Source organism: Ramlibacter cellulosilyticus (genome assembly GCF_014297465.1).
GTDB lineage: Bacteria > Pseudomonadota > Gammaproteobacteria > Burkholderiales > Burkholderiaceae_C > Ramlibacter > Ramlibacter cellulosilyticus.
The window spans coordinates 1-110480 of sequence record NZ_JACORT010000002.1 but is presented as its reverse complement, the minus strand read 5'-3'; the positions used below and the strand labels follow the sequence as shown (position 1 = coordinate 110480).

The 110480-nt window shown below is 69.7% G+C and carries 108 protein-coding genes and 1 riboswitch (1 of these 109 running past the window's edge); of the genes, 51 read left to right on the top strand and 57 right to left on the bottom strand.

Features of this window, described 5'->3' with window-relative positions:
• Together H8N03_RS06455 and gstA are read right to left on the bottom strand one after the other, a co-directional pair.
• On the bottom strand, window positions 1-231 hold the 5' end (the start) of the coding sequence (locus tag H8N03_RS06455) for an alkene reductase (protein ID WP_187075339.1). The gene continues 867 nt to the left of window position 1, outside the view; the window shows 231 of its 1098 coding nt (coding positions 1-231); its start codon is at window positions 229-231; the stop codon falls past the left edge of the window.
• Window positions 232-280: 49 nt separating this feature from the next.
• Window positions 281-886, bottom strand: a complete 606-nt coding sequence (gene gstA / locus H8N03_RS06450; protein ID WP_187075338.1) for a glutathione transferase GstA — start codon at window positions 884-886, stop codon at window positions 281-283.
• Between the two features lie 111 nt (window positions 887-997).
• Here gstA and H8N03_RS06445 point away from each other — a divergent pair, with 111 nt between their 5' ends.
• Window positions 998-2278 (top strand): AsmA family protein, encoded by a 1281-nt coding sequence (locus H8N03_RS06445; protein ID WP_187075337.1) that lies wholly within the window; start codon window positions 998-1000, stop codon window positions 2276-2278.
• A 99-nt stretch (window positions 2279-2377) separates the two neighbouring features.
• Window positions 2378-3235, top strand: coding sequence for a transglutaminase-like domain-containing protein (locus H8N03_RS06440; RefSeq protein ID WP_187075336.1), 858 nt, complete (start codon window positions 2378-2380; stop codon window positions 3233-3235).
• A 111-nt stretch (window positions 3236-3346) separates the two neighbouring features.
• On the opposite strand, the gene H8N03_RS06435 is transcribed toward H8N03_RS06440, so the two are convergent.
• Window positions 3347-4102, bottom strand: a complete 756-nt coding sequence (locus tag H8N03_RS06435; RefSeq protein ID WP_187075335.1) for a class II aldolase/adducin family protein — start codon at window positions 4100-4102, stop codon at window positions 3347-3349.
• Window positions 4103-4206: 104 nt separating this feature from the next.
• On the opposite strand from H8N03_RS06435, the gene H8N03_RS06430 reads away from it, so the two are divergent.
• Window positions 4207-4920 carry a Crp/Fnr family transcriptional regulator gene (locus tag H8N03_RS06430; protein ID WP_255428097.1) on the top strand — a complete coding sequence of 238 codons (714 nt, stop codon included), beginning with the start codon at window positions 4207-4209 and terminating at the stop codon, window positions 4918-4920.
• A 94-nt stretch (window positions 4921-5014) separates the two neighbouring features.
• On the opposite strand, the gene H8N03_RS06425 is transcribed toward H8N03_RS06430, so the two are convergent.
• Window positions 5015-5956 carry a helix-turn-helix domain-containing protein gene (locus H8N03_RS06425; RefSeq protein WP_187075333.1) on the bottom strand — a complete coding sequence of 314 codons (942 nt, stop codon included), beginning with the start codon at window positions 5954-5956 and terminating at the stop codon, window positions 5015-5017.
• A gap of 171 nt (window positions 5957-6127) precedes the next feature.
• Between H8N03_RS06425 and H8N03_RS06420 the strand changes: the two genes are divergently transcribed.
• From H8N03_RS06420 to H8N03_RS06395, 6 genes are all read left to right on the top strand, one after another.
• Entirely contained in the window at window positions 6128-7315 is a 1188-nt protein-coding gene (locus tag H8N03_RS06420) for an amino acid ABC transporter substrate-binding protein (protein ID WP_187075332.1), read from the top strand.
• A 159-nt stretch (window positions 7316-7474) separates the two neighbouring features.
• Window positions 7475-8365, top strand: coding sequence for a branched-chain amino acid ABC transporter permease (locus H8N03_RS06415; protein WP_187075331.1), 891 nt, complete (start codon window positions 7475-7477; stop codon window positions 8363-8365).
• The gene (locus tag H8N03_RS06410) at window positions 8362-9309 is read left to right on the top strand and encodes a branched-chain amino acid ABC transporter permease (protein WP_435531656.1); all 948 of its coding nucleotides are present in this window, start codon (window positions 8362-8364) and stop codon (window positions 9307-9309) included. Before H8N03_RS06415 ends, H8N03_RS06410 begins: the two co-directional genes overlap by 4 nt.
• Complete coding sequence (locus H8N03_RS06405; RefSeq protein ID WP_354005086.1) at window positions 9302-10093, top strand: ABC transporter ATP-binding protein; 792 nt, start codon at window positions 9302-9304, stop codon at window positions 10091-10093. Before H8N03_RS06410 ends, H8N03_RS06405 begins: the two co-directional genes overlap by 8 nt.
• Complete coding sequence (locus H8N03_RS06400) at window positions 10090-10866, top strand: ABC transporter ATP-binding protein (protein ID WP_187075330.1); 777 nt, start codon at window positions 10090-10092, stop codon at window positions 10864-10866. The genes H8N03_RS06405 and H8N03_RS06400 overlap by 4 nt, the downstream gene beginning before the upstream one ends.
• A 149-nt stretch (window positions 10867-11015) precedes the next feature.
• The gene (locus H8N03_RS06395; RefSeq protein WP_187075329.1) at window positions 11016-12470 is read left to right on the top strand and encodes an aldehyde dehydrogenase; all 1455 of its coding nucleotides are present in this window, start codon (window positions 11016-11018) and stop codon (window positions 12468-12470) included.
• A 163-nt stretch (window positions 12471-12633) separates the two neighbouring features.
• Here the strand turns inward: H8N03_RS06395 and H8N03_RS06390 are convergent, their stop codons facing one another.
• The 4 genes from H8N03_RS06390 to H8N03_RS06375 all read right to left on the bottom strand — a co-directional run bounded on the left by H8N03_RS06390 (window position 12634) and on the right by H8N03_RS06375 (window position 15951).
• Window positions 12634-12888, bottom strand: coding sequence for a YkgJ family cysteine cluster protein (locus tag H8N03_RS06390; RefSeq protein ID WP_187075328.1), 255 nt, complete (start codon window positions 12886-12888; stop codon window positions 12634-12636).
• A gap of 13 nt (window positions 12889-12901) precedes the next feature.
• Entirely contained in the window at window positions 12902-13525 is a 624-nt protein-coding gene (locus tag H8N03_RS06385) for a DedA family protein (protein WP_187075327.1), read from the bottom strand.
• 74 nt (window positions 13526-13599) lie between these two features.
• Window positions 13600-15201, bottom strand: coding sequence for a methyl-accepting chemotaxis protein (locus H8N03_RS06380; protein WP_187075326.1), 1602 nt, complete (start codon window positions 15199-15201; stop codon window positions 13600-13602).
• A gap of 168 nt (window positions 15202-15369) precedes the next feature.
• Window positions 15370-15951: an NADPH-dependent FMN reductase gene (locus tag H8N03_RS06375; RefSeq protein ID WP_187075325.1), complete on the bottom strand. Its 582-nt coding sequence runs from the start codon at window positions 15949-15951 to the stop codon at window positions 15370-15372.
• A gap of 110 nt (window positions 15952-16061) precedes the next feature.
• Here H8N03_RS06375 and mnmG point away from each other — a divergent pair, with 110 nt between their 5' ends.
• From mnmG to H8N03_RS06340, 7 genes are all read left to right on the top strand, one after another.
• A complete protein-coding gene (gene mnmG / locus H8N03_RS06370) occupies window positions 16062-18014 on the top strand; it encodes a tRNA uridine-5-carboxymethylaminomethyl(34) synthesis enzyme MnmG (RefSeq protein ID WP_187075324.1) in 1953 nt (650 codons plus the stop codon).
• Between the two features lie 136 nt (window positions 18015-18150).
• Window positions 18151-18810, top strand: coding sequence for a 16S rRNA (guanine(527)-N(7))-methyltransferase RsmG (gene rsmG, locus H8N03_RS06365; protein WP_187075323.1), 660 nt, complete (start codon window positions 18151-18153; stop codon window positions 18808-18810).
• 26 nt (window positions 18811-18836) lie between these two features.
• Window positions 18837-19451, top strand: a complete 615-nt coding sequence (locus tag H8N03_RS06360; RefSeq protein ID WP_187075322.1) for a LysE family transporter — start codon at window positions 18837-18839, stop codon at window positions 19449-19451.
• 79 nt (window positions 19452-19530) lie between these two features.
• Window positions 19531-20385, top strand: a complete 855-nt coding sequence (locus tag H8N03_RS06355; protein WP_187075321.1) for a ParA family protein — start codon at window positions 19531-19533, stop codon at window positions 20383-20385.
• Window positions 20382-20921 (top strand): RBBP9/YdeN family alpha/beta hydrolase, encoded by a 540-nt coding sequence (locus tag H8N03_RS06350; protein ID WP_187075320.1) that lies wholly within the window; start codon window positions 20382-20384, stop codon window positions 20919-20921. Before H8N03_RS06355 ends, H8N03_RS06350 begins: the two co-directional genes overlap by 4 nt.
• An 86-nt stretch (window positions 20922-21007) precedes the next feature.
• Entirely contained in the window at window positions 21008-21937 is a 930-nt protein-coding gene (locus H8N03_RS06345) for a ParB/RepB/Spo0J family partition protein (protein WP_187075319.1), read from the top strand.
• Between the two features lie 10 nt (window positions 21938-21947).
• Window positions 21948-24170 (top strand): tetratricopeptide repeat protein, encoded by a 2223-nt coding sequence (locus H8N03_RS06340; RefSeq protein WP_187075318.1) that lies wholly within the window; start codon window positions 21948-21950, stop codon window positions 24168-24170.
• A gap of 100 nt (window positions 24171-24270) precedes the next feature.
• Here the strand turns inward: H8N03_RS06340 and H8N03_RS06335 are convergent, their stop codons facing one another.
• A complete protein-coding gene (locus H8N03_RS06335; RefSeq protein WP_187075317.1) occupies window positions 24271-25641 on the bottom strand; it encodes an MmgE/PrpD family protein in 1371 nt (456 codons plus the stop codon).
• A gap of 2 nt (window positions 25642-25643) precedes the next feature.
• Window positions 25644-26354 (bottom strand): GntR family transcriptional regulator, encoded by a 711-nt coding sequence (locus H8N03_RS06330; RefSeq protein WP_187075316.1) that lies wholly within the window; start codon window positions 26352-26354, stop codon window positions 25644-25646.
• A 93-nt stretch (window positions 26355-26447) separates the two neighbouring features.
• On the opposite strand from H8N03_RS06330, the gene H8N03_RS06325 reads away from it, so the two are divergent.
• Window positions 26448-27452: a hypothetical protein gene (locus H8N03_RS06325; protein ID WP_187075315.1), complete on the top strand. Its 1005-nt coding sequence runs from the start codon at window positions 26448-26450 to the stop codon at window positions 27450-27452.
• A 24-nt stretch (window positions 27453-27476) separates the two neighbouring features.
• Here the strand turns inward: H8N03_RS06325 and H8N03_RS06320 are convergent, their stop codons facing one another.
• Together H8N03_RS06320 and H8N03_RS06315 are read right to left on the bottom strand one after the other, a co-directional pair.
• Window positions 27477-28904: an FAD-binding oxidoreductase gene (locus H8N03_RS06320; protein ID WP_187075314.1), complete on the bottom strand. Its 1428-nt coding sequence runs from the start codon at window positions 28902-28904 to the stop codon at window positions 27477-27479.
• A gap of 59 nt (window positions 28905-28963) precedes the next feature.
• Window positions 28964-29539 (bottom strand): EF-hand domain-containing protein, encoded by a 576-nt coding sequence (locus H8N03_RS06315; RefSeq protein WP_187075313.1) that lies wholly within the window; start codon window positions 29537-29539, stop codon window positions 28964-28966.
• A 152-nt stretch (window positions 29540-29691) separates the two neighbouring features.
• Between H8N03_RS06315 and H8N03_RS06310 the strand changes: the two genes are divergently transcribed.
• Window positions 29692-30258, top strand: a complete 567-nt coding sequence (locus H8N03_RS06310; RefSeq protein ID WP_187075312.1) for a cob(I)yrinic acid a,c-diamide adenosyltransferase — start codon at window positions 29692-29694, stop codon at window positions 30256-30258.
• A 115-nt stretch (window positions 30259-30373) separates the two neighbouring features.
• On the opposite strand, the gene H8N03_RS06305 is transcribed toward H8N03_RS06310, so the two are convergent.
• The 5 genes from H8N03_RS06305 to H8N03_RS06285 form a co-directional block, all read right to left on the bottom strand.
• Window positions 30374-30796, bottom strand: coding sequence for a hotdog fold thioesterase (locus tag H8N03_RS06305; protein ID WP_187075311.1), 423 nt, complete (start codon window positions 30794-30796; stop codon window positions 30374-30376).
• 10 nt (window positions 30797-30806) lie between these two features.
• Complete coding sequence (locus tag H8N03_RS06300) at window positions 30807-32144, bottom strand: solute carrier family 23 protein (protein ID WP_187075310.1); 1338 nt, start codon at window positions 32142-32144, stop codon at window positions 30807-30809.
• Between the two features lie 82 nt (window positions 32145-32226).
• Window positions 32227-33120: an alpha/beta fold hydrolase gene (locus H8N03_RS06295; protein WP_187075309.1), complete on the bottom strand. Its 894-nt coding sequence runs from the start codon at window positions 33118-33120 to the stop codon at window positions 32227-32229.
• A gap of 197 nt (window positions 33121-33317) precedes the next feature.
• Window positions 33318-33920, bottom strand: coding sequence for a TetR/AcrR family transcriptional regulator (locus tag H8N03_RS06290; protein ID WP_187075308.1), 603 nt, complete (start codon window positions 33918-33920; stop codon window positions 33318-33320).
• Between the two features lie 484 nt (window positions 33921-34404).
• Window positions 34405-35205: a cyclase family protein gene (locus H8N03_RS06285; RefSeq protein ID WP_187075307.1), complete on the bottom strand. Its 801-nt coding sequence runs from the start codon at window positions 35203-35205 to the stop codon at window positions 34405-34407.
• A 49-nt stretch (window positions 35206-35254) separates the two neighbouring features.
• Here H8N03_RS06285 and H8N03_RS06280 point away from each other — a divergent pair, with 49 nt between their 5' ends.
• Window positions 35255-37258 (top strand): acetoacetate--CoA ligase, encoded by a 2004-nt coding sequence (locus H8N03_RS06280; RefSeq protein ID WP_187075306.1) that lies wholly within the window; start codon window positions 35255-35257, stop codon window positions 37256-37258.
• 163 nt (window positions 37259-37421) lie between these two features.
• Here H8N03_RS06280 and H8N03_RS06275 read toward each other — a convergent pair whose 3' ends face one another.
• Window positions 37422-38309 (bottom strand): LysR family transcriptional regulator, encoded by an 888-nt coding sequence (locus H8N03_RS06275; RefSeq protein WP_187075305.1) that lies wholly within the window; start codon window positions 38307-38309, stop codon window positions 37422-37424.
• 108 nt (window positions 38310-38417) lie between these two features.
• Here H8N03_RS06275 and H8N03_RS06270 point away from each other — a divergent pair, with 108 nt between their 5' ends.
• On the top strand, window positions 38418-38597 hold the full coding sequence (locus H8N03_RS06270; RefSeq protein ID WP_187075304.1) for a Rieske (2Fe-2S) protein: 180 nt from the start codon (window positions 38418-38420) through the stop codon (window positions 38595-38597).
• The gene (locus H8N03_RS06265; RefSeq protein ID WP_187075303.1) at window positions 38594-39370 is read left to right on the top strand and encodes a class II aldolase/adducin family protein; all 777 of its coding nucleotides are present in this window, start codon (window positions 38594-38596) and stop codon (window positions 39368-39370) included. The genes H8N03_RS06270 and H8N03_RS06265 overlap by 4 nt, the downstream gene beginning before the upstream one ends.
• Window positions 39371-39374: 4 nt before the next feature.
• Here the strand turns inward: H8N03_RS06265 and H8N03_RS06260 are convergent, their stop codons facing one another.
• The 3 genes from H8N03_RS06260 to H8N03_RS06250 form a co-directional block, all read right to left on the bottom strand.
• On the bottom strand, window positions 39375-40283 hold the full coding sequence (locus tag H8N03_RS06260; RefSeq protein ID WP_187075302.1) for a DMT family transporter: 909 nt from the start codon (window positions 40281-40283) through the stop codon (window positions 39375-39377).
• Window positions 40284-40346: 63 nt separating this feature from the next.
• Complete coding sequence (locus tag H8N03_RS06255; protein ID WP_187075301.1) at window positions 40347-40778, bottom strand: MarR family winged helix-turn-helix transcriptional regulator; 432 nt, start codon at window positions 40776-40778, stop codon at window positions 40347-40349.
• Window positions 40775-41284, bottom strand: coding sequence for a flavin reductase family protein (locus H8N03_RS06250; RefSeq protein WP_187075300.1), 510 nt, complete (start codon window positions 41282-41284; stop codon window positions 40775-40777). The genes H8N03_RS06255 and H8N03_RS06250 overlap by 4 nt, the downstream gene beginning before the upstream one ends.
• 108 nt (window positions 41285-41392) lie before the next feature.
• Between H8N03_RS06250 and H8N03_RS06245 the strand changes: the two genes are divergently transcribed.
• From H8N03_RS06245 to H8N03_RS06235, 3 genes are read left to right on the top strand one after another with little or no spacing between them, the layout of a single operon-like run.
• Window positions 41393-42181: an alpha/beta fold hydrolase gene (locus tag H8N03_RS06245; protein ID WP_187075299.1), complete on the top strand. Its 789-nt coding sequence runs from the start codon at window positions 41393-41395 to the stop codon at window positions 42179-42181.
• Window positions 42182-42198: 17 nt separating this feature from the next.
• A complete protein-coding gene (locus H8N03_RS06240) occupies window positions 42199-43032 on the top strand; it encodes a M14 family zinc carboxypeptidase (RefSeq protein WP_354005085.1) in 834 nt (277 codons plus the stop codon).
• 54 nt (window positions 43033-43086) lie between these two features.
• Window positions 43087-45417: a xanthine dehydrogenase family protein molybdopterin-binding subunit gene (locus tag H8N03_RS06235; protein ID WP_187075298.1), complete on the top strand. Its 2331-nt coding sequence runs from the start codon at window positions 43087-43089 to the stop codon at window positions 45415-45417.
• A gap of 106 nt (window positions 45418-45523) precedes the next feature.
• Here H8N03_RS06235 and H8N03_RS06230 read toward each other — a convergent pair whose 3' ends face one another.
• Window positions 45524-46855, bottom strand: coding sequence for a D-amino acid dehydrogenase (locus tag H8N03_RS06230; RefSeq protein WP_187075297.1), 1332 nt, complete (start codon window positions 46853-46855; stop codon window positions 45524-45526).
• Between the two features lie 76 nt (window positions 46856-46931).
• On the opposite strand from H8N03_RS06230, the gene H8N03_RS06225 reads away from it, so the two are divergent.
• On the top strand, window positions 46932-47846 hold the full coding sequence (locus H8N03_RS06225; RefSeq protein ID WP_187075296.1) for a LysR family transcriptional regulator ArgP: 915 nt from the start codon (window positions 46932-46934) through the stop codon (window positions 47844-47846).
• A 3-nt stretch (window positions 47847-47849) separates the two neighbouring features.
• Here H8N03_RS06225 and H8N03_RS06220 read toward each other — a convergent pair whose 3' ends face one another.
• The 3 genes from H8N03_RS06220 to H8N03_RS06210 all read right to left on the bottom strand — a co-directional run bounded on the left by H8N03_RS06220 (window position 47850) and on the right by H8N03_RS06210 (window position 50038).
• Window positions 47850-47996, bottom strand: a complete 147-nt coding sequence (locus tag H8N03_RS06220; protein WP_187075295.1) for a hypothetical protein — start codon at window positions 47994-47996, stop codon at window positions 47850-47852.
• Window positions 47997-48137: 141 nt separating this feature from the next.
• Window positions 48138-48974 carry a metallophosphoesterase gene (locus H8N03_RS06215; RefSeq protein WP_187075294.1) on the bottom strand — a complete coding sequence of 279 codons (837 nt, stop codon included), beginning with the start codon at window positions 48972-48974 and terminating at the stop codon, window positions 48138-48140.
• 98 nt (window positions 48975-49072) lie between these two features.
• Window positions 49073-50038, bottom strand: coding sequence for a LysR family transcriptional regulator (locus H8N03_RS06210; RefSeq protein WP_187075293.1), 966 nt, complete (start codon window positions 50036-50038; stop codon window positions 49073-49075).
• A gap of 124 nt (window positions 50039-50162) precedes the next feature.
• Here H8N03_RS06210 and H8N03_RS06205 point away from each other — a divergent pair, with 124 nt between their 5' ends.
• Window positions 50163-50453, top strand: coding sequence for a hypothetical protein (locus H8N03_RS06205; RefSeq protein WP_187075292.1), 291 nt, complete (start codon window positions 50163-50165; stop codon window positions 50451-50453).
• A gap of 11 nt (window positions 50454-50464) precedes the next feature.
• A complete protein-coding gene (locus H8N03_RS06200; protein WP_187075291.1) occupies window positions 50465-50668 on the top strand; it encodes a hypothetical protein in 204 nt (67 codons plus the stop codon).
• A gap of 120 nt (window positions 50669-50788) precedes the next feature.
• On the opposite strand, the gene H8N03_RS06195 is transcribed toward H8N03_RS06200, so the two are convergent.
• From H8N03_RS06195 to H8N03_RS06180, 4 genes are all read right to left on the bottom strand, one after another.
• A complete protein-coding gene (locus H8N03_RS06195) occupies window positions 50789-52645 on the bottom strand; it encodes a phosphoenolpyruvate carboxykinase (GTP) (RefSeq protein WP_187075290.1) in 1857 nt (618 codons plus the stop codon).
• 323 nt (window positions 52646-52968) lie between these two features.
• Window positions 52969-53121, bottom strand: a complete 153-nt coding sequence (locus tag H8N03_RS06190) for a hypothetical protein (protein WP_187075289.1) — start codon at window positions 53119-53121, stop codon at window positions 52969-52971.
• Window positions 53122-53183: 62 nt separating this feature from the next.
• Window positions 53184-53588, bottom strand: a complete 405-nt coding sequence (locus H8N03_RS06185; RefSeq protein ID WP_187075288.1) for a PaaI family thioesterase — start codon at window positions 53586-53588, stop codon at window positions 53184-53186.
• On the bottom strand, window positions 53588-54808 hold the full coding sequence (locus H8N03_RS06180) for a threonine ammonia-lyase (RefSeq protein ID WP_354005084.1): 1221 nt from the start codon (window positions 54806-54808) through the stop codon (window positions 53588-53590). The genes H8N03_RS06185 and H8N03_RS06180 overlap by 1 nt, the downstream gene beginning before the upstream one ends.
• 70 nt (window positions 54809-54878) lie before the next feature.
• On the opposite strand from H8N03_RS06180, the gene H8N03_RS06175 reads away from it, so the two are divergent.
• Window positions 54879-57176: an ATP-binding protein gene (locus H8N03_RS06175; RefSeq protein WP_255428096.1), complete on the top strand. Its 2298-nt coding sequence runs from the start codon at window positions 54879-54881 to the stop codon at window positions 57174-57176.
• 136 nt (window positions 57177-57312) lie between these two features.
• Here the strand turns inward: H8N03_RS06175 and H8N03_RS06170 are convergent, their stop codons facing one another.
• The 4 genes from H8N03_RS06170 to recQ form a co-directional block, all read right to left on the bottom strand.
• Window positions 57313-57684, bottom strand: coding sequence for a response regulator (locus tag H8N03_RS06170; RefSeq protein WP_187075286.1), 372 nt, complete (start codon window positions 57682-57684; stop codon window positions 57313-57315).
• Window positions 57681-59189: a DUF7125 family protein gene (locus H8N03_RS26605; protein WP_187075285.1), complete on the bottom strand. Its 1509-nt coding sequence runs from the start codon at window positions 59187-59189 to the stop codon at window positions 57681-57683. The genes H8N03_RS06170 and H8N03_RS26605 overlap by 4 nt, the downstream gene beginning before the upstream one ends.
• A 21-nt stretch (window positions 59190-59210) precedes the next feature.
• A complete protein-coding gene (locus H8N03_RS06160; RefSeq protein WP_187075284.1) occupies window positions 59211-60272 on the bottom strand; it encodes a sensor histidine kinase in 1062 nt (353 codons plus the stop codon).
• 202 nt (window positions 60273-60474) lie between these two features.
• On the bottom strand, window positions 60475-62328 hold the full coding sequence (recQ, locus tag H8N03_RS06155; protein WP_187075283.1) for a DNA helicase RecQ: 1854 nt from the start codon (window positions 62326-62328) through the stop codon (window positions 60475-60477).
• Between the two features lie 58 nt (window positions 62329-62386).
• On the opposite strand from recQ, the gene H8N03_RS06150 reads away from it, so the two are divergent.
• Window positions 62387-63433: a homocysteine S-methyltransferase family protein gene (locus H8N03_RS06150; protein WP_187075282.1), complete on the top strand. Its 1047-nt coding sequence runs from the start codon at window positions 62387-62389 to the stop codon at window positions 63431-63433.
• 6 nt (window positions 63434-63439) lie between these two features.
• Here the strand turns inward: H8N03_RS06150 and H8N03_RS06145 are convergent, their stop codons facing one another.
• On the bottom strand, window positions 63440-64423 hold the full coding sequence (locus tag H8N03_RS06145; RefSeq protein ID WP_187075281.1) for a S1C family serine protease: 984 nt from the start codon (window positions 64421-64423) through the stop codon (window positions 63440-63442).
• A gap of 248 nt (window positions 64424-64671) precedes the next feature.
• Here H8N03_RS06145 and H8N03_RS06140 point away from each other — a divergent pair, with 248 nt between their 5' ends.
• The 4 genes from H8N03_RS06140 (at window position 64672) to H8N03_RS06125 (ending at window position 69613) form a co-directional block, all read left to right on the top strand.
• Window positions 64672-65121, top strand: a complete 450-nt coding sequence (locus H8N03_RS06140; RefSeq protein ID WP_187075280.1) for an Lrp/AsnC family transcriptional regulator — start codon at window positions 64672-64674, stop codon at window positions 65119-65121.
• A 97-nt stretch (window positions 65122-65218) separates the two neighbouring features.
• Window positions 65219-65292: riboswitch (S-adenosyl-L-homocysteine riboswitch) on the top strand.
• 19 nt (window positions 65293-65311) lie between these two features.
• A complete protein-coding gene (gene metH, locus H8N03_RS06135) occupies window positions 65312-68032 on the top strand; it encodes a methionine synthase (protein WP_187075279.1) in 2721 nt (906 codons plus the stop codon).
• Window positions 68033-68110: 78 nt separating this feature from the next.
• Window positions 68111-68548, top strand: coding sequence for a glycine zipper 2TM domain-containing protein (locus tag H8N03_RS06130; RefSeq protein WP_187075278.1), 438 nt, complete (start codon window positions 68111-68113; stop codon window positions 68546-68548).
• Window positions 68549-68659: 111 nt separating this feature from the next.
• Window positions 68660-69613 (top strand): YihY/virulence factor BrkB family protein, encoded by a 954-nt coding sequence (locus H8N03_RS06125; RefSeq protein ID WP_187075277.1) that lies wholly within the window; start codon window positions 68660-68662, stop codon window positions 69611-69613.
• Between the two features lie 144 nt (window positions 69614-69757).
• Here the strand turns inward: H8N03_RS06125 and H8N03_RS06120 are convergent, their stop codons facing one another.
• Window positions 69758-70948 carry an MFS transporter gene (locus tag H8N03_RS06120; protein WP_187075276.1) on the bottom strand — a complete coding sequence of 397 codons (1191 nt, stop codon included), beginning with the start codon at window positions 70946-70948 and terminating at the stop codon, window positions 69758-69760.
• A 280-nt stretch (window positions 70949-71228) separates the two neighbouring features.
• Between H8N03_RS06120 and H8N03_RS06115 the strand changes: the two genes are divergently transcribed.
• Window positions 71229-72815, top strand: a complete 1587-nt coding sequence (locus H8N03_RS06115; RefSeq protein WP_187075275.1) for a methyl-accepting chemotaxis protein — start codon at window positions 71229-71231, stop codon at window positions 72813-72815.
• Between the two features lie 7 nt (window positions 72816-72822).
• On the opposite strand, the gene H8N03_RS06110 is transcribed toward H8N03_RS06115, so the two are convergent.
• Entirely contained in the window at window positions 72823-73692 is an 870-nt protein-coding gene (locus H8N03_RS06110; protein ID WP_187075274.1) for a DUF2279 domain-containing protein, read from the bottom strand.
• Window positions 73693-73736: 44 nt separating this feature from the next.
• Window positions 73737-75275 (bottom strand): YifB family Mg chelatase-like AAA ATPase, encoded by a 1539-nt coding sequence (locus tag H8N03_RS06105; RefSeq protein ID WP_187075273.1) that lies wholly within the window; start codon window positions 75273-75275, stop codon window positions 73737-73739.
• A gap of 208 nt (window positions 75276-75483) precedes the next feature.
• Between H8N03_RS06105 and H8N03_RS06100 the strand changes: the two genes are divergently transcribed.
• From H8N03_RS06100 to H8N03_RS06090, 3 genes are read left to right on the top strand one after another with little or no spacing between them, the layout of a single operon-like run.
• Window positions 75484-76293, top strand: a complete 810-nt coding sequence (locus H8N03_RS06100) for a TorF family putative porin (RefSeq protein ID WP_187075272.1) — start codon at window positions 75484-75486, stop codon at window positions 76291-76293.
• Window positions 76294-76319: 26 nt separating this feature from the next.
• Window positions 76320-76658 carry a P-II family nitrogen regulator gene (gene glnK / locus H8N03_RS06095; RefSeq protein ID WP_187075271.1) on the top strand — a complete coding sequence of 113 codons (339 nt, stop codon included), beginning with the start codon at window positions 76320-76322 and terminating at the stop codon, window positions 76656-76658.
• A 29-nt stretch (window positions 76659-76687) separates the two neighbouring features.
• A complete protein-coding gene (locus H8N03_RS06090; RefSeq protein WP_187075270.1) occupies window positions 76688-78175 on the top strand; it encodes an ammonium transporter in 1488 nt (495 codons plus the stop codon).
• A gap of 120 nt (window positions 78176-78295) precedes the next feature.
• On the opposite strand, the gene H8N03_RS06085 is transcribed toward H8N03_RS06090, so the two are convergent.
• On the bottom strand, window positions 78296-79789 hold the full coding sequence (locus H8N03_RS06085; protein WP_187075269.1) for a TAXI family TRAP transporter solute-binding subunit: 1494 nt from the start codon (window positions 79787-79789) through the stop codon (window positions 78296-78298).
• Window position 79790: 1 nt separating this feature from the next.
• Complete coding sequence (gltS, locus tag H8N03_RS06080; protein WP_187075268.1) at window positions 79791-80981, bottom strand: sodium/glutamate symporter; 1191 nt, start codon at window positions 80979-80981, stop codon at window positions 79791-79793.
• Between the two features lie 126 nt (window positions 80982-81107).
• Between gltS and H8N03_RS06075 the strand changes: the two genes are divergently transcribed.
• From H8N03_RS06075 to creC, 6 genes are all read left to right on the top strand, one after another.
• Complete coding sequence (locus H8N03_RS06075; protein WP_187075267.1) at window positions 81108-81791, top strand: aldose epimerase family protein; 684 nt, start codon at window positions 81108-81110, stop codon at window positions 81789-81791.
• A complete protein-coding gene (locus H8N03_RS06070) occupies window positions 81788-82711 on the top strand; it encodes an SMP-30/gluconolactonase/LRE family protein (RefSeq protein ID WP_187075266.1) in 924 nt (307 codons plus the stop codon). Before H8N03_RS06075 ends, H8N03_RS06070 begins: the two co-directional genes overlap by 4 nt.
• A gap of 64 nt (window positions 82712-82775) precedes the next feature.
• On the top strand, window positions 82776-83855 hold the full coding sequence (gene glcE / locus H8N03_RS06065; protein WP_187075265.1) for a glycolate oxidase subunit GlcE: 1080 nt from the start codon (window positions 82776-82778) through the stop codon (window positions 83853-83855).
• Window positions 83855-85078, top strand: a complete 1224-nt coding sequence (gene glcF, locus H8N03_RS06060) for a glycolate oxidase subunit GlcF (RefSeq protein ID WP_187075264.1) — start codon at window positions 83855-83857, stop codon at window positions 85076-85078. Before glcE ends, glcF begins: the two co-directional genes overlap by 1 nt.
• A gap of 4 nt (window positions 85079-85082) precedes the next feature.
• Complete coding sequence (gene creB / locus H8N03_RS06055; protein ID WP_187075263.1) at window positions 85083-85793, top strand: two-component system response regulator CreB; 711 nt, start codon at window positions 85083-85085, stop codon at window positions 85791-85793.
• Window positions 85790-87229, top strand: a complete 1440-nt coding sequence (gene creC / locus H8N03_RS06050) for a two-component system sensor histidine kinase CreC (protein WP_187075262.1) — start codon at window positions 85790-85792, stop codon at window positions 87227-87229. The genes creB and creC overlap by 4 nt, the downstream gene beginning before the upstream one ends.
• Here the strand turns inward: creC and creD are convergent.
• From creD to lplT, 4 genes are all read right to left on the bottom strand, one after another.
• Window positions 87221-88621: a cell envelope integrity protein CreD gene (gene creD, locus H8N03_RS06045; RefSeq protein WP_187075261.1), complete on the bottom strand. Its 1401-nt coding sequence runs from the start codon at window positions 88619-88621 to the stop codon at window positions 87221-87223. The genes creC and creD overlap by 9 nt on opposite strands.
• Window positions 88622-88832: 211 nt before the next feature.
• Window positions 88833-89318 (bottom strand): glutathione peroxidase, encoded by a 486-nt coding sequence (locus H8N03_RS06040; RefSeq protein WP_187075260.1) that lies wholly within the window; start codon window positions 89316-89318, stop codon window positions 88833-88835.
• 5 nt (window positions 89319-89323) lie between these two features.
• Window positions 89324-90226, bottom strand: coding sequence for an EamA family transporter (locus H8N03_RS06035; RefSeq protein WP_187075259.1), 903 nt, complete (start codon window positions 90224-90226; stop codon window positions 89324-89326).
• The gene (gene lplT, locus H8N03_RS06030) at window positions 90219-91502 is read right to left on the bottom strand and encodes a lysophospholipid transporter LplT (protein ID WP_187075258.1); all 1284 of its coding nucleotides are present in this window, start codon (window positions 91500-91502) and stop codon (window positions 90219-90221) included. Before lplT ends, H8N03_RS06035 begins: the two co-directional genes overlap by 8 nt.
• Before the next feature lie 124 nt (window positions 91503-91626).
• Here lplT and alr point away from each other — a divergent pair, with 124 nt between their 5' ends.
• Both alr and H8N03_RS06020 read left to right on the top strand, forming a co-directional pair.
• Window positions 91627-92721: an alanine racemase gene (gene alr / locus H8N03_RS06025; protein WP_187075257.1), complete on the top strand. Its 1095-nt coding sequence runs from the start codon at window positions 91627-91629 to the stop codon at window positions 92719-92721.
• A complete protein-coding gene (locus H8N03_RS06020) occupies window positions 92718-93536 on the top strand; it encodes a hypothetical protein (RefSeq protein WP_187075256.1) in 819 nt (272 codons plus the stop codon). Before alr ends, H8N03_RS06020 begins: the two co-directional genes overlap by 4 nt.
• 299 nt (window positions 93537-93835) lie before the next feature.
• Here H8N03_RS06020 and H8N03_RS06015 read toward each other — a convergent pair whose 3' ends face one another.
• From H8N03_RS06015 to hpaR, 14 genes are all read right to left on the bottom strand, one after another.
• Window positions 93836-94105, bottom strand: coding sequence for a type II toxin-antitoxin system RelE family toxin (locus H8N03_RS06015; RefSeq protein WP_187075255.1), 270 nt, complete (start codon window positions 94103-94105; stop codon window positions 93836-93838).
• Window positions 94089-94301 (bottom strand): type II toxin-antitoxin system RelB family antitoxin, encoded by a 213-nt coding sequence (gene relB / locus H8N03_RS06010; protein ID WP_187075254.1) that lies wholly within the window; start codon window positions 94299-94301, stop codon window positions 94089-94091. Before relB ends, H8N03_RS06015 begins: the two co-directional genes overlap by 17 nt.
• A 73-nt stretch (window positions 94302-94374) precedes the next feature.
• Window positions 94375-95289: an EamA family transporter gene (locus tag H8N03_RS06005; protein ID WP_187075253.1), complete on the bottom strand. Its 915-nt coding sequence runs from the start codon at window positions 95287-95289 to the stop codon at window positions 94375-94377.
• A gap of 1 nt (window position 95290) precedes the next feature.
• Window positions 95291-96265 carry a 2-dehydropantoate 2-reductase gene (locus tag H8N03_RS06000; RefSeq protein ID WP_187075252.1) on the bottom strand — a complete coding sequence of 325 codons (975 nt, stop codon included), beginning with the start codon at window positions 96263-96265 and terminating at the stop codon, window positions 95291-95293.
• Window positions 96262-97044, bottom strand: a complete 783-nt coding sequence (locus H8N03_RS05995; RefSeq protein ID WP_187075251.1) for a class II aldolase/adducin family protein — start codon at window positions 97042-97044, stop codon at window positions 96262-96264. Before H8N03_RS05995 ends, H8N03_RS06000 begins: the two co-directional genes overlap by 4 nt.
• 19 nt (window positions 97045-97063) lie before the next feature.
• Window positions 97064-98053, bottom strand: a complete 990-nt coding sequence (locus H8N03_RS05990) for a Bug family tripartite tricarboxylate transporter substrate binding protein (RefSeq protein ID WP_187075250.1) — start codon at window positions 98051-98053, stop codon at window positions 97064-97066.
• A 43-nt stretch (window positions 98054-98096) separates the two neighbouring features.
• Entirely contained in the window at window positions 98097-98903 is an 807-nt protein-coding gene (locus H8N03_RS05985) for an HpcH/HpaI aldolase family protein (RefSeq protein WP_187075249.1), read from the bottom strand.
• 10 nt (window positions 98904-98913) lie between these two features.
• Window positions 98914-99717: a 2-oxo-hept-4-ene-1,7-dioate hydratase gene (hpaH, locus tag H8N03_RS05980; RefSeq protein WP_187075248.1), complete on the bottom strand. Its 804-nt coding sequence runs from the start codon at window positions 99715-99717 to the stop codon at window positions 98914-98916.
• The gene (locus H8N03_RS05975; protein WP_187075247.1) at window positions 99714-100118 is read right to left on the bottom strand and encodes a 5-carboxymethyl-2-hydroxymuconate Delta-isomerase; all 405 of its coding nucleotides are present in this window, start codon (window positions 100116-100118) and stop codon (window positions 99714-99716) included. Before H8N03_RS05975 ends, hpaH begins: the two co-directional genes overlap by 4 nt.
• 17 nt (window positions 100119-100135) lie before the next feature.
• Window positions 100136-101062: a 3,4-dihydroxyphenylacetate 2,3-dioxygenase gene (gene hpaD, locus H8N03_RS05970; protein ID WP_187075246.1), complete on the bottom strand. Its 927-nt coding sequence runs from the start codon at window positions 101060-101062 to the stop codon at window positions 100136-100138.
• Between the two features lie 84 nt (window positions 101063-101146).
• Window positions 101147-102607 carry a 5-carboxymethyl-2-hydroxymuconate semialdehyde dehydrogenase gene (gene hpaE / locus H8N03_RS05965; protein ID WP_187075245.1) on the bottom strand — a complete coding sequence of 487 codons (1461 nt, stop codon included), beginning with the start codon at window positions 102605-102607 and terminating at the stop codon, window positions 101147-101149.
• Window positions 102608-102611: 4 nt separating this feature from the next.
• Entirely contained in the window at window positions 102612-103367 is a 756-nt protein-coding gene (locus H8N03_RS05960; RefSeq protein WP_187075244.1) for a fumarylacetoacetate hydrolase family protein, read from the bottom strand.
• The gene (locus H8N03_RS05955) at window positions 103364-103987 is read right to left on the bottom strand and encodes a fumarylacetoacetate hydrolase family protein (RefSeq protein ID WP_187075243.1); all 624 of its coding nucleotides are present in this window, start codon (window positions 103985-103987) and stop codon (window positions 103364-103366) included. The genes H8N03_RS05960 and H8N03_RS05955 overlap by 4 nt, the downstream gene beginning before the upstream one ends.
• Entirely contained in the window at window positions 103984-104415 is a 432-nt protein-coding gene (hpaR, locus tag H8N03_RS05950) for a homoprotocatechuate degradation operon regulator HpaR (RefSeq protein WP_187075242.1), read from the bottom strand. Before hpaR ends, H8N03_RS05955 begins: the two co-directional genes overlap by 4 nt.
• A gap of 117 nt (window positions 104416-104532) precedes the next feature.
• Here hpaR and radA point away from each other — a divergent pair, with 117 nt between their 5' ends.
• The 6 genes from radA (at window position 104533) to waaF (ending at window position 110210) form a co-directional block, all read left to right on the top strand.
• Window positions 104533-105918 carry a DNA repair protein RadA gene (gene radA / locus H8N03_RS05945; protein WP_187075241.1) on the top strand — a complete coding sequence of 462 codons (1386 nt, stop codon included), beginning with the start codon at window positions 104533-104535 and terminating at the stop codon, window positions 105916-105918.
• Window positions 105919-105946: 28 nt separating this feature from the next.
• A complete protein-coding gene (locus H8N03_RS05940; RefSeq protein ID WP_187075240.1) occupies window positions 105947-107494 on the top strand; it encodes a BCCT family transporter in 1548 nt (515 codons plus the stop codon).
• Complete coding sequence (locus tag H8N03_RS05935; RefSeq protein ID WP_187075239.1) at window positions 107491-107913, top strand: glycerate kinase; 423 nt, start codon at window positions 107491-107493, stop codon at window positions 107911-107913. Before H8N03_RS05940 ends, H8N03_RS05935 begins: the two co-directional genes overlap by 4 nt.
• A 39-nt stretch (window positions 107914-107952) precedes the next feature.
• On the top strand, window positions 107953-108891 hold the full coding sequence (locus H8N03_RS05930) for a branched-chain amino acid transaminase (RefSeq protein WP_187075238.1): 939 nt from the start codon (window positions 107953-107955) through the stop codon (window positions 108889-108891).
• Window positions 108892-108895: 4 nt separating this feature from the next.
• A complete protein-coding gene (locus H8N03_RS05925) occupies window positions 108896-109120 on the top strand; it encodes a zinc-finger domain-containing protein (RefSeq protein WP_187075237.1) in 225 nt (74 codons plus the stop codon).
• Between the two features lie 100 nt (window positions 109121-109220).
• Entirely contained in the window at window positions 109221-110210 is a 990-nt protein-coding gene (gene waaF, locus H8N03_RS05920; RefSeq protein ID WP_187075236.1) for a lipopolysaccharide heptosyltransferase II, read from the top strand.
• The last annotated feature ends 270 nt before the right edge of the window (window positions 110211-110480 follow it).

The window sequence follows — 110480 nt, the reverse complement described above, 5'->3', positions numbered from 1 at the left end:
CTGCTCGGTGCCGTAGAGGCCCGGCACGTCGGCGTAGCCCTGGCCCTGGTGCGTGATGGCGGTGCCTTCGCTGATGATCAGGCCGGCGCTGGCGCGCTGGGCGTAGTACTCCGCCATGAGCGGCGTGGGGATGGCGTTCGGCGCGCGGTTGCGCGTGAGCGGCGCCATGACGATGCGATTGGGCAGCTGCAGCTGCCCCAGCTGCACGGGGTCGAACAGGGTCTTCTTCATGTGTGTTGGTCAGGGCGGGACCGCGAGGGTTCCCGCCCCGTACAGAGCCTTACGACAGCTTCTCGGCCTTCAGCGCTTCCTGCACCGCCGGCCGCGCGCCCACGCGCTCCTGGTACGCGACGAGGTTGGGGTACGCGGAGAGGTCGATGTTCATCGGCTTGGCCCAGCGCGAGACGGTGTAGAGATAGGCGTCCGCCACGGTGAAGTGGTCGCCCATGAGGTACTGCTTGCCCGCGAGCTCCTTGTCGACGAAGGCGAAGCGGTTGGCGATGCGGTCGCGGTAGATCTGCTTGCCTTCGTCCGGCATGTTCGGGTTGAACAGCGGCGAGAAGCTCTTGTGGATCTCGGTGCCGATGAAGGTGAGCCACTCCTGCAGGCGATACCGCGGCAGCGTGCCGTTGGCGGGTGCGAGGTTCTTGTTCGGCGCCTGGTCGGCGATGTACTGCACGATGGCCGGGCCTTCGCGCAGCCGCGTGCCGTCGTCGAGCTCCAGCATCGGCACGTAGCCCAGGGGGTTGATGGAGTAGTAGTCGGTGCCGTCCTGCAGCTTGTGCGTCTTGGTCGGGGCCATCACCGGCTCGAAGGCGAGGCCCGCCTCGCGCAGCACGATGTGGGGGGACAGGGAGCAGGCGCCGGGGGAGTAATACAGCTTCATCGTTGTTTCCTTGCTTTGGGCTGTGGCGAATGTGAAGAAATTCCATGCTAGCCCGGCTGCGGAAAACGTGCACGCCTTGGGGCTGCTGCCGAGCTTCGCCACAATCGGTGCATGGCCAAGGTCTTGAAGTGGGTGTTCTTTTTCGTCGCGGCGTTCGTGCTCCTCGTGGTGGGGTCGGCGATCGCATTGCAGTACTGGTTGCGGACCGACGATTTCCGCACGCGCGCGGAGCGCGAGGCGAGCGCGGCGCTGGGCGTGCCGCTGAAGCTGGGCAAGCTCTCCATCGACCTGTGGCCGCTGCCCGCGGTGGCCGCCGACGACGTGCAGATCCAGACGCGTCCGGCGCTGACCGTCGGCCGCATCGAGGCGCGGCCCGGTTATCCCGCGCTGATGGCGGGCAAGCTGGAGATCGCCACGCTGACGGTGCGCAAGGCGGTGCTGCCGCAGGCGGCGATCGCCGCGATCGGCAATGCGATGGCGAAGAAGGACAAGGGTGCCAAGCCGGCGGCGAAGCCCGCATCGGCGTCGCGCAGCACCATGGACATGCTGCCGCGCAAGGCGGTGTTCGACGACATCACCTGGATCGACGAGAAGGGCCAGCGCATCACGGTGGACGCGCAGGCGAACCTCGGCTTCGACGGGCTGCTGGACGAAGCCTCGTTCCGCATCGTGCAGGGCCGCCTGGCCGGCACGCGCGGCAACGTGGAGCGTGACGGCGATTTCTGGCCCGTGCGCATCGACATCGGCGGCGGGCACATCGCCGGCAAGCTGCAGCTGCAGCCGGGCAAGTCGGGCAGCCAGGTGCTGAGCGGCAACCTGAACACCGAGAACGTGGAAGTGTCCGCGCTCACCGCGCCGAGCAAGCCGCTCACCGGCAAGCTGCAGGCGCAGACGACGCTGCGCTCCGAGTTCCGCGACGTCGGCCAGGTGGCGGACGTGCTCACGACGCAGACGCGCTTCACCGTGCGCGATGCGCTGATCCAGGGCATCGACCTGCAGAAGGCCGTGAACACCGTGGGCCTGAGCCGCGGCGGGATCACGCGCCTGGACACGCTGGCCGGCCAGGTGAACACGCAGGGCAAGGCGGTGCACCTGACCAACCTGGTGGCGACCTCGGGCGCGATGTCGGCGACCGGCAACGTGTCGATCTCGCCGGCCAAGGCGCTCAACGGCATGGTGAACGTGGACTTGGCGAGCAGCAAGGGTTCGCTCGGCGTGCCGCTGGCGGTCGGCGGGACCGTCGACGACCCGAGCGTCACGCTGACCCGCAGCGCCATGGTGGGTGCGGCGATCGGCACGCTGGTGATGCCCGGCGCGGGCACGGCGGCCGGCGCCGGGACCGGCCAGAAGATCGGCGACAGCCTGCGGGGCCTGTTCGGCGGCGGCAAGTAAGCCTCGGGCTGTCCTACAGGCGGGTAGGCAGCCGGACGATGGAAGGCCGGCGGTGCAGTCCTTAGCATCAAGGACCAGCTACCGATCCGCAGGCTTTCCATGCACCTGTCCACGGTGGAGACGGTCCTGGAGTACCAGGTCCTGTCGCCCACGCATTTCTGCTTCAACATCGAGGCGGCCCACTGGCCGACCCAGAAGATCCTGAGCGAGCGCCTGTCGATCTCGTCGGGCGTCTCGCCGCACAGCTACGTCGACCCGCGCAGCGGCAACCGCTTCATCCGCTTCGATGCCGGTCCCGGCCCGCTGCGGGTGAACTACAAGGCGGAGGTGGAAGTGCACACGCCGCCGCACCAGGAAGACCTGAAGGAGACGCCGGTCAGCCAGGTGCCGGACGAGATCTTCCCTTACCTGCTCGCGACGCGGTACTGCGAGTCCGATGTCCTGTGCAACGAGGTGGTGAAGCTGTTCGGCAACATCCCTCCCGGCTATGCGCGCGTGCGTGCGATCGAGGAGTGGATCCGCGCGCACATCACCTACAAGTCGGGCAGCACGGACGCGAACACGACGGCGCAACAGGTCTTCGGCCAGCGCATGGGCGTGTGCCGCGACTTCGCGCACCTGGGCATCACCTTCTGCCGCGCGCTGAACATCCCGGCGCGCATGGTGGTGGGCTACGTGTGGTTCGACGAGCCGCCGCAGGACTTCCACGCGCTGTTCGAGGCCTGGCTCGATGGCCACTGGGTGCTGTTCGACCCGACCGGCATGGCGCCGGTGGACCGGGTGGTGCGCATCGGCACGGGACGCGACGCGAAGGACGTGGCGTTCGCCACCATGTTCGGCGCGCTGCAGATGACGCGCAAGGAAGTGATGGTGCTGGAACACGACCCGCGCCCGCGGCACGCGCCGGCGCCGACGTCGGCTCCGGCCTTGGCGGCGGCGCGGCAGGCCATCGCGTAGGCTGGGTTTCGCGCCAGCGAACCCCAGCGCTTTCGCGCCAGCGAACCCCAGCGCTTTCGCGCATCGCTGGGGTGCGCATGCGCGCAACCCAGCCTACGGGCTGCGGGGCTTTCAGGTCTTGTACGACGGATCCAGCTTGTCCAGTTTCCGCAGCAGCGCGGGCCAGGCGATGCCTGCGCCTTGGCCTGCGGTGACCGTCTTCATCACCTTCTCCATCCCCACCATGATCCGCGGGTCGACGTGGTGCAGTTCGCCGCCGGCCTGCGCATCGATCTGGATGCGGCAGGTGTTCTCGAAGGTGTACATGGAGAGCCAGGCTTCCTGCACGCTGCGGCCGACCGTCAGCAGGCCGTGGTTGCGCAGCATGAGGAAGTTCCTGTCGCCCAGGTCCTGCTGCAGCCGCGGCTTCTCCTCGTCGCGCAGCGCCACGCCTTCGTAGTCGTGGTACGCGAGCGAGGCCAGCACGAAGGTGCTCTGCTGCGAGATGGGCAGCACGCCGCACTTCTGCGCGCTGACCGCCACGCCCGCGCGGCTGTGCGTGTGCAGCACGCAGCCGGCGTCCTCGCGCACCTGGTGGATGCAGCTGTGGATCACGAAGCCCGCGGGATTCACCGGGAAGGGGGAGTCGATCAGCTTGTTGCACTGCTGGTCCACCTTCACCAGCGAGGACGCGGTGATCTCGTCGAACAGCAGGCCGTAGGGGTTGATCAGGAACGCGTGCTCCGGGCCGGGGACGCGCGCGCTGATGTGCGTGAAGACCAGGTCGCTCCAGCCGTACAGCGCCACGAGCCGGTAGGCGGCGGCGAGGTCCACGCGCAGCTGCCATTCCTCGGCGCTGACCACTTCGCGCAGCGATGCGATGTTCATGGGGTCTCCTTCTTTCGGTGTCGCGGGCCATTCTTCGTCGCGGCTTGACCCCTCACTGTCACCATTTGGACAATCGCGGGAAGTCCCCGCCCGTCGACGCCCTCTTGCCCGCCTCCTTCGCCACCGCCGAGTTGCTGCTGCGCCTGGAAGCGAACCCCTGGTTCGCCGGCTTGCCCGCGGCCGATCGCAAAGCCGTCCTCGCTGCCAGCGAGCGCCAGCACCTCGCCGCGGGCGAGATGCTGTTCCGCCAGGGCGATGCGGTGCCGCCGGGGCAGGGCGCGTTCTATGGCGTCGTGAAAGGCGGCATCAAGGCGTCCAGCCTGCGCGAAGACGGCAAGGAAGCGATCCTCGTCGTGCTGGAGGCCGGCAACTGGTTCGGCGAGATCTCGCTGATCGACCGCCTGCCGCGCACGCACGACGCGACGGCGGTGGGGGAGACGGAGGTGCTGGCGCTGCCCCGTCCCGCCTTCGACCGCATGATGAAGCGGCCGGCCTTCGCGCTCGCGGTGTGCCGCTTGCTCGCGGGACGCGTGCGTTCGCTGTACGGCATGGTGGAGGACGCGACGCTGCGCTCCACGCGCGCCCGCGTCGCCCGCCGCCTGCTGCTGCTCGCGCGCGGCGATGCCACGCAGGCCCGCGATCCGCGTCCGGTGGTGCCGGTGTCGCAGGAAGCGCTGGCGATGATGCTGGGCGTGTCGCGGCAGACCTTGAGCAAGGAGCTGCAGGGGCTGGCGAGGGAAGGGGCGATCGAGCTGGGGTATGGGAGGATCGCGATCGCGTCGGCGTCCCGGCTCGAGCAGTTCGGAGTGGATTCGTAGGCTGGGTTTCGCGCGAGCGAACCCCAGCGTTGCGGCGGATCGCTGGGGTGCGCATCGCGCAACCCAGCGTACGGACGCCGCGCCACCCAGCGGTTCAAGCCCCTCGGAACTCGCTCGGACTCTTCCCCGTATGGTCCCGGAACACCCGGCTGAAATGCGAGGGATTCCCGAAGCCCCAGGACATCGCGATGTCCGTGATCGGCCTGGCGTGCGGGCCCTGCTGCTGCAGGTCGCGGATGCAGGCCTGCAGGCGCAGGCGCTGGATGAAGGCGGCGATGGTCTCGCCTTCGCCGGCGAACGCGTTGTACAGGTGGCGGCGGCTGCAGTTCAGCGCCTTCGCGATCGAGTCGGCCGAGAGCTGCGGGTCGCGCAGGTTCTGCTGCACGTGCGCGCGGATGCGGTCGCGCAAGGCCTCGCGCTGCGTGAGCGAGGTCTCCTGCCCCGTGAGCTCCATCAGCGACAGCCGCACCAGTTGCTTGATCAACTCGCCCGCACCCACCGCCGCGGCTTCACTCATGTTCGGCAGCTCGAGGTAGGTGTTGCGCATGGTCTCCAGCGCCACCCGCGAGATGCCGCTCGCGCCGAGCCGCCGCGCCATGACGCCGTCGAAGCGCTGGCCGCGTTCGGCGACGTCGTCCTTGGGCACCATCACGATCAGGTGGTCGACGCGTTCCGGGTTGCCGATCTCGTAAGTGCCCGTCGTGTCGTAGATGACCCAGGCGCCGTCGCGCGCGCAGGCTTCGCGCCCCGCCTGGTGCACCACCGCGCTGCCTTGCCAGGGCGCGACGATCTTCAGGTACGGCCCGTCGCTCGTGCGCACCATGGACGCCGTGCGCACCACGCGGTGCCGGTTCGCCTCCAGCCGCGTCAGGATCACGTCGCCGGCCTGCGAGGAGGCGAGGTGGCCGTCGAAGTGCGTATCCCCGTACAGGTCCGACTGCAGTCCGCAGAAGTGCCGCGAGATCCACTCGCACCACTGCGGCGCCCGGTCGCGCGGTGCGACGACGTCGGTGCTGAGCAGCTTGCTGGCGGTCATTGGCGCGGATGATACGGCGGGGCTGCGCCTCGCGCCCCCTGGCCAGACCCCCACGGGTAAACCCTAGGCAGGCGTGCACGGCGCGACAACAGTTCCTGCGCGCACAGCAAAGCGGCGGCCCCTTGCGCTTCCTACGATGCGCGGGTTCACATCCCCCCAGAGGAGACAAGCATGGCCAACCGCCGCCACTTCCTGCAGGGCGCCGCCGCCGTCGGCGCCGCGTCCATCGCTCCCGCCCTGATGGCGCAGAACGCTCCCGTGCGCGTGGGCTACGCGATGTCGCGCACCGGCCCGTGGACGGGCGGCGCGCAGGTGAGCCAGGAGCCGAACTACATCCTCTGGGCCGAGCAGCAGAACGCGGCCGGCGGCCTGGACGTGAAGGGCGTGAAGCGCAGGATCGAACTGGTCTCCTCCGACGACCGCAGCGAAGTCGAGACCGTGATCCGCACCTACGAGAAGCTGATGGGCAGCGACAAGGTCGACCTGATCCTGCCGCCCTGGGGCAGCAACGCCAACTTCGCGCTCGCCCCGCTGGCGAACCGCTTCGGCTACCCGATGCTGGCGCCCACCGCGCTGTCGCGCAAGCTGATCGACATGAACCTGCCGTACTTCTTCTCGCTGCTGCAGCAGCCGGACCGGATGATGGGCGCGCTCGTCGACATGCTGGCGGCCAACAACGTGAAGACCATCGGCATCCTCTACATGGACGACCTGTTCGGGCTGGAGAACTTCGCGGCGCTGAACAACGCGCTGAAGAAGACCAGCATCCAGGTGGTGGAGCGCAAGAGCTATCCGCTGGGCGTGAAGGACCTGTCGCCCGTGCTGCGCGAGCTGAAGGGCCTGAACCCCGACGCCTTCATCGGCATCACCTACCCGCCGGACACCATCCTCGCGTCCAAGCAGGCGAAGGAAGTGGGCTTCAACCCGAAGATGTTCTACGCCTCGGTGGGCACGGCCTTCCAGTTGTACAGGAACGTGATGACGCCCGCCGGTGCCGAAGGCGTGCTGGGTATGGGCTCGTGGAACGCGAAGACCAGCCCGGGCGCGAAAGCCTACTTCGACGCGCACACCGCCAAGTTCCAGAAGGAGCCGGACCGCTGGGCGAGCGGCCACTGCTGGGCGGGGCTCGAGATCCTGACCGCGGCTTGCAAGAACGTGGGCCTGGACCGCAAGGCGATCCGCGAGTACGTGGCGAAGAACACGCACAAGACGATCGTCGGCGACGTGAAGTTCACCGGCAGCGAGAACACGGCGACCCCCGGCAGCGTGGGGCAGTGGCAGAACGGCGAATTCGAGGTGGTGTGGCCGCAGAGCATGGCCACGGCGAAGCTGAATCCGGCCAAGGCGGCGTGGAAATAAGGGACGGCAAGGCAATCAGAGGAGGAGTAGACCCCGTCACTCCCGCGGAGGCGGGAGCCCAGGGCTTTCAAGAGGCGCGCATGCGCGCCCGTCCCGCAAGCCCTGGGTCCCCGCCTTCGCGTGGATGACGGTGGCCTTTTTTTCGCGCCTGAACACACCATGACCCTCGGCGCCTGGACCGAACTCATCGCCTCCGGACTCATCACCGGCGGCATCTATGCCCTCGTGGCGCTCGGCCTGAACCTGCAGTACGGCCTGATGCGCATCCTGAACATCGCCCACGGCGAGTTCCTCATGCTGGGCGCCTACCTCACCTGGATGATGCAGGCGAGCTTCGGCGTGTCGCCGCTGCTGATGATCCCGCTCTCCTTCCTCGCGCTGATGGCGCTCGGCCTGGTGATCCACCGCCTCTGCTTCCGCCGGCTCACCGAGACGTCGCCCAATCTCGACATCTTCGAGGCACGCGGCCTGATGGTCGCCTTCGGCCTCATGTTCCTCGTGCAGAACCTCGTGTCCTGGGCCTGGGGCGGCGAGCTGCGCGGCTACGACTACATGACTTCTCCCGTTGCCTTCGGCGACGCGCAGTTCGCGGCCAACAAGCTGCTGGTGTTCGTGCTCGCCCTCGTGTTCAGCGGCGGCCTCATCGTGCTGCTGCGCCAGACGCTCCTGGGCAAGGGCGTGCGCGCGCTGATGCAGTCGCCCACGGGCGCGCAGCTGGTGGGCATCAACACGCGCGTGCTGCATCCGCTGATGTTCGGCATCGGGCTGGGCCTCTCGGGCGTGGCGGGCGCGCTGCTGTCGATGGCGTACACGATCTCGCCGTCCATGGGCGAGCCCTACACGGTGACGGCGCTGATCGTGATCACGCTGGGCGGCTTCGGCAGCATGGGCGGCGCGCTCGCGGGCGGCCTGCTGCTGGGCGTGGTGGAGGCGATCGGCATGCACTTCACCAATCCCTCGCTCAAGGCGCTGCTCTCGTACGGCGTGTTCATCGGTGTCCTGCTGCTGCGGCCCGAAGGGCTGTTCGCGCGGAAGGGGCGCAAGGCATGACCGCCAGCCGTCACCTCCTCATGCGCGACGTGCTCGTGCTGCTGGTGTTCGCGGGCTGGGCCCTCGCGCTGCCTTACTGGGGCAGCGAGTTCCTGGTCTCGCTGGCGCTGACCTGCCTGATGTATGTGGCGCTGTCCACGAGCTGGGCGCTGTTCTGCGGGACCACGCGCTATCTCTCGCTCGCGACCTCGGCTTTCTTCGGGCTCGGCGCGTATACGTCGGCCATCGGCCTCGCGCAGTTCGGCTGGGTCCCGACCATCCTGCTCGGCGCGGGCATCGCGGCGCTCGTGGCCTTGGTGATGGGCGCGGCGGTGCTGCACCTGCGCGGCACTTACTTCGCGGTGCTCACCTTCGGCATGACGGAGCTGATCCGCCACGCCGTCACCTACTTCGAGAAGAGCGTGACCGGCACGGTCGGCCGCGTGCTGGCCACGGTGCCCGAGCGCGACACGGTGTACCTGACCATGCTGGCGCTCGCGGTGCTCGCCGTCGCCGTGTCGGTGTGGGTGCGGCGCACGCGCTTCGGCCTCGCGCTGGCCGGCATCGGCGGCGACGAGCAGCGGGCGCAGACCCTGGGCGTGAACACGCGCTGGGTGAAGCTCGCGGGCTTCGCGCTGACCGCCGCCTTCGCCGGCGCGGTGGGCGCGGCGATGTCGGTGCGCTGGACCTACATCGACCCGCACACCGTGTTCAACCCCTTCATCGGCTTCCAGACCGTCCTGATCGCGCTGATCGGCGGCGCGCTCACGTTGTGGGGTCCGCTGATCGCCGCGATCGTGTTCAGCGTGCTCGCGGAGACCCTGCGCCTGCAGGCGCCGCAGGTGTACATGATGACGCTGGGGCTGCTGCTGATCCTGTCGGTGCTGTACCTGCCGGGCGGGCTCGCCTCGCTGCGCTGGGAGATCTTCCGCGGCTGGCGGTTCGGGAGGGCGGGCCGTGGCTGAGATCCGCAAGGAACCGCTGCTGGCCGCGCGCGAGGTGACGGTGCGCTTCGGCGGCCTCACCGCCGTCGACCAGGTGAGCGCCACGCTGCAGTCCGGCGAGCTGGTGGGCATCATCGGACCCAACGGCGCGGGCAAGACGACCTTCTTCAACGCGATTTCGGGCGTGCTGGCGCCGACGTCGGGACGGCTCATCGTCGCCGGCGACGACCTCACCGGCAAGGGGCCGCACCGCTTCGCGAAGCACGGCCTCGCGCGCACCTTCCAGACGCCGCGCGTGTTCGCGGACATGAGCGTCGCGCAGAACATCGAGTTCGGCCTGAAGTTCGCGGGACGGCGGCATCGCAAGTACTGGCTGTGGGGCGAGGAAGCCTCGGTGCCCTGGGCCTTGCGGGACGCGGGGAACATCCTGCAGCTGATCGGGCTGTCGGCGCAGGCGGAGTTGCCGGCCGGGTCCATCACGCCGTCGCAGCAGCGGCTGCTGGAGATCGGCATGGCGCTGGCCACGCGGCCGCGCCTGCTGCTGCTGGACGAAGTGGCGGCCGGCCTGACGGAGAACGAGATCGAGAACATGGCGGCGCTGGTGCGCAGGCTGCGCGACGAACTGGGCCTCACGGTGGTGTGGATCGAGCACGCCGTGCGCACGCTGCTGCGCCACGTGGAGCGCGTGATCGTGCTGCACCAGGGGCGCAAGATCGCGGACGGCCCGCCCGCGGAGGTGGTGCGGAACGCCGAAGTGATCGAGGCCTATCTCGGCGACGAGATGGTGGAGGAGGGCGCCGCATGATGCACTGGAGCGAACGCCCCTTCGTGCATGGCAGCCAGGCGCGGCATGCGCACCTGCGCGTGCGCGGGCTGGGCGCTGGCTATGGCGCCTTCCTCGTGCTGCGCGGTCTCGAGTTCGAAGTGCGCCCCGGGCTCACGGTGATCCTGGGGCCCAACGGCGCCGGCAAGACAACCTTGCTGCGCGCGCTCAACGGCCTGGTGCAACGCACCGGCGAAGTGCTGCTGGACGACGCGCCGCTGCCCACGCGCACGGATGCGATCGTGCGCAGCGGCGTGGCCCTGGTCGCGGAAGGGCGCCAGCTCTTTCCGCAGATGACGGTGCTGGAGAACCTGGAACTCGGAGGCTGGCTCGTGCCCAAGGCGGAACGGGCCACGCGCCTCGAGCAGGTGATGAACGACTTCCCCAAGCTGCGCGAACGCGCGCGGCAGCTGGCCGGCACCATGAGCGGCGGCGAGCAGCAGATGGTGGCGGTGGCCCGCGCGATGATGAGCGCGCCGCGCCTGCTGATGCTGGACGAGCCTTCGCTGGGCCTCGCACCGCGCATGGTCGACGAACTGCTCGCGATCGCGCGGCGCATCGCCGACGCGGGCACCACCGTGCTGATGGTGGAACAGAACGTGAAGAAGGCACTGGCCGTGGCCGACCGCGGCTACGTGCTGGAACGCGGCGCGCTCGTCGCGAGCGGGCACGCGAAGCTGCTGGCGCGGTCGAGCGTGATCCGGGAGGCGTATCTCGGGGCGCAGGCTGGCAAGAACGAGAGTGTGCGGGCGTGAGCAGATGGAACGCAGAGGTCGCAGAGGTGACGCAGAGGTCGCAGAGGAAGACCTTGAAGGATGTTCTCTGCGACCTCTGCGAATCTTCTGCGACCTCTGCGTTCGGCTGTCCGCCTTCTGCCTTTCCCAAACACACAAGGAGTAGTTGAATGTCCGATCTCTCGATGCTGATCAACGGCCTGAAGGTCACGGCCGAAAAGGGCGCCATGTTCGAGCGCCGCAATCCCCTCGACGGCTCCGTCGCCACGCGCGCGCCCGCGGCTTCGGCCGCGGATGCGGTGATGGCGGTGGAAGCGGCCGCGGAAGCCTTCCGCACCTGGAGCGAGACCGGCCCCAGCGAGCGGCGCATGCTGCTGCTGAAGGCCGCCGACAAGCTGGAAGCCAAGCTGCCGCAGTTCGTGGAAGCGATGGCCGCGGAGACCGGTGCCGCCGGCATGTGGGCCGGCTTCAACGTGATGCTCGCCGCGGGCATGATCCGCGAGGCGGCTTCGCTCACGACCCAGGTGGCCGGCGAGGTGATCCCCTCCGACGTGCCGGGTTCGCTCTCGATGGGCGTGCGCCAGCCCGCGGGCGTGGTGCTGGGCATCGCGCCGTGGAACGCACCCGTGATCCTCGGGGTGCGCGCCGTCGCCACGCCGCTCGCTTGCGGCAACACGGTGATCCTCAAGGGCAGCGAGAACTGCCCGCGCACCCACCAGCTGATCGCCGAGTCGTTCGTGGAAGCGGGGCTGCCCGCGGGCGTCATCAACTACATCACCAATGCGCCGCACGATGCGGGCACGGTGGTGGAAGCCATCGTCGCGCATCCCGCCGTGCGCCGCGTGAACTTCACCGGCTCCACGCGCGTCGGCAAGCTGATCGCGCAGACCTGCGCCAAGTACCTCAAGCCCGCGGTGCTGGAGCTCGGTGGCAAGGCACCCCTGGTGGTCCTGGACGACGCGGACATCGACGACGCGGTGAACGCGGCCGCCTTCGGCTGCTTCGCCAACAGCGGCCAGATCTGCATGAGCACCGAGCGCATCATCGTCGACGAGAAGATCGCCGACGAGTTCGTGCGCAAGTTCGCGGCCAAGGCGAAGTCGCTGCCGGTCGGCGATCCGCGCAAGCCGGACCCGGTGGTGCTGGGCAGCGTGGTGGGCACGCCCACGGTGGAACACTGCAACGCGCTGCTGGAGGACGCGGTGTCCAAGGGCGCGAAGCTGGTCGCCGGCGGCAAGGCCGAGACCACGCTGATGCCCGCGACGCTGCTGGACCACGTCACGCCCGCCATGCGCATCTACCACGAGGAAAGCTTCGGGCCGGTGAAAGGCATCGTGCGCGTGAAGGGCGTGGAAGAAGCCATCGCCTGCGCCAACGACAACGAGTACGGCCTGTCGGCGGCGGTGTTCGGCAAGGACATCGCGCGTGCCTTCAACGTCGCGCGCCGCATCGATTCGGGAATCTGCCACGTGAACGCGCCGACGGTGCACGACGAAGCGCAGATGCCTTTCGGCGGCGTGAAGGGCAGCGGCATGGGCCGCTTCGGCGGGCGGGCCGGCATCGCGGAGTTCACCGAGCTGCGCTGGATCACGGTGCAGACGACGCCGCGGCACTATCCGTTCTGAGGGCCCGTGCAGATCGCTGGGGTTCGCTTTCGCGAAACCCAGCCTACGGTCCGGCGCGTCGGGGTGATGCGACGTGGCATCTTGGCGCGTAGGCTGGGTTGCGCCGCAGGCGCACCCCAGCGATGCAGCGTGGCGATGAGCGCCAGCGATCCCCACCGGGGATTCACGGCGCCGTCGCCCGCTCCAGTTCCGCGATCCACACCATCGCCAGCTCCTTCGTCGCGCCGCACATCTCCCGCGAAGGCTGCAACCCCCCGCAGAACGCCGGCCGCTCCGGCTTGCCGAAGATCCTGCAGCGGTTCCCTTCATCCAGCTGCACGCATCGCACCCCCGCGGGCTTGCCTTGCGGCATCCCGGGAATCGGCGAGGTGATCGAGGGCGCGATGCAGCAGGCACCGCAGGAAGGACGGCATTCCATCAGCGCGCCTCCCTCACTCGCCACCGGCGGCGGACTCGCGCCGCTCGGGACGGAAGCGGACCACCCGCGCGACGTACCAGGCGACGATGACGACCAGGATGCCGGTGCTCACCGGCTGCAGCACGCCGGAGATCCGCTCGTATTGCGCCTCCAGCAGGTAGCCCGCTGCCGTGAGCACCGAGCACCAGAGCGCCGACCCCGCGAAAGTCCAGGCGCAGAAGCGGCCCAGGGGCATGCCGCACACGCCGGCGGGCAGCGAGATCACCGTGCGGACCGCCGGCACCAGCCGCCCGATCACCAAGGCCAGCGCGCCATGCCGCGCGAACCAGCCTTCCGCACGTTCGAGGTCTCGCCGCGAGAGCGTGAGCCAGCGGCCGTGCCGGTCGGCGAAACGGCTCACGCGCTGCATTCCGAGGAAGCGGCCGGCGAAGTACCAGGGCAGGGCGCCGACCAGCGCACCGACGGCTCCCGCCAGGATGACGAGGGGCCACTGCAGCGAGCCACGCGCCGCCTGGAATCCCGCGAAGGGCATGATCAGTTCGGACGGGAAGGGAGGAAAGAGGTTTTCGAGCAGCATCAGGGCGGCGATGCCCACATACCCATGTGCTTCGATGAATCGGATTACCCATTCGGCCATGCGCGCATTCTCGGCGCACGGCTCGCCTGCGGGGCGCGCAGGCGGGGCCCCGGGCCGGCAAAGGCTGAGGCTGCTCAGCCCCGCGCGGCCAGCAGCGGTTGCTTCACCTGCGGCAGCGGCCGTGCAGAGGGCTTTGCGGCCGGGGCGGCGGCCTTCGCCGGCTGCAGGTAGATCCCGCAGCCGAGGATCAGTTCGCCGGCGCGCTCGATGTAGACCGATTTCGGCTCGATCTGTCCCGAGGCCGGGTTGAGGTACTTGAAGTCGCACCAGCCCGCGCCCGCCTGGCGCGCGACCTGGATCAGTTCCTGGCAGAAGAAGCGGCCGTCGGCGTCGCGGTCCTGGATGCCGTTGATCCCGACTTTCGACGGGTCGGGCGGGTAGGCGCGCCGGTTGCCCTGCATGTCGATCGCAAAGACGTAGTACTCGCCTTGTTCGAAGCGCGGGTCGCGCCGGTTCAGGTCTTCGCAGGCCTCCTGCGCTCCGGCGCGACGCACGTGGTCGGCGACCTTCTTCACCATCTGGATGGCACGCGCGCGGTGATCGGAGCGATCCAGCTTGAAGCGGCTCACGGCTTCGAGCATGGCCGTCGACTCGCGCTGGAAGGAGACGGCCGCGGTGGCGGCCTCTTCGACGAGCGCGGCGTTCTGCTGCGTGGTGGCGTCGATCTGCGCGATGGCGCGGTTGATCTCCGCGACGCTGGCGCTCTGGTCGCGCGACGCTTCCGCGATTTCGGCGATGACTTCGCGCACCTGCTGCACGCTGCCGACGACTTCCTGCATCGTGCGCGCCGCCACGTCCACGATCTGCCTGCCTTCGCCCACGCTCGCCAGCGATCCGGCGATCAGCGACTTGATCTCCTGCGCCGCAGCGGCGCTGCGTTGCGCCAGGCTGCGGACTTCCGACGCGACGACCGCGAAGCCACGCCCCTGGTCGCCGGCGCGCGCAGCTTCCACGGCGGCGTTGAGCGCCAGGATGTTGGTCTGGAAGGCGATGCCCTCCACCGTCGACAGGATCTCACTGACCTGCTGCGCGCTGCCGTCGATGCGCTGCATCGTGCGCGTCATGACCGCCATCTCGTCCGCGGCCTTGAGTGCCACCTCCGAGGCGGTGCCGGACAGCGCCTCGGCACGCTTGCAGTGCTCGCTGTTGCGGTGGAAGGTGTCGGCGAGGTGCTGGATGCCGGCGGCGGTCTCCTCGACGGAGGCGGCCTGTTCCTCGGTGCGTTGCGAGAGCTGCTCGTGGCCTTCCGTGATGGTGCCCGACGCGGAGACGATGGCTTCGGCACTGACGCGCACCTGCCGCACGATCTGCGCCAGGCTGCCATTCATCTTCATGATGGCGTTCCAGAGGCGGTCGGCGTCGTTGTTGCTCGAATCGTCCGTCGTGGCCTGCCGCGTCTCCAGGAGCTCGCCCGACGCGACGCGGTCGGCGACGCGGATGATCCGCGAGATGCCGAAGATCATGTACGCATGGAGTGCGGCGAGGCCGTACAGCGCGAAGGCGGTGAGCGCCCCGATGGCAGCCAGCGGTCCGGCGGGAAGGCTCCGCAGTTCCGGCAGCAACAGGAAGGCCACCACGGCCGGAACGAGGAAGAGCAAACCCGCGAGGGCGAACCCGACGCGGAAACTCACGCGCTTCAATACGAAGAAGGCGGGCGTCAGCAGAAGCCGGAACATCGTCGAGTACTCCTGTCTCCGGCGGTGCTGCACCGGCGCCGCCATCGTGTTCCTGCATGGTAGGCCCGCCGCGCGCTGCTCGACCGTTCGCCGGGGGCGGAATGTCCCCGGGCGTTGCGTTCCCGTTACATTTCCGAACAGTCCGTGGTGCGAGAGAGTACTTTCAGTCTAGCTCGTGTGCAGGCGGCTGGCCGCCCAGAGAACCTGCTCGACGACGGCCCCCGCCCGCCTGCGCGACGCTTCGTCCGTGAGGTGTCCTTCCGCGTCGAAGGCGCTTCCCGCGCGGCTTACGGCGAACGTCGTCGGCGCGACCCAGCAGTGCAGGTTCAGCAGCAGCGGAACCAGGTGGCTCTGCGACCGGATGCCACCCAGCGCGCCCGGCGAGGCGCTGAGCACGCCCACCACCTTGCCGCGCGAGAAGCGGAAGTCGTCGTTCCAGACCGGGTCGCCCTTCACCGGGCTGGAGAGCCAGTCCAGCGTGTTCTTCACCAGCGCGGGGTAGCTGGCGTTGTACTCGGGGGTGCAGACGATCCAGGCCGGGTGCTCGTGGAACAGCTGCTTGAGCTTCATCACGTCCGCCGGCGTGCCCTGCGCTTCGAGGTCGGCGTTGTACATCGGGATGTCGTAGTCGCCCAGCTCCAGGTGCGTCACGTCGGCGCCGCGCTCGCGCGCCATCGCCGCGACCTCGCGCGCGAGCTTGCGGTTGTACGAGCCCTGGCGGGTGCTGCCGGCGAAGACAAGGATTTTCATGGGGCGCATTGAAGCATGGCCGGCAGCCTTTGCTTCCACCTCGTAAAATCTCCCCCTCCCAGCCACCGGCCAATGCTTGGCCCCCCGCGCCCGGATCGGCGCCCACCCCGATGCTTTACCCCGAAGAATTCGACGTCATCGTCGTTGGCGGCGGCCACGCCGGCACCGAAGCAGCCCTCGCCTCCGCGCGCATGGGCTGCAAGACCCTGCTCCTCACCCACAACATCGAGACGCTGGGGCAGATGTCCTGCAACCCGTCCATTGGCGGAATCGGCAAGGGCCACCTGGTGAAGGAGGTGGACGCGCTCGGCGGTGCGATGGCCATCGCCACCGACGAAGCGGGGATCCAGTTCCGCATCCTCAATTCCAGCAAGGGCCCGGCCGTGCGCGCCACGCGGGCGCAGGCGGACCGCATCCTCTACAAGGCGGCGATCCGCCGGCGGCTGGAGAACCAGGCCAACCTCACGCTGTTCCAGCAGGCGGTGGATGACCTGATGGTCGAGGGCGACCGGGTGGTCGGCGCCGTGACGCAGATCGGGATCCGCTTTCGGTCGCGTGCCGTCGTGCTGACGGCCGGCACCTTCCTGGACGGGAAGATCCACGTCGGCCTGCAGAACTATGCCGCTGGACGCGCGGGCGATCCGCCGGCGCAGTCGCTGTCCGCCCGCCTCAAGGAGCTGAAGCTGCCGCAGGGCCGGCTGAAGACGGGAACGCCGCCCCGCATCGACGGCCGCACCATCGACTTCAGCAAGACGGAGGAGCAGCCGGGCGACCTGGACCCGGTGCCGGTGTTCAGCTTCATGGGCCATGCGTCCATGCACCCGCGGCAGGTGCCTTGCTGGATCACGCACACCAACGAGCGGACGCACGAGATCATCCGCTCCGGCTTCGACCGCAGCCCCATGTTCACGGGTCGGATCGAGGGCGTGGGCCCGCGCTACTGCCCGAGCGTGGAAGACAAGATCAACCGGTTCAAGGACAAGGACAGCCACCAGGTCTTCCTGGAGCCGGAAGGGCTGACCACCAACGAGTTCTATCCGAACGGGATCTCCACCAGCCTGCCGTTCGACGTGCAGCTGGGGCTGGTCCGCACGCTGCCCGGCCTGGAGAACGCGCACATCCTGCGGCCGGGCTACGCGATCGAGTACGACTATTTCGATCCCCGCGGGCTGAAGTCCTCGTTCGAGACCCGTGCGATCGCCGGGCTGTTCTTCGCCGGGCAGATCAATGGGACGACGGGCTACGAGGAGGCGGCGGCCCAGGGCCTGTTCGCCGGCGTCAATGCCGCGCTGCAGGTGAAGGGCGAGGACGCCTGGCTGCCCAGCCGTGACCAGGCCTACCTCGGCGTTCTGGTGGATGACCTGATCACCAAGGGCGTGACCGAGCCGTACCGGATGTTCACCAGCCGTGCCGAGTTCCGGCTCCAGCTGCGGGAGGACAACGCCGACCTGCGCCTGACCGAAGAAGGCCGGCGCATGGGGCTGGTCGGGGATGCGCAGTGGGACGCGTTCTGCCGCAAGCGCGATGCTGTTTCACGTGAAACAGAGCGGCTGAAGGCGACGTGGGTGAATCCGCGGATCGTCTCGGCGGCCGAAACCCAGCGGGTGTTGGGGACGACCATCGAGCGTGAGTACAACCTCGGAGACCTGCTCCGTCGGCCGGACGTCGCGTATGAATCCCTGATGTCGCTGGAAGGCGGCAAGTGGCGCGGCACCTCTGTTTCACGTGAAACGCTCGGCGATCTGTACGCGCCGGTGGTGGAGCAGATCGAGATCGGCGCCAAGTACGCCGGCTACATCGAGCGCCAGAAGGACGAGGTCGAGCGCGCGGCGTACTACGAGAACCTGAAGCTCCCGGCCGAGCTGGACTACATGCAGGTCGCGGCGCTGAGCATCGAAGTCCGGCAGAAGCTGAGCAAGCACCGCCCGGAAACGCTGGGCCTGGCGTCCCGCATTTCGGGCGTGACCCCGGCGGCCATCTCCCTGCTGCTGGTGCACCTCAAGAAGAACAAGTTCAAGGGCTTCACGGAAGCGGCGAACCAGCAGGGGCAGGCGGCGGCATGACGGCTTGTCTTTCTCCCTCCCCCTCCGGGGGAGGGCAGGGGTGGGGGCGTTCGGGCGCTCGATGGGGCAAGCTGGAGATGGGGGCGGCGGAGCGCCCCCACCCCAACCCTCCCCCAGAGGGAGAGGGGGAAAAGCCATGAGCATGGAGCGACTGAACGGGGCGGCGGAACAGCTCGGGCTGGCTCTGTCCGACAAGCAGCGCGAGCAACTCCTCGCCTACCTGGCCCTGATCGCCAAGTGGAACAAGGTCTACAACCTGACCGCCGTGCGCGACCAGGAGATGCTGGTGCAGCACCTTTTCGACAGCCTGGCCGCAGTCGGTCCCCTGCGCCGGCACACCTGCGGCCATGCCGTCCGGCTGCTGGACGTCGGTTCGGGTGCCGGCCTGCCGGGCGTGGTGTTCGCAATCTGCTGCCCCGAGATCCAGGTCGACTGCGTGGACGCCGTCGGCAAGAAGGCCGCCTTCGTCCAGCAGGCCGCCGCCCAGCTCCAGCTCTCCAACCTGCGCGGCGTCCATGACCGCGTCGAGAACCTCCAGGGGCCGTACGACGTGATCAGCTCCCGGGCGTTCGCGTCCTTGCCGGACTTCGTCAGCTGGTCCGGCGGTGCGCTCGCGGAGCAGGGCGCCTGGCTCGCCATGAAAGGCAAGCACCCGGAACAGGAGATCGCCGAGCTGCCGCCGGCAGCTGAAGTGTTCCACGTGGAACAGCTGAGCGTCCCGGAACTGTCGGCGGAACGCTGCATCGTCTGGCTGCGCCGGAAGACGAACGGCGGCGGCGCCGCACCCCGCAGTTAAACTCAGCCTTCACCTGGAGGGGCCCGATGCTTGGCGTTGCTGATTACGGGGCGTTCGTCGCCGCGATCCTGATCTTTCTGGCGATCCCCGGCCCCGGCAACCTGGCGCTGATCACCTCCACCAGCAAGGGTGGCATCCGCGGCGGACTGGCCGCCACCTTCGGCGTGATCGCCGGCGACCAGGTCCTGATGTGGGCCGCGGTGGCCGGCGTCGCCACCCTGCTGGTCGCCTACCCCGCCGCCTTCCACGCCGTGCAGTGGCTGGGCGCCGCCTACCTTGCCTGGCTCGGCATCAAGATGCTGCTGGCCAAGCCGGGCGCGCAGCCCATCCTGAACATCCAGCCGCGCCACTACTTCAAGCAGGCGGCGGTCATCACGCTCCTGAATCCCAAGGCCATCGTGTTCTACATGGCCTTCTTCCCGCTCTTCGTCGACCCCGCCCGCCACCAGGGCCTGCTCACCTTCGGCGTGATGGCCGCGACCGTCGCCGTCCTCACTTTCCTCTACGGCCTGGGCGCCACCCTCCTCACTCACTTCCTGGCGGAGCGCATGCGCGCGAACCCGGTGATCGGGCGCGTGCTGGAGAAGGCAGCGGGCGTGTGTCTCATCGGCTTCGGCGTCAAGCTCGCGGTCTCCAAATAAATATGAACCCCCACGTTCGCTTCGCGCTCTGCCCCCCGAAGGGGCGATCAGTGTCCTTCGGGCGGCCGGGCGGACACTGATGGCAAAGATCTTTTGCGTCGCCAACCAGAAGGGCGGGGTTGGCAAGACGACGACGACGGTGAACCTCGCCGCCGGCCTGGCCAAGGTGGGGCAGCGCGTGCTGATGGTCGACCTCGATCCGCAGGGCAATGCGACCATGGGCTCTGGCGTCGACAAGCGCCAGCTCGCGCACACGGTCTACGACGTGCTGCTCGAATCGGCGACGGTGGCCGAAGCGCGCACGAAGAGCGAGCGCCTGGCCGAAGCCGGATGCAGCTACGACATCCTCGGCGCGAACCGCGACCTCGCGGGCGCGGAAGTCGAACTGGTGGAAGTGGAGCGGCGCGAGACGCGCCTGAAGGACGCGCTCGCCGCGGTGCGCGACGAGTACGACTTCATCCTGATCGACTGCCCGCCCGCGCTGTCGCTGCTCACGCTCAACGGCCTGTGCGCGGCGCACGGCGTGATCGTGCCGATGCAGTGCGAGTACTTCGCGCTGGAAGGCCTGTCGGACCTGGTGAACACCATCAAGCAGGTGCACGCCAACCTGAACAAGGACCTCGAGATCATCGGCCTGCTGCGCGTCATGTTCGACCCGCGCATCACGCTGCAGCAGCAGGTGAGCGACCAGCTCAAGGCGCACTTCGGCGACAAGGTGTTCAACACGGTGATCCCGCGCAACGTGCGCCTTGCGGAGGCGCCCAGCTACGGCTTGCCCGGCGTGGCCTTCGATCCGTCGGCGCGCGGCAGCCAGTCCTTCGTGGAATTCGCCAACGAGATGGTCGAGCGGCTCGGCACCATGCGCCATCCGGCCGCCGCCGCTGCGCAGCAGCCCGTCAGCCTGTCCGGCTTGCTACACAAAAGAGAGCAGTGAAACCAGGCAACGTGCTCGTCCTCCCGGGGTGGGAGGGCAGCGGAACTAGACACTGGCAGTCCCTCTGGGAGCAGCGCCACGGCTACCGGCGCGTGGAACAGCACGACTGGATGAAGCCGCTGCGCGGCGACTGGGTCGCGCGGCTCGAGGACGTCGTGCTCTCCTGCGACGAGCCTGCGGTCCTGGTCGCGCACAGCCTGGGCTGCATCCTCGTTGCCGCGTGGGCGTCGCATTCGCAGAACACGCACCGCGTGAAGGCGGCGCTGCTCGTGGCGCCCGGCGACGTGGAGCGGCCCGAGATCCGCGAACAGATTCCCTCGTGGACGCCGATCGCGCTGCAGGCCTTGCCTTTCCCGTCCGTGCTGCTCGCGAGCCGCAACGATCCCTACTGCGCCTTCGAGCGCGCGCGTCTCTTCGCGCACGCCTGGAACGCGCAGTTCATGGACTACGGCGACTGCGGCCACATCAACGCCGATTCCGGCCTGGCCAGCTGGCCCGAAGGCCACGTCCTGCTGCAGGACCTGATGAAAGACTGAAGAGAACATGTGCCCCCACGCTCACTTACGTTCGCTGCCCCCCGAGGGGGCTTCAGCCTCCTCGAGGCGGCTCGGCGGAGGCTGACATGGCAAAGATGAAACCCAAGGGCCTCGGCCGCGGCCTCGAAGCGCTTCTGGGTCCGAAGGTCGCGGACCCCGCCCCCGGCGGCAGCGTCGACACGACGGGCGCGAACGCGGGCCAGCCGGCGTCGCTGATGCTCGGCGACATGGTGCCCGGCATGTACCAGCCGCGCACGCGCATGGACGAAGGCGCGCTCTACGAGCTGGCCGAGTCGATCAAGGCGCAGGGCATCATGCAGCCCATCCTCGTGCGCAAGCTGCACGACGGCGAGAACGCGGGCAAGTACGAGATCATCGCCGGCGAACGCCGCTTCCGCGCCGCGAAGCTCGCCGGCCTGGACAGCGTGCCGGTGCTGGTGCGCGACGTGCCCAACGAAGCCGCCGCGGCGATGGCGCTGATCGAGAACATCCAGCGCGAAGACCTCAACCCGCTGGAAGAGGCGCAAGGCCTGCAGCGCCTGATCAAGGACTTCGGTCTCACGCACGAACAGGCGGCGCAGGCCGTCGGCCGCTCGCGCAGTGCCGCGTCGAACCTGCTGCGGCTGCTGAACCTGGCCGACCCGGTGCAGACCATGCTCATGGCCGGCGATATCGACATGGGCCATGCCCGCGCGCTGCTCTCGCTGGAGCGCGCCGCGCAGATCACGGCCGCGAACCAGATCGCGCAGAAGAAGCTCTCGGTGCGCGAGGCCGAAAGCCTGGTGAAGAAGATCGGCGCGGAGTTCTCGCTGGTCTCGCCCAAGCCGAAGAAGGAGAAGTCGCGCGACCTGCGCCGCATCGAGGAGGAACTCTCGGACCTGCTCACCGCGGAAGTGGAAGTGCGCGTGAAGAAGCGCGTGAAGCGGCACGGGCGCGTCGAGGACCTGGGCGAGGTCTCCATCCAGTTCGGCTCCCTCGACGAATTGAACGGTCTCATCGACCGCCTGCGCGGCTGACGAAGCGGCGATGCTCGCGAAGCTGTTCTCGTTCTGGCGCGGCGAGGATGCCGCGGGCCCGCTCGCGCTGTACCACGCCGGCGACACGGAGCAGGCGGAGCGCGCCGCGAACGAGCGGCTCGCGTCCGCGGCGAACGATCGCGATGCGCTGCTGACGCAGGCCTTCCTGCTCGCCGACCGCGGCCGCGGCAAGGACGCCGCGGCGATCGCCGAACGCGTGCTCGCCACCAATCCGCGCGATGCGCAGGCCTGGCTCGCGATCGCGCGCGCCCACAGCATGGCCGGCCGGCGCAAGCCCGCGAGCGAAGCCTTGCAGGCGGCGCTGCTGCGCGACGGCAACGACGCGACGATCCTCGCCGACGTCGCCTTGCTCGCATTGGCGGAAGGGCAGGTCGAGACGGCGGCGCACCATCTCTCGCGCGCACGCGGCAACGGGCGCCGGCTCGGTGTCGCGCACCGCGAACTCGCCGCGATCCTGCTGCAGCGCGGCCAGTTGCAGGCCGGCGAGCGCGAGCTGGAACACGCGATCGCCGCGGACCCGCGCGATGCGCTCGCGCACGCCAACCTCGGCGCGTTGCGCAAGGACCTCGGCCGGCGCGACGAGGCCGCGCGCAGCTTCGAGCGGGCGCTCGAACTGATGCCGCAGCTCTCGGAAGCCGCCTACAACCTCGCGATGCTGCGCATCGACGCGAAGGACTGGCCCGCGGCCGCCACGCTGCTGCGCACCTACCTCGCGCAGCAGCCGCGCGACGCCGAGGCGCAGTACTGGCTGGGCAACGCGCTCATGGGGCAGGGCGATGCGCAGGCTGCGCGTGCGGCGTACGAAGCAGCGGTGCGCATCGACAGCCACCACGAGCGTGCGCGCTGGGGCCTGGCCATGGCGCAATTGCCGGCGATCCCCATGACCGTGGAGGAGCAGCAGCAAGGCGTGCTCGCTTTCGGCGAACAGGTGCGCAAGCTGCGCGCGTGGTGCCGCACGCACGCCAAGGGCGACGCCTGGCAGGCCGTCGGCGCGCAGCAGCCTTTCTTCCTCGCCTACGTGGAGGAGAACCACGCCGAGGCGTTGCATGAATACGGCAGCCTGTGCGTGGAGCTGATGGAAGGCTGGGCCCGCAAGGTGAAGGTGCCGAAGCCGGCCGTGCGCCGTGCGGGCGCGAAGCTGCGCGTGGGCATCGTCTCCGGGCACATCCAGCGCCACTCCGTGTGGGACGCGGTGCTGCGCGGCTGGGTCGCGCACCTGGACCCCGCGCGCTTCGAGCTGCACCTGTTCCACACCGGTGGGGTGCAGGATGCGGAGACGCGCTGGGCCGCGGGCCACGTCGAACGCGTCGTGCAAGGCCTGGGCGACTGGACGGCCTGGGCGAAGGCCGTGAGCGACACGCAGTGCGACGTCGTGATCTATCCGGAGATCGGCATGGACGCGACCACGGTGCGGCTCGCGTCACTGCGCCTGGCGCGCGTGCAGCTCGCGGGCTGGGGGCATCCGCTCACGACGGGCCTGCCCACGATCGATGGCTACCTCAGTGCCGAAGCGTTCGAGCCCGAAGGCGCGCAGCAGCATTACACCGAGCGCTTGCATGCGCTGCCGCGGCTCGGCTGCGCGTACCGGCCTTACGGGACCAAGCCGCAGGCGCCCGACCTCTCGGCGTGGAACATCGCGCCTTCGGACCGGCTCCTGGTCGCGCCTGGCGTCGCCTTCAAGTACGGACCGCGCGACGACGCCTTGTGGGTCGACATCGCGCGCCGCTGCGCGCCTTGCAAGCTGGTCTTCTTCAGCGGCAACGACGCGCATGCGCGGCGGCTGCAGCAACGCTTGCGCGATGCCTTCGCATCGGCCGGCGTGGACTACGACGCCAGCGTGCGCTTCCTGCCCTGGCAGCCGCAGCCCGCCTTCTTCGCGCTGCTGCAGCGCGCGGAGGTGTTTCTCGATACGGTGGGCTTCTCGGGCTTCAACACCGCGATGCAGGCGGTGGAGTGCGGCACGCCCATCGTGGCGTGGGAAGGGCGCTTCATGCGCGGGCGCTTCGCGAGCGCCATCCTGCGCAGCCTGGGGCTGCAGGCGTGGGTCGCGAACTCGCATGAAGCGTATGCGGAGAAGGTCCAGCAGCTCTGCGAAGACGCGGAACTGCGCGCGAAGGTGAAGGCGAAGATCGCGGCCGGGAGGGATGCGTTGTACGAGGACAAGGGATCGGTGGATGCCTTGGCCACGTTGTTGGAGAAGCTCGCCGGCTGACGCCGGCGCGGTGGGGGTCGCTGGCGCTCACCGTCCGCGCCTCTCGGCGCGCCACCCTACAAGGCTCCGGCGCTAGCTGGCACCGGGGCCGCCGTGCAACTCACGGTCTGGCCAGTGCCACCAGCTCCCGCACATCCGCGGCATTTCCCAACCCCCAGCACGCCGCGATCAGCTGCCGCGTCTTCCCTGCCCCCAACACCGGCTCCGCCAGCTGCGCGAACTTCGCTTCCAGCATGGCGTCCGTCATCGGCTTCTGCAGCGAACCGATCGCGTGTTCCACGAACACGTGCACCTTGCGTCCGTCCTTCAGGCAGGCGGTGACATCGGCGCTGGCCTCGTCGATCCCGTTGTCCACCGTGGCCACCACCTTGCGGCGCAGTTCCACCATGTCGGGCCGGTTCACGATGTCGTCGTGGTACTCGTCCTCGCCCGCGCGACCGAACACCAGTCCCGCGGCGCAGCCGTGGTACACGCTGAACTTGCCTTGCAGGCCATCGGCCGGCTCCTTCTTGCCCGTGAGCTCCAGCACCAGCGAGTGCACGCGCAGCTCGATGCGTTCCACTTCTTCCGCCCGCACGCCCTGTTCGCGCAGCTGCACGCAGGCGTCGATGCTGGGATGGATCACGATGCCGCACGCGAACGGTTTGTAGCTGTTGAAGGAGATCTCGAAGCGCTGCCCCAGTTCGTCGGTCGCCTCGTTCCATGCCGCCTTCGTCGACACCACCTGCGCCCAGCCGCGCGGCGCTTCCAGCGCACGCGGGCTGGAGGTGAAGCCTTTCGCCGCGAGCAGCGCGGACATCAACCCCGCGCGCGCCGCCGCGCCCGGATGGAACGGCTTGGTCATCGTGCCGAACTGCTCGCGCAGGCCGACCGGCTGCGACGCCGCGATGCCCAGCGCCATCTGCGTCTGCTGCGCATCCAGCTTCAGCAGGCGCGCGCAGCCGGCGGCGGCACCCAGCATGCCCGTGGTGCCGGTGATGTGCCAGCCCCGGTCGTAGTGCTCGGGGTACACGAGGTTGCCGAGGCGGCAGGCGACGTCGATGCCGAGCACCAGCGCGTCGACCACCTCGCGCCCGCTCATGCCCTTGTGCTCCGCCAGCGCGAGCAGGGCGGACGCCACCGGTCCCGCGGGATGGATGATCGTCTTCAGGTGCGTGTCGTCGAAATCGAAGGTGTGCGAGGTGATGCCGTTGACGAGCGCGGCGCTCGCCATGTCCACCTTCCCGCTGCGGCCGGCGACCGTCGCCTGCGGCGCGGGCTGCAGTTCGGCGACGGCGGCCAGTGCCGCGTCCGCCGCTTCGTGCCGCGACGCGCCGACGGCGCAGCCCAGCCAGTTGAGGAAGGTGCGATGCGCTTCGTGGTCCACCGCGTCGTTCCAGCCGCGCGAGGCGAAGCCGGAAACGTACTCGGCCAGGATCTTCGTGATGGGCGGGGCGTCGTGGTCGGCGGGAACCTGGGTGTTGCGGGCCATGGCTATCCTTGCTGGGAATCTTCGTGGGCGGCCAGGCGCTCGTGCGCGCGCTGGACGTGGTCGGCCACCAGTTGCTCGCAGCGACGGGCGTCGCCGGCGCGCAGGGCGGCCGCGATGGCGCGGTGGTCGGCGACGGAAGCCTGCATGCCGAGACCGCGCGAAAGGTTGGTCAGGCGCGACAGATGCAGCTTCTGCGTGAGGTGGCGGTAGCTCTCGGCGAGGGCGGCGTTGCCCGCCGCTTCGACCATCAGCCAATGGAATCGCAGGTTCTCGCTGTAGTAGGCGCTCACGTTGTCGGAACGGGCGGCGTCCTGCATCCGACCGACGGAGGCGTCGAGGGCGTCCGCCAGGGGCTCCCGCGCCGGCCCCGGGAGCTCCGCCGCGCGGCGCCCGGCGAAGCCGTCGAGCAGGGCGCGCAGCTCGTACAGGTCGCGCACTTCCGCGGCGCCGAGCTTGCGCACGAACACGCCGGAATGCTTGCGCGCTTCCACCAGGCCGGAGCTCTCCAGCTCGCGCAGCGCCTCGCGCACGGGGACGCGGGAGACGCCGAGGCGGGACGCGACGTCGGGCTCGTTGATGCGCTCGCCCGCCCGGATCTCGCCGCGCAGGATCATGCCCAGCACGTCATCGCGCACGAGTTTTCCGAGCGAGGTGGAGCGGACCGCGGCGGCCAGGGCCGGGTCGGGCTCGGTGGAGGGCTCCCAAGGCAGCATATGCCGCATATCGTATACGATTACCTTTGGTGGGAGACAGGCCGCGGCCCCCGCCGCTAGGATGAGCTTCATGTTCGTGGACGGAGTGATCCGATGAGAAGCCGCGACAGGGCACTGCTGTTCGCCCTGATCACCTTGGGAGGCCTGGGAACGACCCAGGCGGAGACTTTCCGCTGCGCGCAGCCGGACGGCAGCATCACGTTCCAGCCTTCGCCTTGCCCGCTCGCCGAGCTGGCGACGCCGGACCCCGCGCCCCAGCGCACCGCTGCGCCGGTGAAAGCGCCGGCTGCGGACGCCGCACCGCCCGCCACCGCCACCGCGCCCGCCGCGCCCCCCGCCAGGCCGCCGGTGCGCGAGCGGCTCGTCACGGTTCCCGCGGCCGCGGCCGTGGTGCCCAGCAACACGCCTTCCGACGAGCCCTTCGTCAAGCCCAGCAAGCGCAAGCGCGACATCCTGGAGCTCTCCGCCCAGTTCAACCGCTGCCGCTACGACGCGCCCGGCTTCGCCCAGAAGAGCGACGCCGTCTACGCTGCGTGGATCCGCCGGCACGGCCCGGTCCTCGCCGAATACGAGCGCCTGCTGGCCGCCAAGGTGCGCGCGAGCCGCCGCGGCGAAGCGAGCCTGCCCCTGCATCTCTGCACCGACGCCTTCCTGCGCGACACGCTGGAGCCGCTCAGCCGCACGCCCGACCCGCGCCTGCAGACGGTGGAGAAGACCTGGCAGTCCTTCCTCGGCGCCCTCATGACCGGCGACCGCACCGCGGCACTCCAGTGCCTGGGCGGCGAGGCCGAGTCGCGCTGGAAGGCGAAGGTCGACCAGATGACGGACGAAGACCTGCGCCGCGTCGCGGCCTCGGTGCGTTCGCTCAAGGTGCAGTGGGGCGACGACTACGAGAAGGAAGGCCTGGTCGCCGACGTCGACAACCGCGTCGTGGCGATCGGCTTCCGCAACGTCAACGAGGAATGGAAGATCACCGCGCTCGGTGGCGCACCGGCGGTCGCATTGCCGGCCGAGCCGCAGCAAGCCGCGGTGCCACCGCAGGCAGCGGTGCAGCCCCAGGCCGCCGTGCAGCCCGAAGTCACGCCCAAGCCGCAGTGAGCCCGCGGCCGGACGCGGGCCCGATCAGCCCAGGCTGAAGATCTTGCCGGGGTTCATGATGTTCTTCGGATCGAGCGCGCGCTTGATCGTCCGCATCATGTCCACCGCGCCGGCGCCGGCTTCGTCGACGAGGAAGCCCATCTTGTGCAGGCCCACGCCGTGCTCGCCGGTGCAGGTGCCGCCCAGCGACAGCGCGCGGTGCACGAGCTTGTCGTTCAGTTCTTCCGCCACCTGGCGTTCCTTCGGATCGTCCGGATCCAGCAGGTAGCCGAAGTGGAAGTTGCCGTCGCCGACGTGGCCGACGAGGAAATAGGGGATGCCGCTCGCATCGGCTTCCGCCACCGAGTCCAGCAGGCAGTCGGCCAGGCGCGAGATCGGCACGCAGGTGTCGGTGGAGATGGCGCGGCAACCGGGGCGCGACTGCACCGCGGCGAAGTAGGCGTTGTGCCGCGCCGTCCACAGGCGCGTGCGCTCCTCGGGCGTCGCCGCCCATTCGAAGGCCTTGCCGCCGTGCTCGGACGCGATCTCCTGCACCACCTCGGCCTGCTCCTTCACGCCGGCGGGCGAGCCGTGGAACTCCATCAGCAGCATCGGCTCCTCGCGCAGCCCCAGCTTGCTGTGCGCGTTGACCATGCGCACGGAGTTCACGTCGATCAGTTCCACGCGCGCGATCGGCACCCCGAGCTGGATCATCTGGATGGTGGTGCGCACCGCCGCCTCGATGCTCGGGAAGGAGCAGATCGCCGCGGAGATGGCTTCGGGAATGGGGTACAGGCGCAGCGTGACTTCGGTGATCACGCCCAGCGTGCCTTCGCTGCCCACGAACAGGCGGGTGAGGTCGTAGCCCGCCGACGACTTCTTCGCGCGGGTGCCGGTGCGGATCACTTCGCCGCTCGCGGTCACCACTTCCAGGGCCAGCACGTTCTCGCGCATCGTGCCGTAGCGCACGGCGTTCGTGCCCGAGGCGCGCGTGGCGCTCATGCCGCCCAGGGACGCGTCGGCACCGGGATCGATCGGGAAGAACAGGCCCGTGCTCTTGATCTCGTCGTTCAGCTGCTTGCGCGTCACGCCGGGCTGCACGGTGACGGTGAGATCTTCGGGGTTGACCGCCAGCACCTTGTTCATGCGCTGCACGTCGATACTGATGCCGCCCTGCACGGCGAGCAGGTGGCCTTCGAGCGAGGAGCCCACGCCGAAGGGGATCACCGGCGTGTCGTGCTCGCTCGCGAGCCGCACGGCGTCCGCCACGTCCTGCGTGCTTTCGGCGAACACCACCGCGGCGGGCGGCGGCACCTGGAAGGAAGACTCGTCGCGGCCATGCTGCTCTCGCACCGCGAGCGCCGTGGAACAGCGCTCGCCGAAGCGCGCCTTGAGCGCCGCGATCAGGGCAGCGGGAACTTCGCGCTGCTGGACTTCGGGGACGAGGTGGGCGAGGGCGGCGGGTGCGTTCATGCGGGGGACTCCGAGGAGGCCCCAGTGTAGTCGCGCGGCCGCCGCGCCGCTGCGCGGGCTTACCGCAGCGAGTCGTCGTACTCGAAGCGGGAGATCACGCCGTCGAAGTTGCGGTCCATCTCCTCGAAGCTCATGGTCGCGATGCTCAGCCGGCGGGCTTCACCGCGGGACAACTCGCCGTCGTGGTTCGCATCGGCGAAGTAGAAGGACCGCGCGGTGTCGACGGCGGAAAAGCTGGTGCCGGCGCCGGCCGCGCCACCGTACTGGCTCGGCCCGGCCACGGGGCCTGCACCCAGGACGGCGGTGGAGGGAACGGTGCCGGACGGGAACAGCTCCGTCGGCACGCCGCCGCCGCCGCCAACGACCGTGCCGGGGGTCATCGTGCCCGGGGCCCCGGCGGGCACCGGCGAGTTGTTCGCCGCGATCGGGTCGGCCGCCACGGCGGCGCCGCTGCCGGAGCTGACGCCGGCGGGGAACACCGGGCGCAGGCCTGCGGGATTGGGCGTGGCCGGCGCCGGGCGCGCGACGGCGCCCGAAGTGCTGGGGCTGGGGCTCACCCGCTGCTGTGCATGGACGGCGGACGTGGCCGCTGCCAGGCACAGGGCGGTGGCGAGGAGGCGTGCGAGAGGTGACATGGCGAATCTCCGGTGCGGATGCCACCGCAAGGCTGGTGGCCTGCCCGCACTGTGACCCGGCAGCGCGAAACGGCCGAGCCTCCCCTGGCGTGACTTGCTGTAGGACCGGTCAGGCGCATGGCGGAGAATGGCTGCGACGAAGGAGAAACCGAATGGGCAAGCGGCTGACCCAGATCGCCACGCGCACCGGCGACGACGGCACCACGGGGCTGGGCGACAACACGCGGGTGTCCAAGGACCACCTGCGGGTGCACGCCATGGGCGACGTCGACGAACTGAACTCGCACATCGGCGTGCTGCTGTGCGAGGAGATGGCCGACGACGTGCGCGAGCTGCTGGTGGAGATCCAGCACCAGCTGTTCAACCTGGGCGGCGAGCTGTCGATCCCGGGGTTCGAGCTGCTGAAGCCGGAGGCCGTGCTCGCACTGGACGAGGCGCTGGCGCGCTACAACGCGCAGCTGCCGAAGCTGCAGGAGTTCATCCTGCCGGCGGGCAGCCGTGCCGCGGCCCAGGCCCACGTGTGCCGCACGGTGGCGCGTCGCGCGGAACGGGCGGTGGTGGCGCTGGGGGCGGTGGAGACGCTGCGCGAAGTGCCCCGGCAGTACTTGAATCGCTTGTCGGACCTGATGTTCGTGCTGGCCCGCGTGCTGAATCGCATGAACGGCGGGGACGACGTGTACTGGAAGAGCGAGCGGCTGGCGCGGAACGGCGACGGCTGACCTTGTCGTGCGCCGGCTGACCTTGTCGTGCGGCGGCGTCGTAGGCTGGGTTTCGCGCAAGCGAACCCCAGCGCTCCCCCGCGCATCGCTGGGGTGCGCGTCCGCGCAACCCAGCCTACGACGCGAGAACCGCCATCGTGAGCCGCGACACGCACGTCAACCGCCCCTGGTCGTCGTGCATCTCGATCGCCCACACCTGCGTGCTGCGCCCCACGTGCACCGGCGTCGTCTTGCCGGTGACCCAGCCCGAGGTCGCGCCGCGAATGTGGTTCGCGTTGATGTCGAGTCCCACCACGCGGTGGCCCGGCGGCGCGGTGAAGATCGCGCCGCAGGAGCCGAGGGTCTCCGCCAGCACCACGCTCACGCCGCCGTGCAGCAGGCCGAACGGCTGCTTCGTGCGCCTGTCCACCGGGATCCGCGCCCGGATGAAGTCGTCGCCGACTTCCAGGAACTCCAGGCCGAGATGCTCGGGCGCGGTGTCCTTGTGCGAAGTGGTGAGCGCTTCGACGGAAATGGGGCGGGTCCAGATGGCAGGCATGGTGGCGATCTTAGCGGCTGGGCGTTTCCACGTTCGGCGCGTCGGCCACGGACACGCCCGGCGAGCTGCTGCGGTTCAACAGTGCCCACAGCAGGATCGCGCCGAAGGTGGCGGTACCGATGCCGCCCAGCGCGAAACCGCCGAACTTGAGCGTGAAGTCGCCCGTGCCCAGCACCAGCGTGATCGCCGCGACGATCAGGTTCTTGTTCTGCGAGAAGTCGACGCGGTTGTCCACCCAGATCTTGGCGCCGGCCACGGCGATCAGGCCGAACACCACGATGCTCACGCCGCCCATCACCGGCAGGGGAATCGCCTGGATCACGGCGCCGAATTTCGGCGAGAAGCCCAGGAGCACGGCGATCAGCGCCGCGAACAGGAACACGGCCGTCGAATAGATCTTGGTCGCGGCCATCACGCCGATGTTCTCGGCATAGGTGGTGACGCCCGTGCCGCCGGCCATGCCGCTCACCACGGTGGCCACGCCGTCGCCCAGGAACGCACGGCCCATGTACTGGTCGAGGTTGCGGCCCGTCATGGCGGTGACCGCCTTGATGTGGCCCAGGTTCTCGGCCACCAGGATGATCGCCACCGGCGCGATCAGCAGCATGGCGGGGCCGGAGAACACCGGTGCCGCGAAGCCCGGTGCGCCGAACCACGCGGCGTTGGCGATGCCACTGAAGTCGACCGGCTTGCCCAGGCCCATCCCGTTGGTGAGGATGCCGTAGATGATGCTGGCGAGGATGAGGCCGACCAGGATCAGCAGCCGCTGCACCATGCCGCGCGTGAGCACCGCGACCAGGCCCACGCACACGAAGGTGACGGCCTGCATCCAGCTCTCGAAGTTGTTGGCCGCCATGTTCTTGATCGGGATGCCGGCCAGGTTGAGGCCGATCACCGCGACGACGGCGCCGGTGACCACCGGCGGCATGAAGCGCTCGATCCAGCCGGTGCCCACCGCGTGCACGATCGCGCCGATGATCGCGTAGACGATGCCGCAGGCGATGATGCCGCCCAGCGCCACGCCGATGTTCCCGTTGGGACCCTTGCCCGCGTATGCGGTCGCCGCGATCACGACGCCGATGAAGGCGAAGCTCGAGCCGAGGTAGCTGGGCACCTTGCCGCCGGTGATCACGAAGAAGATCAGCGTGCCGATGCCGCTCATCAGGATCGCGATGTTGGGATCGAAGCCCATGAGGATGGGCGCCAGCACCGTGGCGCCGAACATCGCGATCACGTGCTGCACGCCCATGGCCGCGGTCTGCGGCCAGGGCAGGCGCTCGTCGGGGGCGATCACGCCGCCTTGCTGCAGGACTTTCGCGTCCCTCTCCGTCCAGTCGAACATGCCCATTGCTCTCTCCTTCTCCTCTTGAATGGGGAGCGATGCTAGGAGCAATGGCCATGCCGCGCAAGGCGGCCGTCAGCGTGCGTCTTCAGCGCGCGAAGAGCACCACCTTCGCGACGACGGCGGGGTCCTTCAGCAGCTTGCGGTGGCCCAGGCCTTCGGTGGGCAGCAGCTGCGCGCCCTGGATCGCCTGCGCGAACGCCTGGCCGTCGGTGAAGGCATTGATGGCGTCGCCGCGGTCGTGCACCACGAGCGTGGGCACGCGGATGCGGGGCGCCACGGCACGCGGCTCGAAGTGCTGCATCAGCACGCCTTCGCGCGCCTCGATGTGCTTCTGCATCGCCGCGCGCGTCGTCTCGCTGAGGCCGAAGACCTGCGCGAAATAGCGCGTGTAGTTGCGCGGGGACGCGGGCGGCGCCAGCAGCACGAGCTTGCCGATGCCGATGCCGCGGCTCGCCGCATAGGCGGCGGCGTTCGCGCCGAGCGAGTGCGCGGCGAGCAGGCCGATCTCGTGGCCCTCCTGCTGCAGGCGGCCCACGGCGTAGTCGATCGCGCGGGCGAACTGCGGCAGGTTGCTGGTGCTGCCGGCGCTGCGTCCGTGCGCGGGCATCTCCAGCAGCACGGGCCGCAGGCCGTGCTGCGCGAGCGATTCGGCCAGCGGCAGCAGCTGGCGCGCGTGGCCGCCCCAGCCGTGCACCAGCAGGGCGACCGGCCCGTGCGGCTGCGCGGCTTGCGTATAGACGGTGAGCTGCGCGTCCTCGAAGGGCCATTGCGCGACCTTCCAGTCCGCGGCCCACGCCGCCCGCCGTTGCAGCCACTTCGGCGGCAAGGGCGTGCAGAACAGGCGCACCGCCGCCCGCGTCGCGAGCGCGGGCCAGAGCTTCTGCGAGGTGCCGAGCGCGAAGCGGAAGAAGCGCAGGCCGACGCTCGCCTGGTAGTAGCCGGCCGTGGCCTGCACGGCGCTGCTGCTGGAGCTGTCCATGGTGCGGTCCTTCAGAAGAAGATGAAGTCGTTGTTGCTGCGCGGCAGGCGCCGCAGCTGTTCCACGACGGCGCGGAGGGCGCGCCAGCCGCCATAGGCGGCGACGAAGGTGAGGAGGGCGAGCATGGTGCTTTTCCTTTCTCGCACGGGTGTGCGAAATATGGGCGTGGGAAACGACGGGTCGGGTGTGCGTGCGGGTCAGGCCTGGTAGCTCTTCACCAGCCGCTCCCAGGAAGCCTGGGCGCGCTCGGTGGCGCGGGGATCGCGCAGGAAGCGGATGTCGTGCAGCTGCCCCATGGCGAGGCTGTAGATCTCGGCGACGAGCTGTTCGGGGTCGGTCTCGGGCTTCAGGTGGCCGGCTTCGATGGCCTGCAGCACCGTGCGGCGCAGCGCGGCGCGCCAGCGGGTGACCTCCCCGAGCAGGAAGTCGCGCAGCGGGCCTTCGCGGTCGTCGAGTTCGAAGGCGCCGGCGGTGAAGATGCAGCCCGTTTGCCCTTCGACGTCGCGGGTGCGGCGGATCCAGCGGCGCACGATCTCGTCCAGGCGCGGCAGGCCCTTGGGCCGTTGCATGGCGGGGACGAAGACTTCCGCCAGGAAGCGGCGGCCGAACTCCTCGATCACGGCCATCTGCAGCGCCTCGCGCGAACCGACGCGCGAGAAGACGCCGCTCTTGGAGAGGCCGATGCGGTCGGCGACGACCTGCAGGGAGATGGACTCGAGCCCTTCGGCCGCGGCGAGGTCGAGCGCGGCGCCGACGATGGCGGCGCGCGTCAGTTCGCTTTTCTGGGTCCGGGCGTCCATGGCGGGCAGATTAGCACGCCTGTGCGAAATTGCAAGCCAACGTCGATCGGTGGGGTTCGCTGGCGCTCACCTGCCCCGGCTGTCGCCGGGCCACCCTACAAGGCGGCGAACGCCGCCATCGCGGCGCCGGGCGGCGAATGCCGGCATCGGGTGCCGGGCGGCGAATGCCGGCATCGGGTGCCGGGCGCCGAATGCCGGCATCGGGGCGCCGGGCGGCGAATGCCGGCATCGGGGCGCCGGGCGGCGAATGCCGGCATCGGGGCGCCGGGCGGCGAATGCCGGCATCGGGGCGCCGGGCGGCGAATGCCGGCATCGGGTGCCGGGCGCCGAATGCCGGCATCGGGGCGCCCGGCGGCGAATGTCGGCATCGGGGTGCCCGGCGGCGAATGCCGCCATTGTGGGGCGGCGGGCGGCGAATGCCGCAGGTAGGGTGGGGCGGCGCCAGCCGCCGACGGTGAGCGCCAGCGAACCCCACCGATCGGCCTCACCCAAACAACTTCTCGTCGAAGATCGCCACCGCCCGCGTCCACCCCGCCGACGCCCCGCGGATCTTGTGCGGGAAGCAGCTGATGTAGAACCCGTCCGCCGGCAGCGCCTCCAGGTTGTGCAGCTTCTCCAGGTGGCAGTAGCCGATGTCGCGCCCGGCCTTGTGCCCTTCCCAGATCAGCGACGCGTCCTGGCTTTCGCCGTACTTCTTCGCGGTGTGCACGAACGGCGCGTCCCAGCTCCACGCGTCCGTGCCCGTCAGGCGCACGCCCCGCTCCAGCAGGTACATCGTCGCTTCGTAGCCCATGCCGCAGCCGGAAGAGACGTAATCGTTCTGGCCATAGCGCGAGCCCGCCCGCGTGTTCACCACCACGATCTCCAGCGGCTCCAGCACGTGGCCGATGCGCTTCAGCTCCGCTTCCACGTCCTCCGCGCGCACCACGTACCCGTCCGGCAGGTGCCGGAAATCGAGCTTCACCCCGGGCTGGAAGCACCACTCCAGCGGCACTTCGTCGATGGCGATCGACCGCTCGTTCTCGCCCAGCTTCCTGTTCATGGTCGAGTGGAAGTGGTAGGGCGCGTCGAGGTGCGTGCCGTTGTGCGTGGACAGCTGCACCATCTCCACGGCCCACCCTTCGCCATCCGGCAGGTCGCCTTTCTGCAGCCCGGGGAAGAACGGCTCGATCTGCGAGAAGGTGTTCTCGTGGGTGAAGTACTGGATCTTCGGCGCGAACGCGGGCGGGTCGGAGACGACGTCGTTCTCGAGGTAGATGGACAGGTCGACGAACTTCCGTGGCATGGGAAAACCTCCGTTGGGCTGCAGCTGGGCCGATGCTAGTCTGGCCTGCATGAGTGCAGCACCGTACGTTCCCCAGATCCGTCGTTACCAGGAGTGGCTCCGGCGTGAGCGCGGGCTCGCTTTCGGGGACTACCAGGCGCTGTGGGAGTGGTCGGTGCGCGACCTGCCGGCGTTCTGGCAGAGCGTGTGGGACTACTACCGGCTGGAGTCGCCCACGCCGCACCGGCAGGTGCTCGCCGAAGAAAAGATGCCCGGCGCACGCTGGTTCGAGGGCGCGCAGTTCAACTACGCGCGGCAGGTGTTCCGCCACGTGCAGCCGGCGCATGCGGCGGGTTTCCCGGCGATCGTCGCGCGCAACGAGAAGGGCGAGCACCGCGAACTCTCCTGGCCGGAGCTGCGGCGGCAGGTCGCGTCGCTCGCGCTCCACCTGAAGGCGCAGGGACTGCAGCCCGGCGACCGCGTGGCGGCCTACCTGCCCAACATCCCGGAGACGATGGTCGCCTTCCTCGCCGTCGTGAGCCTCGGCGGCGTGTGGAGCGTCTGCGCGCCGGACATGGGCACGCACGCGGTGCTGGACCGCTTCAAGCAGATCGCGCCGAAGATGCTGATCGCCTGCGATGGCGTACGCTACGGCGGCAAGGACTTCGACCGCAGCGCCGTCGTCGCGGAGCTGAAGGCGGCGCTGCCTTCGGTGACGCATTTGCTGGTCCACCGCAATCTCGGCGCGGCGACCCAGGCGCTGCCGGAGTCCACGGACTTCGCCGACGCCGTCGCGGCGAAGGGCCCGGAAGTCGACGCGTTCGAGCCGCTGTGGCTGCCCTTCGACCACCCGCTGTGGATCGTCTATTCGAGCGGTACGACCGGCCTGCCCAAGCCCATCGTGCATGGCCACGGCGGCATCGTGCTGGTGATGCTGGGTGCGGGCGGCCTGCACAACGACGTGGGCTGCAGCTACGACCCGAACAGCTGGGGCGAGCGCTACCACTGGTACAGCTCCACGGGCTGGGTGATGTGGAACGCGCAGGTGGCCGGGCTGCTTTCCGGCACGACCTGCTGCATCTACGACGGCAACCCGGGCGGCAGCAAGGAGAACCCGGACTGGAGCGTGCTCTGGCGCTTCGCGTCGGACCTGGGCGTCACCTTCTTCGGCGCCGGAGCGGCGTTCTTCGCGAATTGCATGAAGGCGGGCCTCGACCTCTCGCGCTACCCGGGCTTGAAGACGGTGCGTGCGCTGGGCACCACCGGCTCGCCGCTGTCCGAAGAAGTGCAGCGCTGGGGCACCGCGCAGTTCGGGAAGCTGGGCACGCCGGACATCTGGTGGTGCAACATCTCCGGCGGCACCGACTTCGCGGGCGCCTTCATCGGCGGCAACCGCGAGCTGCCGCAGGTGCCGGGGCAGATGCAATGCCGCGAGCTCGGTTGCTCGGTGGAGGCCTGGAACGAGCAGGGGCAGCCGGTGATCGGCGAGGTGGGCGAGCTGGTGTGCACGAAGCCGATCCCCTCGATGCCGATCTATTTCTGGAACGACGAGGGCAACCACCGCTACCTCTCCAGCTACTTCGACATGTACCCCGGCGTCTGGCGCCACGGCGACTGGCTGAAGATCGCGCCCGAAGGCGGCTGCATCATCTACGGCCGCAGCGACGCGACCATCAATCGCCATGGCCTGCGCATGGGCACGAGCGAGTTGTACAGCGCCGTGGAGGCCTTGCCGGAGGTGCTGGACTCGATGGTGGTGGACCTGGAGTACCTCGGACGCGAGAGCTACATGCCGCTGTTCGTGGTGCTGCGGCCGGGCGTCGCGCTGGACGCGGCGATGAAGGCGAAGCTCTCGGGCGCGATCCGCACGGCCCTCAGCCCGCGCTTCGTGCCGGACGAGATCCTGCAGGTGCCCGAGATCCCGCGCACGCTGTCGGGGAAGAAGCAGGAGCTGCCGATCAAGAAGCTGCTGCTGGGGCAGCCGATCGAGAAGGTGGTGAACCGGGACGCGATGGCGAATCCCGGGTGCCTGGAGTGGTACGTGGCGTTTGCGGAGCGGCGTTTGCGGGCGTGAGCGGATGGGTGGGGTTCACGTTCGTTCACCTTCCGGCGCTGGCGCGCCGCCACCCTACAAACCGGCGCGCGCTTCACGGTCGAAAAAACCGGCATCGCAATCCCTGTAGGGTGGCGCGGCGAATCCGCGGACGGTGAGCGCCAGCGAACCCCACCGATCGGCGTCACAACGCGCCGGAAGCCTCCTGTTCCAGCAACTCCAGGAACACCCGCACCTTCGCCGGCACATGCTTCCCCGGCAACAGCGCGTGGATCTTCAAGGGCTCGGGCGTCCACTCCGCCAGCAGCGGCACGAGCAAACCCTGCGCCACCGCCGCCGCCGCGAACGTCGACGTCACCCGCACCACCCCGATCCCCGCGATCGCCGCCTTCAGCCGCACCTCCGCATTCCCGCTGCGCATGCGCGGGTTGCGCATCTCCACTTCCGCGACCGTCCCGCCTGCGTCGCGGAACGACCACCGCTGGTCCTCGCCTCCCGCCAGCAAGGGCAAGCCTTCCAGTTCCTCCGGTTGCGCCAGCGTCTCCCGTCCCGCCAGCAACGGCGGCGCCGCGAACAGCCCCCGCTCCAGCGAGTAGACGCGCCGCGTCACCACCGTCGCCGGCGCCGCGTTGTGCTCCATCGTCGAGAACACCAGGTCGTAGTGCCGCTCGAACAGCGCCACGCGCGCATGCTCCACGTCGAGGTGGACGCGCAGTTGCGGGTGGTCCTGCATGACGCGGCAGGCGACTGCCGCGAGGTGGTGCGCGCCGAACTCGTAAGGTGCCGCCACGCGCAAGGTGCCTTGCACGGTCGTGCCTTGCGCCAGCGCCTCCACCGCGCGCTCGCGGAGTTGGGCCAGCGGCCGCGAGATGTCGCGGTACAGCGATTCGCCCGCGTCCGTCAGGCGCAGCTGCCGCGTGGTGCGTTCCAGCAGGCGCGTGCCGAGCTCGGTCTCGAGCCGCGCCACGGACGCGCTGAGGCTGGACTTCGGCCGGTCCAGCGCGCGTGCCGCGGCGGTGAAGCCGCCGTGGTCCACCACCAGGCAGAAGGCGTCGAAGTCGTCCCAGTTCATTGTTCAGGATCCGGAACACAGCGGCCAGCGAGCCGCATTGATCGGGGGGCAAGGCATTCCTAGCATTGTCGATCCGCCTTCGACGGCGGGCACCTGCTGGAGAACCCGATGTTCCTGAAGAACTGCTGGTACGTGGTCGCCTGGGACCACGAACTGATCGACGGCGCGAACATCTCGCGCTCCCTGCACCAGAGCCTGATCGCCCCCGACGCGGCGCTGCCCCACTTCCGCCGCACCTTCGCATCGCCGGTGGCCGTGCCGAAGCCGCACCAGGTCGGCATCGCATGACCGCGCTGCACGATGCCTTCCAGCAGCGCCGCCCTGCCGGCATGGGGCCCGCCGAGTGGCAGGTGCGCTGCGAGCTCGCCGCGGCCTACCGCCTCTTCGCGCACCTGGGCTGGCACGAGCTGATCTACAACCACCTCACGGTGCGCGTGCCTGGTACGGAGAACTTCCTGATCAATCCCTTCGGCCTGATGTACCGCGAGATCACGGCGGCGCAGCTGGTGAAGATCGACCTGGAAGGGCGCAAGGTGGAGCCCAGCCCGTGGGACGTGAACCCCGCTGGCTTCATCGTGCACGCCGCGGTGCACGCCGCGAGGCCGGACGCGCAGTGCGTCGTGCACACGCACACGACGGCGGGGCAGGTCGTGTCCTGCCAGCGCGACGGCCTGCTGCCCCTCAGCTTCAATTCCACGTTCTATACGGGCCGCATCGCGTACCACGACTTCGAAGGCATCACGCTGGACCGCGAGGAGTGCGCACGGCTCGCCGCGGACCTTGGTGACCGCAACGTGATGATCCTGCGCAACCACGGCCTGCTGGTGTGCGGGCCCGGCATCGGCGATGCCTTCGCCGAGCACTACATGCTGCAGCGCGCCTGCGAAGTGCAGGTGGCCGCGCAGGCGAGCGGCGCGCCGCTGGTGCAACCGCGGCCCGAGGTTGCCGAGCGCGCCGCCGCGCAGTACGAGCGCACCGCGCGCCAGGGCAACCAGAACACCTTGCTGTGGGACGCGATGCTGCGCTGGGCCTGGGACCTGGACTCCGGCTTCGTGCGCTGAAGCTTCAGGCCGCGCGCACGGCCTTCTTGCGGTTCACCAGAACGATGCCCGCCGCCACGGCCGCGAGCGCCACCAGCAGCTGCAGCGTGAGGTGTTCTCCCAGCAGCACCACGCCGAACACCAGCGCGAACAGCGGCGCGAGGAAGGTGAAGGAGGACAGCTGCGTGGCCGGGTAGTGCCGCAGCATCCACATCCAGGCGAGGTAGCTCGCGAAGGCGCCGATCACCGTCTGCAGCGCGATCGACAGCCAGGCGTAGCCGGAATAGTGGAAGGACCACGACTCGCCCCACCCCAGCGACAGCAGCGGCGCCACGGCGGCCGTCACGGCCACCTGGTAGAACAGCGTCTTCTCCGCGCTCGCGGTCGCCATCTTCGAGCTGCGGATCACCAGCGTCGTGAGCCCCCACAGCGTGCCGGCCGCGAGCGCGAGCGCGTCGCCGCGCAGCTGGCGCGGCGTGCTGTGGCCCATGAAGCCTTCGCTGAAGGCGAGCGCCACGGCCGCGAACGCGATCACCAGGCCGACCCATTGCGCGGGCCGCAGCTTCTCCGACGGCACGAAGCGCGGCAGCAGCAGCGCCACCACGAACGGCGAGGTGTAGAGGAAGACGGTGAGGCGCGAAGCCGCCGTGTCGCGCAGCCCGAGGTAGATGCAGGTGAACTCCGCCGCGAACAGCGCGCCGGCCAGCAGGCCCGCGCGCAGCGTGCCGTCCCGCTCGAACAGCTTCACGCCCCGCCACGCGCACCAGGCCCAGAGCAGCACCGTCGCGCCGACGAAGCGGATGGCGGCCTGCCACAGCGGCGGCACTTCGCTGACGATGCTCTTGATCAGGATCTGCTGGAAGCCCCAGAAGGCGCAGCAGGCGATGAGGAGGCCGACGGCGAGCCCGTCGAGGTGTTCTTTGCGCTGGACCATCGCGCGATGGTAGCGACGCCAACATGTGTTCGCCGCAACGGAACGAAGGTTCTAACGCGTGCTTCAGGCCGGACGCCCGGCCAGCTTCGCGAGCAGCTTCCTCAGCGCAGCCTGTTCGGACGCGCCCAGCGTGCGGAGCATCTCGGACTCGCGCGCCCGGGCCTTTTCCAGGAGCGGCCGTACCAGCTTGCGGCCGGCGCCCGTCGCTGCCACCAGCGTGCGGCGCTGGTCCGCCGGGTCCGCGAGCAGCGTCACCCAGCCTTGTTCGGCCATGCGCTGGACCAGCTTGGTCACGGTGGGCTGCTTGGACAGCACGTCGTGCGCGAGCTGGCTGACCGTGAGTGGCGGCCCGTCCTGCAGGGTGGCGAGCACGCGCCACTCGATCGAGCTCAGGCCCGCGGCGCGCACGTGGCTGTCGAAGTCCTTGTACAGGGCATGGTTCGCCTGTCCGAGCAGCGAGCCCAGGTAGCCGTCGACGAACCGCGCCCCGCTCACAGCGGATGCTCCGTGTAGTAGCGGCCGCCATGGAACAGCAGCGGCGACGCGCCGGTGCGGTGCGTGCAGCGCTCCACCTCGCCGACGAAGATGACGTGGTCGCCTTCCTCGTAGCGGCTGCGGTTGAAGCACTCGAACGTGGCGGCCGCGCCGTGCAGCAGCGGCGCGCCGCCCGCGCCGGTGTCGAACACGACGCCGCTCCAGCGGTCGGCGACGCGGCTCGCGAAGCGCTCCGCCAGCGGCTTCTGGTCCGCGGCCAGCACGTTGATGGCGTAGTGCGAGCCGGCGCTGAACACGGCCAGCGATGCGGCGGCGCGCGCGAGGCTCCACAGCACCAGCGGCGGCGAGAGGGAAACGGAATTGAAGGAGTTGGCCGTCAGGCCGATCACCTGGCCGTCGGCGCTGCGCGCGGTGACGATGGTGACGCCCGTGGCGAACATGCCCAGCGCCGCCCGGAATTCCTGGGACGAAAAGCTCGGCGGCACGGCCTGGCGCGGCGGGTTCATGGGGAGGCGGATTGCATGAAATTTCATGTAGTATGGACCACAACCGAAAGGCGCGCCCGACATGCTGCAGGAATCCGTCGAACCGGTCGGGGCGGGAAAGCGTCCCGCATGACCTCCACCCCCAACTTCACCACCCTGGGTGGCGGCCCCACCGTGCTGATGCTGCACGGCATCGGCGGCGGCCACCTCGCCTTCGCACCGCAGGTCGAGACTTTCGCGACCTCGGGCTACCGCGCCGTCGCCTGGGACATGCCGGGCTACGGCCACAGCGCCCCGATCGAGCCCTACACGTTCAAGGGGCTGGCCCAGAGCTGCATCCAGCTGATCGAGTCGCTGAAGTGCCCGCAGGTGATCCTGCTGGGGCACAGCATGGGCGGCATGGTGGCGCAGGAGGTGGTGGCGCGCCGGCCGGACCTCGTGAGCCGCCTGATCCTGTGCGGCACCTTGCCCGCCTTCGGCGACCCCGATGGCGAGGCGCAGCGCGCGTTCATCGCGCAGCGCACGGCGCCGCTCGACGCCGGCAAGAGCATGGCCGAACTCGCGCAGACGCTTGTCCCCCAAATGGTGGGCCCGGGCTCCTTGCCGGAAGGCGTGCGCCTCGCCACCATCTGCATGAGCCAGGTGCCCGCCGCCACCTACCGGCGCGCGCTGGAATGCATCGTCACCTTCGACCGCCGCCGCAGCCTCGCCGACATCCACGTCCCCACGCTGCTGATCGCGGGCGAGCATGACCGCAATGCGCCGCCGGAGGTGATGAAGAAGATGGCGCAGGGCATCGCCGGCAGCACCTACATCGAGATGAAGGGCGTCGGGCACCTGCAGAACCTCGAGGCGCCGGACGATTTCGACGGCATGGTCCTCAACTTCCTGGCGCTGCCGGAGCGCCTGCTGCACTGAACGAGGAGAGGCGGAGCGTGAAGAGATGGTGGTGGGCGGCGCTGCTGGCGCTCGCTGGCAGTGCGCAGGCCACGGCACCGGGGCCCTGCGAGCGTTTCGTGGGCAAGCTGCCGAACGTGACGCGTCCCTTGTGCGAAGCCACGAAGCTGGCGGAGAGCGGCGCGCGCTCGGTGCAGGGCCAGCCCCTGTACATGCGTGACGTGGGCAGTGCGACCGGCAAGCTACGCGTGCTGGTGATCGGCGCGATGCACGGCGACGAGTTGTCGGCCGCCTCGGTGGCGCTGCACTGGATCCGCCTCGCCGCCGACGAGCAGGTGGACATGCCGCAGCCGGTGCACTGGCGCTTCCTGCCGGTGCTCAACCCGGACGGGATGCTGATGCGCCCCCCGAAGCGGACGAACGCGAACGGCGTCGACCTCAACCGCAACTTCCCCACGCCCAACTGGGAGAAAGATGCGCCGGTGTACTGGCAACAGCGCACCGGCAAGGACCCCCGCCGCTGGCCCGGCCCCAAGCCCCTGTCGGAGCCCGAGACCCGCTTCCTGCACGAGCAGATGCAGAAGTTCAAGCCGCACCTGATCGTGTCGATCCACGCGCCGTACGGCGTGCTCGATTTCGACGGGCCGTCCGTGCCGCCGTCCCGCCTGGGCCGGCTGTACCTGGACCAGGTCGGCATCTTCCCGGGCTCGCTCGGCAACTACGGCGGCGTGCACAAGGGCGTGCCGGTGGTGACCATCGAACTTTCGAATGCATTGCGCACGCCGCTGGACGCGGAGATGCGGCAGATGTGGATCGACCTGCTGCGCTGGACGGCGACGAAGATCGTGGGCGACGGGCCGGCGGCGCGCTGAGCGCCCGCACGGGGGGCTGCACGCGCGCCGGAAATCGGCGATATTGCGGCCACCATGAGCACCGACACCCTGGATTCCCCCACGCGCTTCGGCAGCGGCCGGGCCGTCAAGCGCATCGAAGACGACGGCCTGCTGAAAGGCATCGGCCAGTACACGGACGACCTGGCGCCTGCCGGCCAGTTGCGCGCCGTGTTCGTGCGCTCCCCCTATCCGCACGCGCGCATCGTCGCCATCGACAAGGCCAATGCCGAAGCCGCGACCGGCGTGCTGAAAGTGGTCACGGGCGCGGAGCTCGTGCAGGCCGGCGTGCAGCCCATCCCGACGAACCCCGCGTTCCGCCGCGGCGACGGCTCGCCGGTCGCCACCGCGCCGCGTCGTGCGCTCGCGCACGAGCGTGTGCGCTACGTGGGCGAGCCCGTCGCATTGGTCATCGCGGAAACCCTGCAACAGGCGCGTGACGCCGCCGAAGCCGTGTGGGTGGAATACGAGGAGCTGCCGCATGTGGTGGACCTCGAAGCCGCCACATCGCCCGGTGCGCCGGTGCTGTGCCCCGAAGCGCCCGACAACGTCGCGGCGGAAATGCGCCTCGGCGACGCGCAGAAGACCGCGGCGGCCTTCGGGCAGGCCGCGCACGTCGTGCAGCTGGAGATCGCCAACCAGCGCGTCGCGGCGGTGTCCATCGAACCGCGTTCCGTGCTCGCCTGGGTGGCGGAGGACGGCCGCCTCACGCTGCGCATGAGCAGCCAGATGCCTTCGGGCGTGCGCAACTCGCTCGGCACCGACGTGCTCGGCATCGGTCCCGAGAAGGTGCGCGTGACCGTCGGCGACGTCGGCGGCGGTTTCGGCATGAAGACCGGCATCTATCCCGAAGACGCGGCCGTCTCGTGGGCCGCCTGGACGCTGAAGCGCCCGGTGAAGTGGATCGCCGACCGCAGCGAGGAATTCCTCTCCTCCTTCCACGGCCGCGACCAGCGCGCCCAGGCGGAGCTCGCGCTCGCGGCCGACGGCCGCATCCTCGCGCTGCGCCTGCGTACGCTGGCGAACGTCGGCGCGTACGCGACGGCCACCGGCATGGTGATCCCGATGGTGGTGGGCCCCTGGGTGCAGACCAGCGTCTACGACGTGCCGCTGATCGACTTCCACATCCGCTGCGTGATGACCAACACGGCGTCGACCGCGGCCTATCGCGGCGCGGGCCGGCCGGAGGCGATCTTCATCATGGAGCGCCTGATGGACGAGGCGGCGCGGCAGACCGGCATCGACCGCATCGCGCTGCGCCGGCGCAACTTCGTGCGGCCCGAGCAGATGCCGTACACGAACCCGCTCGGGCAGGTCTACGACGTGGGCGCGTTCGAGAAGATCATGGACGAAGGGCTGGACCTCGCGGACTGGAGCGGCTTCGAGGGCCGTTACGCGCAGAGCAAGGCGAACGGCAAGCTGCGCGGCCTGGGCATCTCCACCTTCCTGGAGTGGACCAGCGGCAACTCCTTCGAGGAGCGCATCACCGTCGACGTGAAGGCCGACGGCATGATCGAGGTGTTCTCCGCCGTCAACCAGATGGGGCAGGGCATCGCGACGACGCTGGCGCAGCTCGTGGTGGACGTGTTCGGCGTGCCCATCGACAAGGTGCGCGTGGTGCTGGGCGACACGGACCGCGGCGACGGGTTCGGCAGCGCGGGCTCGCGTTCGCTGTTCACCGGCGGCTCGGCGCTGTTCCTCGGCGCGGAGAAGACGCTCGCGACGGCACGCGAGCTGGCGGCGCAGTCGCTCGAAGCATCACCGGCGGACCTGGACTATGCGGCCGGCCGCTTCACGGTGAAAGGCACGGACGTCGGCATCAGCCTCTTCGACGTCGCCGCGAAGCAGCCGGGCGGCCACATCTTCACGGAGCACACGAGCGCCGTCGCGGGCCCGAGCTGGCCGAACGGCTGCCATGTGAGCGAGGTCGAGATCGATCCGCTGACGGGCGCCGTGCAGGTGGTGCGTTATTCGAGCGTGAACGACATCGGCCGCGTGGTGAACCCGATGATCGTGCGCGGCCAGCTCGATGGCGGCGCCGTGCAAGGCATCGGCCAGGCGCTGATGGAACACATGGTCTACGACCCGGACAGCGGCCAGCCGGTGACCGGCACGCTCATGGACTACGCGGCGCCGCGCGCGGACGTGGTGGCCTGCGAGTTCGTGACGGAGATGAACGAGACCGTGCCTTGCAAGAACAACCCGCTGGGGGTGAAAGGCGTGGGCGAGCTCGGGACCATCGGCGCGGCGCCGAGCGTGGTGAATGCGGTGGCGGATGCGCTGGCGCGCGCGGGGCACGCGGACAAGGCGCCGCTGGTGCAGATGCCATTGACGGCGCCGAAGGTGTGGGAGATGTTGAACGGGTGATGGTGACGGAGGGTGGGTCAGCTGGGGTTCGCTGGCGCGAAACCCAGCCTACGGATAGCGCGCGTGTAGGCTGGGTTGCGCGAAGCGCACCCCAGCATTACGCCGCTCACCGCCCCGCCCACGCCTCCTCGAACCGCCGCCCTTCCGGCCGCTCGAACCCGTAGAACCCGAACTCCATCCGCGGCACCCGCCCGGAGATCAGTTCCGCCATCGCCTTGCCGGAGCCGGCGCCGTGCGTCCAGCCCAGCGTGCCGTGGCCGGCGTTCACCCACAGGCCGCCGACGCGCGTGCGGCCGATGTACGGGATGTTCGTCGGCGTCGCGGGACGCAGGCCGGTCCAGAACTTCGGGTCGCCGCCTTCTTCCGGCAGCCGCGTGTCGCACACGCCCGGCAGCACCTTCTCGATGCGCTGCGCCAGCATGCGGCAGCGGTCCTGCGCGAGCTGCGAATCCAGCGTCGCGTCGTAGCCGGAGACCTCGATCGTCCCCGCCACCCGCAGCTCGTCGCCGAGCCGGCTCATCGCCACCTTCACTTCGTCGTCGATCGTGCTCACGAAGGGCGCGTCCGCCGGCTTCTTCAGCTTGAAGGTCGCGCTGTAGCCCTTGCCCGGATAGATCGGCAGGTCCACCCCCACCTGGCGCAGCAGCGGCGCCGAGTAGGAGCCGCAGGCCACGACGACGTCGTCGGCAACGAGGCGTTGCACGAGGCCGGTGGCGCGGTCGCGCACGCGCACGGCCGCGATCGCGCCGCCGGCGGTTTCCAGGCGCTCCACGTCGTGGCCGAACAGGAAGCGCACGCCGCGTGCCGCGCACAGCTGCGCCAGCTTCTGCGTGAACACGCGCGCATCGCCGCTCTCGTCGCTGGCGGTGTAGGTGCCACCCACGATGTTGTCGAAGTTGCGGAAGGCGGGCTCGATCGCGAACAGCTCCTCGCGGCTCACGACCTTGCGGTCCACGCCGTACTTCTGCATCACTTCGGCTGCGACGGCGCCATCGTCGAAGGCCTTCGGGTCCGTGTAGAAGTGGGCGATGCCGCGCTCGAGGCGGTTGTAGTCAATGCCGGTGGCCGCCACCACGTCCTTCAGCGCGGCATGGCTGTATGCGCCCAGGGCGACCAGCTGCTGCACGTTGCGCTCGAAGGCCGCGTCGTTGCACTGCGCCAGGAACTGCAGGCCCCAGCGCCATTGCTGCCAGTCGAGCTGCGGACGGAACAGCAGCGGCGCGTCGTTGCGGAACATCCACTTGACGAGCTTTGCCGGCGCATGCCGGTTCGCCCACGGCTCGCAGTAGCTGACGGAGATCTGGGCCGCGTTCGCGAAGCTGGTCTCCAGCGCCGCGTCGCGCTGGCGGTCCACCACGATGACTTCATGGCCGCGCTCGGCGAGATGCCAGGCGGTGCTGATGCCGATGATGCCGGCGCCCAGGACGAGTGTCTTCATGCATCCAAGTTTGCGGCGGCAGGCCCGATTTCAAAAGCGGCATTAAAGTATCAGGGACCAGATCAGAAGTGCTTATATGGCGACATTCGACCCGGCTGCGTTGGAAGCGCTCGCCGCCATCGTGGAAGAAGGCGGTTTCGAGCGCGCTGCCCAGCGCCTCAGCATCACCCAGTCCGCGGTATCGCAGAGGTTGCGTGCGCTCGAGGCGCAGGTGGGCACCGTGCTGGTCGTGCGCACGCGCCCGCTGCGTCCCACGGCCGCGGGGCAGCTGCTGCTGAAGCACACGAAGCAGATGCGGCTGCTGCGCGCCGACCTCGAGCGCGACCTGCGCGACCTCGCGCCCAGCTCCACCGGAGGCACCCGCGAGGAGGAGCGGATTTCGCTCGCCATCAACGCCGACAGCATCGCGACGTGGGCCTTGCCCGCGCTGGACGCGCTGGCGCGCCAGGGGCTGCCGCTGGAGATCATCACCGACGACCAGGACTTCACGCAGGACTGGCTGCGCGAAGGGCAGGTGCTGGGCTGCGTGACGACGGTCAGGCAGGCCTTGCGCGGGTGCAAGGTGCTGCCGCTCGGAGCGATGAATTACGTCGCCATCGCGGAGGCGGGTTTCGCGCGCGAGCGGCTGCCGCAAGGCCTCACGCAGCACAACTTCCGCGACACGCCCTTCGTCGCGTTCAACCGCAAGGACGACCTGCAGGGCGAATTCGTCGCGCAGGCCTTCCGCCTGAAGCGCGTCACGCTCAACCAGCTGTTCGTCCCCAGTTCGGAAGGGCAGGTGCGCGCGGTGCTGGCGGGGTGGGGCGTGAGCGTGGTGCCGGAGCTGCTGGTGCGCGGCCTCGTGGCGCAAGGCACGCTGGTGGACGTCGCGCCGGGCACGCGCGTGCCGGTGCAACTCTTCTGGCACTGCTGGAACCTGGAATCGGCGGTGCTGGACCAGCTGACCGCCGCGATCGCGGAAGCGGCGCGCAAGGACCTCGCGCCGGCGTGAGCGTCAGCGCGGCGCGATGCCGCCGTGCGGCCGGTAGGCGTGGCCGTCGTCGCTGAAGAAGCCGAGGCCGACCGGATTGGCGAGCGCGAGCAGGACGGCTGCGATGACCGCAGCGATCCAGGCGATCGTTTTCGTCCAGAGCGGCTTCATGGTGGCTCCCCTTGGCGCAGTGATCTGCGCGTGGCAAGCAGTGTGCGCCGCGAATGGAAAAGCTGCGCTTCCCATTTGTAAAGTCCCTGCCGCAAGTGTGCCGGAATGCTGGAGTGCTCGTCTCCGCACCACGGCGTGTGTTCAAACGTGAACCGGCGACGCGGCGAGATCGAGCACGAAGGTCTCGCGGAATCCTTCCTGCTCGCCCTTTTTCGCGTAGCCGAGCGTGTTCGCGACGACGCGGCAGCCCGCTTCCACGTAGTCGTGCTGGCAGTGCAGGTGGCCATGCAGCCAGAACTGCGCGAGGGGGAAGAGGTCGTCCAGCGAGTTGCAGAAGCCCGCGGTGGCCGGCGTGACGCCGTAGCGCGGGTCGGCGCTGCGCAGGCTGGGGGCGAAGTGCGTGACGACCACCGTCGTGCCCGCGAACGGCTGCGCGAGCGCTTCGCGCAGCCACGCTTCGCACACCAGCGCCTGCTCGCGCCATTCCTCGGCCAGCATGAGGCGGCCGTGGCGCAGCGCCGCCGCTTTCTGCAGGTAGAAGTTGGCCGCGCGGAAGGCCTTGTGCCGCAGCTTCAGCTGCTCCTGTACCGTCGGCTCCGGCTGGCCGGGCTGGCGCACGAGCGCGTCGAAGTCGGCCCAGAGCGTCGTGCCGACGAAGCGCACGTCGCCGAACACGCGCACCTCGCGCTCCAGCCAGGTGATGCCCAGGCGCTCGCAGGTGGCGCGCAGGCGTTCGTGGGTCTCGTCGAAGTCGAGGGCGTCGTATTCGTGGTTGCCGGGCACGTAGAGCACGGGCACGGGCCAGCCCTGCAGCGGCGAGAAGCGCGCCAGCCCGAAGTCCTCGTCGGCGAGGCGCGAGTTGCGCTGGTACGAGCCGATGTCGCCGGCGAGCACGAGCAGCTCGGCTTCGGGGGCGGGCCGGGGCACGTAGGAAGGGTGGCCTTCCAGGTGCAGGTCGGACATGAGCTGGATCTTCACGAGGGCAATGGTACGGGCGGGGAGGAACGCTGGGGTCGCCTGGCGGCGAACCCAGCCTACGGTCGCCTGCGGCGAACCCAGCCTACGGGCGCCGCGGGTCAGCGCACCGCTTCGCCGAAGCCCTTGCGCGCGGCGAGCGCGACGGCCATGCGCAGCCAGGCGTGGTCGGGGCGCTGCGCCTGGCGGCGATGCCAGAGCGCATCGACGTGCACCGGCGGCACGTCGAAGGGCAGGGGACGTGCCACCAGTTCTTCCTCGCGGCCGGTCACGCGCATGAAGTGCCGCGGCAGCACCGTGAGCAGGTCGGAGGTCTCCGCGACGCGGCCCGCGGTGAAGAACTGGTTGACGGTCAGCACCACGCGGCGCTGGCGGCCGAGCGAGGCCAGCGCCTCGTCGATGAAGCCGTACGGACGCCCGGAGAAGCTCACCAGCATGTGGCGCGCGGCGCAGAACTGGTCGAGCGTGAGCGTGCCTTTCGCCAGCGCGTGGCCCTTGCGCATCACGCAGACGTACACGCCGTCGTAGAGGCGCTCGTGCTCGAAGGCGGCCATGCCGCCGCCCTGCGCCTGCGCGGTGAGGTCCGCGAGCACGGCGGGGAAGAAGCCCACCGCGAGGTCGACCGTGCCTTCGTCGAGCAGGCGGCGGGGATCGCGCGTGGTGAGGGGCACCGTGCGGATCGAGACGCCGGGCGCGTCACGCTCGAGGATCTCCACGAGCCCCGGCACCACTTCGGCCGCCGTCGCGTCGGCCAGCGCCAGCGTGAACGTGCTGTTGGCCTGCGCAGCGATGAACTGGCCGGGCGTGATGGACGACTCGAGCTGCCGCAGGGCGTCCGCGACGGACGGCCAGAGCGCCAGGGCGCGCGCCGTCGGCTCCACGCCGTAGCCGCTGCGGGTGACGAGGCGGTCGCCCAGCGCGTCGCGCAGGCGGTTCAAGGCATTGCTCACGGCCGGCTGGGTCATCGACAGGTTCCGGGCCGCCCGCGTGAGGTTGCGCTCGGCCATGACCTGGTCGAAGACCCGCAGCAGGTTCAGGTCGAGGGTGCGGAAATTCGGGGCTTTCATACGATCTGTGAATGATATCCATCACTACTCAAAAGTAGATAAATATCAGGGTTGACCCTAGTATTACGACCAACGCACAAAGGCAGTCCCGCCAGGCAGCGTCTCTCACAAGGGGAAGAGTCAAATGGCACGTTTCATCCACATCGACGTTCCGGTCCAGCACGACGGCCTGAACCGCGTCACCCGCGGTTTCGCCGCCCTCGGCCAGTTCAGCATCACCCGCGCCGCCTTCGCCGGCCTGGCCTACCTCGGTCGCCCGGTCACCCGCGGCCTCGCCGCCTGGGCCGCCGCCCGCAAGCAGCGCCGCGAAGACGAGAAGCTCTGGAACCTCGCGCTCTCCGACGCCCGCATCATGGCCGACCTGAGCCGCGCCATGAGCCAGGACGCGCTGCGCGACACCCGCGGCTACTACTGAGCGAGCCAGCCATGGGAACCGCAGTCCAGCCCTCCCTGCTCAGCACGCTGGTGCGCCAGCTGCCTGGCCCCGTGCTGCGGGCGCTGGACGCCTGGTCCCGCCGCACGGCCCGCCGCCGCTGGGAACAGCGGCAACTGAAGTGGGCCCAGCGCAAGCTGGCCGCCGCGCCGGCGGACAGCACGATCCGCTACCACCTGAAGCCCTGGCGCGACTGAGCGATCCCCGGCCCGCCACCGGCACAGACGAAAGCCCGCTGCATGCGGGCTTTTTTCTTGGGCCGGACAAAAGCAGAACGGCCACCCGGAGGTGGCCGTTCGCACGCGAAGCGTCGCCGCTTACGAGGCCAGGCGCTTCTCGATCTTCGCCTTGGTCGCCTTCAGCTCCGTGGGCAGGCGGTGCTCCAGCTGCTGGAACAGCTCGTGGTGCAGTTCCAGCTCCTTCTCCCACGCCGGCAGGTCGATGTCGGTGACCTGGCGGAACTGCTCCGGCGTGAAGGGCAGGCCTTCCCAGTTCAGTTCCTGGTAGCTCGGGCTGATGCCGAAGGGGTGCGACTCGCCCTTCACGCGGCCTTCGATGCGGTCGATCATCCACGCCAGCACGCGCATGTTCTCGCCGTAGCCGGGCCACACGAACTTGCCGTCGGCATCCTTGCGGAACCAGTTGGTCGTGAAGATCCTGGGCAGCTTCGCGCCGGACGCTTCCAGCTTGCGGCCGAGGTTCAGCCAGTGCTGGAAGTAGTCGCTCATGTTGTAGCCCGTGAAGGGCAGCATGGCGAACGGGTCGCGGCGCACCACGCCCTGCTGGCCGATGATGGCGGCGGTGGTCTCGGAGCCCATGGTGGCGGCCATGTACACGCCTTCCACCCAGTCGTTCGCCTCGGTCACCAGCGGCACGGTCGTCGAGCGGCGGCCGCCGAAGATGAAGGCGTCGATGGGCACGCCGGCCGGGTCGTCCCACGCCGGGTCCAGCGCCGGGTTGTTGGTCGCGGCCACGGTGAAGCGGGCGTTCGGGTGGGCGGCCTTGGCGCCGGTCTCGCGCGCGATCTGCGGCGTCCAGTCCTTGCCTTGCCAGTCGATGGCGTGGGCCGGCGGCTCGCCGTCCATGCCTTCCCACCACACGTCGCCATCGTCGGTGAGGGCGACGTTCGTGTAGATCACGTCCTTCTTCAGCGAATCCATGCAGTTCGGATTCGTCTTGTAGTTCGTGCCGGGGGCCACGCCGAAGTAGCCTGCTTCCGGGTTGATCGCGTACAGGCGGTTGCCCGGACCGGGCTTGATCCAGGCGATGTCGTCGCCGATGGTCGTGACCTTCCAGCCTTCGAAGCCCTTGGGCGGGATCAGCATGGCGAAGTTGGTCTTGCCGCAGGCGGACGGGAAGGCGGCCGCCACGTGGTACTTCTTGCCCTGCGGGTTGGTCACGCCCAGGATCAGCATGTGCTCGGCGAGCCAGCCCTGGTCGCGGCCCATCGTGGAGGCGATGCGCAGCGCGAAGCACTTCTTGCCCAGCAGCGCGTTGCCGCCGTAGCCGGAGCCGTACGACCAGATCTCGCGCGTCTCGGGGTAGTGCACGATGTACTTGGTCTTGTTGCACGGCCAGGAGGTCTGGTCCTTCTCGCCGGGCTGCAGCGGCGCGCCGACGGTGTGCAGGCAGGGCACGAACTCGCCGTCCACGCCCAGCACGTCGTACACCGCCTTGCCCATGCGGGTCATGAGGCGCATGTTCACGGCGACGTAGGCGCTGTCGGAGAGCTCCACGCCGATGTGGGCGATGTTGGAGCCGAGCGGGCCCATGGAGAACGGCACCACGTACATGGTGCGGCCCTTCATGCAGCCGTCGAACAGGGGCTGCAGCGTGGCGCGCATTTCCTGGGGGTCGACCCAGTTGTTGGTCGGGCCGGCGTCTTCCTTCTTCCGCGAGCAGATGAAGGTGCGGTCTTCCACGCGGGCGACGTCGCTGGGGTCGGAGTTGGCCAGGAAGGAGCCGGGGCGCTTGGCGGGGTTCAGCTTCTTGAAGGTGCCGGCGTCCACCAGCTGCTGGCAGAGGCGGTCGTATTCTTCCTGGCTGCCGTCGCACCAGTAGACCTGGTCCGGCTTGCACAGGGCGACCATGTCGGCCACCCACGCGATCACCTTCGCGTTCTTGACGTAAGCGGGTGCCTGCAGGTTCAGGCCGCGCATGACGGGTGAGTTCATCCTCGAAAGCTCCTAGTTTGAAAAGCGTGTTTCCAAAGGGAGCGGAGGCGGCAGCCCGGCGGACGCCCTTTGAAAACAGGCTTTGGGTCAGTCGGCTGCGGGTCTCCACCGCTGGGTCGGCTGGGATGGGCCATTGTAGGGAGCAGGAGGGCGGGCGCGCCGCTGGGCCAGGGCGATTCCATGCAAAACTTGCATGGGTTTATGCGTCCGCGCGCTCAGCCACCCGTCATTCCCGCCAAGCGGAAACCCAGGGCTCCCCAAAGCAAAAGCGGCCCCGCAGGGCCGCCTGTCCGGGTCCCCGCCTGCGCGGGGATGACGCATCTCTAAGCCATGTAGATGGCAATGAACGCCAGCAGGAACATCAGCGCCGCACCGACGACGGGCAGCACGATCGGAATGACCGGCACAACGGCTTCGACCGCGTCGTGCGGCTCGTAGTCGTGGCCATGCTGGGCGGGCTCGTTGGGGCTTGCCATGGGTTCCTCTGGATCGTTGGACTGCGGGATTCTAGCGTCCCCCGCCGGCCGGCACCCCGGTGTCAGAGAAGGGCGTAGGTGGTCGTCGCCCGGCACACGCTCTTGCCATCCCCGGCGCCGCGGATGTCGATCTCGCCGAACGCCAGCGCCTTGCCGGCGCGCAGCACCGTGGCCCGGACCAGCCCGTCCTGGCCCGACAGGGGCTTGAGGAAGCTCGTGTTCATCTGCACCGTGGTGCACGGGCGGAAGGCGCCGAAGTGGTTGACCAGCGCCAGCACCATGGCCGTGTCCGCCGCGGCCATCATGGCCTGGCCGCACAGCATGCCGCCCACGCGGGACAGCCGTGCGTCCTGCGGCAGCCGCAGCGTCACGCTGTCCGCATCGAACGCTTCCACGCGCAGCCCGAGCTCCTGCACCCAGGGCGCGAAGTACTCGGGCAGCGCGCCCTGCAGGGTGTCACGGTCCATCACTCTTCCTCCGCCTCGAAGCCGGCATCCGTCAGCGCCTTCAGCAGGGCCGCGACGTGGTCGCGCCCGCGGGTCTGCACCACCAGCTGGATCTCCACGTTCTGCGCCGCCAGCATGGTGAAGGCGCGCTGGTGGTGCACTTCGTCGATGTTCGCGCCGGCCTCGCTCACGATCGCGGTGATCTTCGCGAGCGAGCCGGGCACGTCCCGCGCGCACACCCGCAGCCGCGCGAGCCTGCCGGCGCGCACCATGCCGCGCTGGATGATCGCGGCGAGCAGCATGGGGTCGATGTTGCCGCCGCCCAGCACCAGCCCCACCTTGCGGCCGGCGAAGACCTGCGGCTCCTTCATCACGGCGGCCAGCGGTGCGGCGCCCGCGCCTTCGACCAGCGTCTTCTCGATGTCGAGCAAGAGGACGATCGCCTGCTCGACGTCGCCTTCGTCCACCAGCACGATGTCGTCGACGTAGCGCTCCACCAGCTGCTGCGTGATCTGCCCGGGCCGGCCCACCGCGATGCCTTCCGCAATGGTCGAGCCACCCTGCGGCAAGTCCGCGTGCTTCACCGCGTTGTACATGTTGGGGAAGCGCACGGTCTGCACGCCGATCACGCGGATCCCCGGCTTCAGCGCCTTCGCCGCCGCCGCGATCCCGCCGACCAGCCCGCCCCCGCCGACGGCGACCACCAGCGTCTCCAGCTGCGGCACCGCCTCCAGCATCTCCAGCGCCACCGTGCCCTGGCCGGCGACGATCGCTTCGTCGTCGTACGGATGCACGAAGGTCAGTTGCTGCTGCTGCGCGAGTTCCATCGCGTGGGCGCGTGCCTCCTCCAGCGTGTCGCCGTGCAGCACCACCTCCGCGCCGAAGCCGCGCGTGCGCTCCACCTTCACCATGGGCGTGAACCGCGGCATGACGATCACGGCGCGGATGCCCAGGCGCTGCGCGTGGTACGCCACGCCCTGTGCGTGGTTGCCCGCGCTCATGGCGATGACGCCGCGCTCCTTCTCCTGGCTGCTGAGCTGCACCAGCTTGTTGCAGGCGCCGCGCTCCTTGAAGGACGCGGTGTACTGCAGGTTCTCGAATTTCAGGTAAGTCTCGCAACCCGCCAGTTGCGACAGCATGTGCGACACCAGGCAAGGGGTGTTCAGCACCTGCCCGGAAAGGCGGGTGGCGGCTTGGCGGATCTCGGGCAGGCCGATCATCGTGTCATTGTGCCGGGTCACCGTGCGGCGCGGCTTCCCTGTAGCATGATCTGGCGCTATCGTAGGCGCGCCCAGCTACCCCGGAGGTCGATTGGCCAAGCGTTCGCTCGATTCGCAAGTGCTGCCCTCGCCCGGCCTGAAAGACGCGCCGGTGCTGGACCTCATGTGCTCGCATTTCGTGCTGACGCTCGCCGCCAAGCAGGGGGCCAAGTTCAACGTTCGGCGCGACCTGAACGGGCTGCTGTCGCTGGCGGGCCGGCACCTGGTGTGGCCGGCCACGTCGCTGGACCGGCTGCGGGAGTTCCTGGGCCGCCGCTGCAAGGACAACGAGTTCTGGCGCGGCCACGAGCAGCTGTCCACGCGCGAGTTCCTGGAGCGCCACGGCGTGTGGCGCGGGCCGTACGAGGAAGGCACGCTCTTCTTCTACCTGGACGAATACGCGAAGGACCAGCCCAAGGACCTGCTGTCCGTGCTGGCCGTCACGGGCGAGTGGCTCACGCATGCGCTCAAGAAGCACTCCACGCTGGTGGAGAAGAACATCGACGCGCTGGCGAACCTGCTGCAGTTGAACAAGGCGGAGCGCGCCCTGCTGCTGTACGGCACGCTGGCGCGCTACCAGCGCGACCTGCGCAGCCTGCTGGTGGAGTTCAAGGTGAACAACGCGCCGGAGGCCTACGCCGCCATCGCCGAAGTGGCGGGCGTGAACGCGGCCGACGTCGGCGAGGCGCTGCGCGCCGGCTCGCGGCTGGAGCGCATCGGCCTGGTCGAGAACCTGATCTCCGAGCACAACATCACGGACCTCGCCGACCTGATGAAGGTGAGCGAGAAGCTGCCGCCGGTGCTGATGCGCGAGTACCGCGACCAGAACGAGCTGATGGCCGTGTTCACGCGCCCGTCCGCCAAGAGCGCGCTGACGCTGGACGACTTCGCCTTCGTGGCGGAAGACGCGCGCGTGCTGCGCGCGCTGCTGCGCAACGCGATCGACCGCAAGGAGCCGGGCGTCAACGTGCTGCTGTACGGGCCGCCCGGCACCGGCAAGACGGAACTCGCGAAGGTCGTCGCGCAAGCCGCGGGGCTGGAGCTGTTCGAGGTGGAGTACGCGGACCGCGACGGCAACTCGTTGTCGGGGCGCGACCGATACCGCTCGCTGCAGATCGCCCAGGTGTTCCTCAAGGGCAGCGCGCAGGCCGCGCTGCTGTTCGACGAGGTGGAAGACGTCTTCCCGCCCATCTCCAGCGAGGCCGCGCAGATGATGGCGCGCGCGGAGCAGGTGGTTGCGCCGCCTTCCGGCTCGGTGAGCGGCAAGGCGTGGGTGAACCAGATCCTGGAATCGAATCCGGTGCCGACCATCTGGGTCACCAACCGCATCGAGCAGATCGACCCGGCCTTCCGCCGCCGCTTCGCGTACCACCTCGAACTGAAGTCGCCGCCCCCGGGGGCGCGCGAAGGCATCGTGCGCAAGACGCTCGAAGGCGTGCAGGTGTCGCCTGCTTTCGTCGCGAAGCTGACCGAGCGCAAGGGGTTGACCCCGGCACAGATCCGCACCGCGGTGCGCTTCGCGGGGCTCGCCGCGGCCGAAGGCGTGCAGGCGGAAGACCTGATCGAGCGGCAGTTGCGCAACGCCGACCGGGCGCTCGGCACGCGCAGCGACGACGGCGCGGGCCGTCGCAGCGTCACGACGTACGACCTCGACATGCTGAACGTCGAGTCGCGCTTCGAGGTGCCGCGTATCGTGGAGGCGCTGAAGGCGCGCGGCCACGGCACGCTGTGCTTCTATGGTGCGCCGGGCACCGGCAAGACGGCTCTGGCCGAACACATCGCGCGCTCGCTCGATCGGCCGCTCCTGGTCAAGCAGGCGAGCGACCTCATGAGCAAGTTCGTCGGCGAGACCGAGCAGAACATGGCGGCGATGTTCCGCGAAGCGGAAGCCGAGAAGGCGGTGCTGCTGCTCGACGAAGCCGATTCCTTCCTGCAGGACCGCCGCGGCGCGCAGCGCACCTACGAGGTGACCGAGGTGAACGAGATGCTGCAGGGCATGGAACGCTTCGCCGGGATCTTCGTCTGCACCACCAACCTGATGGACCGCATCGACCAGGCGGCGTTGCGGCGCTTCGCGTTCAAGATCCGGTTCCAGCCGCTCACGGCGGTACAGCGCGAGAAGATGTTCGTGACGGAGGCGCTGGCCGGCGATGCGTCGCGGCTGACGCCGGAGCTGCATGCGCGGCTGGCCAAGCTGGAGCACCTGTGTCCGGGGGATTTCGCCGCGGTGAAGCGGCAGGTGGAGATCCTGGCGACGCAGCTCGCGCCCGAGGAATTCCTCGAGCAGCTGGAGGCGGAGCACCGGATCAAGCCGGAGGTCAGGGAGGCGCGGAGTATCGGGTTTGTGTGAGGGCGATCGGTGGGGTTCGCTGGCGCTCACCGGCGGCGGCTACGCCGCCCCACCCTACAGCGCTGCGTCCGATCCTGTAGGGTGGCGACGCGACAGCGTCGGAAGGTAAGCGCCAGCGAACCCCACCGCTCCGCCCTCAAGCCTCCGCCTCGTCCCCCGCCCCGATCAACTCCGCCACCGTCCCCAGCAGCTTCTCCAGCGTGAACGGCTTCGGCAGCACGCTGTTCCAGTGGCCTTGCGGATGCAACCCCGGATCGATCGCGCTCATGAGGATCAGCGGGAGTTCCTTGCCTTCGGGCAGCTTGCGGATCGCCGCCACCAGGTCGTAGCCGGACATGTACGGCATCATCACGTCGGTCAGCACGAGGTCCGGCATGCAGTCCGCGATCTTCCTCAGCGCCTCGCGGCCGTTGGCGGCGGACACGGGATCGTAGCCCCCGAGCTCCAGCGTCGCGCAGATCGTCTGCAGCAGGTCGTATTCGTCGTCGACGACGAGGATCTTCTTCACCGCGCACCTCCGCCCGTGCGGGGGAAGCCCGAGAGGATGGCCTCGGCGCTTTCGAACGAGCCGCTGACCTCGATGCCGTGCGTGTCGATCGTGAACTCCCGGATGGCGGTGTCGTAGAGGCTCTCGCGCATCTTCATGATGGACACCAGCCGGTGCAGCTGCGACTTCAGTTCCACGTAGCGCAGCAGCACCACCGTCTCGACCACGTGCGCGAGCTCGGGGTTGGGCAGCTCCAGCTGCGAACCGAAGAGGGGCAGCTCCTCGGAGATCACCGTCGTCACGTCCCAGGTGCGCAGCTGGTTGGTGAGCGCCGACAGGAAGCGCGGCATGCGGTCCTGGTAGACCGTCGCCGCGGCGAAGCCCTGCACGCCGTCGACGAACAGGCGCCGGCGCGCGTGCTTCTCCGCGCGCACGCGTTCCAGCAGCGACTCCGCCAGCGAATCCATGTAGTGCTCCAGGGGCGGCTGCCAGACCAGCTCGATCAACCCTTCGTCCACGTACCTGCGCAGCGGGATGCCCATGGCCTCGGCGCGTTCCAGCAGGCGGGGCGGCGGCTCGTAGAACCCGAAATACATGCCCTTGTGGCCGCGCTGCGCGCCTTCCACCAGGAAGCACAGGCCCAGCGTGGTCTTGCCCGAGCCCGGCGCACCGAGCAGGGCGAGCGTCGAGCCGGAGAGCACGCCGCCGTTCATCATGCGGTCCAGTCCCTCGATGCCGAAGCCCATGCGCTCGCGTTCCTCGGTCGCATGCTGCGGTGGCTGGTCGAACTGGATCTCGGTGCGCGGGTGGATCTGCACGCCGTTCTCCGTGATCTCCACCTCGTGCCGGCCGCGCAGGTAGCCGCAGCCGCGGAACTTGTGGACCGTCAGCTCGCGCACGGCGCGCGGGCCGATCAGCTGGTCCGACAGCTCGATCACGCCGTCGACCATCGCGTTCTCGTCGCGCCGCACCTCGCCGGGTTGTTCCACCGCGCACAGCAGCGTGGTGGTCTCCGTCAGCGCGGTGAACGCCTGCAGCTGGTTGAGGAATTCCTTGGTGCGGGCGCGGTGCTCCGCGGCCTGCTCGATGGATTCCAGGCCGTCGATCACGAGGATGCTGGGCTTCTCCCGCACCAGCGTCTCGCGCAGCAGGCGCAGCAGCCCGTCCAGCCCTTCGCTGCGCAGCGTCTGGTAGCCGGCGATGTACTTCAGGGAACGGCCGACCACCTGCGCGTCGAAGAAACTCAGGCTGGAGAGGTGCCGCACCATCTTCGCGTGCGACTCGGCCAGCACCGTGATGTAGACGCAGTTCTGCCCCGTGAGCGCGATGTGGTTGAAGCAGAACTGGTTGGCCAGGATGGTCTTGCCCGCGCCCGGCGGGCCGAACAGCGTGTACGTGCCGCCGCGGAAGAATCCGCCCTTGAGGATGAAGTCCAGCCGCGGGATGCCGCTTTCGACGCGCGGCGGGCCCGACGGCGCCTTGTCGGGTGCCTGCTGCCCGGAATCGTTGTTCTTCCTGCCTGCCACCTGGTCTGCTCCTGTCTCCGTTCAGATCGGAAGAGATACAGTGAACGTCGCGCCTTCCCCGGGCACGCTGGCCACCGAGATGTGGCCGCCGTGCGCGCGGACGATCTCGCGCACGATGTAGAGGCCCAGCCCCGCGCCGTCCTCGCGCGCGGCGGAGGGGAGCCGCTCGAAGGGCTCGAAGATGCGCTGCTGGTCCTCGTCGGCGATGCCCGGCCCGTGGTCGCGCACGACCAGCAGCGCTTCGCTGCCGCCGGAGGTGCGCACCTCGACGCGGCCGCCGCCGTACTTGATCGCGTTCGTCAGCAGGTTGGTCACCACCTGCTCCAGGCGGAGGCGGTCCCAGTGGCCATGCACCGGCTCGCAGGCATCCAGCGACAGCTCGCAGCCCGCGTCGCGCGCGCGTTCGGCCAGCCGGCCCGCCGCGTCGTGCACCAGCTCGCACAGCTCCAGCGGCTGCAGGTCCAGCACCAGGCGTTCGTTCTCCACCTGCGCGGAGTCCAGCAGCAGGTCCACCATGCGCGTGAGGCGGCGCAGCTGGCGCGAAGGCACGGCCAGGAGGCGCGCGACAGACTCGGCGTCCAGCGGCCCTTTCAGGCGCGCGGTGCGTTCCAGCATCTGCAGGTTGAGGAGGATCGACGAGATCGGCGTGCGCAGTTCGTGCGTGGCGATGGACAGCTGCCGGTCGCGCGCGGCCAGGGCCTGCTGCAGCGCGCCGTCGGGCGCGCGCGCTTCGTGGGCGGCAAGGCAGGCGCGCGCATCGGCGAAGGCGCCGTGCACTGCCTGCAGCGTGTCATGGTCGAGCAGGCCCGCGTCCACCAGCAACGCGAGGCATTCGGCTTCGACGTTCTCCAGGGCCACCATTTCGGCCGATCCGCCCCGCGGCATCTCGCCGGACATGGAGATGCCGCCGGCCAGGCGCTCCCGGATGTCGGCGAGCACGGCTTCGGCCATGGCGGGCGGCAGGTCCGCGCCGCCGTCGAGGCGGGAGCGCGCGAAGGCGGTCTCCAGCGCCCGGAGGCGGGGGTCGCCGTGCGCACGTGGTGCGCGGCTGCTGGCCGGGACAGTCGATCGATCGTTGTTCACGGTGGTTTCTTCCTGGCGCGCCACGGCACTGCACGAACCGCCTGGCGCACCGGCCATGCGATCGCGGCCGGGTGGTCAACGGTGGGAAGATAAATGGCTGGACGGCAGCCGTTTGTAGGCTGACGCCGACCGCCGGGATGCGCGCGCGGCGCATCGTCGGCGCCGCATCGCGGGCGCGGCGCCGTAGGCCGCCGGCGGCGCTTCAGTCCAGGGCGTGCAGCACGTCCAGCACGCCCGGGCCGTAGGTTTCCAGCTTGCGGGCGCCGATGCCGCTGACGTTTTCCAGGTCCTGCAGGCTGCGCGGGTCCAGCGCCGCGATGGCGGCCAGCGTGGCGTCGTGGAAGATGATGTACGCGGGCAGGTTGTGCGCCTTGGCGACTTCCGCGCGCCAGGCCTTGAGCGCGGCGAAGCGCTGCTGCCCCTGGCCGTCCAGCGTGGCGGCGACGGCGGGCGTCGCCTTCGTTCCCCCACGTTCGCGCCGCGCGCGGCCCGCGGGCTGGCTGACCGACTCGCGCAGCAGCACCTTCTGCTCGCCCTTGAGCACCCCGCGCGAACTCTCGGTGAGGTGCAGCGTGTTGAAGGCGGCTGCGTCGACCTCCAGCGCGCCGGTGGCGATCAGCTGGCGCAGCACGCCGCGCAATTGCTGCTCGGAGTACTGCGCGCCAATGCCGTACGTGGAGAGCTTCTGGTGCCCGAACTGCCGCACCTTCTCGGTGTCCTTGCCGCGCAGGATGTCCATGATGTGCCCGGCGCCGAAGTGCAGGCCGTTGGCCTGCTGCACGCGGTAGATCGTGGACAGCAGCATGCGCGCGGCTTCCGTGCCGTCCCACACGGCGGGCGGGTTCAGGCAGTTGTCGCAGTTGCCGCAAGGCTGCGCCTGCTCGCCGAAGTAGGCGAGCAGGCGCACGCGGCGGCAGTCGGTGGCCTCGGCCAGCGCCAGCAGCGCATCGAGCTTGCCGCGCAGCACCTGCTTGAACTCCTCGGCCGCGGGGCTCTCGTCGATCATGCGGCGCTGGTTCACGACGTCCTGCAGGCCGTAGGCCATCCAGGCGTCGGAAGGCAGGCCGTCGCGGCCGGCACGGCCGGTCTCCTGGTAATAGCCTTCGATGTTCTTCGGCAGGTCGAGGTGGGCGACGAAGCGCACGTCCGGCTTGTCGATGCCCATGCCGAAGGCGATGGTGGCCGTCATCACGACGCCGTCGTCGCGCAGGAAGCGGTCCTGGTGGCGCTGGCGCACCGCGGCGTCCAGGCCTGCGTGGTAGGGCAGGGCGTCGAGGCCCTCCTTGCACAGGACCTCCGCGATTTCCTCCACGCGCTTGCGCGACTGGCAGTAGACGATGCCGGACTCGCCCGCGTGCTCGCGCTCGATGAAGCGCAGGAGCTGCAGCGTGGGATCCTTCTTCTCCGCGATGGTGTAGCGGATGTTGGGGCGGTCGAAGCTGCTGACGAACTGGCGGGCTTCCTGCAGCTGCAGGTGCTGCACGATGTCCGCCCGCGTGGTGTCGTCGGCCGTGGCCGTGAGCGCGATGCGCGGCACGCCGGGATAGCGCTCGTGGAAGACGGCGAGCGCCCGGTATTCCGGCCGGAAGTCGTGGCCCCACTGGCTGACGCAATGCGCCTCGTCGATCGCGAACAGCGCCATCTGCCGCTTCTGGTACAGGCCGTCCAGGAGCGAGAGGAAGCGTGGCGTGGCCACCCGCTCCGGCGCCGCATAGAGAAGCGTGATCTCGCCGCGCAGCAAGCGCTTTTCGACGGCGTTGGCCTCCTCCAGGCTCAGCGTCGAATTCAGGAAGGCGGCGCCCACGCCCACCTCGTGCAGCGCGCCGACCTGGTCGTGCATCAGCGCGATGAGGGGGGACACGACCACCGTCACGCCTTGCCCCGCCTTCTGGCGGGCGAGCGCGGGGATCTGGTAGCACAGCGACTTGCCGCCACCCGTGGGCATGAGGACGAGCGCATCGCCGCCGGCGATGACGTGGTCGACGATCTCGGCCTGCGCGCCGCGGAAGGCGGTGTAGCCGAAGACGTCCTTGAGGAGGGAAAGGGCGGTGCTCAAGGCCTCGATTGTCCCGGAGGATGAGGGCTCAACGCTTTCTTCCTAAAATCAGCCGACCATGAAACCTGTGATCTATACCCGTGGCCAGGCCCTTCCGGGCCTGCTGGAGCAACGCATCGTCATCCTGGACGGCGCCATGGGCACCATGATCCAGCGCTTCCGGCTGACCGAGCAGGACTTCCGGGGCGAGCGTTTCAAGGACCACGTCAAGGACCTGAAGAACAACAGCGACCTGCTCGTGCTGACCCGCCCGGACGTGATCCGCGACATCCACGAGGGTTACCTCGCGGCGGGCGCGGACATCGTCGAGACCAACACCTTCGGCGCCAACTTCATCGCGCAGGAGGATTACGGCCTGGGCGCCTTCGCCCGCGAGATGAACGTCGCCGCGGCGAAGCTGGCGCGCGAGGCGGCCGACAAGTTCTCCACGCCGGACCGGCCCCGCTTCGTGGCGGGCGCCCTCGGCCCCACGCCGCGCACGGCCAGCATCAGCCCCGACGTGAACGACCCCGGCGCGCGCAACGTCGACTTCGAGCAGCTGCGTTCCGCGTACCACGAGCAGGTCGAGGCGCTGCTGGAAGGCGGCGTCGACCTGCTGCTGGTGGAGACCATCTTCGACACGCTCAATGCCAAGGCGGCGCTGTTCGCGATCGAGGAAGTGTTCGCCGCGACGGGCGAGCGCCTGCCCGTGATCATCAGCGGCACGGTGACCGATGCGTCCGGCCGCATCCTGAGCGGCCAGACCGTGACCGCCTTCTGGCACAGCGTGCGGCACGCGCGTCCGCTGGCCGTGGGCCTCAACTGCGCGCTCGGCGCGGCGCTGATGCGGCCCTACATCCAGGAACTGCACAAGGTGGCGCCGGACACCTTCATCAGCTGCTACCCGAACGCGGGCCTGCCCAACCCGATGGCGGAAACCGGTTTCGACGAGAAGCCGGAAGACACCTCGCGCCTGCTGCGCGAGTTCGCGGCCGAGGGGCTGGTGAACATCGTGGGGGGCTGCTGCGGCACGACGCCGGAGCACATCGCGGCGATCCGCCAGCAGGTGGAGCCACTGCCGACGCGCACGGTGCAGCGCGAGTTCTTCTACAAGGAAGCGGCCTGAGGCCCGTCAGCGCTCGCCGGCTTCCAGCGGCCGCACCGTGAGGTACAGCGGCTGCGTGGCGCCCGGGCGCAGCAGCTTCATCACCGCGTCGCGGCCCACCCGCTCTGGCGTCAGCGCCTGGTACAGCGCGTCCACCGACGCGATGTCCTGCCCGTCCATGCCGAGCAGCAGGTCGCCGGCGCGCACGCCGGCCACATCGGCCGGGCTGCCCGGCTCCACGGACAGCACGTGCACGGCGTGCGATTGCCGCAGCCCGAGCGAGACCACGATGCGCCGGTCGAGCGGCATCGTGCTGCCGCCGAGGCCCAGGTAGCCGCGCCGCACCCGCCCATGCCGCAGCAGCTGCGGGATCACCACCGCGGCGATGTCGATCGCGACCGCGAAGCAGATCGCCTGCGCCTGCGGGATGATCGCCGTGTTCACGCCGATCACCTCGCCACGCGAGTTGAGCAGGGGCCCGCCGGAGTTGCCCGGGTTGAGCGCGGCGTCGGTCTGGATCACGTCCGGGATCAGCCGCCCGCTGGACGCGCGCATGCTGCGGCCGAGCGCGCTGACGATGCCGGCGGTGACCGTGTGCTCGAAGCCGAGGGGATTGCCGATGGCCACGGCGATCTCGCCGCGCCGCACGTCGGCCGACCGCCCGAGCGGCGCGGAGGTGAGCGCGCCTTGCGAGAGGCCGTCGACCTGGAGCAGCGCGAGATCCGTGTGAGGATCGTCGCCCACCCAGCGCGCGACGAAGCGGCGGCCGTCGCTGAAGGACGCCTCGAAGCGGCGCGAGGGCTCCGGACGCGCCGCGCGCCCGCCCCGCACCACGTGCGAATTGGTCAGCAGGTAGCCGTCGGCGGTGAACAGGAAGCCCGAGCCGCTGCCGGCCGGCTTGCCCTGCGCGTCGAGCACCGCCACCGCCGCCACGCTGGGGCCCACGCGCTCGGCGACGTCGGCGACGGTGCGCGAGTAGGCATCGAGAAGGTCGAGGTCGCGTGCGCCCATGTCTGCTCCAGGCGTGGCAGATGGGGCAGGCCGCGGGGAAATACAAGGCGGGGCGTCCGGTGGTGCGGGGTGGCCGGTCGGGTGGTAACCCGCCGGCTCCTCACCGTGGGTCTCGGCCGGTAAGCGGTCGACCCACGTCCCGTACTTTGCCCGCGGAGGCGGCGAAAGTCTTGCTGTTCTTCGGCTATCCGGGCCAGGATGCAGGAAATCCTTCTGCCATTCGTGCGTTACGCCGATAATCGGCCGACATGGACGCGATCGACCGGAAAATCCTCAAGGTGCTGCAGCAGGACGCCCGCGCCAGCCTGCAGCAGATCGGCCAGGCCGTCGGCCTGAGCGCCTCGCCCTGCTGGGAGCGCATCCGCAAGATGGAACTGGCCGGCGTGATCGAGGGCTATACCGTCCGCCTCAACCCGCAGGCCCTGGGCCTCGGCGACACGGTGATGGTGCAGGTCACCCTCGACAGCCATTCCGACAACACCCTGGAGAAGTTCGGCGAGACGCTGGCAGCCATCCCGGAGGTGATCGAGGCGTACCTGGTTTCCGGCGAGTACGACTACCTGCTGCGTGTGGCGGTGCAGGACACGCGCGACTACGAGCGGCTGCTGCGCGAGAAGCTGTACAAGATCAAGGGGATCCGGCACAGCAAGTCGTCCTTCGTCCTCCGCACGCTCAAGAAGGCGGACCTCCCCCTGTAGGCTGGGTTGGAGCGCAGCGACACCCCAGCGCCCCGCGTGCCCCTCACCCCGACCCTCTCCCCGGCGGGGAGAGGGAGCAAGGCAGTAAAATCCCAACCAGCTCAAGGAGCGCTGCAGCGCGGTACCGTCCCGCGTCAGGCTTGAGATGGACCCCAACCGCGCTCACCTTCGACCAACCCGAGGTGAGTGAATGCAGCAGCCCTCCGTCCCCCCCATGAAGCTTGCCGGCCTGGAGCCCGTCTCCATCGCGCCGGGCAGCCTGTTCGTCAACATCGGCGAACGCACCAACGTCACCGGCTCCAAGGCCTTCGCCCGCATGATCCTCGCGGGGGAGTTCGAGCAGGCGCTCGCCGTCGCGCGGCAACAGGTGGAGAACGGCGCGCAGGTCATCGACGTGAACATGGACGAAGCCATGCTGGACAGCAAGGCGGCCATGGTGCGCTTCCTCAACCTCGTGGCCAGCGAGCCGGACATCGCCCGCGTGCCGGTGATGGTCGACTCGTCCAAGTGGGACGTGATCGAGGCAGGGCTGCGTTGCCTGCAGGGCAAGGGCATCGTCAACTCCATCTCGATGAAGGAAGGCGTCGCGGAGTTCAAGCGCCAGGCGACGCTGGTCAAGCGCTATGGCGCCGCCGCGGTGGTGATGGCCTTCGACGAGCAGGGCCAGGCCGACACCTTCCAGCGCAAGATCGAGATCTGCGAGCGCGCGTACCGCATCCTCGTGGACGAAGTCGACTTCCCGCCGGAAGACATCATCTTCGACCCGAACATCTTCGCGATCGCGACGGGCATCGAGGAGCACAACAACTACGCCGTCGACTTCATCGAGGCGACGAAGTGGATCAAGGAGAACCTGCCCGGCGCGAAAGTCTCCGGCGGCGTTTCCAACGTGAGCTTCTCCTTCCGCGGCAACGACCCGGTGCGCGAGGCGATCCACACCGTCTTCCTTTACCACGCGATCCGCGCCGGCATGGACATGGGCATCGTCAACGCCGGCATGGTCGGCGTGTACGACGAGGTCGAGCCGCAGCTGCGCGAGCGGGTGGAAGACGTGGTGCTGAACCGCCGCCCCGACGCGGGCGAGCGCCTCGTGGAGATCGCCGAGCAGGCCAAGGGCGCGGCCAAGGACGAAGGCAGGAAGAACGAGTGGCGGCAGCTGCCGGTGGAGCAGCGGCTCGCGCACGCGCTCGTGCACGGCCTCACCGACCACATCGTGCCGGACACCGAAGAGATGTACCAGCAGGTGCTCGCCAAGGGCGGGCGGCCGCTGCACGTCATCGAAGGTCCGCTCATGGACGGCATGAACATCGTGGGCGACCTGTTCGGCGCCGGCAAGATGTTCCTGCCGCAGGTGGTGAAGTCCGCCCGCGTGATGAAGCAGGCGGTGGCGCACCTCATTCCCTACATCGAGGAAGAGAAGAAGCAGCAGGAAGCGGCCGGCGAGGACGTGCGCGCGAAGGGCAAGATCGTCATCGCCACCGTGAAGGGCGACGTGCACGACATCGGCAAGAACATCGTCACCGTCGTCCTCCAGTGCAACAACTTCGAGGTGGTGAACATGGGCGTGATGGTCCCCTGCCACGAGATCCTGGCCAAGGCCAAGGTCGAGGGCGCGGACATCGTCGGCCTCTCCGGTCTCATCACGCCGTCGCTGGAGGAGATGCAGTACGTCGCCAGCGAGATGCAGAAGGACGAGCACTTCCGCGTGAAGAAGATCCCGCTGCTGATCGGCGGCGCCACCACCAGCCGCGTGCACACCGCCGTGAAGATCGCGCCGCACTACGAAGGCCCGGTGGTCTACGTGCCCGACGCGTCGCGCAGCGTGAGCGTGGCGCAGAGCCTGCTGTCCGACCAGGCGGCGAAGTACATCGCCGAAGTCAACGCCGACTACGAGAAGGTGCGCCAGCTGCACGCGAACAAGAAGCAGGTGCCGCTGTGGCCGCTCGCGAAGGCGCGCGCCAACAAGACGCCCGTGGACTGGGCGCACTACACGCCGCCCAAGCCCAAGTTCATCGGCCGCCGCGTGTTCAAGAACTACGACCTCGCGGAACTCGCGCGCTACATCGACTGGGGACCCTTCTTCCAGACCTGGGACCTCGCCGGCCGCTTCCCGGACATCCTGAAGGACGAGATCGTCGGCGCCGAGGCCGTGCGCGTGCTCTCCGACGGGCAGCGCATGCTCAAGCGCCTGATCGAAGGCCGCTGGCTCACGGCGAACGCCGTCATGGGCTTCTGGCCGGCCAACACGGTCAACGACGACGACATCCAGCTCTATGCGGACGAAGACCGCAAGGAGCCGGTGCTCACCTGGTACGGCCTGCGGCAGCAGGCGGAAAAGCAGGTGATCGACGGCGTGATGCGCCCGAGCCGGGCGCTCGCGGACTTCGTCGCGCCCAAGGGCATGGCGGACGACTACGTCGGTGTCTTCGCGGTGACGGCCGGCATCGGCGTCGACAAGAAGGAGCAGTACTTCCTGGCGGACCACGACGACTACTCCGCGATCATGCTCAAGGCCTTGGCCGACCGCCTGGCGGAAGCGCTGGCCGAGGCGCTGCACGAACGCGTGCGCAAGGACCTCTGGGGCTACGCGGCCGACGAGGCGCTGGCCAACGAGGAAATGATCGCCGAGAAGTACCGCGGCATCCGCCCCGCGCCCGGCTATCCGGCATGCCCGGACCACAGCGTCAAGCGCGACATGTTCGCCCTGCTGCGCCCGGAGGAGATCGGCATGGGCATCACCGACAGCCTGGCGATGACCCCGGCGGCGAGCGTGAGCGGCTTCTACCTCGCGCATCCGGACAGCAAGTACTTCAGCGTCGGCCGCATCGGCGAGGACCAGCTCGTGGACCTGGCGCAACGCCGCGGGGTCGACCAGCGGGAGCTGCAGCGCCTCCTGGCGCCCAATCTGTGAAGCTGTTCACGAACGGCTGAGCTTGCTGTGAGCGGGGCGGCCTCCTTCGCCGTTGAATGCGGGCAAAGGAGAAACACCATGAAGAAACTCGCCATCGCCACCCTGCTCGCCGTCGCCGCCGCGGGCGCCATCGCCCAGAACCCGCACGGCCTGCCGCCCGGCATCGCCAAGAAGCTCGATGCCTGCGATAACTGCGGCCACGTGAGCAGCGTGTACAAGGAAAAGCGCAAGGGTGAAGGCGGCGCGGTCGGCATCGTCGGCGGCGCCGTCGTCGGCGGCCTGCTCGGCAACCAGATCGGCAAGGGCACGGGCAAGACCGTCGCCACGGTCGCGGGCGCCGCGGCCGGCGGCTATGCCGGCAACGAAGTGCAGAAGCACTACACGTCCAAGGAAGTGTGGGTGACCAAGGTCCAGATGAAGGACGGCAGCACCCGCAGCTTCGAGCAGGAAGCCCAGCCCGCGTGGAAGAGCGGCAGCATCGTCCGCGTCAACGGCAAGTCGCTGGCGGCCATCTGATCCCCGGGGCGCGCAGCCTGCCGCGCGCCCTGCCTGCATAGCCGCCGTCCTACCCCGCGCTTCTGGCCCGGCCGATACGCGCCGGGCCACGGCCCCGCCATGCTCGCCGGCATGGCGCTCATCGACCACGTTCCCGCCGGCCTGAAACGGGCCGTGCAGCCGCTGAAGCCGCTGCTGCGCGCACTGCATCTCTGGAGCGGCGCGGGCGGCATGCGCATGAGCGCGGCCATGTCCTTCTACGGCATCCTGAGCCTCGCGCCGCTGCTGCTCGCCATCGTCGGCATCCTGGGCTGGTGGATGGACCGCGCCGTGCTCGAGAGCGGGCTGCTCAAGCAGCTGGGTGCCGTGATCGGCGACCAGGGCGCGTCCATCATCAAGCAGGCCCTGGCCAGCGCGCAGGAGCCTTCGGAAGGCATCACCGCCAGCATCGCCGGCTTCGTCGTGCTGCTGTTCGGTGCCACGGGTGTGTTCGGCGAACTGCAGAACGCCTTCGAGCTGGTCTGGAGCCAGGGCCGCGGCCTGCCCCCGAAGCAGTCGTGGAAGCACACGGCGTCGCTGCGGCTGCGCGGCGTGGGCTACATCCTCGTCTTCGGCTTCATGCTGCTCGTTTCGCTGGTGGTGTCCACCGTGCTCACCCTCTTCACGGGCTGGGCCGGCGACCGGCTGCCGATGGTGGAGGTGCTGGCCCGCGTGCTGAACGAGGTGATCGGCTTCGTGGTGGGCGCCGCTCTGTTCACCGGCCTGATGCGCCTGTCCGGCGGGCCGAAGCCGCGCCTGCGCTTCCTGGTGTTCGGGGGCTGCGTCGCGGCGATCCTCTTCACGATGGGGCGCCAGCTGCTCACGCTGTACCTCTCCACGGCGGCCGTCGTGTCGACTTACGGCGCGGCGGGGTCGCTGATCGTGCTGCTGATGTGGATCTACTTCTCGTCGGCGGTGCTGCTGTTCGGCGCCGCGTGCGCCCGTGCCCTCGAGGAGAACGTCGCCGAGAAGAAGGGCGTGCCGGAGGTGCCGAAGGTGGAGAGGCGCAAGGGCGAGCGGCGGCGGGTGCAGCACGCGCATACCTAGCCGCTTCGCGGGCGGTGGGGTTCGCTGCGCTCACCTGCCGCTGGCGCGCCACCCTACATGCCCCAACACCCCGCGGTGCCGTGTTGTAGGGTGGCGGCGCGCCAGCGCCGGAAGGTGAGCGCAGCGAACCCCACCGATGGCGGCCTACCTCGGCAACAGCGACCGCCTCTGCGCGAACACCAGCGCCAGCGCCGCCACGATCCCCACCCCCAGCAGCACCACCAATCCCCACCGGTACCCCACCTCCCGCGACCACATCACGCCGAGCAGCAGCGGCGCCACCGCGCGCGAGATCGCCTGCGGCAGCCCCAGCGCACCATTGAGCGAAGCCACGTGCTCGCGGTTCACGTACTGGGCGACGGCCGTCCCTTTCACGATGGTCAGCATCCCGTTGCCGATCCCATAGAGCAGCACGAACAGCAGGCCGGCCGCCGGTGACGCCGCACCCGCGACGAGCGCGGCGAGGGCGAGCGGGATCAGGAACGGGATCAGCCGGTTGGCCAGGTGCAGGTCGAAGCGGTGCTCGAAGAAGTAGAGCACCAGCCGCCCCAGCACCTGCATCACGCCGATGGAAGCCGGGATCGCGATCACCCACGCCTCGGGCAGTCCGCTTTCGCGCAGCAGGCTGATCAGGTGCGGCGGGATCGCGGCGGTGATCGCCATCATGCCCACGACGAACACGGAAATCAGCAGGAAGGGGGCGCTGCGCAGCAGCGTGCGCGGCGAATGTGCGCCGGGGCGGGCCACCGCCGGCGCCGGCGCGGGTGCGCCCCGCAGCCACACCGCGTGCAGCGGCACGCACACGAGGAGGTGGATCGCCGCGAGCACCAGCAGCGCGTTGCGCCACCCCAGGTGCGCGATCAGCCACGCCGACACGGGGATGAACACGCTGCTCGCCAGCCCGCCGAGGAAGGTCATCGTGATGATCGCGCGGCGGAAGTCGTTCGGGTAGCGGCGGGTGACGACCGCGAAGACGGGCGTGTAGAGCGTACCCGCCAGCGCCGCGCCCAGCACGAACCACACCGCGTAGAACGCGGCGGCGGACTGGATGAACGCGTGCGCCGCGAGGCCGGCCGCGACGAGCAGCGAGCCGCCCGTCATCACCGCGCGCTCGTGCCCGCGGTCGATCCAGCGGCCGACGGGATAGGCGAAGACGCCTTCGGCCAGCAGCGCCAGGCTGAACGCCAGCGACGACTGCGCGCGCGTCAGCCCCAGCTCGCGCTCCACGGGCGCGAGCAGCAGGGCGAAGGTGTAGAAGACGCTGCCCCAGGTGATCAGCTGCGCGAGGGAGAGCCAGAGGACGAGGCGGCGGTCGTGGCCGGCGGTGGCGGTCATCGGCGGGAGTGTAGGGACGCGGGCGCGCCCAGCTCGCGCGCGAGGGCGCTGGTGAAAAAGCGGTCTTCCTTCTTGGTCACGCGTGCCGGGTGGTACGACGGAGCACCTGGTCTGTCCCCTGGATTCCTCGCTGCGCGAGGAGGTGTGCGGCGAAATGTGCACAAGCCGCTAGGCGCCAGCCCGTACTCGAGACACAATTTCTTGCAAACACAGCCTAGCAGATTCCGCCGTGCAGAACCGCGCCGTGCTGCAGGGAAACGACGTCGAGGAGGAGCACGCCATGACCGCCAGCAGTTTGCCGATCGCGCAGGTTCGCCTTGCGCCGGCGGCCCCCATCCCCACCACCGCGCGTGACGCATCGCTGGCGCCGGCGGCGCGGGGCGTCCGGGACGGCGCGGCGAGCACGCTGCGCCTGGTCTTGCTGCTCGCCGCGCTGCAGTTGCCCGTCGTGGCGCTGACCGTGCTCGCCGCGGTGGCCACGGCCGGAACCGCGCGCGCGATGGCGCTCGCGTGCGGTGCTGCGGCTTTCGCCGCCGCGGTTGCCGTCGGCCTGTGGGTGCAGCGGCGCCTGGTGCGGCCGATGCAGCACGCCACCGCCGCCGCGACGCGCCTGGGCGCGGGCGACCTCTCGCGGCCGGTGGACGCGAGCGCCGGCGGCGAGATCCGCCCGCTGCTGCAGGCCCTGGAGCAGGTGCGCGAGCGCCTCTTCGCCGTCGTCAGCCAGGTCCGCATGGGCACCGTGCACGTGGCGACGAACTCCTCCCAGATCACGCGCGACAACGAGGCACTGTCGCAGCGCACGGCGACGCAGGCGGAGTCGCTGCAGCAGACGGCGGCGACCATGGAGCAGCTGACGGCGGCCGTGCGGCAGAACGCCGATACCGCGCAGCAGGCGAATGCGCTGGTGCGCTCGGCTTCCGAGCGCGCGGAGCAGGGCGGCGTGGTGATGAACGAGGTGGTCGACACCATGGCCGCCATCCGCGCCGGGTCCCACAGCATCCGCGACATCATCGGCGTGATCGACGGCATCGCCTTCCAGACCAACATCCTGGCGCTGAATGCGGCGGTGGAAGCCGCGCGCGCGGGCGAGCAGGGTCGCGGCTTCGCCGTGGTTGCCGCGGAAGTGCGCAGCCTGTCGCAGCGCTGCGGCGCCGCGGCGCGGGAGATCCGCGACCTGATCGGCACCTCGGTGGAGAAGGTGGAGGCGGGCGGCGGTCGCGTCGACGAAGCGGGACGGGCAATGGGCGAGATCGTCGAAGCGGTGCGGCAGGTCGCGCAGCTCATCGCGCAGATCGACGCCGCGAGCCGCGAGCAGAGCGACGGCATCGAATCCATCAACACCGCCGTCGCGCGCATCGACCGCACCACGCAGGCCAACGCCGCCCTCGTGAGTGACGCGGCACGCACCGCGGCGGCCCTGCACCGCCGCGCCATCTCGCTGATGAAAGGCGTGGAAGGCTTCGACCTCGGCGCGCGGGAGCACGGCAACGCGGACGAAGCGGTGGCGATGGTGCGGCAGGCCTGCGCCTTCGCGCGCGCGCAGGGCGTGGACGCGCTGGTCCGCGACGTGAACAAGCTGGGCGAAGGCCGCTTCGTCGACCGCGACCTGTACCTCATGGTGCTGGGCGTGGACGACAGCGTCTTCCAGGCGCACGGCAACAACCCGCGCACCCTGGGCGCGGGTCCGCAGTCCAAGGACGTGGACGGCAAGCGCTTCGTGCAGGAGATGACCAACGTCGCCCGTTCGCGCGGCGAAGGCTGGGTGGACTACAAGTGGGCGCATCCCGTGACGAACGAGGTGCTGGTGAAGTCGACCTTCGTGCAGCGGCTTGGCGAGGTCGTGGTGGCCTGCGGCATCTACCGCTAGCACGCCTTCAGTCGACCGGATGGCGCGAGTACACCGCCGTCGGGAACTGGACCAGTTCGAACAGCAGCTCCGCGCCGCGCTGCGTGCGGGTGGAGTGCATGCGCCCGCCATACGCGGCGTCCGCCAGCACCCGGGCGAGGTTGACGCTGACCGCGAAGTACAGGTCGCGCCGGCGCTCGCCGCCCGTCTCGAAGCCGCGCGCCTGGTAGCCGACGCCGAATTCGAGGTAGCGCAGCACGGGCACGTGGCGGGTCGCCTCGAAGCCGTCGGCCTTGACCATGAACAGGTAGCGCTGGCCGGAATAGTCGCTGGCGGGGCTGAACCCGGCGTCCGGTGACCGCTTGTACGCGAGGCGGAAGTCGAACTTGTCGTCCAGGTCCGGGCGGCTTTCGAGCACGACGCCCAGCGCCACGCCGGCGACGTTCATCAGCGCGTCCTGCGCGCTGAAATCCCACTTGCGCGAATAGCCGTCCAGCACCTCGATCGCCGTGAAGATGCCGAGCGTCGTCCAGCCCGCGAGCCGGATCGAGGACTCGCGGCTGTTGCCCGCGCCCTCGAACAAGGGCCGCAGCAGCCGGACGCCGGCGTGGTTGGCGAACATGTGCCCGAGCTTGTCGGTGCCGCCGTACGCGGTGTCCTGGCCGAACCAGCCTTCGTCGACGCGGGTGAAGCCCTCGCCGAAGCCGTCGTTCCACCACTTCCTGTAGCCATAGGTGGCCATCAGCGCGCTGGTCGCACCGATGATGGCGGTGTTGCGCAGCGTGAGGTCTGGCGGCGGTTCGGGCGGTGTCTCGTCGCCCGCCCGCGCCGCCGCCACTGCAGCGCAGAGCAGCGCCGCGAGCAGGAAGCGAACGGCGGCAGTCGCGACTCGGGCCATGGGCCGACTTTCGCCTCCGCAGTGCCGGGCGGGCCTGCGCTGGATCAAGTGGCGAGCGACGCGATGCCGCGCCGGTACTGCACCGCCTCCGCGACATGCACGACCTCCACCGGCGCCGACGCGGCGAGGTCCGCGATCGTGCGCGCCACTTTCAGCACGCGGTGCGTGGAACGCGCACTCCATTGCAGGCGTGCCGCGGCCAGCCGCAGGAACTCCGACGCGGCCGGCGTGAGCCGCGCCTGCGCATCGAGCTCCACGCCCTGCAGCGCCTGGTTCTCCTTGCCTTGCCGTGCGCAGGCGCGCTCGCGCGCGGCCATGCAGCGCGCCTGCACGGCGGCGGTCGGCTCGCCCGCCGGCGCCTCCAGCAGTTCGGCCGCGTCCATCGCCGGCACTTCCACGTGCAGGTCGATGCGATCGAGCAGCGGCCCGCTGATGCGCCCCTGGTAGCGCGCCACCTGTTCCGGCGAACAGCGGCACGCCCGCGCGGACCCCAGCCAGCCGCACGGGCAGGGATTCATCGCGGCGACCAGTTGGAAGCGCCCCGGGAACTCGCTGCGCCGAGCCGCACGCGCAATCGTGATGCGGCCGGTCTCGAGCGGCTCGCGCAAAGCCTCCAGTGCCGCGCGCGGAAACTCCGGCAGTTCGTCGAGGAACAGCACACCGTGGTGGGCGAGCGAGATCTCCCCCGGCCGCGGCGGCGAACCGCCGCCGACCAGCGCCACGGCGCTCGCCGAATGGTGCGGCGAGCACGTGGGCCGCTGCCCCCAGTGTTCCAGCGCGAAGCGGCCCGCCAGGCTGGCGAGGGCCGCGCTTTCCAGCGCCTCCTTCACGCCGAGAGGCGGCAGCAGGCCGGCGAAGCGCTGCGCCAGCATGGACTTGCCCGCGCCCGGCGGGCCGACCAGCAGCAGGCTGTGGCCCCCCGCCGCCGCGATCTCCAGCGCCCGGCGCGCGCCGGCCTGGCCTTTCACGTCCGCCAGGTCCGGGTACGTGAACGAGGCGCAAGGAGCGCTGACGGCCATCTCCTTCCAGCCCTCGCCGCCTTCCGGGGCCGGCTCGCCGGCCGCACGACGCTGGAACTTCGCGACCACGTCCAGCAGGTGCGCCGCACGCACCACGTGTGCGCCGGGGACCAGAGCCGCCTCTTCCGCGCTCCCAGGCGGCAGCACCAACCGCGAGCGCGCGCCCGCCGCCTGCAGCGCCATGCTGGTCGCCAGCGCACCGCGCACCGGCCGCAAGGCGCCTGATAAAGAGAGCTCGCCCGCGAACTCGTAGCCGGCGAGCGCGGCCGCGTCGATCTGCTCGCTGGCCGCCAGCACGCCCAGCGCGATCGGCAGGTCGAACCGGCCGCCGTCCTTCGGCAGGTCCGCTGGCGCCAGGTTCACCGTGATCCTCTTGTTGTGCGGGAACTCCAGCCCGGAGTTGACGAGGGCGGAGCGCACCCGCTCGCGCGCCTCCTTCACTTCCGTGTCGGCCAGGCCGACCAGGAAGAAGTTGGGCAGCCCGTTCGCGATGTGGACCTCGACCGTGACCGCGGCCGCCTCCAGGCCGACCAGGGCACGGCTTTGCACCAAACAAAGGCTCACGGCGGGGGTCCTCCCGGTTCCAGTGCATCGGTGTTGCGCGTTGGGGGCGCCGGGCCCCGGCTGCACCCGCTTGGTGCGGGCAAGCCGCCGCAACCCGTCCTCAACGGATGCGCCGTGCCGCCGCCGACGCGGGTCCCCTGCAGATGAGGGATGGCACGGGTCCTGCTAACCCGGCTTGAAGTCCTTCCAACAAACCACGGAGCATCTCGTGAAGAAACTCGAACTCGCCATCCTGCTGTCCGGCCTGGCCGCCTCCGGCGCGCTCATGGCGCAGACGAACGCCCCGCAGCCCGACTACACCCTCAGCGCCAACGTCGGGGTGGTCAGCGACTACCGCTACCGCGGCATCTCGCAGACGCGCCTCAAGCCCGCGCTGCAGGGCGGCGCGGACTTCGCGCACAAGAGCGGCTTCTACGTGGGCACCTGGCTGTCCACCATCAAGTGGATCGAGGATACCGGCGACATCGCCCCGCGCACCAACGTCGACGGGCCGGTGGAATGGGACATCTATGGCGGCTACAAGTTCACCGCGGGCCCGGTCGGCTTCGACGTGGGCGTGCTGCAGTACTGGTACCCCGGCAACAGCCTGTCGGATGCCGGCGGCGGCGGCCTGTACAAGAACGCGAACACGACCGAGCTGTACATCGCCGGCACCTACGGTCCCGCGACGCTGAAGTACTCGCATGCGCTCACCAACCTGTTCGGCAACTACAACTTCACCGACAACCAGGACACCAAGGGCAGCGGCTACCTGGACCTGTCCGCCACCTTCGAGCTGCCCTGGTACGGCCTGACGCTGACGCCGCACGTGGGCCACCAGCGCGTGCGCAACCTCGGCGTCGCGAGCTACACCGACTGGTCCCTTGCCCTCGGCAAGGACTTCGGCAACGGCTTCTCCGCCTCGCTCGCCTACGTCGACACCGACGCGGACACCAGCTTCTACGCCAGCCCCGTGAACGGCAAGTTCATGGGCAAGGGCGGCGCGGTCGTCGGCGTGAAGTACACGCACAACTTCTGATCCCCCTCCCGTCCCAAGGAGCCACCATGAAACTCGTCACCGCCATCATCAAACCCTTCAAGCTCGACGAGGTGCGCGAGTCGCTCTCGGGCATCGGCGTGCAGGGCATCACCGTCACCGAGGTGAAGGGCTTCGGCCGCCAGAAGGGCCACACCGAGCTGTACCGCGGCGCGGAGTACGTCGTCGACTTCCTGCCCAAGGTGAAGATCGAAGCGGCGGTCTCCGACGACCTGGTGGATCGCGTCATCGAAGCCGTCGAGGGCGCCGCCCGCACGGGAAAGATCGGCGACGGCAAGGTCTTCGTCTACGACCTGGAGCAAGTCGTCCGCATCCGCACCGGAGAGACCGGCAAGGAAGCGCTCTGAGCATTCATCCGAACCAAGAGAGCACTGACATGAGGAAATTTCTCGCTTCCCTGGCCGTCGGGCTGGGACTCCTGATCGGCGCCGGCGCCGCCGTCGCCCAGGCGCCGGCCGCCCCCGCCGCCACTGCCGCCACTGCCGCCACTGCCGAAGCGGCGCCCGCTGCTCCTGCTGCGGCGGCTGCCGCCGCCACGCCCGCTCCCGCGCCGACGCCCAACAAGGGCGACACGGCGTGGCTGACGGTCGCGACGCTGCTCGTGCTGCTGATGATCGTGCCCGGCCTGGCGCTGTTCTACGGCGGCCTGGTCCGCAGCAAGAACATGCTGTCGGTGCTGATGCAGGTGATGGTCGTCGCCTGCATGATCTTCGTGCTGTGGGCCATCTACGGCTACAGCGTGGCCTTCACCGGCGGCAATGCCTTCATGGGCGGCTTCAGCAAGATCTTCCTGTCGGGGATCACGCCGGACTCGGTCGCCGCGACCTTCAGCAAGGGCGTGGTGATCCCGGAGCTGAGCTTCGTCGCCTTCCAGGCCACCTTCGCCGCCATCACGTGCGCGCTGATCGTGGGCTCCTTCGCCGAGCGCATCAAGTTCTCCGCCGTGCTGCTGTTCTGCGCGCTGTGGTTCACGTTCGCCTACCTGCCCATCGCGCACATGGTCTGGTACTGGGACGGCCCGGATGCCATCATCGACGCCAAGAGTCTCGACGCCGTCACGGCCGCCGCCGGCTGGCTGTGGGCCAAGGGCGCCCTCGACTTCGCGGGCGGCACCGTGGTGCACATCAACGCGGGCGTGGCCGGCCTGGTGGGCGCCTACCTGGTGGGCAAGCGCATCGGCTACGGCAAGGAATCCCTCACGCCGCACAGCCTGACCCTCACGATGGTCGGCGCCGCGCTGCTGTGGGTGGGCTGGTTCGGCTTCAATGCCGGCTCCAACCTGGAAGCCACCGGCACCGCCGCCCTGGCCTTCGCCAACACCCTGTTCGCGACCGCCGCCGCCACGCTCGCCTGGTGCGCCGGCGAAGCGCTCTCCAAGGGCAAGGCTTCCATGCTGGGTGCCGCTTCCGGCGCCGTCGCCGGCCTGGTGGCGATCACCCCCGCCTGCGGCTTCGTCGGCGTGATGGGCGCCATCGTGATCGGCCTCGCCGCCGGCTTCATCTGCCTGTGGGGCGTCAACGGCCTCAAGCGCATGCTCGGCGCCGACGACGCGCTGGACGTGTTCGGCGTCCACGGCGTGGGGGGCATCCTGGGCGCGCTGCTGACCGGCGTGTTCGCGTCGCCGTCCCTGGGCGGCACCGGCGTCTACGACTACGTGGCCAACAAGGTGAACCCCGACTACTCCATCGGCGCGCAGGTCTGGATCCAGTTCCAGGGCGTGCTGACCACCATCGTGTGGTCCGGCGTGGTCGCTTTCATCGCCTACAAGCTCGTCGACCTGCTCGTCGGCCTGCGCGTCTCCGAAGAGGAAGAGCGCGAGGGCCTGGACATCAGCAGCCACGGCGAGACCGCCTACAACCGCTGAACCAGGAGGCAGGTGGCGCGCGGCCAGGCACGGGGCGCGCCACGGAAAAGCAAGGATCTCCTTTGGATGTTGGGCCCGCTCACGCGGGCCCTTTTTTTTGCGTGCGGCCTGGCCGCACCCTTACCGCGGCGCGCTGGCCGCGCTCGCGGCCGCCGACGCGGGCACCAGGGCACGAGCCGCCGCCGCGTGGAGCGGCACCGTCAGCTGCTGCCGGGCCGTGGCCGCGGACACCTGCAGCCCCTGCGCGCTGCCCGCCGCGGCGTAGTCGCGGCCTTCCTGGAAGACCGCCCGCGCGAGGTTCGTGACCTCCGCTTCCGACAGGTCCGCGCCCGCGAGCAGCAGGGCCGCGGTCGCCACGGTGCGCACGCCGCGCGGCTGGGCGGAGTAGCTGCCTGCAGCGATCGTGTACGGGAAGAGGCCGCGGCGCGCGGCCGCGAGCTGCTGGATCGCACGGTCCGACAGCGGCAGCAGCTTCAGGCGCACGTCGGCCACCGCTTCGCGGATGCTGTCGGCCGGCACGCCGATCACCTGCAGCACGGCGTCGACTTCGCCGCGCCGCAGCGCCACCAGCGCGTCGGCCAGGCCCAGGTCGACGGGCTGGTAGTCGCGTGCGCCCAGGCCGTGGGCTTCCAGCACGCGCAAGGCGGTGGTGCGGGACGCCGCACCGGGCGGGCCGATCGCCACCTTGCGCCCGCGCAGGTCCGCCGCGGTCGCGAAGCGCGCGTCCGCGCGCGCCAGCACGTGCACCGGCTCCGGGTACAGGCTGCCGATCGCGCGCAGCGCCGGCGCGGGTCCGCGCTGCTGGAAGACGCCGCTGCCCTCGTAGGCCGCGAGCGCCGCATCCGCCTGCGCCATGGCGAGCTGCACGCGGCCTTCGCGCAGCAGGTCCAGGTTCTCCTCGCCACCGAGCGTGACCAGCGGCAGGATGCGCACGCCACCCTGTGCCGCAAGTGCGCGGGCGAAGCGCAGGTACTGCCCGTGCTCGGGCCCGGCGGCGATCGCATAGCCGGAGCCCGCGCGCGCGAGCCGGGCGCGGATCGCCGCCTGCGCCGCCATCAGCTCCTCCTGGACGATCGCCATCTGCGCCGGCGCGGTCTCCTTGGGGATGGCTTCGATCACCTTGCGCATTTCCTCCAGCATGGCCGCCGGTCCGGCCGCGGCGTTGGTCGCGTAGGCCGGGGCTTGCGCGGGCCGGAAGCCGCCCCCGCCGACCGCGACCCACGTGTCGCCCTCGCGCCGGTAGATCGCCGTGCCGTGCGCCTGCACGGTGTCGCCGGCCTTGTTGCCGCCGGCATGGATGCCGCTCACCCCCTTGGGGCCCGCGCCGAGTGCCGACACCAGGCCGGCCATGCCCGGGGCGTCCCAGGCGCCGAAGTCGGTGTCGCGCGCCACGCGCAGCCGGGCGTCGTAGTAGACGACGCGGCGGCTCTCGCCGGGCGGCGCGGTGGCGTCACGCTGCGAGCCGCGCCGCGCCAGGTCTTCCAGCATCAGCGTGCCGCCGGGCAGGGCGTGCGCGAGCCGCGCCTCCACGTCGCGCCGCAACGCGTCCGCGTCCGGACCGCCGCTGCAGGCTGCCAGCAGCACCACGGAGAGCAGCATCAGCAGGCGGTGCATCTCAACCTCCGACGAAGGGCAGGGCGAGGATCAGCGTGAGCAGGAACGCGTTCATCAGGTCGATGAAGAACGCGCCGGCCAGCGGCACGATCAGGTAGCTCTGGGGCGCCGGCCCGTAGCGCGTGGTGATCGCCTGCATGTTGGCCATGGCGGTGGCGGTCGAGCCCATCGAGAAGCCGATGAAGGCGGCCGTCGTCACCGCGGCCTCGTAGTCGCGGCCCAGGAAGCGGTAGCAGACGGTGATCGCGAAGAAGACGATGCACACGATCTGCAGCAGCAGGATCACGAGCAGCGGGCCGGCAGCGAGTGCGACCTCCACCAGGTCCAGCGCCATCATGGTGGTGACGAGGAACAGCGACAGGCACACGCCCGCGATCAGCTCCGAGGCGCGATCGTCGAAGCGCAGGCGCACGAAGGGGCCGAGGTTGCGGATCGCGACGCCCAGCACCATGCACCACAGGAACGCGGGGATGGTGATCGCCCCGCCGGAGAAACGCGCGGAGAGCCACTGCCCCGCGAGCACGGCGGCGATCATGCCAGCCAGCGCGCCCACCGCGCCGACGGTGGTGATGTGGCCGGCCTCGACGCGGTCGCCCTCGGCCGCGGCCTCCTGCGCCGCCTCCGAGCGCAGGCTGTCGCGCCCGATCAGGTATTGCGCCACCGGGCCCGCGATGATCCCGCCGATGATGAGTCCCAGCGTCGCGACGGTCATGGACAGGTCCATCACCGACTGCAGGTTGTGCCCGTCGGCGAAGCGCGCCGCATAGGCGGCACCCGTGCCGTGCCCGCCCACCAGGGTGATCGAGCCGGCGACCAGGCCGAAGATCGGGTGCAGGTCCAGGCCCCAGGCGCCGGCGATGCCCACGGCGTTCTGCAGCAGGATGAAGGGGAACAGCACGACCAGGAAGATGGCGAGGGCCTTGCCTCCGCGCCCCAGCGCGCGCAGGTCCGCCCCCATGCCGACGCCGGCGAAGAACAGCAGCAGCAGCAGCGGCTTGAGCGTCTGGTCGATCACGAGGCGGCCGCCGCCGGCCGCTGCGATGGCCGAGGCGACGGCGGCGAACAGCACGCCGCCCGTGATGGGGTCCGGGATGTTGTAGCGGGCCAGCAGCCCGATGCGGCGGTTGAGGAAGGTGCCCACCAGCAGGACCAGCAGCGCGGTGAACAGCGAGAGCAGGGGGTCCAGGTTCATCTTCTTGTCCCAGTCCGGATGCGAGGCCGACGGAATTCTGGACAGTAGGCCTGCCGCGCGGCAACTTGGACCTTGGTGCAGGGCAGGGCGGGCACAATAGCTGCGCAGGACCAGGAGACAAAGTCCATGATCGAACTGCGGGCCGGACGGCTGCGTTGCGAACTGGAGCCGGAGGCCGGCGGCGGCGTGGCCGGGCTGTGGCTGGAGGGCACGCCCTTGCTGCAGGCGCAGGGGGCGCGGCCGCTCGTTCCCTTCTCCAACCGCATGGCCCATGCGGAGGTGGTGTGGCATGGCACGCAGCAGCCGCTCGTGCGCCACACCGGCGACGCGCCGCAGGCGATCCACGGGCTGGCGTGGCAGCGGCCCTGGTCGGTGCTGGATGCGGACGAGACCTCCGCCATGCTCGCCTTCGAACACCGTCCCGCGGCGGCGTGGCCTTTCGCCTTCGACTGTTCGCACACCGTGCGGCTGCGGCCTTCCGGCCTCGAGCTCGCGCTGGGCTTCACCAACCAGTCGGCGCAGCCGGCGCCGGCGGGCCTGGCCTGGCGGATCGCGCTGCCCCGGTGGCCGGGGGCACGCCTGCCGACGGAAGGCGCCCTGGCGGACTGGAGCGGGACGCTCCGTCTCGATGGCGGGCCGGTGCCGCTCGTGCTGCGCTCCGAGCTCGGCCACCTCGGCATCGTTGCCGAGCCGGACCGCCTGCTCCTGATCCCCGCCAGCCACGCCGCCCATGCGACGGACACCGCCCTGCTGCAGCCGGGCGAATCGCTGGTCGCGCAGCTGGCGATCGAGCTGGAGGGCCTCGCATGAAGTGGGAGGTCGCCGTGCCCGAGCCCGACGGCACGGGCGAATCCCCGTTCTGGCATCCGCGCGAACAGCAGCTCTACTGGGTGGACATCCCGGGGCGGCGCGTGCGCCGCTGGGATCCGTCCAGCGGCCGGGAGGAAGCGTGGTCCTTGCCGCAGGAGCCGGGGTGCATCGCCCCGGCCGCGAATGGCGGACTCGTGCTCGCCTTGCGCGACGGCGTCTACCGCGCGCGCGCCTGGGGCGCCACGCTGGAACCGATCGTGCGCTTCCAGCATGGCGCCACCACGCGCTTCAACGACGGCAAGGCGGATCCTGTCGGCCGGTTCTGGGCCGGCACGTACTACGAGCCGAAGGATGCGCGCAAGGCCGACCTCTATTGCGTGGACTGCCGGCCGGACAACGGCGAGCACGGCAAGCCCATCGTGCAGCTCAAGGCGCACAACGCCACCAGCGCCAACGGGCTCGCCTGGTCGCCCGACCAGCACACGCTGTACTGGAGCGACACCGCGGCGCACGCGATCCACGCCTGGGACTGGGACGCGGGCGCCAACGTGATGCGTCGCCACCGCGTGTTCCGCCAGTTCGCGCAGAAGCCGGCCGGGTGGCAGCCCGGGCAGGCGGGCTACGAAGGGCGGCCCGACGGCGCCGCGGTGGACGCGGAAGGCTGCTACTGGGTCGCCATGTTCGAGGGCGGGCGCGTCCTGCGGCTCTCGCCCGGCGGAGAGGTGCTCGCCGTGCACGAGGTGCCGCTGCGCTGCCCCACCATGCCCTGCTTCGGCGGGCCCGACGGCCGCACCTTGTACCTCACGAGCGCGCGCCAGGGCCGCCCCGCCGACGAACTGGCCGCCTTCCCGCATTCCGGCTGCGTCCTCGCCACGCAGGTGGACGTGCCCGGCCTCCCCACCAATTCCTTCATCGACTGAGCGCAAATCATTTCAAGGCCGCCGGCGCCGGGACGGACCGCGGCTGGCCGTAACATCGCCGCCCATGGACGCGCTCGCCGAACTCCAGGACCGCATCCGCGCCGCCGCGGCTGCGGGCACGCCCTTGCGCATCCGCGGCGGGGGCAGCAAGGATTTCTACGGCGAGCGGCTCGAAGGCGAGCTGCTGGACACGCGCGGCCTGGCCGGCATCGTGAGCTACGAGCCGAGCGAGCTGGTCGTGACCGTGCGGGCCGGCACGCAGCTGGCGGAGCTCGAACGGGTGCTCGCCGAAAGCGGCCAGTGCCTGCCGTTCGAGCCGCCGCACTTCGGTGCCGGCGCCACGGTGGGCGGCATGGTGGCGGCGGGGCTGGCCGGTCCGGCACGCGCCAGTGCGGGCTCGGTCCGCGACTTCGTCCTGGGCCTGAACATGGTCAACGGCCGCGGCGAGCACCTCGTCTTCGGCGGGCAGGTCATGAAGAACGTCGCCGGCTACGACGTGTCCCGCCTGATGGCCGGCGCGCTGGGCACGCTGGGGCTGCTCACCGAGATCAGCCTCAAGGTGTTGCCCGTGCCGCCGGCGGAAGCGACCTTGCGCTTCCGCTGTTCGCAGGCGGAGGCCTTGCAGCGCCTGAACGCCTGGGGCGGCCAGCCGCTGCCGCTGAACGCGAGCTGCTGGGTGGAAGAGGAGGGCGCGGGAACGCTGCTCCTGCGCCTGCGCGGCGCGGTGGCCGCCGTGGAATCCGCCTGCCGCACGCTGGGCGGAGACCGCATGCAGGATGCGGCGTCCCTGTGGAAGGGCCTGCGCGAGCAGCGCCTGCCCTGGTTCGAGGGCGAGGGTGCGCAGGACCTGTGGCGCCTGTCCGTCCCGCAGACGGCGCCGGTGCTGGAACTCCCCGCATCGCCGCTCGTCGAATGGCATGGCGCGCAGCGCTGGGTGCGCGCCGCGCCGGCCGACGCCGAACGCGTCCGCGAAGCGGCCTTGCGCGCAGGCGGGCACGCCACCTTGTTCCGCACCCCCCGCACGGATGCTGCCGGCCGCTTCACGCCGCTGGCCCCCGTGCTCGCCACCATCCACGAACGACTGAAGCAGCAGTTCGACCCCGCGGGTGTCTTCAACCGCGGTCGGCTGTACCCGCACTCCTGATGCAGACCCATCTCTCCCCGGAATTCCAGGGCACGCCCGAAGGCACCGAGGCCGAGGCCATCCTGCGCAAGTGCGTGCACTGCGGCTTCTGCACGGCGACCTGCCCCACCTACCAGGTGCTCGGCGACGAGCTCGATGGCCCGCGCGGCCGCATCTACCTGATGAAGCAGGTGCTCGAAGGCGAGCAGCCCACGCGCAAGACGCAACTGCACCTCGATCGCTGCCTCACCTGCCGCAACTGCGAGAGCACCTGCCCGAGCGGCGTGGACTACGGGCGCCTCGTCGACATCGGCCGCGGCATCGTCGAACGCAAGGTCGCGCGCGGCGCGCCGTCGCGGGCCTTGCGCTGGTCGCTGGGTGCGGGGCTCACCTCCCCGCTGTTCGCGCCGGCGATGAAGCTGGGGCAGGCCATGCGCGGCCTGCTGCCGGAGCGCCTGCGCGAGAAGGTGCCGCCCAGGCAGGACGCCGGTGCCTGGCCCACGCGCACGCATGCGCGCAAGGTGCTGCTGCTGGCCGGCTGCGTGCAGCCGGCGATGATGCCCAACATCAACACGGCCACCGCGCGCGTGCTCGATGCCGCGGGCATCCAGGCCGTGGTGGCGCCGGAGGCGGGCTGCTGCGGTGCGCTCAAGTTCCACCTGAACGAACAGGACGCCGGCCGCGAGCAGATGCGCCGCAACATCGACGCGTGGTGGCCGTCCGTCGAGAAGGGCGAGGTCGAGGCTATCGTGATGAACGCCTCCGGCTGCGGCGTGACGGTGCGCGAGTACGGGCACTACCTGCAGCATGACGCCGCGTATGCGGAGAAGGCGAAGCACATCGGCGCCCTCACGCGCGACCTGAGCGAACTGCTGCCGGACCTCGTGCCCGCGCTGCAGGGCAAGCTGAAGCCGCAGCCCGGCACGTTCGCGTACCACCCGCCTTGCACCCTGCAGCACGGGCAGAAGCTGCGCGGCGGCGTGGAGCAAGGCATGGCCGCCCTGGGCTTCACCGTGCGCGTGGCGCTGAACGAGTCGCACCTGTGCTGCGGCTCGGCCGGCACGTATTCCGTGCTGCACCCGGACATCGCGCACACGCTGCGCGATCGCAAGCTGGGCCACCTCGGCGCGCTGCAGCCGCAGGCCATCCTCTCGGCCAACATCGGCTGCATCCAGCACCTGCAAAGCGGCACCGACGTGCCCGTGCGCCACTGGGTCGAGGTGCTGGACGCGGCGCTACCATAGCCGCATGCCGAGCAAGCCGCGCATCCTGGTGGTCGAGGACGAGTCGCCGATCGCGGACACGCTGCTCTATGCCCTCACGCACGAAGGCTTCCAGCCCGAGTGGTGCGCGTCGGCCGCGGCGGCCCTCGCCGCGTTCCAGCGCGAGCGGCCCGCGCTTGCGATCCTGGACGTGGGCTTGCCGGACCGCAACGGCTTCGAGCTGTTCCGCGAACTGCAGTCGCTGCCCGGCGGCGCCGACGTGCCGATGCTGTTCCTCACCGCGCGCAGCGACGAGATCGACCGCGTGGTGGGCCTGGAGCTCGGGGCCGACGACTACGTGGCCAAGCCCTTCTCGCCGCGGGAGCTGGCGGCGCGCGTCCGTGCCATCCTGCGCCGCAGCGCACGCGGGGCAGCGCCGCAGCAGATCGCCCCCGCGCCGGTGGAGGTCGACCTGGAGCGGCATCGCGTCCGCTACTACGGGGTGCTGCTGGATCTTTCCCGCTACGAGTTCGGGCTGCTGCGCGAACTCGCGTCGCGGCCGGGGCGCGTGTTCTCGCGCGAGGAGCTGCTCTCGCGCGTGTGGGACGCGGACAGCGACAGCTTCGACCGCACCGTCGATGCGCACGTGAAGACCTTGCGCGCGAAGCTCAAGGCCGTCGCGCCGGACGTCGAGGCGATCCGCACGCTGCGCGGCACCGGCTACGCGTGGAGCGAGGACCTGCCGGCGCGTCCGTGAGCAAGCGCAGCCGCATCTTCCTCGTCCTGCTGCTGATCTACGTGGCCGGCACGGGCTTCCTGCTCTATCGCGTGCTCGCCGACCTGGACCCGCGCTACCGCGAGTCCGCCGAGGAGTCGCTGGTGGAAACCGCGCAGCTCGTGGCGACGATGGTGGAACAGGACGTGCGCGACGGCCGCATCGCCACCGAGCGGCTCGGGCCGCTGTTCGAGTCGCTGTACGCACGCCGCTTCGAGGCGCGCATCTTCAGCGAGGTGAAGACGCAGGTGGACCTGCGGCTGGTGGTCACGGACCGCGCGGGACGCGTGCTGTTCGACTCGCTGGGCCGGGCGACGGGCGCCGACCATTCGCGCTGGAACGAGATCCTGCTGGCCCTGCGCGGCCAGTACGGCGCGCGCACCAGCCCCGACACGCCGGACCGGCCCGAGACCTCGGTGATGTACGTGGCCGCGCCCGTGCGCTCCAACGGTGCCATCGTCGGCGCGGTGTCCGTGGGCAAGCCGGTGCACAGCTTCGGCCGGTTCGTGGAAGCCGCGCGGCGCAAGACCTTCACCGTGGGCGTGCTGTCCGCGCTGGGCGTGGCGCTGCTCGGCCTGATCATGTCGATCTGGGTGGTGCGGCCGCTCGGGCTGCTGACGGACTTCGCGCGCTACGTGCGCTCGCAGCGGCGGCTGCATCCCGCCTCGCTCGCGCGCGTGGCGGTGGGCATCGTGCGCGACGCGTTCGACGACATGCGCGATGCGCTCGCCGGGCGCAACTACGTCGCCGACTACGTGCAGACGCTCACGCACGAGCTCAAGAGCCCGCTGTCCGCGATCCGCGGCGCCGCCGAACTGCTGCAGGACCCCGCGATGCCGGAACAGGACAGGCGCAAGTTCCTCGGCAACATCGCCCAGGAGACCGGCCGCATCCAGGAAGTGGTGGACCGCATGATGGAGCTCACGCGCCTGGAGGCGCGCCGCTCGCTCGCGCACGTGGCGCCGGTCGCGCTCGGGCCGCTGGTGGACGAAGTGCTCGCCGCAGCGCGCGATGCCGCGGCACCGCGCCAGGTGGGCATCGAGCGGGAGCCGGGCGACGCGGCCGTCGTGGAAGGCGACCGCTTCCTGCTGCGCCGCGCGATCGCCAACATCGTCGACAACGCCGTCGATTTCTCGCCTGCCGGCGCCGTGGTGCACGTGCGCCTGGCCGCCACCGACGGGCGCGCCGTGGTCGTCGTGCGCGACGAAGGGCCCGGCGTGCCGGACTACGCGCGCGAGAAGGTGTTCGAGAAGTTCTATTCGCTCGCGCGTCCGGACACCGGCCGCAAGAGCACGGGCCTGGGCCTGAGCTTCGTGCGGCAGGTCGCGGTGCTGCACCACGGGCGGGTGGAGCTCGCCAACGGCGAGCAGGGTGGCGCGGTGGCCACCCTGTCGTTGCCGCTGCTGCCCTCAGGCTGACGCCGGCGCGGCGCGCGTCTCGTCCCGCGCGGAGAGCGCGTACCAGTCCACCTTGCGGGTGCCGATCATCAGCACGCCGAGCAGGCCGAACAGCAGCATCGACCCGAGCAGCAGCGCGTTGTCTTCCGAGGAGAGCAGGCCGTAGAGCGCGGCGTAGAGCACCCCCACGTACACGCCCAGACCGAGGCCGCGTTTCCATCCCTGCAGCACGGCACTGAAGTACACCACCAGCAGCAGCGTGCTGGCACCTGCGCCGCAGGCGTAGGCGATGCCGAAGGCCACCTTCTCCGACAGGGCCAGCAGGAGCAGGAAGAACAGGGTGATGGAGAGGCCCACCAGCGCGTACTGCACCGGGTGCAGCCGCAGCCGCGCGAACAGCTCGAACATGAACGCGGCCATCAGCACGAGCGCCACGAACAGCAGGCCGTACTTCACCGCGCGCTTGGTGAGCGCATAGACGTTCAGCGGCTCGATCAGGCTGACGTCGAAGCTTTCCAGCGCGGAGGGCGAGGCGTTCTGCGCGAACATCGACTGCAGCAGCTGCGAGCGAGCCGCGCTCACGAGGGAGGACACCGACCAGTCCGCCTGGAAGCCTTGCGCGTCCACGGTGCGCCGCGTGGCGAGGAACTTGCCGCCGAAGCTCGGATGCGGCCAGTCGGAGGCGAGGTGCGCGGTGTTCTCGTCCGCCAGCGGCACGATCGCGAGCCGCTCCTGCCCCACCAGCTGCAGGTCGAGGCGGAAGTCGAGCGGCTGGCGCTGCGCGATCGCCTTCGCAGCGGCTTCGGGCAGCGGGGCGTGGATGCCGTGCGAGAGCCAGCTGGAGGCCGGGATGCCCGGCACCCGCGGCTGCCACCGCCCGGCGGCGCCGGCCAGCGTGAGCCCGGGCGCGCCCTGCAGGCCGCGCAGGTCGCTGGTGGCGAAGGCCAGCACCGGCGGCTGCGGCTCGAGGGTCGAACCCTTCTCGTGCTGCGGCAGCGCGGTCGGGTCGAAGGCGGGGAAGCGGCCGCTCATGCTGCCTTGCAGGTCGTAGAACAGCACGGTGAAGATGCCCAGGTAGCGCTCCTGCGCGCCCAGCTTGCCGCGCAGGTCGGTGCGTTCGGGGAACACGAGGTGCACGCGCTGGCGGCTCTGTTCGGTGCGGCTCTTGACCACGCCTTTCTCGTCCAGCTGCACCTCGGTCCACCGTTCCGTGTAGGGCAGGACGAGGAACGGTCCCGTGACGACCTGCGGCCCGGCGTGGCGCGCGGCGAGTTCGTTGGCGGCCGCCTGGCGGCTTGCGCCGCGTTCATCGATCAGCCCCGCGATCTGCGCGAGCGGCAGCGCGGCGAGCAGCGTGAGCACGACCAGCAGGATGGCCTTCGTCAACGCGGATGGGCCCAGCAACTTCTTCATGGTTCTCCTCGTGGTTGGAGGGAACCATGCTGCCGGTGGAAGGTGCGGGCACGATGAAATCGGCGTGAAGGGGACTTCACGCGGGCTTCATGGAAAGGAGGCGGGGGGCTTGCTGGGGTGCGCTGCGCGCAACCCAGCCTACGAAGTCACGGGACGCGCCCCTGGTAGGCTGGGTTGCGCGCAGCGCACCCCAGCACCCCGCCTCCCGCGCCTAAGCCGCCAGCGCCGCCTCGATGTCCTTCGCCAGCTTCTCCGGTGCTTCCTGCGGCGCGTAGCGCTTCAGCACCTGGCCGTCCTTGCCCACGAGGAACTTGGTGAAGTTCCACTTGATGGCCTTCGACCCGAGCAGGCCGGGCGCTTCGGCGGTGAGCCACCGGTACAGCGGGTGGGCCTCGGCGCCGTTGACGTCGATCTTCTGCATCATCGGGAAGCTCACGCCGTAGTTCACCTGGCAGAAGCTGGCGATCTCCTCGTTGCTGCCCGGGTCCTGCGAACCGAACTGGTTGCAGGGGAAGCCGAGCACGACCAGCCCGCGTTCCGCATAGCGCTTGTGCAGCGCCTCCAGTCCCGCGAACTGCGGCGTGAAGCCGCAGGCGCTGGCGGTGTTGACGATCAGCAGGGGCTTGCCGCGGAACTGCGACAGGGGCACGAGCTGCCCGCCGATCTGCTGCGCTTCGAAGTCGTAGATGCCGGCCATGCGGCCTATTGTGCGCCGTCGCGCGCCGAGGCGCGAGGCCAGGCCGACCAGGCGGCCGCCGCGAGGATCAGCGCCCCGCCGGCGAGCGTGCGCGGTGTCAATTGCGCCGCGCCGAGGGCCACCGAGGAAAGGCTGGCGAACACCACTTCCGACAGCATGACCAGCGCCGTCGTGTGCGACGGCAGGCGCGACGCGCCGTACTGGAGCGCCAGGTTCGCCAGGAGGAAACCGGCGGCGAGCAGCAGGGCGATCGCCCAGCCGCTGCCTTGCAGCAGGGGCAGCGGCGCGATGCTGCCTTGCTGCACGCCGGCGAACGCCACGCTGCCTGCCAGCACCATGCCGCCGCCGAACATCGCCAGCACGCGCGAGCCGGCGGTCACGAAATTCAGGCGGCGCAGCAGCACGTTGGTGAGGGCGAAGCTGAAGCCGCCCGCGAGCGCCAGCCATTCCGGCAGCCCCCGCGGCCAGGGCAGGCCGGCGCTGCCGGTATCGAGCACGATCGCCACCCCGGCGAGCGCGAGCAGCAGGCGGCCGAGGCCGGCGGCGGACGGCCGTTCCCCCAGCAGCGGCCAGGCGAGCAGCACGGCCCACGCCGGCATCAGGTAGAAGAGCAGCACGACGCGCACCACGTCGCCGATGCTCACGGCCCAGTTGAAGCCGACGTTCGTCATGCCCGCCGCGGCGGCCAGCAGCCACAAGCCCGGCGTGCGCAGCAGTTCCGGCAAGGCGCGGGGGCGCAGCACCGCGAAGGTGGCGAAGGCGAGCAGGTAGATGAGGGCGGTGGACCAGAGGGCGTGCATGCCCTGGTCGGCCAGCGCGCGGAACGGCCACCAGGAGCAGCCCCACACGAACGCATTCAGTGTCAGCGCCAGGACCGGCGCCAACCTCCCGCCCTTGCCTTCAACCATGCACGTTGTCGTGCCTGGCGATCTCCAGCAGGTGCTCCACTTCGTCCTTGTGCTCGATGCAGTTGCGCTGGTGCCAGCGCTGGATGAGCCACATGGCGCCCGCCACCAGGAGGCCGAACGCCGTGATGGCGCCGAAGGCCGACAGCCCCAGGCCCGCCGACAGGCTGTAGAACGCGCCGAGCCCCAGGATGCAGGCCTGCTCGTTGAAGTTCTGCACCGCGATGGACCGGCCCGCGCCCATCAGGTTGTGCCCGCGGTGCTGCAGCAGGGCGTTCATCGGCACGACCAGGTAGCCGCCGAGCGCGCCCATGAGGATGAGGAAAGGCGCGGCCACCCACACGTTGCTGATGAAGTTCATGCACACCACCAGCAGGCCCATGGCGATGCCGAGCGGCATCACGCTGGTGGCGCGGTCCAGCCGCACGCGCATGGAGGCGGCGATGGCGCCGACCGCGGTGCCGAGCGCGACCACCCCGCTGAGCGACGAAGCCTGCGTGGTGCTGTAGCCCAGGGCGGCGGCGCTCCAGGCCAGGATGATGTAGCGCAGGTTGCCGCTCACGCCCCAGAACAGCGTCGTCGTCGCCAGCGAGATCTGCCCGAGGCGGTCGTGCCAGAGGCGGCCGTTGCAGCTCCAGAAATCCGGCACGAGTTCCAGCGGGTTCTTCGGGATCGGCCGCATCTCCACGCCGGTCTTCGGGATGCGCGTGTTGAACCAGGCCGCGATCGCATAGATGAAGATCAGCACGCTGATCGCCGCTTCGGGCGGCGTGTCGATGCCGGTGTCGAAGACCGGGAAGTCCAGCCCCAGCATGCGCGTGGAGAGCGCGTGGCCGACCAGCTGCCCTCCCAGCAGGATGCCGAGGATGATGGAAGCGATGGTCAGGCCTTCGATCCAGCCGTTCGCCTTCACCAGCTGCGAGGGCGGAAGCAGTTCGGTGAGGATGCCGTACTTCGCGGGCGAGTACGCCGCTGCGCCCAGGCCCACGATCGCGTACGCGAGCAGGGGGTGCGAGCCGAACAGCATCATCAGGCAACCGACCACCTTGATCGCGTTGCTGTAGAACATGACCTGTCCCTTGGGCCTCGCATCGGCGAAGGCGCCCACGAACGGCGCCAGCACCACGTAGAACAGCGCGAACATGGGCACCAGCGCCGCGGCCTGCCAGGGCGCGGCATGGGAGGACTTCAGCAGTTCGACTGCCGCGATGAACAGCGCATTGTCGGCGAGCGACGAGAAGAACTGCGCCGCCATGATGGTGTAGAAACCGCGCTTCATCCGTGCGTGTGTGGGCGGGGCCGGTGGAGTCCTGCGGACTGGCCCTTCAAGGTTCTGCTGTCTCCGAGCGACACGGGGTTATATCACGCTGGGTAATGACAGAATGGAAGTTGAGAGCCCCGCCATGCCCCGTCCCATCCTCGCCACCATCCACACCGAAGCCCTCCGCCACAACCTGGCGCGCATGCGCGCGGCCGCGCCCGATGCCAAGGCCTGGGCGGTCGTCAAGGCCAATGCCTACGGTCACGGGATCGAGCGGGTGTACGACGCCTTGCGGGGAGCGGACGGCTTCGCCCTGCTGGACCTCGCCGAGGCGGAGCGGGTGCGCGCCCTCGGCTGGCGCGGCCCGATCCTGCTGCTGGAAGGCGTGTTCGAGCCGCGCGACCTGGAGCTGTGCTCCCGCCTGGGGCTGTGGCACGCCGTCCATTGCGACGAGCAGATCGAATGGCTCGCGGCGCACAAGACGCAGGTGCCGCACCGCGTGTTCCTGAAGATGAACTCGGGCATGAACCGCTTGGGATTCGCGCCGCAGCGATTTCGTTCCGCATGGGCGCGGCTGGACGCGCTGCCGCAGGTGGAGGAGATCTCGCTGATGACCCACTTCAGCGACGCGGACGGCCCGCGCGGCATAGGCCACCAGCTGCGTGTCTTCAACGACGTCACGCGCGACCTGCCGGGCGAACGGTCCTTGTCGAACAGTGCGGCTTCGCTGCGCCACGCCGCCGATCCGGCGGTGCGCGGCGACTGGATCCGCCCGGGCATCGCGGTGTACGGCAGCGCGCCGGACTACCCCGAGCACGACATCGCGCACTGGCAGCTGCAGCCCACGATGACGCTCGCGAGCCGCGTTCTTGCAGTGCAGCAACTGCAGCCCGGGGACACCGTGGGCTACGGCTCCAGCTTCACCGCGGACGCGCCGGTGCGCATCGGGGTCGTCGCTGTCGGCTACGCCGATGGCTATCCGCGCCACTGCACGACCGGCACGCCGGTGCTGGTGGAAGGCGTGCGGACGCGGCTGGTCGGCCGGGTCAGCATGGACATGGTGGCCGTCGACCTCACGCCGGTGCCGCAGGCCGGGTTCGGCAGCGAGGTGACGCTGTGGGGCCGCGCGGGCAACGGCGTGGTGCTGTCGATCGACGAGGTGGCGGCGAGCGCCGGCACCCTGGGTTACGAATTGATGTGCGCGCTGGCGCCGCGGGTGCCGGTGGTCGTGGAGTGAAGCCGCCGCGCCCGCGCACGCTGAGCAACTGGCGCTCGGTGCGGGCGTGGGAGCACGCCGCCCGCGACCGCCTGCGGCGGCACCGTCCGCTGTGGCTGCACGGCTGGTGCATCGGCCTGGTGGTGCTGGCCAGCATGTGGGGGGCCTCGCACCTGCAGATGGTGCTCGGATCGGACTCGCTGGCGCTGCGCTATGCCGTGACGCTGGGGGTGGGCTACCTCGCGTTCCTCTGCGTCCTGCGCTGGTGGGCCGGACGGCTGGTGGGCGAGCGCGGGAGCGGCGGCGACGTGCCGGATCCGGCGGATTTCGTGGACCTGCCGCAGGGGAGCTCGGGGTGCGGTTCCGTCGACGGCACGCCTGCGTTCGAGTCGGGCGGGGGCGGGGACTTCGGCGGCGGCGGGGCGAGCGCGAGTTTCGACATGCCTTCGGACACGGCGTCCGCGGCGGGCGATCTCGCCACGGGTGCGCTGGAGGCGGCGGGCAGTGCCGACGAAGGCGCGATCGTGGTGGTCCCGGTGGTGGTCGTGTTCCTGGCGGGGCTGGCCGTGCTGTTCGGGGTGGGATCGCTGTTGCTGCTGTACTTCGGGTCCGAGGTGCTGCTGGCGGTGGCGGTGGAACTCGCCTTCGGCTACGTGTCGGCGCGCACCGCGGTACGCATGGCGCGCGAAGGGTGGCTCACGGCGGCGGTGCGGCTGACGTGGAAGCCGCTGCTGGGGGCGCTGGTGTGCGCGGTGATCGTGGGGGCGCTGCTCGATCGCTTCGTGCCGGAGGCGAAGTCGTTGCCGCAGGCGGTGAAGGTGATGCGGGGGAGGTGAGGGGGCGCGAGCGTCTGGGAATCGCCGCTTGGCGCTATTCGCCTGTACCGCTTCCCTTGAATTCCGGCAGGTGAAGGACGACCGTAACACGCGGGCGGCCCACCCAGCCCGGGACGAGACCCTGGTTTGCTGCTCCAGTTCGCACCTTCCGCATCGCGGATGGTGATGTCGATCTCACCTATCTGTTTCGCTCCACGATAGAACCGCTCCGGAGACCTGATGACGGCGCCTTCCGGCACGAGGCGCCGTTGAATGTACGTGACGAGGCTCTCCAGGTAGCGTCCCGGCGTCGGCATAAGCTATCTGTAGACCTCGCGCCTGTTTCCGACGCGCAGCACGCGCACGATGATCCGTCGGTCCTGGATGTCGCAAATGATGCGCCAGTCGCCTACGCGGTATTTCCAGTAGTTCCCCAGCTTGGCTCCGGCGAGCGCCTCGCCGATGGACCTGGGGTTGTCCAGGGGCGCCACTCTCTCGCGGAGGAACGACACGATCCTCACCTGGACCTGCTTGTCCAGCTTCTTCAGGTCCTTGACTGCTTCCGGGTCGAATTCAACGGCCCAAGCCAAGCTTGCGCTCCACCTCTTCGAGCGGGATGGACTTCCGGTTCTTGCGGGCGCGCGCCTCCGCCAGGTAGAAATCCTCGAGGTCGTCTATGTATTCAAGGATGGCTTCGCGCGCCAGCGTCGTCTTCGTCCGCCCAGTTTCCTGTGCGAGCGCGTTCAGGCGCTCCTCGATCTCTTCCGGAAGTCGAATCGCCAGCATCGGGACCTCCTGCTATACGTGTATAGCAAATTTTAGGCCGACCGGAGCCGGACGGCAAGCGCTGGTGCCGGCGCTACTTCTTCCTCAACCCCAACCCCATCACCGCCCCCACCACCAGCAACGCCCCGCCCACCTGCACCGGCGCGATCGCCTGGCCCAGGATCATCCACGCCAGGACCAGCGCGAACACGGGCTCCACGTTCATGATCGCGGAGTTGCCCACCACGCCCAGCCGCGGCAGCACGGTGAACATGATGGTGAACGCGGTGCCGTACAGGAAGGTCAGTGCCGCCAGCCCGCCCCAGCCCGCCGGCGCGGTCGGGAGGTGGAACCCGCCCTGCGACACCACCATCGCCAGAGCGACGACGCCGGCGATCGTCATCGTGGTTGCCGTGCGCACGCGGCCATCCACGTCGCCGGCCTCGTGCTGCGTGAGCACCAGTGCCAACGCAAACGTGCCCGCAGCCGCCAGCGCGAAGGCCACGCCGGTCCCGATGCGCGCCCACTGGCCGGAAGCGCCCAGGCCCGAGGTGGCGCCGAACACGTCGAGCGCCAGCGCCAGGCCGACGAGGATCACCGGCATCGCGACCAGCATCGCCTTTTCCGGAGGCTTGCGGTACACCACGAAGGACCAGACGGCCGTCCAGATCGGGTAGGTGTTGAACGCCAGCAGGGCCAGCGCCACGGGCAGCCGCGCGACCGCCGAATAGAGGCACAGGCTCTGCACCCCGATCAGCAGCCCGATCACCGGCAGGAAGCGCTTGTGCCGCGCCGTGAAGCGCACGCGCACGCCTTGCGACGCCAGGATCGCGACGATCACGAACGCCGTGACCACGCTGCGGAATACCACCGCCGTGGCGACGTCCACGCCGTTGTTGAACGCGAGGCGTGCCGCGACGTGGTTGGCGCCCATCATCAGCGCGATCAGCAGCAGCGTGGCGAAGGCGGCACCGCTGATCGCGCGCGCCGGGGCCGGAATGGCCGCCATCTCAGTAGAGGCCGTGCACGCGGGCGTGCAGGCGACTCAAGCCGAGCAAGGCGTCGGTGAACGGCGTGGGCACGCCCGTCATCTCGCCGATCTCCTGGACGACCGAGACCAGCGCATCGATCTCCACCGGCTTGCCCGCTTCGACGTCCTGCAGCATCGAGGGCTTGAAGGAACCGAGCTTGCGCGTGACCTGGTGGCGGTCTTCGGGCATCTGCGCGATGGGAATGCCGATGCGCGCGCCGATCTCGCGCGCTTCCAGCATCACGGCGGAGATGAAGCCGCGCACGAGGTCATCGTTGAGGATCAGGTCGGTGGTCGCGCCCGTCATGGCGCTCACCGGGTTCACCGTCATGTTGCCCCAGAGCTTGTACCAGGTGTCCTTCTGGATCTGCTCGGAGAGCGTCGTGTCGAAACCCGCCTCCTGCAGCAGCTTCGCGAGCTGCTGCACGCGCTGCGACTTCGCACCGGAGGGCTCGCCGATGATCAGCCCCTTGCCGAAATGGTGCTGTACGTGGCCCGGGCCGCGGAGCGAGCAGCTCGCGTGCACGACGCAGCCGATGATGTGCTTGGCGGGAATCGCTTCCGCGATGGCGCCTTCCGGGTCCACCGCCTTCAGCTTGCGGCCCTGCCAGCTGCCGCCGAAGCCCTGGAAGAACCACCAGGGCACGCCGTTCATGGCCGTCAGCACCATCTTGTCCGGACCGAGCAGGGGGCCGATGGCTTTCGCCACGTCCGCCATGCCCGGCGCCTTCACGGCGACGACGACGAGGTCCTGCACGCCGAGTTCCGCCGGCGACGCGCTGGCCTGCACGGGCACCGCGAGCGTCTCGCCGCCCTCCTGCAGCCGCAGTCCCTCCGCCTGCAAGGCCTGCAGCGTCGCGCCGCGCGCGACCACGCTCACCTGGCAGCCGGCGCGCGCGAGCTTCACGCCGATCCAGCCGCCGATGGCGCCGGCGCCGTAGATGCAGGCTTTCATGACTTGTACGAGGTGCCGAAGCGTTGTTCCACGAGGCGCGTCATCGCGTCGAACACGTCCTGCCCGGCGCCGAAGCGCTGGTCGAACTGGAAGGAGTCGTGCGTGGTCTTGACCGCCACGGGCTGCGGGATGGGAATGGCCTTGCCGAGCGGCGCCTGCGTCACCTGCACGTCGCAGGCACGCTGCAGCGTCCACAGGCGCACGAAGGTCAGGGGCAGGGTGGGACCGGCGGCCAGCAGGCCGTGGTTGCGCAGGATCATCAGCGGCTTCGTGCCGAGGCTGGCCAGCAGGCGTGGCGCTTCGTCCGCGTGGATCGTGATGCCCTCGAAATCATGGTAGGCCACCATGTCGTGCAGCTGCGCGGAATAGAAGTTGTTCTGCGCGAGCCCGCCTTCGGTGCAGGCGACGGCGAGGCCGTTGGTGGTGTGCGTGTGCATCACGCAGTGCGCTTCCGGCACGCTGTCGTGGATCGCCGCGTGGATGGTGAACCCCGCGGGGTTCACCGGCCACGGGTTGTGCGCGTCCAGCTTGTTGCCGTGCACGTCGATCTTGAGCAGGTTGCTCGCCGTGACCTCCGAGTAGTGCAGCCCGAAGGGGTTGATCAGGAACTGCTTCTCGCCGCCCGTGACGCTGTCCGGCAGCCGCACCGTGATGTGGTTGTAGATCATCTCGGCCCAGCCCAGCATGTCGAAGATGCGGTAGGCGGCGGCGAGCTGCACGCGGGCGGCCCATTCGTCCGGGTGCATGTCCGGCGAACGGGATTGCAGGACGGCGTTCATGGCGGTACTCCTCGGGGGCTCAGGCCTCTGCGGTGAAGCCGACTTGCTTGACGATCGGCGCCCACTTGGCCGTGTCGCGCTTCAGCAGTTCGGCCAGCTCCGCGGGCGTGGAAGACATCGCTTCCAGGCCGAAGGTGGCGAGGCCGTCGATCACGTCCTTGTGCGCCAGGGCCGCCTTCATCGAGGTGTTCAGGCGCGTCACCAGCTCCGGGCTCGCCTTGGCCGGCAGGAAGAACGCGAACCACTCGCTGTGCGTGAGCGTGGGAAAGCCTTGCTCCGCATACGTGGGCACGTCGGGCGCGAAGCGGCTGCGCTTGGTGCCCGAGGTGGCGAGGATGCGCACCTTGCCGGTGGCGAGGTGCTGCGTCAGGTCGCCGATCGGGCCCGACACGGCGGAGATGTTGCCGCCCACCAGGTCCAGCATCGCGGGTTGCGTGCCGCGGTAGGCGGCGTGCTTCAGTTCCACGCCGCCGACCTTGCCGAGCAGCGCGCCCACGAAGTGCGGCGTGGACCCGGCCGCGGGCGAGCCGAAGTTGCCGCCCTGCGGGTTGGCCTTCACCCAGTTCACGAAGTCGCTCACGGTGCGCACGTTGGCAGGCACCGCCGGGCCGACGGCCAGGCCGAAGTCGAACACGCAGCCCAGGCTCACGGGCGTCAGGTCCACCAGCGGCTCGTACGGCAGCTTCTTGTAGATGTGCGGGTAGATCGTGAGGATGGAGGTCGGCGTCTGCAGGATGGTGGCGCCGTCCGGCGCGGCGGCCTTGACCGTCGTGACGGCGATCTGGCCGCCCGCACCCGTCTTGTTCTCCACCACCGCTGCCTTGGCGAAGTCGCCCTGCAGCCGCTGCGCGACGCGGCGGCAGATGGTGTCGGACGTTCCGCCGGCGGCGAAGCCGGTGATGATCTTCGTCGTCTCGATCTGCGCCTGCGCGAAGGCATCGCGGCCGATCGCGGCGAGCAGGGCGGCGGCACCGGCGGATTGCAGGGCCTGGCGGCGGTTCACGGTCATGGGGTCTCCTCGTTGCTTGGTGGGTCGATCAGGATAACGGGTGTCAGTAGTTGCCCTTGGCGGCCGGCGCGTCCGCGCCCTTGAACTTCGCGGCCAGGGCGCCGGTGGATTTCACCATCAGGTTGCTGTCGGTGCCCACCGCGATGAAGGTGGCGCCCATCTCGATGTGCTTGCGCGCGAGCGTCTCGTCGAGCGTGAGGATGCCCACGGCCTTGCCCGCCTTCCGGATGCGGGCGAACAGGTCCTCGTGCAGCTTCATCATGTCGGCATGCCACGGGTCGCCGACATGGCCGAAGGCGGCCGACAGATCCGAAGGGCCGATGAACACGCCGTCGACGCCTTCGACGGCGGCGATGGCGTCGACGTTGCGCACGCCTTCCTGCGTCTCCACCTGCACCAGCAGGCAGATCTCGCGGTTGGCTTCCTTCGCGTAGGCGGCGTTGCGGCCCCAGCCGGAGGCGCGGGTCGCGGCCATGCCGCGGATGCCGTCGGGCGGGTAGCGCATGCAGCGCACCAGCTCGCGGGCCTGTTCGGCGGTCTCGACCATGGGCACGAGCAGCGTCTGGATGCCGACGTCGAGGTACTGCTTGATCAGCGCCTGGCCGACGTAGCCGTGGCCCATCGGCACGCGCGCGATGGCGTGCACGCCGGGATAGGCCGCGATCACCTGCGACTGCTGCAGCAGGTTCATCGGGTCGTTGGGCGTGTGCTCGGCGTCGAGCAGCAGCCAGTCGAAGCCGGCGGCGGCGCAGATCTCGGTGTTGAGCGGGCCGAGCAGGCTCACCCACAGGCCGACCTGCGTGCGCTTCTCGGCGATGGCCTTCTTGAAGGCGTTGACGGGGGTCTTCATTCTTGTCTCCTCAGGCGAAGCGGAACTGGAAGCGGCCGAGCGGCCCGTAATCTGCGTCGAACCGGTCGCCGCGTTTCGCGGCGACGGGGCGCGTGAAGGAGCCCGCGAGCACGACCTCGCCGGCCTCGAGGCACTCGCCCCAGGGCGCGAGCTTCTGCGCGAGCCACGCGATGCCCACGGCGGGATGGCCTTGCACGCCGGCGGCGAGGCCGGTCTCCTCGACCACGTCGTTCTGGCGCAGCACGGCGCCGACCCAGGGCAGGTCCACCTCGCCGGGCTTCACCTTGCGGCCGCCCAGCACGATGCCGGCGTTGGCGGCGTTGTCGCTGATCGTGTCGTACACCTTGCGCATCGCCTTGGTGTGGCGGTCGAACTGCTCGATGCGCGCGTCGATGATCTCGATGGCGGGCTGGACGTAGTCGGTGGCTTCCAGCACGTCCTCCACCGACACCTGCGCGCCCTGCAGCCGGCGCTTGAGGATGAAGGCGAGCTCCACCTCCACGCGCGGGGCGATGAAGCGCTCCGTGGGGATGTCGCCGGGCGCGAAGAACATGTCGTCCAGCAGCGTGCCGTAGTCGGGCTCGTCGATCTGGCTGGATTGCTGCATGGCCCGCGAGGTGAGGCCGATCTTGTGGCCGCGCACCTGCCGGCCTTCGGCGATCTTCATCGCCACCCAGGCACGCGAGACGGCGTAGCCGTCCTCGATGGTCATGCCGGGATGGCGCCTGGAGAAGTGTTCGACCTGCTTGCGCGACTTCTCGCTCTCGTGCAGCTCGCGGGCGAGCGCCTCGACCAGTTCGGGGGAAAAGCTCATGGGTTGAAGAGGGGGTGCAAGGTGCTGTGCTTGGCGTCGTAGACCTGGCCGGGGCTCTCGTCGATCTGCACGGTGATGCCGATCAGCTCCTGCGCGAAGATGGGCGCGAAGTGCTGCTTCACGACCTCCGTGAGCCGGTCGCCCGCCATCTTCTTCACCGCGTCGCTGCGCCCCGCGCCCATGCGGATGTTCACGTAGACGAAAGCATAGTCCCCCTTGCCGTCGGCCACCGCGTAGTGCGCCGCCGGATACGCGAGCACGCGCGTCCCGCCGGTGGGGAACACCTGCCTGCCCTGCTCGTCGAGCACCGTGAGCATGCAGTCCGCCAGGCTGCGGCACAGCGCGCTCACGTCCGTCTTGCCCTCGATGTTGGGCGTGTAGAGGATGACGCAGTGGGGCATGTCGTCGGATTCCGGTTTCAGAGCCGCTGCGCGATGTTCGTGTAGCCCTCGGCCGACGACGCCTGCGCCTTCGGGACCGCGCTGCCGCTCACCGGCGTGACGGGGAACACCGCGTTGATCTGCCCCGTGCCCGAAGCGCCGAAGTAGGGCGTGACGACTTCCGCCTGGCCCTGGTACTCGGACCAGCCGAGCGCGCCGAGCAGCATGGCCGTGTCGTGCATGAAGCCTTCGCCATGGCCCTTGGCCGCGTACTCGGGCAGCATGCCGCAGAACGTCTTCCACTCGCCGGCCTCCCACATGCGCACGACCTCGTGATCGAGCTGCTCGAGGAAGGGGCTCCAGATCCTGAAGGCGTACTCCGGCGCGAGGCCGTTCTGCGCGAAGCGATGCGACAGCGACCCGCTCGCGAAGAAGGCGACGGTGCCGTCGTAGTGGTCTTCCACCGCGCGCCGCATCGCCCAGCCGAGGCGGGCGCTGTCGTTCAGGTAGTGCGCCTGGCACAGCGCCGACACCGAGACCACCTGGAAATGCTGGTCCCGGTTCATGTAGCGCATGGGGACGAGCGTGCCGTATTCGGGTGCCAGCGTCGTGCGGTCGTGCGCCAGCGTCTCCACGCCCCATTCGTTGCAGGCTTCCGCCAGCAGCTTCCCGAGCCTGGGGTTCCCGGGGAACTCGTACTCCATGTTGCTGATGAAGTGCGGCAGTTCGTTGCTGGTGTACAGGCCCTTGAAGTGCGGCCCGCAGTTCACGTGGTAGTTGGCGTTGACCAGCCAGTGGGTGTCGAAGACCACGATGGTGTCCACGCCCAGCGCGCGGCAGCGCCGGCCGATCTCGACGTGCCCGTCGATCGCGTCCTGCCGCGTGCCCTGCCGGTCGCCCGGCAGCTCGCTCAGGTACATCGAGGGGACGTGCGTGATCTTCGCGGCGAGTGCCAGCTTACCCATGGCTATTCTCCCGGCTGTTTGGCCCTCCCCTTGAGGGGAGGGTCGGGGTGGGGGGAGCCCAATGACCCCCTTGGGGGGTGGCGTTCACGCCACTCCCCAGTGAGGAATGTGGTGTGAACCGAGAGACACCGCGATGTTCTTCGGCTCCAGGAACACTTCGTAGCTCCAGGTCCCGCCTTCGCGCCCCGTGCCGGAAGCCTTGGTGCCGCCGAAAGGCTGGCGCAGGTCGCGCACGTTCTGGCTGTTGACGAAGCACATGCCCGCCTCGATGCCCGCCGCCACGCGGTGCGCGCGGCCGATGTTCTCGGTGAACACGTAGGAAGACAGGCCGTAGGAGATGTCGTTGGCGATGCGCACCGCATCCGCCTCGTCCTCGAAGGGAATCAGGCAGGCCACCGGGCCGAAGATCTCGTCCTGCGCGATCTTCATGCGGTTGTCCACGTCGGCGAACACGGTAGGGAGCACGTAGTTGCCCTTCTTCACCCGGTCGGGCAGCAGCGGCGCATCGAGGCCGCCGCACAGCAGCGTCGCGCCTTCCTTCGGGCCGAGCTCGATGTAGCTGCGCACCTTGGCGAGATGGCCTGGCGAGATCATCGGCCCGACGATGGTCTTCTCGTCCAGCGGGTCCCCCACGGCGATCTTCTTCGCCCGCGCGACGAAGCGTTCCACGAACTTCGCGTAGATCGGCTTCTGCACCAGGATGCGGCTGCCCGCCGTGCAGCGCTCGCCGTTGTTGGAGAAGATCATGAACACGGCGGCGTCGAGCGCGCGTTCGAAGTCCGCGTCGTCGAAGACCACGAAGGGCGACTTGCCGCCCAGCTCCATCGAGAACTTCTTCAGCCCTGCTTCCTTGACGATGCGGTTGCCCGTCGCCGTGGAGCCGGTGAAGGAGATCGCGCGCACGTCCGGATGGCGCACCAGCGGTTCGCCGGCGTCCTTGCCGTAGCCGTGCACGATGTTGAGCACGCCGGCCGGGATGCCCGCCTCCAGCGCGAGCTCGCCCAGGCGCGAGGCCGTCATCGGCGAGAGCTCGCTCATCTTCAGCACCGCGGTGTTGCCGAACGCGAGGCAGGGCGCCACCTTCCACGTCGCCGTCATGAAAGGCACGTTCCACGGCGAGATCAGCGCGCAGACGCCGACGGGGTGGAACAGCGTGTAGTTCAGGTGGGTCGGCGTCGGGTACGTGTGGCCGTCGACGCGCACGCACATCTCGGCGAAGTACGAGAAGTTGTCCGCCGCGCGCGGCACCAGCTGCTTGCCGGTCTGCGCGATCACCTGCCCGGTGTCGTTGGTCTCCATCTGCGAGAGCTCGGGCACGTGCCGCGCGATCAGCTCGCCCAGCTTGCGCACCAGCTTCGCACGGTCCGTGGCAGGCAGCGCGGCCCACTTCGGGAAGGCTTCCTTCGCCGCCGCGACGGCGGCGTTCACTTCGGCCTCGCCGCCGGAGGCCACCTCCGCCAGCACTTCCTGCGTGGCGGGATTGACGGTGGTGAAGTAGTCGCGGCCGGCAACGGGCTTGCCGGCGATCAGGTGGTCGATCCGCATGGTGTCAGGAACTGCCGATGGTGTTCATGAGGGCGCCGATGCCCTCGATCTCGGTGACGACCACGTCGCCCGGCTGGCAATCCACCACGCCGTCCGGCGTGCCGGTGAGGATCAGGTCGCCGGGGTTCAGGGTCATGAAGCCGGAGAAGTATTCGACGAGGAAGGGCACGTCGAAGATCATGTCCTTCGTGCTGCCTTGCTGCGTGACCTTGCCGTTGACGGTGGTCTTGAGCGCCAGCGCCATCGGGTCCGGCACGTCCGCGGTGTCGACCAGCCAGGGGCCGAGAGCGGTCGCGCCGTCGCGGTTCTTCACGCGCAGGTTGGGCCGGTACCAGTTCTCCAGGTAGTCGCGGACCGCGTAGTCGTTGGCGATCGTGTAGCCGGCGATGAAGCCGTAGGCGTCGCCGCGCTTCACGTTCTTCGCGCGCTTGCCGATCACGACCGCGAGCTCGCACTCGTAGTGCATGAACTTCACGCCCGCCGGCCGCTTCGTGGCCTGCCGGTGGCCGGTGAGCGCCCGTTCCCCCTTGAGGAAAGCCAGCGGCTCCTTCGGCGGCTCCTTGAACGCGAGCTCCTTCGCGTGGTCCGCGTAGTTCAGGCCCAGCGCGATGACCGTGCGGGGACGGTCCACGGGCGCGAGCGGCGGCAGCCACTGCACCTGGTCCTGCCACAGGCGGCGGCCGTCCTCCAGCACGACCTGGCCGTCGCGCTCGGTGGCGTTGTGCACCATGCCGTTGACGATGACGCGCGCGCGCTTCATGCGGCCTCCGCGACGAAGGTGTTGGTGAGCGTGCCGAGGGCGGGCATCTTGATCTCCACGCAATCGCCGGCGCGCACGAGCGGCCGGCCCACGTCGCAACCGAGCATCAGCATGTCGCCTTCGCCCAGCGTCATGAACTCGCTCACGTCGGCCAGGAGCTGGTCGGCCGGGCGCACCAGCTGCGAGAAGCGCACGGTCTGCTTCAGTTCGCCGTTGACGCGCACCTCCAGCTTGAAGACCGCCGGGTCGCCCGCCTCGTTGCGCGCGCGGATGCGGTCGCCGATGCCGAGGAAGCCGTCGCGGCAGTTGAACTTCACCGGCGGGCGGTAGAAGCTGTCGTGCGGGATGGTCACGTCGTTCATCAGCACGAAGCCGGCGATCTCGCGCGCGGACTTCATGACCATGGCGACGGTGGCGCCGACCGCGACTTCCTGCACGCCGGCCGGGATGGCGATGCTGCCGCCGTTCTCCGTCCAGGTGTTCGCGGGTTTCACGTACAGCACGGGCGCCTGCGGCGGCCCGTCGTACGGCGCCTGCTTCATCTTGTCGCCCAGCGCGTCCAGCTCGCCGCGGAAGTTCATCAGCGTGCCGTAGACCGTGCCTCTCCTGACCAGGCTCATGGGTTTTCCAGTGAGATGAGTTCGTCGAGCAGCCCATAGAGCTGCGCCAGTTTCTGCTTGCCCAGCGACTTCTCCAGCCACTGGTAGTGGCCTTCGACGGTGTGCGACAGGCGCTCGACCATCTTGCGGCCCTTGGCGGTCGCTTCGACCACCGTCCGTCGCTGGTCCGAGGGGTCGCGCTCGCGCCGCACGAGGCCGTCGCGCTCCATGCGCGCCAGCACGCCCGTGAGGCTGGGCCCGAGGATGTAGGCCTCTCGTGCTACCCGCCCCGTCTCCACGGTGCCGTGTTCGCCGAGGACCCGCAGCACCCGCCACTGCTGGTCCGACAGGCCGTGCTCGCGCAGGCTCGGCCGCGTGTGGGCCATCACGGTTTCGCGGGCCTGCAGCAGCAGGCGCGGAAGGTTGCGATGGGTGAAGGTGGTGCTCATCCGTGGTGCTGCGCCCGGACCGGACGCGCTTGATATTTAACATGTTAAATGTTCGGCGCGATCCGTCAAGCGGGGCAACCCCGCGCCCGTCCGGGTGTCCGCCCCTACACTCGGCGGATGGCGAAGGACAAGACGGTCTACACGTGCAGCGAATGCGGCGGCAGCACGCCCAAGTGGCAGGGCAAGTGCCCGCATTGCGAGGCGTGGAACACGCTCGTGGAGGGCGTGGCGGAACCGGCGGGCGCCGCCCGTCACCGCTTCGCCTCGCTGGCGCCCGCCTCCGAGGTCGCCGTGCTGGCGGACATCGACGCCGCCGACGTCGCGCGCACGCCGACGGGCATCGATGAACTCGACCGCGTGCTGGGCGGGGGCATCGTGGAAGGCGGCGTCGTGCTGATCGGCGGCGACCCGGGCATCGGCAAGTCCACGCTGCTGCTGCAGGCCCTCGACGGCCTGCAGCGTGCCGGCGTGCCGACGCTCTACGTCACCGGCGAAGAGAGCGGCGCGCAGGTCGCGCTGCGCTCGCGGCGCCTCGGCCTCGACGACTCGCAGGTCAAGGTGCTCGCGGAGATCCAGCTCGAGAAGATCCAGGCGACGGTCAACGCGCAGCGGCCCGCCGTCGCCGTGATCGACTCCATCCAGACCGTGTATTCGGACCAGCTCACGTCCGCGCCGGGCTCCGTGGCGCAGGTGCGCGAATGCGCCGCGCACCTGACGCGCGCCGCCAAGGCGGGAGGCACGACCATCGTGCTGGTCGGCCACGTCACCAAGGAAGGCGCACTGGCCGGCCCGCGCGTCCTGGAGCACATGGTGGACACGGTGCTCTATTTCGAGGGCGACACGCATTCCAGCTTCCGCCTGGTGCGGGCGATCAAGAACCGCTTCGGCGCGGTGAACGAGATCGGCGTCTTCGCGATGACCGAGAAGGGACTCAAGGGCGTCGCCAACCCGAGCGCGATCTTCCTCTCCCAGCACAGCGAACCGGTGCCGGGCAGCTGCGTGCTGGTCACGCTGGAAGGCACCCGGCCGATGCTGGTGGAGATCCAGGCGCTGGTGGACAGCGGCGGCCCCAGCCCGCGGCGGCTGTCGGTGGGCCTCGACCGCGACCGCCTCGCCATGCTGCTGGCGGTGCTGCACCGCCATGCGGGCGTCGCCTGCATGGACCAGGACGTGTTCGTCAACGCCGTGGGCGGCGTGCGCATCAGCGAGCCGGCGGCCGACCTGGCGGTGATGCTGGCCATCGCGTCTTCGCTGCGCGGACGCGCGCTGCCCAAGGGCTTCATCGCGTTCGGCGAAGTGGGCCTCGCGGGCGAAGTGCGCCCCGCGCCGCGCGGCCAGGAGCGGCTGCGCGAAGCGGCGAAACTGGGCTTCTCGATCGCGATCGTGCCGAAGGCGAACGCGCCCAAGGGCGGGCGTGCCGCCCCGCGCGAGCTGGAAGGCCTGACCATCCATCCCGTGGAGCGCATCGAAGAGGCGCTGGAAGTGGTGCGCGGCCTCGCCTGAAGGCGGGCGTGCATCCGGAAGGATTGCCATGCAATTGTTCGTTTCGGCCGGGCTGATCGGCCTCGTGGTCCTCTGGGGACTGCTATCGCCCGCCACGCTGGACGCCGCCGTCAACGGCGCGCTGGCCGTCATCACGCGCAACTTCGGCTGGCTGTATCTGTGGGTCGTGCTGGGCCTGGTGCTGCTGGTCGTGGTGCTCGCGTTCAGCCGCTACGGCGACCTCAAGCTCGGCGACGAGGACGAGGAACCGCAGTTCTCCACCACCGCGTGGTTCTCCATGCTGTTCGCCGCCGGCATGGGCATCGGCCTGGTGTTCTGGGGCGTGGCCGAGCCGCTTTCCCACTACGGCACGCCGCCGCCCGGTCTCGTGACCGGCACGCCCGAAGCCGCGAACGCCGCGATGCGCTACGCCTTCTTCCACTGGGGGCTGCACCCGTGGGCCATCTACGGCGTCGTGGGGCTGGCGATGGCGTTCTTCCAGTTCCGACGCGGCGGGACTTCGCTGGTGAGCACCGCGACGGAGGCGCTGCCCTGGCGCATCGTGCAGAAGGCCTCGCCGGTGTTCAACGTGCTGGCGGTCGTCGCGACCGCCTTCGGCGTGGCCGCGTCGCTGGGCATGGGCGCGAGCCAGATCAACAGCGGGCTGAACGCCGTGTTCGGCGTGCCGATCGGGCGCTGGTCGCAGGCCGCCATCATCGTCGTCACGGCGGTGCTGTTCATCGGCTCGGCGCTCAGCGGGGTGGACCGCGGCATCAAGTGGCTCTCCAGCGCGAACCTGGTGCTCGCGGGGCTGCTCGCCCTGGCCGTGCTCCTGCTCGGGCCCACGGTGGCCGTGATCGACACCTTCACGACGACCCTCGGCGCGTACCTGAGCGAGCTGGTGCGCATGAGCCTGCGCACGACCCCGTTCCGCGAAAGCTCCTGGGTGGGCGACTGGACGATCTTCTACTGGGCCTGGTGGATCTCGTGGTCGCCCTTCGTGGGCCTCTTCATCGCGCGCGTCTCGCGCGGGCGCACGATCCGCGAGTTCCTCCTCGGCACCGTGCTCGCGCCCACGCTCGTGGGCTTCGCCTGGTTCGCCATCTTCGGCGGCACGGCGCTGCACATGGAGATCTTCGACCACGTGCCGCTCGCGGCGGCGGTGAAGGCTGACGTCTCCACGGCGATCTTCGCCATGTTCGACGCCATGCCGTTCGGGGCGGTCATGTCGGTCGTGGCCACGGTGCTGGTGGTGGTCTTCTTCGTCACGTCCGGCGATTCCGCCACGCTGGTGCTCGGGATGATGAGCACGGGCGGCAACCCGAACCCGCCGGCGCGGGTGAAGCTGGTGTGGGGCGTCCTGGTCGCCGCCATCGCGCTGAGCCTGATGCTTGCCGGCGGCCTGCGAGCCGTGCAGACGGCGACGATCATCTTCGCGCTGCCTTTCACGGCGGTGCTGGTCCTGCTGGCCGTGTCCGTCGTGCGGGCCATCGGTGACGACTGGCGCGAGGAACGCCGGCGCGAGCGTGCGCTGCGCCGCCGCATGCAGGAGCTGATGCGGGACGGGGTCCGGGGCGTGGACAATCGGGCCCCATGAATTTCCAGAAGATCGTGCTGCCCGTCCTGGGCGTGGTCGTCGTGGCCGTCGCGTGGCGCGCCTACGGCTGGCCGGGCGTCGCCATCGCCGTGAGCGGCATCGTGATGTGGATGCTGCTGCACTTCACGCGCATGATGAAGGTGCTGCAGCGAGCCTCCAACCGGCCGGTGGGCTACTGCGACAGCGCCGTCATGCTCAATGCCAAGCTGCGCCCGGGCGTCAACCTGCTGCACGTGGTCGCCATGACCCGCGCCCTCGGCGAGCAGGTCAGCCCCAAGGAGCAGCAGCCGGAGGTCTATCGCTGGACCGACGGCACGGCCTCCACCGTCACCTGCGAGTTCGCCCACGGCAAGCTCGTGAAATGGGAACTCTTCCGCCCCCAGGCCGACGCCGGTCAGGGGGAAACGGCCGCGCCGTAAAATGGCCGGTTCCGCGATTCCACAGCACAAGGACCTCCCATGAGCCCGGTAGTACCCTCGATGGCCGACCGCGACGGCAAGATCTGGATGGACGGCGAGCTGGTCGACTGGCGCGACGCCAAGATCCACGTCCTCACCCACACCCTGCACTACGGCTGCGGGGCGTTCGAGGGCGTCCGTGCCTACAACACCGTCAACGGCACGGCGATCTTCCGCCTCCAGGAGCACACCGACCGCCTGTTCAACAGCGCCAAGATCCTGCGCATGCAGATGCCCTTCTCGAAGGAGCAGCTGAACGAAGCGCAGAAGGCCGTCGTCAAGGCCAACAAGCTGGAGAGCTGCTACATCCGTCCGCTGGTGTGGATCGGCTCCCAGAAGCTGGGCGTGAGCCCCAAGGGCAACCAGATCCACTGCATGGTCGCCGCCTGGGCCTGGGGTGCGTACCTGGGCGAGGAAGGCATGCAGCGCGGCATCCGCGTCAAGACTTCCAGCTACACGCGCCACCACGTCAACATCACGATGACGCAGGCCAAGGCGGTCAGCAACTACAGCAACTCCATCCTGGCGAACATGGAAGCGCTGGACGACGGGTACGACGAGGCGCTGCTGCTCGATAGCTCCGGCTTCGTCTCCGAAGGCGCCGGCGAGAACATCTTCGTGATCAAGGACGGCGTGATCTACACGCCCGACCTGTCCGCGGGGGCCCTGAACGGCATCACGCGCAACACGGTGTTCCACATCGCCAAGGACCTCGGCATCGACGTGGTGCAGAAGCGCATCACCCGCGACGAGATCTACATCGCGGACGAAGCGTTCTTCACCGGCACTGCCGCCGAAGTGACGCCCATCCGCGAACTGGACCGCGTGCAGATCGGCATCGGCCGCCGCGGCCCGGTCACGGAGAAGCTGCAGAACGCCTTCTTCGACATCGTCAACGGCCGCAATCCCAAGTACGCCCACTGGCTCACGCGCGTCTGATCCCATGAGCACGACTACGAGGAAGGAAGCGGTCGTCGAACTGGTGGCCAGGGACCTGAACGCCAACGGCGGGATCTTCTGCCCCAGCCCCAAGGCGGACATGAAGCTGTGGAACAGCCATCCGCGCGTGTACCTGGACGTCGCCCAGAGCGGCGCGGCCAAGTGCCCGTATTGCGGCACGGTGTACAAACTGCGTGAAGGCGAGCATTTCGGCGGCGGCGGACATTAACCGCCCCGAAGCGGCCTGCGGCCGCCTCCCCCCAGGGGGCGCCCCCAGCGGCCCGGCAAAGCCGGAGCCGCGGCGGCGCTGAGGCAAACCGGGCGCATTCATGAGTCAGTCTCTCATCATCGCTCCGCAGTGGATCGGTGACGCCGTGATGACCGAGCCGCTGCTGCGCCGCCTGCGGGCGCGCGGCGAGCGGCTCACGGTGGGCGCGCTGCCCTGGGTGGCGCCCGTCTACCGCGCCATGCCGCAGGTGGACGAGGTGATCGAGTTCCCCTTCCGGCACGGCGGGCTGCAGCTGCGCGAACGGCGTGCCCTGGGCAGGCAGCTCCAGGGCCGCTTCGCGAACGCCTACGTCCTGCCCAACTCGATCAAGAGCGCGCTGCTGCCTTTCCTGGCGGCGATCCCCCGGCGCGTGGGCTACCTGGGCGAGGCGCGCGTCGGCCTGCTCACGCACCGCCTGAAGAATCCCGGGGACAAGCCGCCGATGGTGGCGTTCTATTCGGCGCTGAGCGGCGAAGCCGGGGTGGACACCGACCGCCCGCGGCTGGCGCTGCCCGACGCGCAGGTGGACGAGGTCGTGCGCGCGCAAGGCCTCGTGCGCGGCGGTTACGTCGTGATCGCGCCCGGTGCGGAGTACGGCCCGGCGAAGCGCTGGCCGCACTTCGGCGCGTTCGCGGCACGGCTCGATCGTCCTGCGGTGCTGCTCGGATCGGCGAAGGAGGCGGAGCTGTGCGATGCCATCCTCGCGCAGGCGCCGCACCGCTGCGTCAACCTCGCGGGCCGCACCTCGCTGATGGAAGCCTTTGCGCTGATTGCGGGCGCGGGCCACGTCGTGAGCAACGACTCCGGGCTGATGCACGTCGCGGCGGCATTCGGCGTGCCGCAGGTCGCGCTGTTCGGCTCGTCGAGCCCGCTGCACACGCCGCCGCTGAACGAGCGGGCGCAGGTCGTGTGGCTGAAGCAGGACCCGGAGTACACGCCGCCGCTGGATTGCGCTCCGTGTTTCCAGCGGGTGTGCCCGCTGGGGCATTTCCGGTGCCTGAACGACGTGCTGCCGGAGCGGGTCGCGGCGCTGGTCGCTGGGGTGCGCTGACGCGCAACCCAGCCTACGGGAACACGAGCGTCGCGGCGCTGGTGCTGGGGTGCGCTGGCGCGCAACCCAGCCTACGGGAACACGAGCGTCGCGGCGCTGATGCTGGGGTGCGCTGGCGCGCAACCCAGCCTACGGGAAGACCGGCGTTGAACTTGACCCTCTCCGCGGACTGGTAAACGGTTGATTCTCCAGCCTTAGATCAGCAGTGGCGCAGGGTTTTCCAGGGCGGCGGGCGGCGCTTGCGACGAACCGGCCGCCGCGGTGGGAAAC

What these genes read in the sequence shown, in the direction of transcription:
- gstA (WP_187075338.1), bottom strand. Translation starts at nt 886, where the DNA reads ATGAAGCTGTATTACTCCCCCGGCGCCTGCTCCCTGTCCCCCCACATC.
- H8N03_RS06445 (WP_187075337.1), top strand. Translation starts at nt 998, where the DNA reads ATGGCCAAGGTCTTGAAGTGGGTGTTCTTTTTCGTCGCGGCGTTCGTG.
- H8N03_RS06440 (WP_187075336.1), top strand. Translation starts at nt 2,378, where the DNA reads ATGCACCTGTCCACGGTGGAGACGGTCCTGGAGTACCAGGTCCTGTCG.
- H8N03_RS06435 (WP_187075335.1), bottom strand. Translation starts at nt 4,102, where the DNA reads ATGAACATCGCATCGCTGCGCGAAGTGGTCAGCGCCGAGGAATGGCAG.
- H8N03_RS06425 (WP_187075333.1), bottom strand. Translation starts at nt 5,956, where the DNA reads ATGACCGCCAGCAAGCTGCTCAGCACCGACGTCGTCGCACCGCGCGAC.
- H8N03_RS06420 (WP_187075332.1), top strand. Translation starts at nt 6,128, where the DNA reads ATGGCCAACCGCCGCCACTTCCTGCAGGGCGCCGCCGCCGTCGGCGCC.
- H8N03_RS06415 (WP_187075331.1), top strand. Translation starts at nt 7,475, where the DNA reads ATGACCCTCGGCGCCTGGACCGAACTCATCGCCTCCGGACTCATCACC.
- H8N03_RS06410 (WP_435531656.1), top strand. Translation starts at nt 8,362, where the DNA reads ATGACCGCCAGCCGTCACCTCCTCATGCGCGACGTGCTCGTGCTGCTG.
- H8N03_RS06400 (WP_187075330.1), top strand. Translation starts at nt 10,090, where the DNA reads ATGATGCACTGGAGCGAACGCCCCTTCGTGCATGGCAGCCAGGCGCGG.
- H8N03_RS06395 (WP_187075329.1), top strand. Translation starts at nt 11,016, where the DNA reads ATGTCCGATCTCTCGATGCTGATCAACGGCCTGAAGGTCACGGCCGAA.
- H8N03_RS06390 (WP_187075328.1), bottom strand. Translation starts at nt 12,888, where the DNA reads ATGGAATGCCGTCCTTCCTGCGGTGCCTGCTGCATCGCGCCCTCGATC.
- H8N03_RS06385 (WP_187075327.1), bottom strand. Translation starts at nt 13,525, where the DNA reads ATGGCCGAATGGGTAATCCGATTCATCGAAGCACATGGGTATGTGGGC.
- H8N03_RS06380 (WP_187075326.1), bottom strand. Translation starts at nt 15,201, where the DNA reads ATGTTCCGGCTTCTGCTGACGCCCGCCTTCTTCGTATTGAAGCGCGTG.
- H8N03_RS06375 (WP_187075325.1), bottom strand. Translation starts at nt 15,951, where the DNA reads ATGAAAATCCTTGTCTTCGCCGGCAGCACCCGCCAGGGCTCGTACAAC.
- mnmG (WP_187075324.1), top strand. Translation starts at nt 16,062, where the DNA reads ATGCTTTACCCCGAAGAATTCGACGTCATCGTCGTTGGCGGCGGCCAC.
- rsmG (WP_187075323.1), top strand. Translation starts at nt 18,151, where the DNA reads ATGAGCATGGAGCGACTGAACGGGGCGGCGGAACAGCTCGGGCTGGCT.
- H8N03_RS06360 (WP_187075322.1), top strand. Translation starts at nt 18,837, where the DNA reads ATGCTTGGCGTTGCTGATTACGGGGCGTTCGTCGCCGCGATCCTGATC.
- H8N03_RS06355 (WP_187075321.1), top strand. Translation starts at nt 19,531, where the DNA reads ATGGCAAAGATCTTTTGCGTCGCCAACCAGAAGGGCGGGGTTGGCAAG.
- H8N03_RS06345 (WP_187075319.1), top strand. Translation starts at nt 21,008, where the DNA reads ATGGCAAAGATGAAACCCAAGGGCCTCGGCCGCGGCCTCGAAGCGCTT.
- H8N03_RS06340 (WP_187075318.1), top strand. Translation starts at nt 21,948, where the DNA reads ATGCTCGCGAAGCTGTTCTCGTTCTGGCGCGGCGAGGATGCCGCGGGC.
- H8N03_RS06335 (WP_187075317.1), bottom strand. Translation starts at nt 25,641, where the DNA reads ATGGCCCGCAACACCCAGGTTCCCGCCGACCACGACGCCCCGCCCATC.
- H8N03_RS06330 (WP_187075316.1), bottom strand. Translation starts at nt 26,354, where the DNA reads ATGCTGCCTTGGGAGCCCTCCACCGAGCCCGACCCGGCCCTGGCCGCC.
- H8N03_RS06325 (WP_187075315.1), top strand. Translation starts at nt 26,448, where the DNA reads ATGAGAAGCCGCGACAGGGCACTGCTGTTCGCCCTGATCACCTTGGGA.
- H8N03_RS06320 (WP_187075314.1), bottom strand. Translation starts at nt 28,904, where the DNA reads ATGAACGCACCCGCCGCCCTCGCCCACCTCGTCCCCGAAGTCCAGCAG.
- H8N03_RS06315 (WP_187075313.1), bottom strand. Translation starts at nt 29,539, where the DNA reads ATGTCACCTCTCGCACGCCTCCTCGCCACCGCCCTGTGCCTGGCAGCG.
- H8N03_RS06310 (WP_187075312.1), top strand. Translation starts at nt 29,692, where the DNA reads ATGGGCAAGCGGCTGACCCAGATCGCCACGCGCACCGGCGACGACGGC.
- H8N03_RS06305 (WP_187075311.1), bottom strand. Translation starts at nt 30,796, where the DNA reads ATGCCTGCCATCTGGACCCGCCCCATTTCCGTCGAAGCGCTCACCACT.
- H8N03_RS06300 (WP_187075310.1), bottom strand. Translation starts at nt 32,144, where the DNA reads ATGGGCATGTTCGACTGGACGGAGAGGGACGCGAAAGTCCTGCAGCAA.
- H8N03_RS06295 (WP_187075309.1), bottom strand. Translation starts at nt 33,120, where the DNA reads ATGGACAGCTCCAGCAGCAGCGCCGTGCAGGCCACGGCCGGCTACTAC.
- H8N03_RS06290 (WP_187075308.1), bottom strand. Translation starts at nt 33,920, where the DNA reads ATGGACGCCCGGACCCAGAAAAGCGAACTGACGCGCGCCGCCATCGTC.
- H8N03_RS06285 (WP_187075307.1), bottom strand. Translation starts at nt 35,205, where the DNA reads ATGCCACGGAAGTTCGTCGACCTGTCCATCTACCTCGAGAACGACGTC.
- H8N03_RS06280 (WP_187075306.1), top strand. Translation starts at nt 35,255, where the DNA reads ATGAGTGCAGCACCGTACGTTCCCCAGATCCGTCGTTACCAGGAGTGG.
- H8N03_RS06275 (WP_187075305.1), bottom strand. Translation starts at nt 38,309, where the DNA reads ATGAACTGGGACGACTTCGACGCCTTCTGCCTGGTGGTGGACCACGGC.
- H8N03_RS06270 (WP_187075304.1), top strand. Translation starts at nt 38,418, where the DNA reads ATGTTCCTGAAGAACTGCTGGTACGTGGTCGCCTGGGACCACGAACTG.
- H8N03_RS06265 (WP_187075303.1), top strand. Translation starts at nt 38,594, where the DNA reads ATGACCGCGCTGCACGATGCCTTCCAGCAGCGCCGCCCTGCCGGCATG.
- H8N03_RS06260 (WP_187075302.1), bottom strand. Translation starts at nt 40,283, where the DNA reads ATGGTCCAGCGCAAAGAACACCTCGACGGGCTCGCCGTCGGCCTCCTC.
- H8N03_RS06250 (WP_187075300.1), bottom strand. Translation starts at nt 41,284, where the DNA reads ATGAACCCGCCGCGCCAGGCCGTGCCGCCGAGCTTTTCGTCCCAGGAA.
- H8N03_RS06245 (WP_187075299.1), top strand. Translation starts at nt 41,393, where the DNA reads ATGACCTCCACCCCCAACTTCACCACCCTGGGTGGCGGCCCCACCGTG.
- H8N03_RS06235 (WP_187075298.1), top strand. Translation starts at nt 43,087, where the DNA reads ATGAGCACCGACACCCTGGATTCCCCCACGCGCTTCGGCAGCGGCCGG.
- H8N03_RS06230 (WP_187075297.1), bottom strand. Translation starts at nt 46,855, where the DNA reads ATGAAGACACTCGTCCTGGGCGCCGGCATCATCGGCATCAGCACCGCC.
- H8N03_RS06225 (WP_187075296.1), top strand. Translation starts at nt 46,932, where the DNA reads ATGGCGACATTCGACCCGGCTGCGTTGGAAGCGCTCGCCGCCATCGTG.
- H8N03_RS06220 (WP_187075295.1), bottom strand. Translation starts at nt 47,996, where the DNA reads ATGAAGCCGCTCTGGACGAAAACGATCGCCTGGATCGCTGCGGTCATC.
- H8N03_RS06210 (WP_187075293.1), bottom strand. Translation starts at nt 50,038, where the DNA reads ATGAAAGCCCCGAATTTCCGCACCCTCGACCTGAACCTGCTGCGGGTC.
- H8N03_RS06205 (WP_187075292.1), top strand. Translation starts at nt 50,163, where the DNA reads ATGGCACGTTTCATCCACATCGACGTTCCGGTCCAGCACGACGGCCTG.
- H8N03_RS06200 (WP_187075291.1), top strand. Translation starts at nt 50,465, where the DNA reads ATGGGAACCGCAGTCCAGCCCTCCCTGCTCAGCACGCTGGTGCGCCAG.
- H8N03_RS06195 (WP_187075290.1), bottom strand. Translation starts at nt 52,645, where the DNA reads ATGAACTCACCCGTCATGCGCGGCCTGAACCTGCAGGCACCCGCTTAC.
- H8N03_RS06190 (WP_187075289.1), bottom strand. Translation starts at nt 53,121, where the DNA reads ATGGCAAGCCCCAACGAGCCCGCCCAGCATGGCCACGACTACGAGCCG.
- H8N03_RS06185 (WP_187075288.1), bottom strand. Translation starts at nt 53,588, where the DNA reads ATGGACCGTGACACCCTGCAGGGCGCGCTGCCCGAGTACTTCGCGCCC.
- H8N03_RS06150 (WP_187075282.1), top strand. Translation starts at nt 62,387, where the DNA reads ATGAAACCTGTGATCTATACCCGTGGCCAGGCCCTTCCGGGCCTGCTG.
- H8N03_RS06145 (WP_187075281.1), bottom strand. Translation starts at nt 64,423, where the DNA reads ATGGGCGCACGCGACCTCGACCTTCTCGATGCCTACTCGCGCACCGTC.
- H8N03_RS06140 (WP_187075280.1), top strand. Translation starts at nt 64,672, where the DNA reads ATGGACGCGATCGACCGGAAAATCCTCAAGGTGCTGCAGCAGGACGCC.
- metH (WP_187075279.1), top strand. Translation starts at nt 65,312, where the DNA reads ATGCAGCAGCCCTCCGTCCCCCCCATGAAGCTTGCCGGCCTGGAGCCC.
- H8N03_RS06130 (WP_187075278.1), top strand. Translation starts at nt 68,111, where the DNA reads ATGAAGAAACTCGCCATCGCCACCCTGCTCGCCGTCGCCGCCGCGGGC.
- H8N03_RS06125 (WP_187075277.1), top strand. Translation starts at nt 68,660, where the DNA reads ATGGCGCTCATCGACCACGTTCCCGCCGGCCTGAAACGGGCCGTGCAG.
- H8N03_RS06120 (WP_187075276.1), bottom strand. Translation starts at nt 70,948, where the DNA reads ATGACCGCCACCGCCGGCCACGACCGCCGCCTCGTCCTCTGGCTCTCC.
- H8N03_RS06115 (WP_187075275.1), top strand. Translation starts at nt 71,229, where the DNA reads ATGACCGCCAGCAGTTTGCCGATCGCGCAGGTTCGCCTTGCGCCGGCG.
- H8N03_RS06110 (WP_187075274.1), bottom strand. Translation starts at nt 73,692, where the DNA reads ATGGCCCGAGTCGCGACTGCCGCCGTTCGCTTCCTGCTCGCGGCGCTG.
- glnK (WP_187075271.1), top strand. Translation starts at nt 76,320, where the DNA reads ATGAAACTCGTCACCGCCATCATCAAACCCTTCAAGCTCGACGAGGTG.
- H8N03_RS06090 (WP_187075270.1), top strand. Translation starts at nt 76,688, where the DNA reads ATGAGGAAATTTCTCGCTTCCCTGGCCGTCGGGCTGGGACTCCTGATC.
- H8N03_RS06085 (WP_187075269.1), bottom strand. Translation starts at nt 79,789, where the DNA reads ATGCACCGCCTGCTGATGCTGCTCTCCGTGGTGCTGCTGGCAGCCTGC.
- gltS (WP_187075268.1), bottom strand. Translation starts at nt 80,981, where the DNA reads ATGAACCTGGACCCCCTGCTCTCGCTGTTCACCGCGCTGCTGGTCCTG.
- H8N03_RS06075 (WP_187075267.1), top strand. Translation starts at nt 81,108, where the DNA reads ATGATCGAACTGCGGGCCGGACGGCTGCGTTGCGAACTGGAGCCGGAG.
- H8N03_RS06070 (WP_187075266.1), top strand. Translation starts at nt 81,788, where the DNA reads ATGAAGTGGGAGGTCGCCGTGCCCGAGCCCGACGGCACGGGCGAATCC.
- glcE (WP_187075265.1), top strand. Translation starts at nt 82,776, where the DNA reads ATGGACGCGCTCGCCGAACTCCAGGACCGCATCCGCGCCGCCGCGGCT.
- glcF (WP_187075264.1), top strand. Translation starts at nt 83,855, where the DNA reads ATGCAGACCCATCTCTCCCCGGAATTCCAGGGCACGCCCGAAGGCACC.
- creB (WP_187075263.1), top strand. Translation starts at nt 85,083, where the DNA reads ATGCCGAGCAAGCCGCGCATCCTGGTGGTCGAGGACGAGTCGCCGATC.
- creD (WP_187075261.1), bottom strand. Translation starts at nt 88,621, where the DNA reads ATGAAGAAGTTGCTGGGCCCATCCGCGTTGACGAAGGCCATCCTGCTG.
- H8N03_RS06040 (WP_187075260.1), bottom strand. Translation starts at nt 89,318, where the DNA reads ATGGCCGGCATCTACGACTTCGAAGCGCAGCAGATCGGCGGGCAGCTC.
- H8N03_RS06035 (WP_187075259.1), bottom strand. Translation starts at nt 90,226, where the DNA reads ATGGTTGAAGGCAAGGGCGGGAGGTTGGCGCCGGTCCTGGCGCTGACA.
- lplT (WP_187075258.1), bottom strand. Translation starts at nt 91,502, where the DNA reads ATGAAGCGCGGTTTCTACACCATCATGGCGGCGCAGTTCTTCTCGTCG.
- alr (WP_187075257.1), top strand. Translation starts at nt 91,627, where the DNA reads ATGCCCCGTCCCATCCTCGCCACCATCCACACCGAAGCCCTCCGCCAC.
- relB (WP_187075254.1), bottom strand. Translation starts at nt 94,301, where the DNA reads ATGCTGGCGATTCGACTTCCGGAAGAGATCGAGGAGCGCCTGAACGCG.
- H8N03_RS06005 (WP_187075253.1), bottom strand. Translation starts at nt 95,289, where the DNA reads ATGGCGGCCATTCCGGCCCCGGCGCGCGCGATCAGCGGTGCCGCCTTC.
- H8N03_RS06000 (WP_187075252.1), bottom strand. Translation starts at nt 96,265, where the DNA reads ATGAAAGCCTGCATCTACGGCGCCGGCGCCATCGGCGGCTGGATCGGC.
- H8N03_RS05995 (WP_187075251.1), bottom strand. Translation starts at nt 97,044, where the DNA reads ATGAACGCCGTCCTGCAATCCCGTTCGCCGGACATGCACCCGGACGAA.
- H8N03_RS05990 (WP_187075250.1), bottom strand. Translation starts at nt 98,053, where the DNA reads ATGACCGTGAACCGCCGCCAGGCCCTGCAATCCGCCGGTGCCGCCGCC.
- H8N03_RS05985 (WP_187075249.1), bottom strand. Translation starts at nt 98,903, where the DNA reads ATGAAGACCCCCGTCAACGCCTTCAAGAAGGCCATCGCCGAGAAGCGC.
- hpaH (WP_187075248.1), bottom strand. Translation starts at nt 99,717, where the DNA reads ATGAGCTTTTCCCCCGAACTGGTCGAGGCGCTCGCCCGCGAGCTGCAC.
- H8N03_RS05975 (WP_187075247.1), bottom strand. Translation starts at nt 100,118, where the DNA reads ATGCCCCACTGCGTCATCCTCTACACGCCCAACATCGAGGGCAAGACG.
- hpaD (WP_187075246.1), bottom strand. Translation starts at nt 101,062, where the DNA reads ATGGGTAAGCTGGCACTCGCCGCGAAGATCACGCACGTCCCCTCGATG.
- hpaE (WP_187075245.1), bottom strand. Translation starts at nt 102,607, where the DNA reads ATGCGGATCGACCACCTGATCGCCGGCAAGCCCGTTGCCGGCCGCGAC.
- H8N03_RS05960 (WP_187075244.1), bottom strand. Translation starts at nt 103,367, where the DNA reads ATGAAGCGCGCGCGCGTCATCGTCAACGGCATGGTGCACAACGCCACC.
- H8N03_RS05955 (WP_187075243.1), bottom strand. Translation starts at nt 103,987, where the DNA reads ATGAGCCTGGTCAGGAGAGGCACGGTCTACGGCACGCTGATGAACTTC.
- hpaR (WP_187075242.1), bottom strand. Translation starts at nt 104,415, where the DNA reads ATGAGCACCACCTTCACCCATCGCAACCTTCCGCGCCTGCTGCTGCAG.
- radA (WP_187075241.1), top strand. Translation starts at nt 104,533, where the DNA reads ATGGCGAAGGACAAGACGGTCTACACGTGCAGCGAATGCGGCGGCAGC.
- H8N03_RS05940 (WP_187075240.1), top strand. Translation starts at nt 105,947, where the DNA reads ATGCAATTGTTCGTTTCGGCCGGGCTGATCGGCCTCGTGGTCCTCTGG.
- H8N03_RS05935 (WP_187075239.1), top strand. Translation starts at nt 107,491, where the DNA reads ATGAATTTCCAGAAGATCGTGCTGCCCGTCCTGGGCGTGGTCGTCGTG.
- H8N03_RS05930 (WP_187075238.1), top strand. Translation starts at nt 107,953, where the DNA reads ATGAGCCCGGTAGTACCCTCGATGGCCGACCGCGACGGCAAGATCTGG.
- H8N03_RS05925 (WP_187075237.1), top strand. Translation starts at nt 108,896, where the DNA reads ATGAGCACGACTACGAGGAAGGAAGCGGTCGTCGAACTGGTGGCCAGG.
- waaF (WP_187075236.1), top strand. Translation starts at nt 109,221, where the DNA reads ATGAGTCAGTCTCTCATCATCGCTCCGCAGTGGATCGGTGACGCCGTG.